The following is a 115,343-nucleotide window of genomic DNA, read 5'->3' on the forward strand; positions in this document are numbered from 1 at the left end:
GCAAACATTCCCTATTCCTTCTTATATATACGATCGTTCTTCTTTTAATGAGGAAACAGACTTCGAAAAAGCAAAGTCAATTATTCACTCATTACACAACCGTCCTTCCACTACTTTTTTAAATAACACACTCATTGACTTAAGCGAACTACATGATGTATTTCTCACGAATAAAAAATTATCTCCTTATATACCAAAATTTGAAATAGCAACGATACAAAATATTTTCAAACTGTTATTAAAAACAAAAGATATTATTATACGTCCTACTCATACACATTCCACTGAAAGTCTGTACCGGGTCGCTTATAAAAATAAAACGTTTCATATCGATACAATAAATGACGCCTATCATACTTCTACTCCAATCAAACGGACAGATGAATTTATATCTTGGTACAAACGTAACATACGCTCAGCACGTTACATCACGCATACCATGCTGCAACCACCAAATCAATTAACATACCCACTCCATATTCGAACCATTTTGCAAAAAAATAAAGAACGCGAGTGGAACGTTATCGGTCAATTTATACAAAAAAGCTCATTTCCAAATCAACTTTTACTTTCGGCAACGGATGATTCCTCTCTGCATTCATTTTCAAAAATTAAATACGTACTATCTAGTACCGGTGTACAACTACTACAAGACGCTTTACAAGACATTATAAATGAAGTGTTTCAAACACTAGATGCATCTTATTCTTCGTTATTCGAGCTAGAGCTTTCCACCATTATGGATCAAAAAGGGGCAATTTGGCTTATGTATGTCAACACGATTCCCCCGTACGAACATTACATTCGTCATAGTGATTCATTAGCCGAAAAAATATATCACGGACCACTACAGTTTAGTCGCTTCACACCATAATGAAAGGGGGGAAACCCATTTTGAAAGAGCACATATATACATTAAATATTTCAGATGAGCATCCAAATAGTATTACTTTACCTTATATTTTTTCCATTACACCACCGATTACATCCCTTTCCTTCGGCGTACGCCATGTTGCAAGTGAAGATGTAAAAATTCATTATTCCTTTACTCGCGAAATCAGTATCGGACAACAAATTGCAGAAAAACTTTTACTTCCTCATTCCACTACTATCCATGCATTCACTCAAAATGAAACCATTATTTTCGGACCATTAATCGGGATTTTTACAACTGGTTTTAACGATGATTCTTCTAATCCTTTAGGAAACCGTTCAACTTCTCTTGGCGAGTTACTAACGCCGCCATTCACTTTGCGACCATTTGTATTCGTTTTTGGTGTTCAACATATAGACTGGGAAGACGAAACAATTGAAGGATATTTCTTTCAAGAGCAGCAATGGATAAAGAAAAAAGTCCCTTTACCGAATGTCATTTATGACCGATTACCAAATCGTAAAGCCGAAAATTATAAACCAATCGTAAGAGCAAAAAGAAAATTAGAGCATGACTATGCTATTCCATGGTTTAATCCAGGATTTTTTAATAAATGGGAAGTGCATCAACTTCTTATGAAAGACGATTCAATCATGCCATTATTACCAAACACAGAAACATTTCAACACTTCGAACAAGTAGAACGATTTCTCGGTACGTATAAATCCATTTACATGAAACCGATTCACGGCAGCTTCGGTAGAAATATTCATCAACTATTTTATTCTCAAGCAGAGAATTGCTACTACTGTCGTTATCGCGAAAATGAAGAAAATAAACTAAGAAAGTACCAATCATTAGAAACGCTTCTGAACCATGTGTTGAAAGGACATGATTTAAAAAAGTTTATCGTACAACAAGGTATTCCCTTACTTCGCTTCGATGGGCAACCTGTTGATTTCCGCATTCATACAAATAAAAATCATTTCGGTCAATGGATGGTCAGTGCAATCGTTGCAAAAATTGCTGGCAAAGGTAGCTTAACAACGCATGTAAATAGCGGTGGTGATACAAAATTACTGCAAGAACTTTTTCCAGACTCAACGAAACAAGTTCAAATTGAAAATAAATTAAAACATACAGCCTTACAAATCAGTTACGCGCTCGATGAACAAGTAACCGGAAATATTGGAGAAATTGGTTTTGATATCGGCTTAGACACGCAAGAAAACCCGTGGCTCTTTGAAGCAAACTCTAAACCTGGTCGAACTGTATTCCAAGATGAAAAGTTAAAAGAACAAAGTGAACTGACGCGCCAATTATTTTACGAATATGCCATCTACTTAACTGAACATTCTTTGCGTGATGCAAAAGAAAAAATGTCTCAAATAAAATCAGAGGCTTCCTCAAACAACGAGCATATCCCGTCCCCTATGATTCACTCACAAATACGAAAACAAAAACTTCCACCTCATTCATAAGGTGGAAGTTTTCTATTTATACCAGTTTCACTACAACCTCTGTTTCCACATTACACACCCCGCAATAAAAAACATGATTGCAGTATTCATTTGAATTATTATGTGTGAATCCATCTACTGCACTTAATAATTCTTGATCCATATACGCACTATAATCGTCTATGTAATCTACAGTTTTCCCATAATCTTGGAGTATACTTTGGCAATTTTGACAAGAATATGTTTGTGATTCTAATGCGTTGCAAAGCGGGCAAATTCCCATCATGATTCCTCCATACGTTATCATTTACAAGCAGATTGAAGAGAGTATCTAGCCACGCATAGCAGTGGCCAGTTCCTTTTTCTGCCCCATCCCTACTTAAAAATAGAACTATGAAATTGCTATCGATTTAATTGTAATAAGTCATAAATAAGAAGTTAATGATTTGCCCCCAAATAACGGGATACAAAAAGAAAAACATATTTCATATCGCTCTTAGTTTAGCCTTCTTTCTAAAAAATACAACGATTACTCTTATTTCATAATTTACGAAATCACTAAGATTTTTTTACAAAATTTACAAATTATTATTTCGTATATCTTTCTAGGTAACATCCATACTATGAGTACAAACTTAATTACCGATGGATTAGCGCCAAACGGGGCGATAATCTGGTTCAAATCCAGCTAGTCCAACCAAAAAAAATTTTTATAACTCTAAGGAGGATATATTCCTATGGCAAACCAAAGTTCTTACAATCAATTAGTAGTACCAGGAGCAACAGCTGCAATCGATCAAATGAAGTACGAAATCGCTCAAGAATTTGGTGTACAATTAGGAGCAGATTCTACGGCTCGTGCTAACGGTTCTGTTGGTGGAGAAATTACAAAACGTCTAGTTGCAATGGCTGAGCAAAGCCTTGGCGGATTCCAAAAATAAATATATATGGCAAAAAGGTCTCAAGGCATATGCCTTGAGACCTTCCTTCATTTATTGCAACATTTGTAAAAACTTTTTCGTACGTTCTTCTTTTGGATTTGTAAATACATCTTCTGGTGTACCTTGTTCGACAACGACACCGCCATCCATGAAAATAACGCGGTTCGCAATTTGATGCGCAAAACGCATTTCGTGCGTTACAATAACCATCGTCATGCCTTCTTTAGCAAGTTCTTTCATTACTTTCAGAACTTCTTGAACGAGTTCAGGATCAAGCGCTGACGTCGGCTCATCAAATAATAAAACTTCCGGCTCCATTGCAAGCGCGCGAGCAATTCCAACGCGCTGTTGTTGTCCGCCTGATAATTGGAACGGATATAAGTCTACTTTATCCGCAAGACCAACTTTTTCAAGGAAATAGTTTGCTTTTTTCTTCGCTTCTTCTTTCCCCATCTTTTTCACTGTAACGAGCCCTTCCATTACATTTTGAATTGCTGTTAAATGCGGAAATAGATTATGGTGCTGGAATACCATACCTGTTTGTGTACGAAGATTGACAATATCTTTCTTCGATACTTTTTGAGCGAAGTCGAGCTCTTTATTACCGATACGAATACTACCAGCGTTCGGCGTTTCTAGCACGTTGAGACAACGCAGGAATGTCGTTTTACCAGATCCCGATGGCCCGATAATAACAACAACTTCCCCCTTCTCAACTGATAAATCTATATGCTTTAGTACGGTATTATCTCCGAAACTTTTCTGTAAATGTTGAATTGAAATCATAAAAACAAAAACTCCTTTTATGAAAGGGTTATTTTAGAGTGTAACGTTCTGAACGTTTTTCTAATATTTGTTGCACGATAGATAATAAGAAGCAAATTACCCAATAAATAAGACCTGCTTCGAAATAAACAATTAAAAACTCGTAGTTCATTGCCGCAATTTCCTGCGCTTTTCGGAACATTTCTGTTACTAAAATTAACGATGCTAACGAAGTATCCTTCACTAAGCTAATAAATGTATTTGAAAGCGGCGGAATGGATACACGCGTTGCTTGCGGTAAAATAACACGTTTTAACGCTTGCGGGTATGTCATCCCAATTGTGTAAGCTGCTTCCCACTGCTCTTTCGGAATAGAAAGGATAGAAGCACGAATAATTTCTGATGCATATGCACCGACATTTAATGAAAATCCAATAACTGCTGCTGTATATGGCTCAACTTCAATATTAAGAGTTGGAAGACCATAGAAAATAATAAATAATTGTACAAGAAGTGGCGTTCCGCGAATGATAGATACATAGATACGAGCAATCCATTGTAAAATACGACTACCTGAAATACGTGCAAGCGCAGTTAACGTCGCAAGTATAATCCCGATAATAAATGTAATAAGCGTTAATGGAATTGTCGTAAACACAGCTTCCTTCAGCATAGGCATGAAGGAAGACTGCATAATATCTATCCAAGTAGACAATCGATCTGAAACCAATGCACTACTTAGATACATTTTCACCGAACCATTTTTTCGCTATTTTGTCGTACGTACCGTCTTTTTTCATATCTTCTAACGCTTTGTTTACTTCTTGTACTAGCTTGTCGCTACCTTTACGGAATAAGAATCCACTTTGTGACGCTTCTTTTTCTGTATCTACAATTTTAATTTTTGCATCTTTTTTCGTTTCTAAATAGTTTAACACTGATAATTTATCATTAATTGTGAAATCAACACGGCCAGTATTTAATAATTCTGCCGCTTGGCTAAAGCCTTCTACATTCGTGATTTCCGCACCATTTTTCTTAGCAATATCTGCATAGTTACTTGTTAAAGATTGTGCTGCTTTTAACCCTTTTACATCAGCAAATGTAGCAGGTTTATCTTTATCCTTCGCAATAACTAATACCGCTGAAGATGAAACGTATGGACTAGAGAAATCATATTTCTTTTGACGATCTTCACGAATACCAACTTCATTCGCAACCATGTCGAAACGTTTTGCATCTAAACCAGCAAGTAAGCTATCCCATTGTGTTTCTTTAAATACAGGTTTTACTCCTAAACGTTTTGAAACTTCTTCTGCTAATTCAACGTCAAATCCAGTTAATTTATTACTTGAATCGTGGAATGTGAACGGTGGATATGTACCTTCTGTTCCAATTACAAGTTCACCACTTTGTTTTATCTTTTGTAACGCATCTTGATTAGCTGTATCTTTTTTCTCTTCTTTACCGCAGCCCGCTACAATCCCGATCGCTAATGTAGTTACTGCAAGTACTGAAAATAATTTTTTCATAATGGTAATCCTCCAAGTATTCTGATAGGAATTTAAAAACTATATTGATTGTATGCAATCTTGAACAATTTTTCAATGAAAATGTTCTTATTTAGTTTATCCTTTTTCTTCATAATCAAACAAAATGGAAAAATAACGCTACATACAAAAAATAAGTAACATTTTTTAATATAGCATTTATAAAGAAAAAGGTAAAACAATACTTCTTATTTAACTGCCCTGATTCACTAAAAAAAGAACTTGTGAAAATCACAAGTTCTCCTCTACCTATTAAGCGCTCTGATTACCTTCCATTTGCGTTTTGTACATATCGTAATAACGCCCGCGCTTTTTCATTAGCTCTTCATGAGAGCCTTTTTCTAAAATCGTTCCTCTATCAAGCACAATAATTTGATCCGCGCTTTTAATGGTTGAAAGACGGTGAGCGATAATAAATGTCGTTCTTCCTTTTTTCACAACTTCTAGCGCTTGTTGAATCATCGCCTCTGTTTCTGTATCAATACTAGACGTTGCTTCATCTAAAATTAAAATGGCCGGGTCAAAAGCGAGCGCTCTAGCAAACGATATAAGCTGACGTTCTCCGGTTGAAAGTGTACTTCCTTTCTCTGTAATTTCTTCATTTATATTGTTTGCAAACCGTTCAGCACCAACATCACGCAATGCTTTTACGATACGCTCTTTTGAAATTTTTTCGTTCTCTAAGCTTACATTAGAAGCAACTGTCCCGCTAAATAAAAACGGATCTTGCAGTACGATTCCCATATGCTCACGCGTTGCTTGTTTCGGCATCTTTTTTATATCGTGTCCATCAATTGTAAGCTTTCCTTTTTCAAACTCATAAAACTGAAAGAGTACATTCATAATCGAACTTTTTCCTGATCCAGTATGACCGACAAGTGCCACTGTCTCTCCTTGTTTCGCTTCAAAAGAAATATTTTTTAGCACTTCATCTTTTCCATTGTAAGAAAATGACACATTATCAAACTTCACATTTCCTTGTAAGCGAGGCATACGTTCTTCTTCTACTGCTTCCCCTTTTTCCTCTAACAGTTCAAAAACGCGCTCTGATGCAACACGCGATTGTTCTAAGTTTGCAAGCTGATTTACCATATTTGTAATTGGTGAGAACAATCGTGTTAAATAATCAACGAACGCATACAGTATCCCTAGAGAAATGACGCCTGAAGCACTTAATGAAGCACCACCGAAATACCAAATCACACCTGTGAAAGCGATATTTCTTAATACAGACACTAAGTTATGCGAAGTTGCTGCATTTAAATTCAAAATTTTATTTTGATACTTAAAATAATCGCCATTTAATTCTTCAAACTCTTTTTTCGTTTCACGCTCTTGACGGAACGCTTGAATTATTGGCATCCCTTGAATGGATTCATTCACTGTTCCGTTAATATCAGATAAACGTGAACGCATTTTATGATTGTATACAGACGCATATTTTCTATAAAGAATCGCCCAAACAATTAAAATCGGGATAATTAATAAACATAACGACGCAAGCTTCACATCTAGTAAAAATAGCGCAGCAAATATTCCAATAATATAGATGATACTAGAAACGAATGTCGCAAGTACCGTTACATATAAATCACGAATGGCTTCCGTATCATTCGTTACACGCGATACAATTTTTCCTGCTGGTAAATGATCGAAATAACGAATCGGTAGCGTTTGAATATGAGAAAAGACATCTTCCCTCATAATTTGAATAATTTTGTTCGCTGCTTTCTGTAAGAAAAATTGCTTTCCGTATGCAAACAATGAGACAACTACTAATAAAGCGAAATAACCACCACCAAGTAATAATAGGGGGTTTATTTCTGGTTTATAAAAAGCAAACACTTCTTCTTTCGTTAATGCTTTCGCTTTATACACTTGCACCGCCTTACCATTTTGAACGGTAATCATATCACCTTTTACAGAACGTGACCCTTCAACATTCACTTTATTCGGTACAAAGTAGTATTGAAAACCGACTTGCATCACGCGTACTTCTTTTCCTTTTTTCTCGCCTTCCTCAAAGCGATCACTTCGCTTATAAAAGGTGCCATTATACGAAACAGCCTCTGCACTCTTTTCTGTTTCATACCAAGGTTTCTCTATCCCGACGATATGATCGTCAATCATCGTTTTCGCGACGAGAGGACCCGCAAGCTCTGCGATGACGAAAATAAATAACATTAGCATCGCTGCAAAAATTGCCCCTTTCACTTTCATCGCATATTGAAACAATCGTTTTGAAACACTCATATTTTCACCCCACTATCCGCACTTTCACTTTCCCCTTGTTGTCTTTCAAACTGCTCCGCATACCAGCCTCCGCTTTTAATAAGCTGATCATGCGTACCTTCTTCCATAACTTCGCCTTCTTCCATAACGAGAATCCAATCCGCATGTTGTACGGCAGATAAACGGTGCGTCGTAATAATTGTCGTCTTTCCGCTTCTCTCTGTTCTTATATTCTCAATAATCGCTGCTTCAGTACGAGCATCAACAGCTGATAAAGAATCGTCCAAAATTAAAATTTCCGGATTTTGAATAACCGCTCGCGCAATCGAAATCCTTTGTTTTTGCCCTCCTGATAAAGAAACACCCTTCTCTCCAACGAGCGTTTCTAACCCTTCTGGTAAAAACTCTAAATCCTTTTTAAACGCCGCAATTTCAATTGCTTTCTCGAGTTCTTCTTCCGTCGCTTTCCTATTTCCAAATAAAATATTTTCTCTCGCCGTTTTTGAGAACAAAATATGTTCCTGAGGTACATACCCAATCCAGCCGAGTACATTTTCATTCGTCATTTTATCTAACGTCACATCAGAGACTGCAATATCCCCATCTCCAAGCGGATATTGACGAAGAAGCTGACGTACAAGCGTCGTTTTTCCGCTTCCTGTTTTTCCAACAACCCCAAGCGTTTCTCCTTGTTTTAAGGTAAACGAAACCTTCTTTAAATTTGTTTCAGTTGATGAGGGATATGAAAAGGTAACTTCATCAAACTGAATATAATTCGGCTCTTGTACAAGCTTTGGATTTTTTGGATTCTTTACATCCGGTTCGTACGCTAACGTTTCATTTACTCGGTCTAACGAAGCGTTTCCTCTTTGCATAACATTAATTAATTCGCCAATTGCAAACATCGGCCAAATCATCATCCCTAAATACACGTTAAAAGAGACGAGTTCACCAAGTGTCACCTTCGATTGAAATACAAGATATGCGCCATACACTAAACCAATTAAATAACTAAGGCCAACAAGCATTTTCACAGTTGGCTGGAATAATGCATCAATTCTGGCTACCTTCATATTTTTTTCGTAGACGTCATCTCCTAACTGATGAAATCTTTCTTGATCTGCATTTTCTTGTACGTATGCACGAATAACGCGCACACCAGCGATTGATTCTAATACTTTATCGTTCATATCACCGAACGCATCTTGCGCAACTGTAAATCTTTCATGCAATTTCTTTCCATATATATTCATCGCATACGCCATAATTGGAAGCGGTATAAGTGCCGCAAATGTAAGCTCCCAACTAATTGTAAATCCCATCATAAAGACAATCGTAAGCATATATAAACTCGAATCCACGAGCGTTAATATACCGAAACCAGCCGTCATAGCAATTGCTTTTAAATCATTCGTTGCTCTCGCCATTAAATCGCCAGTACGATTTTTTTGATAAAACGTCGGTGTCATTTTAAGTAAATGCCCCATAAATTTAGAGCGCATCGTCTTCTCCAGTACGAATGCACCGCCAAACAATTGATGTTGCCAAACGAATGTGAGGCCATATCCAACTATCGTAACCCCTATTAAAATAAGAATAGATTGCATAATTGCTTCGTTCGTTAACGTTCCTGTTTTTATATTATCAATCGTAACCCCTAACACTTTCGGAGGAATAACCTCAACTATATTCACAATTAAAAGAGCTCCAATGGCGATACTATATCTCTTCCAATGCTCTTGAAAAAACCATTTTAACTTTAGTAATACTGATAACAATGTAACCTCTCCCTTCTCGTTCTCGTTTCACTCTCACATCTTTATCCACTATCCAGACCCATCATATTTACATTTCGTAACCCATACAATCTCATCACATTTTTCCACCTTCCAAAGTTTGTTTTATCGTAACCATACAAAGTATGGAAACAAGCAAATTAGACAAAAAAAAGCATACCGCCGCTTGACGATATGCACAAAAATGCATAAAAGCGTACGTTACGATATACGCAACGTACGCTTTTTATAAGACAAAGATGCCCTATATATCCGTACGGGTTGCGTAATGATATGAATGTTTTCTGCCATTTAACAGAGCTAAACTCATTACATTTACGATTACAATCATTACGCACACCCCCTTCATTTATTTTCCATTTATAATCTTACAACTTTATTGAGTATTCTGTCAATTATTTTTTTAGCTATAGAATAAAATAATTTTTTATCACCAAAAATGAAGGGGATTCATAATACGATACATCCGTTTGAAATAAGAGAATCTTCTGTAAGAAAGGGCATACACAACAAAAAAAGAATAAGAAATCGTTTTCACAAACATTTCATTTGAAAAATGTTATCAAACCCCCTACAATCACCTTATACTCACTCTTACAAGTTGCTATTTTAGGAGGACTAATCATGACAACTAGCAATACGTACAAATTTTATTTAGACGGAGAATGGAGAGAAAGCTCTTCAGGAGAAACAATCGAAATTCCATCTCCATACTTACACGAAGTAATTGGACAAGTACAAGCAATTACTCGCGGAGAAGTAGATGAAGCAATTGCATCTGCAAAAGAAGCTCAAAAATCATGGGCGGAAGCTTCTCTACAAGATCGCGCAAAATATTTATATAAATGGGCTGATGAGCTCGTAAATATGCAAGATGAAATTGCCGATATCATTATGAAAGAAGTCGGTAAAGGATATAAAGATGCGAAAAAAGAAGTTGTTCGTACAGCTGACTTCATTCGTTACACAATCGAAGAAGCTTTACATATGCACGGAGAAAGCATGATGGGCGATAGCTTCCCTGGCGGAACGAAGTCTAAACTTGCGATCATCCAACGCGCACCACTTGGTGTTGTATTAGCAATCGCACCATTTAACTACCCAGTAAACTTATCTGCTGCAAAACTTGCACCAGCATTAATTATGGGTAACGCTGTTATTTTCAAACCAGCAACTCAAGGTGCAATTAGTGGTATTAAAATGGTTGAAGCACTTCATAAAGCTGGCCTTCCAAAAGGTCTTGTAAACGTAGCGACAGGACGTGGTTCTGTAATTGGTGACTACTTAGTAGAACATGATGGCATCAATATGGTATCGTTCACAGGTGGTACAAACACAGGTAAACATTTAGCGAAAAAAGCTGCAATGATTCCACTTGTATTAGAACTTGGTGGTAAAGACCCTGGTATCGTTCGCGAAGATGCTGACTTACAAGATGCTGCAAACCATATCGTAAGTGGTGCATTCTCTTACTCTGGTCAACGTTGTACAGCTATTAAACGTGTACTTGTACACGAAAACGTAGCGGATGAGCTTGTTGGCTTATTAAAAGCGCAAGTAGCTGAACTATCAGTTGGATCTCCAGAACAAGACAGCACAATCGTTCCATTAATCGACGACAAGTCTGCTGACTTCGTCCAAAGCTTAGTTGACGACGCTGTTGAAAAGGGTGCAACAATCGTTATCGGTAACAAACGTGAGCGTAACTTAATTTACCCAACATTAATCGACCACGTAACAGAAGAAATGAAAGTTGCTTGGGAAGAGCCATTCGGCCCAATCCTTCCAATCATCCGTGTTTCTTCAGATGAGCAAGCAATTGAAATTGCTAACAAATCAGAGTTCGGCTTGCAAGCAAGTGTCTTCACAAAAGACATTAACAAAGCATTTGCAATTGCTAACAAAATCGAAACTGGTTCTGTTCAAATTAACGGACGCACAGAGCGCGGCCCTGACCACTTCCCATTCATCGGTGTAAAAGGTTCAGGTATGGGCGCACAAGGTATTCGTAAGAGCCTTGAGTCTATGACACGTGAAAAAGTAACTGTATTAAACTTAGTTTAATCTTATATGTAGAAGCTGATCTAGTTTTAGATCAGCTTCTTTTTATTTCACGATTTGTTTTTCCATAAGTAAATTCACACCTTCTACAGAAATTTGATACCCTAGCCAACGCTCAGCAATATGTTCAAATGATAAAATAGAGCCTGTTGTAAAGAAGCGATGCTTCGGATTCAAATTGTCAGACAAAATTCCTTTGTGCTGTAAAATAGTGCTTAACTCTATCGCTGTTTCTTCTGCAGAACTAATAATCGTTACAGCCTCTCCTAACTCCTTTTTTATATAGGACTCTAAAAGTGGATAATGCGTACACCCAAGAATTAACGTATCTATATCTTCTTTCGTTAATGGCAGTAAAGCTTGTTTCACTTGCTGCATGACATATGCTGTGTCTTCTAATTGATTTTCTACAACTGTAGCTAAAGTCGGACATGCATGACTATGCACTTCCAAATATGTATCCAGCTCGTGTAATGCTTGTTCGTACATATTAGATTTTATCGTACCTACAGTTCCAATTACTCCAATTCTCCCTTTCTTTGTCACTTTAATTGCAGCTCTTGCTCCCGGATGTATAACACCAATAACCGGGATGGGAAGTGCTTCTTGCAACGCGGTCAATGCTGCAGCTGCACCAGTATTACATGCTACAACTAGAGCTTTTAATGGAAACTGCTTGAGGAACTCAACCATTTCAAATATGAAAGATTGTACCTCCTCTACACTTCTCGGCCCATACGGGCAACGCTCATTATCACCAATATAATAAATGCTCTCTTTAGGCAATTGTCTTATAATTTCACTCGCAACTGTTAATCCCCCAACTCCCGAATCTAGCACACCTATTACTGAATTTTTATGACATGTAGACATATACTTCATCCCCTTCTCAATCTTCTAGCACCAATAATGTTTATTATATTATGAAAATTCAATATTACATAATAATCCCTATCCCTTTTAATCACAAACTCTTCTCTATAATCTGATTATTACCATATCCATTGACGTATAAAAATACATTTGTTACTCTTAAATACGTTAATTTAATATTTAAATCCTCATTCGTATCTCGGTGAGGTAGAGGTTGCAGTCATTAAGAGTATCATTTCAGGAGATGTAGTGGCATTGATGAAGGAATGAGAAAGGAATGATTGCCGAAGTAAGTTGTGTCCACCATGCACACTTGCTGGGTCTGCATTTAATAAGTGCAGAACTGTCACAAACGAAACGTTTCGTTTGTGGAGAGCTATCGAGAGGTATGTCGTGGGTTTCTTATAAGATAGAAAGCATGTAGCGGCAAATTACGTGCTTTTTTTGTTTTGTTTGGAACTTTTCTTCTCTACTAGGAAGACATACATATCTCCTCGCTTGACTTGGTTATACTAACTTTGGAGGTATTTTCTATGCAACAAAAAAAATGGGGCTTTTGGGTACTAACAGCTTTCGTTGTCGGCAACATGGTTGGCGCTGGTATTTTCATGGTGCCAAGTACGTTGGCACAAACAGCAAGCCCTCTCGGTGTCACTTTAGCTTGGTTAACAACAGGATTTGGTGTTTTAATGCTAGCTCTTGTTTTCGGTAATTTAGCAATTCGTCGTCCTGATTTAACGACAGGACCGCAAAGTCATGCATATGCTTTATTCTCATCACCAAAAAAGAAAAAAATGGCTGGTTTCAGTATGGTGTGGGGATATTGGGTTGCAAACTGGGCAAGTAACGTTGCCATCATTACATCTTTCGCGGGATATTTATCACTCTTCTTCCCAATTATGAAAGATACACGACTACTATTTTCAATCGGTTCTTTTAACATAGAAGTCGGGAAACTTATTACATTTACGATTTGTTCCATCCTACTTTGGGGAACTCACATTATATTAACAAACGGTGTAAGCGGAGCTGGAAAACTAAACTTCTTAGCAACAACAACGAAAGTAACTGGATTCCTATTATTCATCGTCGTTACTTTATTTGCTTTCGAAGCTTCTAAGTTCGGACAATGGTACACACCGATGATCGATAAATCAGGTGTTTCACACGGTCTACTTTCACAAGTAAATTTAGCTGCTCTTACAACGCTTTGGGCATTTATCGGAATTGAATCAGCAGTACTTTTATCAAACCGTGCTACCTCTCCGAAAACAGTAAAACGCGCAACGGTGGCAGGATTACTTATTACAGTTGCCATTTACTTAGGAATTACAATTTTAACAATGGGTGTACTTCACGTTGATACATTACAAGCTTCTGAACGTCCATTAGCAGATGCATTAAACGCTGCAATGGGTCATGGCGGCGGGAAACTGATGGCATTACTTGCTCTTACTTCCCTATTCGGTTCTATCTTAGGTTGGATTTTATTAAGCTCAGAAGTACCTTATCAAGCAGCAAAAGAAGGTTTCTTCCCTTCCTTCTTCACAAAAACAAATAAAAAAGGAAGTCCAATTTACTCATTACGTTTAACAAACATTATGTCGCAAGTGTTCTTGTTCTCAACATTATCAGGAACCATTGCGGAAGCTTATACATTCGTTATTACCGTATCAACATTAGCCTACCTCATTCCATATCTCGTTTCACCAATCTTCCAGTTAAAACTAGTCGCAACTGGTGAAACATATAAAAATGAAATGCGGGCAAGAATTACAGATGGCATAGTTGCAGTTATCGCACTTTGTTACGCACTATGGGTTATTAAAACAGGAGCATCCGATATAAAAACGTTCCTTCTCGGAATTGGTTTATTCGTAATCGGCTTTGCTTTCTATCCATTAATGAATCGTGATCAGAAAAAAAATAACGAAAAGAAAAACGAGCAAGTTGCATAACGCAATTTGCTCGTTTTTTCTTTTGTAAAACATATATAATAGAACAAAGAGGTGAAAACATGTCAATTGAATCGTTATGGAGCAGTCGCTTCCAACAACATATTCAAAATATCATTACATACTTTGCACGTATGATTAACGGTTTACTATATAGCTTTATCTTCGTTGCCTGTATAGGTGCTTACTATTACGCAAAGTTTCTTAAGACAGCTCCTTCTAAAGGACTATCTTTACTACTCATCACGATTGTACTTACATTCATTATAACGAGATGCCCTATCCGTACATTTATTCAGAAACCTGATGCTGTCTATTTACTCGCACTAGAAGAGAAATTAACATCTTATTTTAAAAAATCTCTTCTATATAATTACATCATTCAGCTTTTCCCATTATTATTTACGTTCCTTATTCTCGTACCACTTGCACTGCAATCATTACAATTAACTGTACCTTTCTTATGTACAATCTTTATCGTTTTAATGATTACGAAAGCTTGGAACATGTACATACATTGGATGTGGCGTGATGGTTATGAAAAAAATATATGGCTGATCATCCGTATTACTTGTAACGCCTTACTCATTTACATGCTGTTTTATTCGGCAAATGTTCTCATATTAGGCGGATTGCTCTTGCTACTTGCTTTCCTGCTTCTATACACGAAAAAACAGCCTACAAAACGAATACCGTGGGATTACATAATCGAACAAGAAGAGAAAATGGACGTTCGTTTTTATCAATTTGCTAGCATTTTCACCGATGTTCCGCAACTGAATAAGCAAGTAAATAAAAGAAAATGGCTTACAAATTGGATTGAACCTTTATTACATAAAAAAAGAGCAACTTTCTTCTATTTACATACACTAGCATTTTTACGTGGAAATGATTATTTTGGTATATATATTCGCTTAGGGTTAATCGGTGCTTTCGCCCTATACTTTATTCCAAATATATACGTAAAAGGTGCTATTGCTTACATCGTCCTATATATGATTTCTATGCAGCTTCGTTCTCTATGGAAATATTTTTCAGGAAATATTATTGTAGCATTATATCCAATTGATACTGAAAAACGAATGCATCAATTTCTTCGCTTAATCTTTATATTGTTAAGTATTCAACTCATTGTATTTTCAATTGTTATACTCATTGCTACGGGACAATTACTGCATGCTTTGATTATTATGGTGATCGGGGTAATCTGGATCAAATTTATTATTGTACCAAAAACGAAGCAACGTATTTCTTCGTTTTAACGAAAAGAAATATCTTAAAAGCCAAGGAGCGAATAAATTTTCTCCTTGGCTTTTTATTTTTAATTCTACACCTATCAAAAATCCCGGTAGGTTCGTCCTGTTTTTTCTTAAGCATAGAGTGCTAGACACCCCGCCTTCCCCTCCGGTGTTTTATAGCTTAATTATGATTTTTACATACAAAAACGATAATACATGTTTACGTCCTAATAAAAAGGGTATGTATTAAATTAACAGGGCAAAGGAACTGGAGGGAATGAAAAAACATGAATTAAAGTTTCACTTTATAAAAGGCATTGCTCAAAGAAGATTCTGGAACCGATACTATAATGTAAGGAGCTGACTGCAATGAGTAAAAAAATTGCTATTTTAATAACGGATTATTTCGAGGATACAGAATACACAGAGCCAGTAGAAGCTTTTAATCAAAAGGGATATGAATTAACAACTATTGAAACGGAAAAAGGGAAAACGGTACACGGTAAACAAGGAAAAAGTGAAGTCGTAATTGATAAAAGTATTGATGATGTTTCTCCAGAGGACTTTGATGCCCTCTTCATACCAGGCGGGTTTTCCCCAGATATACTTCGTGCAGATGAACGTTTTGTTCGCTTTAGTAAAGCATTTATGAATGCGGATAAACCTGTTTTCGCTATTTGTCATGGACCTCAGCTACTTATCACTGCAAAAACACTTGAAGGACGTGATGTGACTGGATATAAATCTATTGAAGTCGATTTGAAAAATGCCGGTGGAAATTTTCATGACAAAGAGGTTGTCGTATGCCAAAATCAGCTAGTAACAAGTAGACAACCAGAGGACATCCCAGCGTTTATTGAAGAATCGTTGCGTATATTAGGATAGCTAATTTGCTTCACTAACCTCCTTTTATTTATATAAAAAGATTTAATCAGTGGGGTTTTATTCATCCCCCACTGATTATTAGCCCTCATCAACTGGTCGTTTACAGGCAAACAGACCTCCACAAACAGCGGGATAAATAAAAAGAAGGGAATCTAAAAGTTCAGTTTTAATAATTTTTTGGATCCCTCCTTTTTTCGTCCCAAAATTTCTAATCACTATTCATAGGCAGTTCTCATATAGTGAAAATGACTATACCATTCCAATCCATAAGTTAAATAATCATTTTGCACATATATAAATACAAAAGATGGGAGCCTTATTTATGAATAACAATCCACCTTCAACGCCCCCAAATCCTACAGAAACAAATAATCGTGAAGTAAGCTTGCAAACGTTACGCGTCATTGGACTTATTGTACTGATTAGCGGCTACATATTAGTAGCTCTTTCTGAAGTAGGAACGTTAAAAAATCTTTTGCTACAGCCTAGCACTACTCCAAATTTAGCTGAAGTTGATCCGTTTTAAAAATTATATAAAAAGCGAGTCCCAGTATAACTGGTTCGCTTTTATATAGTTTCATCCAATCTGAGAAACATTTCTCTCATCCTCATACTTCTCTTTCCCTATCGCCTTCATAAATAATACAATACTGCTCATACCAACAATAAAGTACAGGGCACTCATGCCCCAAGATGCAAGAAATGAACCTAGCATAACACCTAATGCCCCGTTCATTTTTGCCACTTGAAAGACCATTCCGTTAATCGTCATATATGAACCTCTCGCCTCATTTGGCACCATATCTGCCATAATAGATTGACGCACTGGCACATACATCATCTCGCCTACCGTTTGGAAAAGCCCTGCAATTAATAAAATCCATAAAGTATTGCTCGTTCCGAGTATTGTAAAGCCAATCGTGTAAATGAATAAGCCTACATATAAAATTTTCAAATCGTTGAAGCTTTTCAGCATTTTAATAAGAAGTGCTGAACATAACACAACTAAAATTGTATTCTCTGCTGAAATCCAGCTCAGCATGCGAATACCTGTTAAATCAAACGTAAAACCATTCCCAAATAAAAAGTGCACCGTTTCAAATTCCTTCTGCAAACGCACTCCTAAATAATTATTTATTTGAAACTCTAAAGATAATGTACATATACTTGCTGCACAAAAAATTAAAAACGCTCTATCTTTCATCACGACTTTATAACTATCCGCCATATCTTTTAATACATTTTTCTTCTCCAGCGTTTTTCGTGCTACATACACTTCTTCCATATATACAGCCATCACATATAAAGTAATGGCTGCAACAAGCGTTAATACGATAAACAGTTGTAATCTATAGTTTTCAAATAGTAATCCGCCAAATATTGCTCCAATTGCAATTGATAAATTAATAGCCCAATAGTTAATGCTGTACATCACTTTTCGATTCTCAGGTGTACTCACATCAATTAACATCGCTTCAGTCGCTGGATTCATAAGTCCAGATCCTAAGCTATTCACTAACATAAATACGAACGTTAACCACGGTGAGTCTACATAATCTGAATTCGCAACTCCCATACAAGCAATGGAAATGACTTGTATACTTTGGCCAATAATCATCACTTTTTTACGACCGAGCCGATCTCCAACATATCCACCATATAAACCTATTACTAATGAAGCTATGACATTAATGAGTAGTAAAGCACCAGCAATCGCACTACCTAACTTTATGGAAAAATAAATCGCCATAAATGGAAAAATCATCGTGGACACAGTACGTGTTAAAAACGAAGTTATAATTCTAATTTTGATATTTCGATGCATACTCCAAAATCCCATTGTTCCCCCTCCTTATGCTTACTTATTTTACTTTGAAAAAGAGGAAGAAAAAGGTTAGAATATTCTAAAGAGTTTCCCCTTTTATAAAAGGAAGTGTATATGCATGAAGATTATGGACTATTACATTCGGTTAAGATTACACGCACAAGATCAACAACATATCCGAAATAGCTTACAAGAATTAGCGGATGTTTTATATTGCAGTACGAAAAACGTAAAGATTTTATTAAAGAAAATGAGCGAGGAACAATTAATTCACTGGACTCCAGGGCGAGGCCGCGGGAATAAAACGGAAATTAAATTTGCGCATAGTTTCCTAGAAGCGATTGAATCCTATACAGATGAACTGTTAACGCAAGAAAAGTTAAAGGATATTTTTCTTCTTTTAAAAGAACCCCTACCTCTTGCACTTCAAAAAAAGATAGAAAATAAACTGCATCATCATTTTGGATACGAACCTTCAAACGATATGTACGATATATTAAAGATTCCTATATCGAGAAAGATATTCCCATTAGATCCGGCCTTTGTGGCTGTAACTACGGAGAGCCATCTTACGAGTCAGATTTTTGACACGTTAGTCGTTTATAACGATGTTACTGAAAAAATGGAACCACACATTGCGCATACGTGGGAATTAAGTGAAGACGGGCTGACGTGGACCTTTTATTTACGAAAAGATATATATTTTCATAACGAAACAATTTTAACTTCTAAAGATGTACAATTTTCATTTGAAAGACTAAAACAAGTTCAATCTCCTTTCGAATGGTTAACAGAAGAAATTGTTCAAATTGAAACACCATCACCACTGCAAATTCGATTTCATTTAGCAAAACCCAACTTTTTTTTCTTACACTATGTTAGTTCCATGCAACTAGCAATTTTGCCGCGTGATGCGAGTATTCAAAATCATCATTATATAGGTACTGGACCTTTCAAACTTGCTCATTACTCTGAAGATAATATCGTACTCGAAGCGTTCACTCATTATTTTAAAGAGCGCGCGTTATTAGACCGTATTGAATTTTGGGGTATTCCTGATCATGTACAAATAGATGCTGATTATGAACTACCAAATGAAGAGCAAAATGAAAGGCATGATATACAAATAGAGGAAATAGGTTGTATTTATGCTAGCTTCAACTTTACCAAACCTGGCCCTCATCACGACATTTACTTTCGAAAAGCTTGGAGAGAACTATATGATGTTGAAACGATACTTCGTAACATAGAGGGTAGACGAACAATTTCTGCATCCAGCTTTTTCCCTGAAAGGAGTCGCCAAGCTTCTAAAAGGTCCTACTCTTTAGAAAAAGCGAAAGAGTATGTAAACAAGAGCACCTATAATGGAGAAACGATACATATTTACTTCTTCGCATTTAAAGATAGTGCAAATGACGCATATTTCCTAAAAGAACGGTGTGAACAATTAGGAGTACACGTAGAACTTCATCCATTTCTCGTTTCAGATTATATGGATCGTTCTATTGATAAACATGCCGATATTATTTTCATGGGAGAAGTGTTTGCTGCTGATCATGAACTTGCATTCTTAAATGTATTTAAAAATAAAAGTTGCTTCGTAAATCGGTTCATGGACTCACACTATGGAAACCAAATTAACTGTTTACTTGATACCTTTTTATTAGAAGAAAATAAAGAGAAGCGCTATAAGCTTATGTATGAGATCGAAGAATTTTTACAAGCAGAACACATCATTTTATTTAACTATCACGTTTTAAAAAGAAAAACATACCCTTCTTCTTTGAAAAACGTAACAATTGATTCATTCGGCTGGGCAAATTTTGCGAAGTTATGGATACAGCCATCCACGTATTAAAATGTGAGTTTTTATAAAGTGAAACTTTAATCAGTGAGGGTTTTGTTCATCCCCACTGATTATTAGCCTTCACCAATGGGGCTTTTACGGGCAGCCCGACCCCCACCTAATTTCTTTGCTTCCGCTGAATTTTGAGGTGGGGGTCTTACTGCCCGTTAATGCGGGATAAAAGGAGAAGAACCATGAAACGCAACCTAGAAAAAAGACTTTCCTATCTATACACAGGTGAATTATTTTCAGTCATTACTTTTATTTTCACAAGTTACTTACTTAATTATGCTTATCCTACGTTACATTTATATTCCCTATATTCTTTTTGGGTCTCATTTCTTCTTTTAGAGTTTATCTTATTACAAGGAACACTTTACTGGTACGTAAAGTGGAAACGACTAAAAAAAGAGAAAACATCTGTTACGCCTATTAGAATGATTCAATATTTAAAAGTACTTAAAAAGATAAATATATTATTCATTATCACGGGATTTATTACGTTTACTATTGATTTTGTAATTTGGTATCCCCACTTACCTTTAGGCGGGCTATCATTCACTCTATTTGTTTATATTTTTGCATTACTTGAGTACATTAACTATTATCATACTCAGCTTTCATACGATAACATCTCTGATATAAAACATTTAATCAAATCAAAAAAGCTAAAACAGTCCTGTATAAGTAAAGATTTTCAACGTATTTCATGAAAGAGAAGGTACTACATCCTTAGTAGTACCTTCTTCACATACAGATCCAAACTATTATTTCATTACTCCATCTAAGTGATCTTTCAAGTTCAATAAATATTGCTCGATATTTGGATTCTTCACCACATCATAACAAGCAAAACTCTTTAACGGACTCATACCGAGAAACTTTTGCACGCGATGTAAATGACTAAGCACTGATTCTAAACTTTCTCCTTCAAAGAACTTCGTCTTATCTCCAAATGCTTTCTCAGGTGCATTCCAAGTTGTAGAGAACATATATTTCTTCTCTTTTAATAAACCACCTGTTCCATATTCATCAGCACCTTTAAAGAACAAACCGTATTCATATACTTCATCCATATACGTTTTAAATAAGCCCGGTACACTAAACCAGTAAATCGGTGTTTGATAAATTACAACATCCGCCCATAAAAACTTCTCTTGTTCTTCTTTCATATTGTAGTCATCTTGAATCGTTGTTGTTTTCACATGATGATTCTCGCTTAATACCGTTACCATATGATCCACTAACGTTCTATTTAATCGCCCTTCTTTCGTACCGTATTTTTCATGTCCATTTATAATCAATATATTTTCCATCGCTTTTCTCTCCCTTATTTTATTCCTCAGCTATTAACCCAAGTTGCTGTTTCAGCGTAAGATTATCTTCTAAATGCCAGTCTTCTGTTATCTTTCCGTCTTTCACATGTAAAATATCAATTGCAAAAAAATTGATTTTCTTATCATTATGCGTTCCTGTAAAAGAAAGACGAGCTGTTACTTTATCTCCAACGACTAATAAATCCTCAATCTCGCAATGTATATCAGGCACAACTTTACGAAAATTTTGTGCCGCAAACTTTAATCCTTCCGTGCCTTGTGGTCGCCCTTTCGGCAATGTATTATCGAAAAAATTTTCAGCAACAGTCTGCGGAATAAGCTCCTCTTTACCTGTATCCCAAAATGCGTAAAAACGCTGCGCGGCATGAACCATTTCGATCGCTTCCTTTTTACTGATTGAAGGATCAATTGTCATTGCTTTTGGCTGTGGCATTTCTTTTAATAACTGGACTTCAGTTTTTTGCTCCCCGCCGCATGCTACAAGTACAATACAAATAACAAACAAACTAAGGAACCCAAACAACTTTTTTATCTCCATGAAAATCACCTCCCCCTCATACAAACCCTTTATATTTCTTATTGCTATTGTATATGTACTAACTTCCTATATGGAAGTAGTGATATTTTTTTCATATAGTTACCAAAAGTATAGTTTTGTGATACTATAAAGCAAATTCATTCAAAAAAATTTTATGGAGGCTAGTTCCATGAACAATATAGATCCAGTTGAATTAACGAAAGGTTTACCTGGCATACCTTGTCCTATCGCTAAAACACTTGATGTAATTCGTACAAAATGGACGTTTTTAATTATTCGTGACCTTCTTATCGAAGGAACATTACGCTTTAGTGATTTGCAAAAATCAATGGACGGGATTAGTCCGAAAACATTATCGCTTCGACTAAAAGAATTAGAATCTCAAGGCATTATAACGAGAAAAGTATATCCAGAAGTTCCGCCTCGTGTAGAGTACACATTAACGGATAAAGGAAAGCAATTAGAGGGGATTTTTATTGAATTAAAACGGTTTGGATTAAATTTATAAAACAAAAACCCCTTACCGTCGTAAGGGGTTTGATTACTTCGCAAAACTTTCAGCTAGTTGCTTCTCTCTCCACATAAATGTAATACCGAGACCAACTATTAAAACAACTCCTGAAAATGCATATGGATAATGAATATTCATATCAAATAATATTCCGCCCATCGCTGGTCCTGCGATATTTCCTAAACTCGTATAAGTCGAGTTCATACCAGCAACGAATCCTTGCTCTTTTCCAGCTGCTTTTGATAAAAACGTCGTTAAAGCTGGACGCAGTAAATCGAATGCTAGGAAAATAAAACAAGTAACAAGAAGTACAATCCAATAATTAAAGACTATAGTTGAAACGAACGCTAATACCGCACCTACAATTAAACATATTTGAATCAACACTTTTTCACCGAACATGTCGACTAATTTGCCAAACATAAATACTTGCACAACTACCCCAAAGATTGAACTAATTGTAATAATTGCCGCAATATCTTTCGGTGTAAAACCAAACTTATGATCAGAAAACAGGCTAAACACAGTTTCATACGCCGATAAACCGAAAGCAAGTACAAATACGATAATAAATGCAATTGCATACATTGGATGTAAAGATTTCTTTAAATCACCAATAAAACTTGATTCTTTCGTATTAGCAGAAATCTCTGCAAGCTCTTCTTTTGTTAACGGTTCTTTTAAAATAAAGATAGAAATTACACATGCTATAAAAGCAATTGCTGCAGCTACAAAGAACGGCACACGTATACCGTATTCTGCAATAAATCCGCCAATTCCAGGTCCTATAATAAAGCCGGTACTAATCGCAGCAGATAAATATCCCATCGCCTTTGGACGTTCCTGCATAGATGTAATATCCGCAACATATGCCGTAACACCAGGCATAATAAACGCAGCACTAATTCCGCCTAACACCCTCGCTGCATAGAGCATCCATACATCTGTTCCTAAACCAAAAAGAAGCTCTGAAACACCAAAAATAAATAATCCAATGATGATCATTTTCTTCCTACCATAAAGGTCGACCCACCGGCCTGTAATAGGTGAAGCAATAAGCTGAGCCATTGCAAACACTGCAACGAGATATCCCATCGTCTTCCCTGTTAAACCCATATCATTCATAAAGGACGGCATAACCGGAATGATTAATCCAATCCCTAAAAAAGCGATAAATATATTACTCAAAAGAATGACCAATACCATCTTTTGTTCTTTTATCGGTTTCTTCACTTTTAACACCTCTTCCCGTAAGTTCCTCTCAAAAAAATGCCTAAGAAGCTTTTTCTTTATCCTGCTATTTGTGGGCTAATCATGAGTAGAAATGCCTCCACCCATTAGAATTTCACTCTATCCTTCCACACATACATAAGCATTAGGTGAATGACTATCATTCAGTTTTCCTCAAAAATGAACCTACCTTTTCAGACAGGTTCATCCCACTATTTCTTTATATGTAGTGCATGTGTTAAAAAATCTAGTACTTCTGCCTTTTGTAGCTCGACTTGCTCATCATCTTTATGATCATATAAATAAACTTGTTCCGCTGCTGATTCAACAAGAGCAATAAATAACTTCGCTGTTCGCTCTGCATGAACCGAATCACGAATTTCACCAGCTTCTTTTGCCTCATTTAAAAACTCGCTTAGCCACTTATAAATAGGCTCATACACAGCTTCCCATTCTTTTATATGTTCTGTAGATGCAAGCCCCGCATACATTAAAGCTTGTATTTCACGATATTCCTCTATAAAGTGAAATACCGCATCTATTACTTGCGTCACTTTACTTGAGAAAGGCGCATCATTTTGCACTTTTTCCTTTACTGCAAGTATCATCTTTTCAACCATCACTTCTGCTATTGCAGGCATAACAGATAACTTAGAAGGAAAATATAAATAGAAAGTTCCTTGTGCAATGCCCGCCAATTTCACGATATCAGAAATCTTCGTTTTTTCAACGCCCTTTTCCTGAAACACTTCAATAGCTGCATAGACAATTTTCTCTTTTTTATTCATCATCTAAACCCTTTCACACGCGTATTGAATGACTGTCACTCATTTTATAAAATAACTAGCTATACTGTCAATTATCGTGCACTTTTTATAATAAAAATCTCCTAACGACTTGTTAGGAGATGCAGTATACCTTTATGACAGAGCCTTTAATCCTGTCACGCCGCATACAATAAGAGCCACACTAATGATACGTGCTTTACTTTTCGACTCACCAAACAGGAACATATTTAATAAAACGGCACCTGCTGTTCCAATACCAATCCAAACCGCATACGCGACGCTTACTTGTAAGAATAAGAAAGATGTATACAAGAATGCGAAGGATGTAGCAAATCCACCTATATAAAGCGCTCCATTTGCTAACGTTTTATCTTTGCTATACATTTTAAGACCAATCACACCGACTATTTCACTAATTGCGGCACAAAATACGAAAAACCAACCCATCTTTAAGCAGCTCCTTCCACAGTTTCTTCTTTATTATCAGCTAGCTTTAAACCGATAACGCCAGCTACAACCATCACGATAAAAAATAGTTTTCCGACGCTGAAACTTCCGCCGAAAAGGAATACATCCATTAAGAAAGTACCTACCGTACCAGCTCCGGCAAAAATGGCATATACAGTCCCTGTCGCAAGATGTTCACACGCTTTAGAAAGAAAGTGAAAATCAACAGCGATAACTCCTAAAATAATAATCCAATGCCACCAAGTATGGGCTGTATTAAAACCAAACACCCAAAAAATTTCAAAGATACATGTTAATATGACATATAACCAAGCTCTATTTTTCATACCTCTCACCTCTTATGACTGACTATCAGTCATTTTTGTTTTAAAAAAATATACTCCTTAATCACTACTATATAAAAACAGCTATCATCCTCATTTATCATTATATTCTTTCCATTTCCAAGCTAACTACATCCTTCCACAGAAAAAATGACTGAATGTCATTCATAAATATTGTACATGAATATTTTAAGAACTGTCAATGCAAAAAGATTATTTAAAATTTCTTTCATCCGATTTGTATATTTCCTAATAATCTGTTAATACTGCTAGTAACATAATATTTTCTCCACTCCCCCTTGGAGAGATCCCTTTAATAGAGCAGTTAGCTTTTGCTAGCTGCTCTTTTTATTTTTCATCTTTCATAATCCAATTCAATCGCATGTTCACTTGATCCAAAATAAATATTTGCTTATGCAATACTATCACGATATTCTTCGCCATGAATTCCCGAAAAGTCATTTCAGATTCGTTTTAGATCTGATTTTCTTCGTTCTAAATCGGTAATGAGCTGTTTAATTTATTCAATTACCATTTCACTTTTTTGTTCTACAATTCGATATGCAATATTTCATATTTTATTATCGCAATATCACTTTATTAACCTTCATTTTATATAAATGGGTTCCTGTTATGCGATAAATCAACATTTGTAATTTAATTCCTTATTTAAATCAGCTAGTTTTCATTTTTAAACACTATATTCGGATAATTATATTGGAATTTCTTGTTCTACACATCCAAATACATCTTGTGTATTATGTAGGAGAAGAGTAATTAAAAGACTTACTCTTTGCTATTGAGGGAAGAGCCTGAGAGCCATATCAGGCTCTTCTTCGTTTATGTACCTTGTATTAAGATGCGATTTTCAGTAAAAAATTACATTCAAGAAATCATAATTTATCTACTATGAAAATATAAACACTAAATCTTCACATCCAATTTACCGAGCAGTTAGCTTTTGCTAACTGCTCTTTTTTATTTTCCAGCACACTGTGAGATTAAATCCATTTTTATCATATAACTAAGGAGCAGATTATGTTTTCTATTTATTTTCCAAAGAGGCCTTATATGCAATAATTTTATTCTCAAGCATCTTTTCTGTAGTTACTAAGTTTTCTCTTTGAATCTGAATAGATCTCCTATGATCTTCTAGGAGCTGTAAACGAGCTTCAGTCGTATGCTCTCCTTCTAAATATAACCTAGCGTATTCTCTTATTTTCGCTATTGGCATTTGCGTTTGTTTTAATTTCATGACAAACTGCAACCACTTTATATGTGACTCTTCATACAGTCGATTCCCATTTGTATCGCGATTTGCAATTAATATATTTTCCTTTTCATAATAACGTAGTGTATGTGTGCTCACTCCTAATAATGTAGCTACCTCACTAATTGTATACATACTCTAACTCCCTCCACGTGCTTACCCTCATATATTTTATAGCCTTATCAAATTTATAAAAAAACATTTGACTTAGAGTATACTCTAACAAATACAATCTAACCATAATACATTCATTTGAACTTAGGGGGATTTTATATGAAATACACTGTTATTACTGGTGCCAGTTCTGGAATTGGCTATGAATCAGCTTTAGCTTTTGCATCTCGCGGAAAGAACTTAATACTTGTAGCTCGAAGACAAGAAGAATTAGATGGATTAAAATTAAAAATTAACGAAATGAATCCAGAATTGGATGTTGTCATTCGAAGAACGGATTTATCTATCACGGAAAATGTTTATAAACTTTATGAAAGCCTACAAACTTTTCAAATTGAAACGTGGATTAACAACGCAGGGTTTGGTAATTTCGCCTCAATTGCTGAACAAAACTTAAATAAAATTGAAACGATGTTACATGTAAATATAGAAGCATTAACAATACTCTCTTCCCTTTTCGTTCGAGATTATTCAATGGTTGATGGCACACAACTTATTAACGTTTCATCAGGCGGTGGATACACGATCGTTGCTGATGCTGTTACGTATTGCGCTACGAAATTTTATGTAAGTGCATTTACAGAAGGCTTATCTCACGAATTGAAAGAACAAGGTGCAAAACTGCAAGCAAAGGTTTTAGCACCTGCTGCAACTGAAACAGAATTTGCAAAACGTTCATTGGATATTGATGAGTTCCAATACAATAATGTTGTACCGAAATTCCACACTGCAAAACAAATGGCACAATTTATGCTTGATCTTTACGACAGTGATAAAGTTGTAGGGATTGTCGATGGTTATACTTATAACTATGAGCTTAAAAACCCCATTTTTAATTTTGCAGTAAGAAAAACTAATTCAAGTTCTTAATTTCCCCTAAAATATAGATGCCCACTATTACGTAAATAATAGTGGGACTTTTTTCTCTCTGAAAATTTCACCCAACATATCGAATCATCGCCACCTCATCACAATGATCAACTTTTGGACAATGTCTACAATCAATCCATACTTTCTCCGGTAACGCCTCTCTATTCACAAAATCAAACCCGCACTTTTGAAAAAATTCCGTTTCATATGTTAAAGAAATGACTCTACTCACTTTTATTTTCGCTGCCTCATTTATTACATGGTTCACTAACATACGTCCAATTCCTTTTCCTGCATATGTATGCGAAACGACTAACGACCGAACTTCTGCAAGATCCTCCCCTAACACATGTAAACCAGCAACCCCAACAATTTTCTCGTCTTCCTTCATAACATATAAACATTGTAAATATTGATAGAGAGATAAAAGAGAACGCGGTAAAACCACTCCCTCTTTTGCATAAGCTTCAATGAGACTATAAATTTCTTTCACATCACTCGTAACTGCATTAAAGATTTTCATATTATATCCCCTTGCCCCGATATTAATATTTATAACCTAAATTGAATTTTAATACATAATTTTATATAATAATACATCTCTCCTTTCTCCCCGTCAATCACTTTTCTTAACCTTACACAAACAAAAAACCAAGCAATCTAATCGATGCTTGGTTCCTCATTTCGTATCGGCAATACGGTCGAATATTTAATTTCACGAAGTGCTAAACTCGTCTGTATCCTTGTAATACCAAGCTTATTCAGCTTTCTAATAAACTGCTCTAATTCTTTACGATCACGATTTGCAACCTTTAATAAATAATCATACTCTCCCGTTAAGCAGTGACATTCTAATACTTCCGGCATCGACTCTAATTCTTTTTCCAACACTTCAAGTTTATCCGATTGATGAATATTCGTACTCATAAAAATAAAGCATAACAAATCAAAACCAAGCTTTTCTTGATTTAGAATGGCTACTTGCTTATCAATGAACCCTTCTCCATCTAATCTTTTTATTCTTGCATGCATCGCAGCCGGTGATAAATTAACACGTCGCGCAAGCTCTGCATTACTTACATGTGACTCCTTCTGCAATATATCTAAAATTTGTACATCTAAATCATCTAACACTTTAATAACAGACGACTCCACCAAAACTCCCCCTTTTTATTGCCGATGATTATTCGGAAATACACCTTATAAATTACATAAAATTGAATTTTTTTCCGCAAATGATATTCAAAACAAAACATTTTATCGACTTTTAACCATTATACAAAAGAATATATTACACAATGAAGAAAAATGCTAAAATTATTTACAATTCACATTGATTACAACAAAGGGGATTTTAGTATGCCTTATTTTTATGTCTTTTTACTATTATTAACGAGTTTATTATGGGGAGGAAATTTCGTCGTTGGAAAATCACTCGTTGATCATGCGTCGCCGATGACACTTACAAACTTAAGATGGATGATTGCCATCGTTTGTTTATTGCCGATGGTTTGGTTTAAAGAGAAGAAAATCATTCCACCACGTGCTGCCATACTTCCTTTAATACTAATGGGGATTTCAGGGGTCGCTCTTTTTAACATTTTTCAATTTTTAGCACTAGAAAAAACATCCGCAACAAATGTAGGACTTATTTCTACATTGAACGCAATTTCAATTGCACTATTTTCAGTATTATTTCTAAAAGAAAAAGTAAATACACTTCAAATTCTATCCATGATTCTTTCATTTTTTGGGGTTATTCTTGTTCTATTAAAAGGTAACTTTGCACTTTTATTTTCACTACATTTTAATAGCGGAGATTTATGGATGATTGCGGCAGTTTGTATTTGGGGAATGTATTCTGTTTGCAGTAAGTGGGCAACAAAAACAACTACACCACTTATGGCGACATTATATTCTGGTATTTTCGGCGTTATTTTATTACTGCCATTTAACATAGGGAACTTCACTGTTTCCAATATAAACACTTCTTTCATAACATCACTTTTATATACTGGGCTTATTTCCACAGTTCTTTGTATGGTATTTTGGAATATTGGCGTGCAAAAATTAGGAGCTACAACATCAGGGATTTTTCTAAACTTCAATCCGATTTTCACAGCTATTCTAGCATTCCTTTTCCTCGGTGAAGAACTAACGTGGATACAAATTTTCGGGACAATGATCGTTGTGACAGGATGTTATTTATTTTCTCATTTCAAAACGGTTACGGTTCAGCCCACTAGAGCTTTAATGCGGAAACATTCTTAATCAAAAAGATCGCCATCAAAGTGGTGATCTTTTTATTTACCTTTCATTTCTTTCACATACTGCTTTTCTTCTTCTGGCGATAAACGTTCTGTTGCCTTTCCAGTATCACCACCTTGAATTTCCCACAAAAAGTTATGCTCCTCAACCGTTTGTGAGAAATCCCCTTTCTCCCAACGCTCTAAAGTGGCAAGTAGCTTTGATTTATGTTTAAAATTTGTACTACTTTCTACTGCCTTCTTAGCACTAATAATTTCCTTATTTGTCATTTCAATAAATCCCCATTTTTCAGAGGATTTCACTTTTTGATGTACCATCCTATGCATGGTAGAAATAATTTCATCCTCACTAAATTGTGGCTTCTCTTCCTCAACTTTCTTCTCCTGTTGGCCCATTGCTTTTTGTGTTTTAAGACTCTTCTCCTCTTCCTCTATATAATTAAGAAGTTTAGTAGTACCGAATACAGCCCCTATCACAATTACAATCATGGTAATTGTCCCTATTATCCATTTCTTCATATTATGTACTCCCCATTCCCCTAATAATCACATAAACAAATGGAATCGCCTAGGCACAGTCGATTCCATTTGTTTCCTTATTTCATTTTAAACCTTCATCGCTTCCCTAACAATATAACTATCCACATACTGCTTAAACTTCACAATTTTTCCGTTCTCAAGTTGCCATACATGAACAAATTCTGCTTTAAATGATTTTCCCGTTTCTTTATAAACACCAGAATATATACCTTCAGCAATAATTACATCTTTTCCGTTTACTTCATGGTACGTATTTACACTCGCTTTATAATCATCCCATTCTGATCCTAATCGGCTAAATACATTTTCCATTATTGCTTCTACACCTATATAAGTTCCCCCGTACGGGAATCCTTCTGCCTCTGTCCATTCTACTTTTTCAGAGAGGGCTTCTACTAAATGTTTTGCATTCGAAGAAGCTGATCCTTCATACGTACTTCGAATAATTTCTAAATTTGATTTAGGCATGTTACTTCCTCCCGTTTTTATTCATTTTTTACACATGATGTAACCAATTTTGTTACACCTTTTATAAAAAAATATTAAAATTATTTTATTCTTAATTCACAAGTTGTAATCATTATAGTTACAATAGTTCTTTAAGTCAACAATTTATAAATAAGTTTACTTCGTTTTCATTACTTTCTCTTTTAAGAAACGGTCTACATATCCTTCTGCTTTTACAACGAATAAATACGCACCCATTGATAATAATGCAAGATCTAATTCATATCCTGGATTCTTTCCATCTCCCAATAACCCTGCTGCTCCATTTACCTTTACGATAGCTCCAGCTAAAATAAGAGCGAATAACAATCCTACATATCGTACGCCTAAACCGATAATTAATAATATACCACCAACTAATTCTACAGTTGCTACGCCATATGCAAGACCACCTGGTAAGCCAATGCTTGTAAACCATCCTGCTACGTTATCGATTCCTGATTGAAATTTCGCTAAACCATGTGCAAAGAACGTTACTCCTAACACGATACGAATAATTAAATTCCCAATATATTGATTCATTTTGAACTCTCCTTTTTGTTTTGTTATGGTGAACTTTTATTTACAAGTCAAAACAATACGGTATTTCATTTCATTCGTCAAATGATTTTTTTAAGAAAACAAAAAACATTATCCCTTTTACGGATAATGTTTTCTTACAAAGTAGCGCTAATTCAAGCTTTTACTCTATCGCACAAAAAAGTTGAAACATTTTTCCAGCGCCAACATACGGCAATAAAGATATATCTTCTTCTACAACCGTGCCAACAACATTTACTTTCTCATCTTTAGGCAAATCATGTACAACAACTTGCATCTCTCCTGCATATCTACCGTACAATTCATTATCAATTGTAATGCTGCCTTTCTTTCTTGCAATTGTATGCACCGGCTGTAAAATCACTTTATTTCCTTCTCGTGATTCTACAGAACGAATGACATCACGAGCTGGATCTAGTCTATTTGTATGCACTTGTTTTATCATTTTTAATGCTTCACTTTCCTTTATCAATGGCTCATATCGTAGAGGAATAATCCCTCTACTCGCACTCGCTATCTCTTGTACACTTTCTAGACTTCCGCTTATATCCCCAATTAAAACTTTATCAACATCACACTCTTGTACAAGTTCTAAATAGGCTTCGAGCGGTCGCATATAACGATGTTTTTCTAACGTTGGTAAGCCTTCATATAACGGACCACGTTTTTCCCCATCGCCTGGAATAAATGCCATCGTTGTTATTCCGCACTCATGCAAATATTGATTTTGTTTTTGCAAGAAGGACTTTGCTAACGCTGTCTCTGGACGCGGATAAAAATTATGCCATGCTTCTACATTCTCTACTCGTATACTTTCTGCAAGTAACTCTTTCCAAAATGACTTTGTAATCGTACTCGCATTTAAAGCCACTTTCATCTTATGAGATACGCGCGCAATTTCTTTCGGCGTAATGCCATAATCCATTCGTAAACCAGTAATACCCCATTCTACTAACTCTTCCACATTTTCGTACGTCATTCCTAAATGGTGTAGCGATTTTGGAGAAACATCGACCATTAATTCCATTTCATTTTCAAGAGCCTGTTTCCCAAGTATTTGAATTAACTCTTTATACGTACCCGGATCATCTTCTGGAATGTGAAGTGATGTAAAAATAGATGAAAACCCGTTTTTCTTCGCTACTTTTAGCCACTCTTCTTGTTTCGTTACTCGTTCTTTTGCAAGATAAATTGAAACCCCGATCATATGAATCTCCCTTTCTATGAATAGAAAAAGAGAAAGGAATCCCTTTCTCTATATGTTTTCTGCCATTTCTTCTTTGAATCCGAAGAAGTACGTAAAGATGAATCCGAAAGTATATGCTACTACTAATCCAAGGAAATATAATAAATATTTATTATCAGCAATTAACGGAATTAATGATAATCCTGATACGCCGATTCCAAGTGCGGCTGTTTTCATAACGGCTTGGAATGCACCGCCGACAGCTGCACCGAGACAAGCTGTAAGAAACGGTTTCCCAAGTGGTAATGTAACACCGTATAATAACGGTTCACCAATTCCTAAAAATCCAACTGGTAATGCACCTTTAATTACGTTACGCAGTCGTTTATTTTTTGTTTTTACAAAAATCGCAATCGCTGCTCCTACTTGCCCAGCTCCAGCCATTGCAAGTACTGGTAATAAAGGTGTTACGTGCGTTTGATTAATAAACTCCATATGAATCGGTGTTAAACCGTGATGTAACCCGACCATCACGAGCGGTAAAAATGTTCCAGCAAGTACTGCTCCTGCAAACGCGCCGCCAATATTTAAAATCCCATTAATTCCGCTTGTAATTCCTTCAGATAAGAAACCTGCAGCTGGCTGAATGGCTAACATCGTTACGATACTTACGACTAATACAGTAATAAGCGGCGTTACAATAATATCAACTGCATTTGGCACTGCTTTTCGAACTTGTCTTTCCACTACAACCATAAGCCATGCTGCAAAAATAACTGCAAATAATCCGCCCCGTCCGGGTACGAGTGCTTCACCGAATAATTTTACAGTCGCCATCGCCGGGTTAAAAATTAAAATACCAGCAATTGCCCCAAGAACCGGTGTCCCGCCAAACTCTTTCGCTGTATTCCAACCGACTAAAATCCCTAAGAATGTAAAGATACCGCCACCAATGAGTAGTAACATTTGTAGCCACGTTGCATTCGGATCAGCACCTGCGTTTTTCGCAAAGTTAGCAACCCCGTTTATAATTCCTGACGCAACAAGACCCGGAATTAATGGAATGAAAATACTTCCTATTTTTCTTAAAAAGTTTTTCACTGGTGTATTATTTTTCTTCTTAATCTCTGATTTCATCTCTTGCCCGAGATCTTCAAGATGATGATCTGCCACCTCACCAATTCGCAGTCCTGTTAAACCTTCCATTTCAGCTGCTACTTTATTTACTGTCCCTGGTCCAACAACAACTTGAAGTGTCTCATCTTCAATAACACCCATAACCCCTTCAACCTTTTTCAAAAGGTCCATATTCACTTTACTTTCATCATGAAGCGTTAATCGCAGTCTCGTCATACAATGAGCAATACCACGAATATTTTTTACTCCCCCAAGTTGCTCTGAAATTTCTTTGGCCATTCTCTCTTCTTTCTTCATAATAGAATCCCCCTCCCTATTATTTTATAGTGCCTTCTTCACAAACCCTTTCGCTTCTTTTAATTTCTCCAGTGCTTCCCCATACTCACACTGCAATAACACCATAACAATCGCGGCTTTCACATTACGTTCTGCTTTTTCGTAATACTCTGCTGCTACTTCATAACTAACACCTGTTGCTTCCACAATAATTCGTTTTGATCGTTCTACTAACTTTTCATTTGTAGACTGAACATCTACCATTAAGTTTTTATAAACTTTCCCTACACCAATCATAGAAGCTGTTGAAATCATATTGAGTACTAATTTTTGCGCTGTACCAGCTTTCAAACGCGTTGAGCCTGTTAAAATTTCGGCGCCTGTTTCTACTTCCACATTTAGCTTTGCATATTTACTTATTTCAGCATTTTTATTACAGGAGATACTAGCTGTACTCGCTCCCACGCTATGCGCGTATTTCAATCCCCCAATGACATAAGGAGTTCGACCACTTGCCGCAATTCCAATTACAGTATCTTTCTCGTTTAATCCGATACTTTTTAAATCTTCTTCCGCGAACTCTTCACGGTCTTCGGCACCTTCCACCGCTTTAGTAAACGCTTTCAATCCTCCTGCTATAAACCCCTGTACCATTTTATTATCTGTGCCAAATGTCGGCGGACATTCCACTGCGTCTAAAATACCTAAACGACCACTTGTACCAGCCCCAATGTAAATGAGTCGCCCTTCTCTTTCAAATGATTGAATTACAGTTTGCACAACCTGTTCAATCTGTTCTATCTCTTTTTCAACTGCTAACGCAACAGTTCGATCTTCTTCATTCATGCTTTGCAAAACTTCTTTTATACTCATCTCATCTAAATTCATCGTCTTTTCATTACGGTGTTCTGTCGATAAATTTTCTAACATATTACCACCTACTTTGAAATTTAATTTCATAATTTTATTATAACTTTAAGAAATTTAAAATCAATATCACTTTATTATTTTATGAAATTTAATTTCTTTTCATGACGAATTTATGTCAGTACGAAAAAAAGATGGGTTCCCCCATCTTTTCATTTTAACTTCCGTAACCGCAAAGCTTCTTCTCTTGTCTCCATAAATTGATCCAACACTTTATTACCAATCCGATTAAACGTAATCACATATAAAGCATCAATCATATTCAATTGTGTCATTCTCGAAGCAATACTCGCAATACGATGATCTTGTTCTACATCTGGCATACAAAGACGAATATCCGCCTCTTTATATAACGGTGATGATTGATCGAGCTTGGTAATCGCAATAACTGTTGCACCTTGTCTCTTCGCATATTGCGCCATTTCAAGTACATCTTTCGTACGACCAGATGTTGAAATCGCCACAAATATATCACCCTCTTTTAAATTTGTCACAAGCGGCAACATCATATGAAAATCAGATAGCATCATTGCAGTAAATCCGAGCCTTGTAAATTTATAAGCCCCGTCCATCGCTGGAGTAGCTGATCCGCCTACTCCGTAAAATATAATTTTATCCGCATTTACAATAAGGTCTGCTGCTTTTTCCAGCTCCTTCTTATCTATAGCCGTAACGCTCGCCTCAATTGCAGCTTTATTCACATATGTAACTTTATTAAACAAGTCATACGGTCCATCTTCCGTATTCATCACTGAAAAATCGTTAATATTATAATCAGCAATCGTTAATTCGCGAACGAGTGCGATTTTAAATGCTTTAAAACTTCCGATTCCAATCGACTTACAAAAGCGAACAACGCTCGCCTCACTTGCGCCTGCATTCGTTGACACTTCTTTCGTCGTTAAGTTCGGAACAATCTCTGCATTCTCCATTATGTACATGGCAACCTTCTTTTCAGCTGGTGAAAATTGATCCATATTACTTTCAATTTTAAATAGTAATGTAGAAGCTTTCACTATTTAACCTCCACTTCTTACGGTTGCGTATCTTCTCTACTATCATTTGTATCATATAGATAAAAAGCATCATTACCAGGTGGATGATGAACAATTACAGTTCGCTCCCCTTTTTTATATGACGTTATTTCACCTTCAGATCGCTGTTTTTCCCATCCATGTATCCAAATTGCAAAGTCAGGTACAAAAGCAGTGTACTTATAGTCTTTCGGATTTTCGTCTTCTACATAGGAAGAAAAAATAGAAACTGGAAAATCTTTCACTTTTGATTCTTTCCATGCAGTAAATGGTATACATAGTGCAATAAGTATGATTACACCGATAACCTTCCCCTTCGTAATCCTCACACATTTTCTCTCCTCGACTTATCATATACGTAGATTTTACCATAATTACAACCTATTCACGCTATATGACTATTGCTTTTTTCCAATAAAAAAGAGCTTACCTACATCAGATAAGCTCTTCCTCTCTATACAAAATATTTCTTCAAAAGCGGCGGCGTAATAATCGTCGTTAATATAACAACAATGACAATTGCTGTGAAATTTTCTTTCGCTAATAAATTCGCCGCAAGTCCATTCGCTGCGATGATAAGCGCCACTTCTCCGCGCGATACCATTCCCGCACCGATACTAATAGAAGATTGAAGGTTGAATCCTGTTAGTCTTGCTCCTAAACCTGATCCGATTAACTTTGTAAAAATCGCAATAAGCGTCATAATGATAATGAACCAAAGCTGGCTTCCGATACCTTGAAATGTAATTTCCATTCCGATACTTACGAAGAACACTGGTACAAATATCGCATAAGCAATTGGCTCAATCTTATGTTCTACCTCATGCTTGTATTCTGTTTGAGAAATCGCAATCCCTGCTGCAAATGCTCCAATAATACCGGCGATTCCCATCATTTCACTGTAATACGAAAAAGAGAAACAAATAATAAGTGCTGCACTAATTAATGCTTCTGTTACGCGAAGTGGTACGAGCATCTTCATAATCCATGGAACCACTTTCCAGGAGATGAAAACGATACTTACAAAAAAGATAATTTTCTTTGCAATGACAAGCGTTACATTTACATCTTGTGTACCTAAAAAACTCATCACAAATGCTAATAAAATAACAACAATTACATCATCAAATACAGCTGCCCCTAAAATCGTCGTACTTTCTCTCGTATTCATTTTCCCTAAATCTCTTAATGTTTGAACAGAAATACTAACCGAAGTGGCACAAAGTAATAACCCTAAAAAGATCGCATGCGACTGTAACATTCCAAACGCAAGTCCTGCTAAATACCCACCAAGGAATGGGAAAATAATCCCTCCCATCGCTACTGCGAATGCAGATTTCAAATTCCGATTTAACTCTTCTAAATCCGTTTCAAGCCCCGCCATAAACATAAGTAGTAAAACACCAATCTCACTCAGTTCATCAATCAATTCAGAACTATTAATAATACCAAGCACAGCCGGACCGATAATAATACCAACAATTAACTTACCAAGTACAGAGGGCTGGCCGAGTCTTACACTAATATCACCAGCTAATTTCGTACAAAGTAAAATGACGACAAGTTCAAAATAAAATAACATAACATCTTCTCCTACTTTATAAAGTGAAACTGTAATCAGTGGGGAATTTCCCCATATCCACTGATTATTCGTTGAACCAATCGGGATAAAGTGAAACTGTAATGAGCGGTTTTGTCACTCTGTTAACCCTCGTCCATTCCTGCCAGTAGTTTCCCCTATTCATCCGCATTTTATTTGTCATATTTTTATTTGACAAAATATTCTGAATTATATTAAGATTAATCCAGCAATTTTAAAAAACTAGACACCATAACTGTACCTCCATTTACTTACGTACTCTTTTCTAGTGGGCTCATACTATATTCGCAGTTATGGAAATGAAAAAACGGGGGGAGAGTCCAAAGTGAAGTCATTATTACGAAAAAAAGCGCTTAGTACTGAATCACCACGGCAGTTAGATAGAACATTAACTGCACTTGATTTGACGTTTTTAGGAATTGGCGCCGTAATTGGGACAGGGATCTTTGTATTAACAGGTATTGTCGCAGCGAAACATTCTGGTCCTGGTATTATGCTATCATTCCTTATTGCTGCCTTTACTTGTGCTTGTGTAGCCTTTTGTTATGCCGAATTTGCTTCGTCTATTCCTGTCTCAGGAAGTGTGTATACTTACGCATACATGACAGTCGGAGAAGTTGTAGCCTTCATCGTTGGTTGGTGTTTAATGCTCGAATATTTACTTGCCGTAGCAGCGGTAGCTGTCGGTTGGTCTGGTTATTTACAATCTTTACTACAAGGCTTTAACATACACCTGCCCGCCATAATAGCCTCGGCCCCTGGCGTAGGAAAAGGCGGCATTATCGATTTACCTGCCGTTTGTATTTTACTACTCATTACAGGACTTTTAAGTTTCGGTATACGCGAAAGCGCACGCATTAATAATATTATGGTTCTTATCAAGCTAGCTGTTATTATCGCCTTTATCGTAGCAGGCGCAAAATATGTAAAACCTGAAAATTGGACCCCGTTCATTCCATTCGGATACGACGGTATTATTACTGGGGCTGCCACTGTATTCTTCGCCTTCTTAGGCTTTGATGCAATCGCAACCGCTGCAGAAGAAACGAAAAAACCACAGCGCGATTTACCAATTGGCATTATCGGTTCCCTTCTTATTTGTACTGTTTTATACATGATTGTATCTTTCGTTTTAACAGGTATGGTTCCGTATACACAATTAGATGTTTCGGATCCAGTTGCGTTTGCCTTACATTTCGTTGGTGAAGATACAATTGCAGGACTACTCGCTGTTGGGGCAATGACTGGAATGACAACCGTTCTTTTAGTCGTTATGTATGGACAAGTTCGCGTTTCGTATGCGATGAGCCGCGACGGTTTACTTCCAAAAGCGTTAGCACGTGTGAATAAAAAAGTAAAAATCCCTTTATTAAACACGTGGATTACTGGCTTTGTGTCAGCTTTATTAGCAGGACTTTTAGACTTACATGTATTAGCTAACTTAGTGAACATCGGTACGTTAACGGCCTTCACATTCGTTTGCTGCGCGGTACTTATTTTACGAAAAACACACCCTGACTTAAAACGCGGATTCCGCGCACCTTTCGTACCTGTATTACCAGTTGTTGCAATTCTTTGCTGTTTATACTTAATGATTAATTTGTCTAAAACGACATGGATTAGCTTTGCCGTTTGGCTTCTAGTCGGCTTATGCTTCTATTTCTTCTACTCTAGAAAACATAGTCACTTAGCTACTGAACAAACGAATGATGAAGAGAAAAAAGCATAACAAAATAGCTCGCCGATGAAACGGCGAGCTATCTTTCTGTACTATTATATTTTTTCGTTAACGATTGTAAAATAAAAAATATGCCGATGCAAGCTGTAAACCACGCCCAATTTCCTATTGGTGTAGAATATTTAAAAACGCCAATACCTACAAGCACTAGAAAAATAATCACCTGATATATAAGCTTCCACTTTTGCATATGTTCCCTCCTTTACTTCGTTCCCTTCTTTTTCTTCTTCCATGCATTTAAACTATCAAAGAAGAAATTAATAAATAACGTGCCTAAACCCGCTAATAAAAACGTCATTAAAAATAGAACCCATATACTTTTTTCTTTTAAGAAATAATATCCTACAAGGAGCACAACCGCGATCCATACATATTCAAGAATTCTTTTTAGCTTTTTCTCTTCCAAATTATTCGCTCCGATACGATAAACTTAACTAAATCTATACAATTCAATCAAATTTACACAAGTTAGTGCTTCATCGTGTTCTCGCAGCCCCAAAGGGACGAGGGGTATAACACTCCACACGAGGCAGTATCGTTTCTGTAAAGCTAACTGTGAAACAGATTTTCCAAATAGCTTATAGTATCTATCACTCATTCTTTTACAATAGTTATAAGCAAATCTTGCAGCACCAGCATGGTTTCTAAGCACTTTTTCTTGTTCAGGCGTTGGGATTAGTCTAACTTTCTTCGCCAATATCATCAGAAGCCTACTCCTTTACTGTGCGATTATTCGGGCACTCACCTTTCAGATAATGAAAGATTGGTTCTTCTGAATAGTAGCGTGTTCCACCAGCATTCTCCTGAGACTACTCGGATGCAAACCTGTTAATTCCGATACTTGACTAACTCGTACAAATTTCATTATTATTCTTACCTCATTGAATCCACCATAGCACATACGTTCGACAGATTCGATGAGGTTTGATAGATTTAATTAAATTTATCTCGTTCAACTAAGGGCGCAATTCCTTAGCCAGTTCTCTTATGAACTTCTCATGTTTTCACATGAGCGCAGACTATATGTTTATCTCTTTAGAGATAGAGGATTTTTCCATCACCATAGGCTTGTGATGTACTCTCGTCAGTTATACGAGATAGTCGTTGAACGTTCATCTTATCACTTTTGACTTAGATGATTCGAGGCGGAAGACCCATTGTTCTAGTGTTTAGGATTTAACCTTGCACCATCTGATTGATTTTTTCTGCTTTCGCGACATTCACGCTCGCTATTTCTAGCCACGTTGTAGTTCAATCAGCTTTAGGGATTGCCCGCAGTTAACCCTCACTACTAGCCAATCACTTGACTAGCAGGGCTTACTGATATATTTAATTAACTTTCGTTATAATTGGTTAAATAAATCGTAACAGTTAATTACCCTTTTTCTATGCTATTTTTAGTATAACAAAAAAGAAGCCTATCATGATAAGCTTCTTTTTCTTCTCTCTTATTTGTTCATACTTTTTTCAACAAGCGAAATCGCATATTCTATCGTACGATTCATCGTTTCTACTTGTGCATCTTTTACTTTCGCATCTTTTAATACAGCTTCTGCCACTGTAATTTTTTGACTCAATGATTTCACTGAACCATCCGTTACATTTGCAGCTTGCGCTTTTTTCACCACTGTTTTTGCAGATTCAATATTGATTTGTAATTTTTCTTTCGGTGTTTTAGGTTGTTCTTCTTCCACCTTTGATTGTACAAATGCTACATTAGCTGTTTTTAATTCGTTATACGTTTGAACGATTTGCTCTCCAGTACTTCCTACATTTTCAAATGCTTGCTTTGCAGTGTTATAGCTTTTCTCTAGTTCTTGAAATGCTTCTTTTGAATATTGACCTGGTTTGTCACCAAACCCATATTTACCAGCTAACACTTCTTTCACTTTCCCAAGCTCTTCATATAACGTGTTTACTTGCTCTAACTTCGTGCGGTTAGAAAACTCATTGTACGCTGCTAATACTTCTGAAGAACTTAACGCTTTACTATATAATCTTGCAAGCGCGATTTGTCCATTTAACGGAATACCGCCATTTCCATTACTATCTGGGTCAGCTCCAAATGCAAATGGTACGTTTGGATGATACACTTTTCCTTGAGCTGGTTGGCTATTTACTTTTTTACCATCTACGTAAATAGCTACTTCACTTCCGTTATATGTTCCTGTTAAGTGATATGTTTTGTTTGCTTCTAGCTGAACTCCAACACGCTTATAACTACCACCAATATGAGCCCACAATTCAACATATCCACTTCCTGTAGATTCAAATCCAATTCCGCCACTCTCTGTATTTTGTAAAATACCTTGTCCACGAATTTCATTCATTGAAAATACAGTTTCTAACGTAAATGTATTTGCTGCTTTCTCTTTTTGTGCTGCTGAAAACGGAAGGTATCCAAATGTATTTGCTTGTCCATTCAATTTCATTACATTTGTTTTTAAAGCTTTATCGTATGCAATAGATACATTCCCTTTCACATCGCCTTTCGTCCCAAACAATGAGTTATCTTTAAACGTGCCATCTAAGAAATTCACATCAAAGACATCTGCCTTTGGTACTTTTATATTCGGGTCAATATTATCTTTTTTCGTAGTGATTTCTGCTGTTAACGGTTGTGCGCTTTCATTACCAAATGAATCAATCGCAACGACTTCAAGTGTATATGTTTTCCCGTCATCTAATCCTGCCAGTGTAAACGTAAGATCTTTTGGCACTGGGTCACGATAAAACTCTGAGAATGCTAACAACTTGTTTTTAATTTCTCCTGTTTGCTTATCTCTAGCTTGTACACGATAAGAATGGACAAGTAGGTTATCCAGTGCTTGCGGGAATGTCACCGTTGCCGCATTTTCTGTTACATTTGATACCGCAAGCTTTGCATCTTTAGCAAAGTAAGGCTTTTCTTTATCACGATCTTCTACATGTGTAAATGTATCTTTCTTTGCTGGTAATTTAATTTTCCAAGGCTCGCCTGTCCAAGAATTCGTATGGAAATCACGACGATTAATTGTTACCTCTTTATCATCTACTTCTACTAATAAACCCTGGCTTAACGTACTAGCTCCTGGCGGGATATTCCCTTGTACTTTACCACCTTCAACCTCCATATAACTTACTGAAGATGTACCAACTGATGTAAAGTCTTTTTGATGAATTGATCTTGGATCGTCTAACGGGTAATGCGAATGACCTGAAAACGTGATAACCTGCGGGTATCCTTTTAACACCTCATTAATTTTCGCACTATCTTTCGTTCCCCACTCTTGACTACCGTATACTGTATCTTTAATATGTTGGTGTAAAAATACGAAAATTGGTTTTTCTGGATCATCTTTTTGTGCCTTTGCCATTTCTTCTTTTAACCAATTAATTTGCTTGTCCGAATAATATCCATGAGTTGTCCCATCCTCTGGAGACATAACAAGGAAGTGATACCCTTTCACCACTTTATGATAGTAAATCGATTCCATTCCTGTTTTTTCTAAGAAACGCTTCTGCGCTCCCTCTACAGATAAACCGTTCCAATAATCATGGTTACCAAGAGAATTCATTCGTACTGCATCTTTATTTGCATTTTCATTATACACTTGCATGAAACGATCATATTGCTGCAGTGATCCTGAATCAGTAAAATCTCCCACAATTACGAACGCATCTTGTTTAGGTGCAAGTGTATTAAGTTGCTCGATTGCTCGTTTCCAGCGAAACGTATCATCCGTTCCACTACTTTTAATATGTACATCACTTACGACTGGAAAAACTATTTTCTTTTCACTTGGTGCCTTTTCTTGCTTTTTCTCTTCCGCTTTGACTGATGTACTCCACGGAAATGATACGAATGCTAATACAAAAACCATTAATAACCCAATAAGACCTTTTACTTTTCGTAAAGCTGTTCTTTCCACTTGAATCCTCCTCATAATAATTGATTCATTACAAGGGCTATTTTATCTAAAATATATTAATGTCGTTTAAATAACAAATAAATTTTATTAGATTTTTGTAAATATACAGTTAATTAAAAGTTAAGTCCAACATTCCTCGTACTATTGTATACAACCACCTTTTGTCTAAAAGAGTCTGATCATTCTTTTCCTATGACTATTCACATATAATCTTTTCTATAACACTAATGATAAGTTAAGGTTTAAGCCTATTAGACAATCTTAATTTTAAAAATTTTCTTCTTTTCTTAACACATCGGCCATGCTTCTACATTTAATAGTAGTAAAAGACAACTTAAAAAGGAGGGGTTGTATTGAAGAACAAAAAAAATATTGGCTGTTTCGCTCCTTTATCTATCATTTGCCCAAACCCTTGTCCACCGCCCCCTCCTCCAAATCCAAGTTGTGAGCGAGTAACAAATGAATTTGCAGGGAATTTCCTCATAACTAACAACACCATTCCCTCTATCAAAGATGCACTACAATCAATGATACTGTGGCAAAGTGATGGGATACTACTTATATCAGGTACTGTCTCGGTTTACAATAGTACTAGCAGCACAGAGGCAATTACAATTGAAATCGTTGGAGCAGTAACTAATATTTTCACTGTCTTTCCTGGCAATACTATATCTTACACAGGAAAAGACTTACAATCTGTCAGTATTATTAATATACAAAGTGATCCTTCACTATATTTAGAAGGCAAGTACTGTTGCCAATTTACATGTTGCTTATAGAATACCAATTTCATTACTTTCTCAATTTAAAAAAGCATACCATTTACGGTATGCTTTTTTTATGAAATCGGATAACGTACAGTAATACAAAACTCTCCTTGATTAACAGTTGTTCCTGTCGTAGTAATTCGAACAGTCGTAAAATATCGTACAGTGAAAGTACCACTACTTTGTGGCTGTACAGTAATTGTATCAACTACTGTAGCACCTACTAAAAAATCCACTGTAATCGGGTTCGCACCTACATCATATTTCACGTAACCTGAACCATATACTTCTTGCGTGATGTTATTTGTATATACAATTTGAGTACCAGCACCTGTAATAGACCAGTCTGTACATACTTGATCTTGTACAAGCGTTTTATTCGAACAACAAGACAAACTGGAACTTCTCATTCCCATTTCGATCCTCTCCTATTCTGCTATGAAAGTGGATAACGTGTTGTAATACAAAATTCTCCTTGATACGTTCCAGCAGGTGTTGCAGGTAACACAACTTGTATACTATCAAAGCGGCGATACGTAAAAGCAATACTCGTTCCTGGGTTTAATGTTTGTGTATCAATTGTAGCCCCAGCAGAATCCAGTGCTTCTACAGTAATCGGACCTGGTCCAACATCATATTTAACAAAACCAGTACCCACTACGTTTTGGTTAATATTATTTGTATAGAGAACATTATCAATTGCTGCCGCAACTACAGTAGCAGACCACGGACTACACACTTTATCTTGCACATAATTTTTATCTGGACAGCAAGTTAATGCTGACCCTGAGCACTCACAAGACATAGTTGTTTCCCCTCTCTCGTTTATATTCCCTATATGTGTATGTCCCTCAGAGTCTTTTGCCTGTACTATTCATCTATTTTCACAAAATGTGCAAATTCCAATACCAATGACTAGATAGATTCCGATCTATTTCGTTTTTTCATAAATTTATAGATTAAGATACCACCGACAATAATAACAACGACTGCTAATATCGGTAACATATATTGACCAACAACATCTGCTGCTTTTGCCCAATGCGGACCTAATTTCATTCCAAAATAAATATACAAAGTCGTTAATGGGAACATTGCTACAAATGTATATATGCTAAATTTCCATATGTTCATTTTCGCCATACCACACGGAACAGAAATAAGTGTTCGAACTCCCGGTACAAAACGTCCAACAAACGCTACAACTGGCCCATATTTCTCAAAGAAATCATCTGCTTTTTGAATTTGTTCTTCTTTAATAAAGAAGTATTTCCCATACTTTATTAATAGGGGGCGACCACCGTAATAACCGAGTGCGTATAACGTTAACGGTCCTGTCGTTCCGCCAAGTGTCCCTGCTAATACAGCTAACCAAAAATTCATATCACCCTCGTATACCCAATACCCAACCATGGGCAAAACTACCTCTGCTGGAATAAATTCAAACGTTAATGCTAACACAACTCCAAAATAAGAAAACTGCTTTAAAAACTCGATTATATCTAAAATAATTTGCTCCATACTTTCAACTCCTATCCTACGTTTACATTATGCTTTTCTTGCAATTGTACTGGCGCCATTTTTACAATTCGATTTAAAATGAATAACACAATTCCAATATCATCTAAAATACCGATGAACGGTAAGAAGTCTGGAATTAAATCGAGCGGCATCGCTACATAACCAACTAAAAAAGCAATAGATAAGATTTTCTTCTTTATTGAAACCTCTTTTGAAGTAAAAAAGTCAAATAGGAATGGAACAAAACGACGGACATGAAATACAACTCTTAATCTACTAATAAGTTTTTTCATTTTTATATCTCCTCTCTTTGTATACAAAAAGGACCCTACCAAATATGGTAAGGGTCCTAAAAAAGACAATAAGGGGCCTTTACCATTGCTGGTAAAGGTCTCACTAACAACGAAACGTTGCCAATAAAGCCGAGGGTTTCTCCCTGTAATGACGACTTTACTGTAATAAGTTACTCCCCTTTATATACACAATTTTATACAATCACATTAAAATATTTGGAGGGGCTTGTCAATATTTTTTTCATCCACCATTCAGGTTATTGCACTATAAATAATACTATGCTGTATTCTCCGCTGAAACAATTTGGACTTTAAAACGATCTGGATCATAGAAAGTTACCCTTATTTCTTCACCACATCGTTCTTCTAAAAATGCTACTTGATAAAACTCTAACTTTTTCTTGATCCGCTCAATGTTTGTAGTTCTTAAAAATATTTCCTTCACTGATGATGTGACGGTCTCTCTATATTCTCCCAGTCCCCTGTTTACAACAAAACAAATTCTCGTTGAACCAATATCATACCAAACACCTGTTACACGTAATTGTGGTCTTTCCTTGCTTGGCTTAAAGCCTAGAATCCCTTCGTAAAAGTATAATGTTTCCTTTAAATTTTTAGATTCTAATACAATGCATGTTGTAATCCTTTCCATCCGCACTCCTCCTGTCTCTATTAGTTTTCTATATGTGTCATAAATCTTAATTATGTACGAATACAATACGTAGTGATGAATATTTCATTAATAAAGGAGGCGTATAACATGGATAAATACATGAAATCCTACATACCTTATCATGGTCCAAACGATCCTTGTCCTCCAATTGGGAAAAAATATTACTCAACTCCCCCCCACTTATATATGGGCTTTCAACCAGCTAATTTACCCCAATTCCCACCAAAAGAAGCTTTAAGAAAAGGGACTCTATGGCCAGCATTTTATGATTACTATGAAAATCCTTACAAAAAAGGACGGTGAATAAAAACGTGACACAAACATTGCCTAATGAATATTACAAATGGATTGAAGAACTGCAAGAACTAGACTTTGTCTTAGTTGAACTTACCCTCTATTTAGATACGCATCCCGACGATACTGCCGCTATAAATCAATTCAATGATTTTTCTTATAAACGAAGAGTACTACAACAAAAAATTGAAGAAAAATACGGACCACTTCAGCAGTTTGGAAATAGTTATTCTAACGCCCCATGGGAATGGAGCAAAGGACCGTGGCCATGGCAAATATAAAGGAGAGAAACTATGTGGATTTATGAAAAGAAATTACAATATCCTGTTAAAGTAAGTACTTGTAATCCCGCACTCGCAAGATTATTAGTTGAACAATATGGTGGTGCGGATGGTGAATTAGCCGCTGCTCTTCGCTACTTAAATCAGCGTTACACGATTCCTGACAAAGTCGTTGGCTTACTAACTGATATCGGTACAGAAGAATTCGCACACCTAGAAATGATCGCTACAATGATTTATAAATTAACAAAAGATGCAACACCTGAACAAATGAAAGCTGCTGGATTAGACGCACAGTACGCTAATCATGATAGCGCTTTGTTTTATCATAATGCTGGTGGCGTTCCTTTTACTGCTACTTATATTCAAGCAAAAGGAGATCCTATCGCAGATTTATATGAAGATATTGCTGCTGAAGAAAAAGCAAGAGCAACTTATCAATGGCTCATTGATTTATCTGACGATCCCGACATAAATGATAGCTTGCGCTTTTTACGTGAACGAGAAATTGTCCATTCACAACGTTTCCGAGAAGCAGTTGAAATTTTAAAAGAAGAACGCGATCGAAAAATTTATTTTTAATACACGTATCCTGGCGATATGTGTTTTTTTACGTTTAAAGTTAAATCCTTCCTATTAAACATATAAATAGTATATTTATTCGATTTAATGCATTATTTTTTAATTTTTTCAAAATTCCCTATTGCTTTCTAGTCATCAGACCTTTAAAATAGTAACAGTTACTCGACAAATTGTTTGAATTTTCGACAAAAATACTCATTAGGAGGATTTTCTTTATATGCGTACAACTTTAAAGCCAGCGCAAATACTTTCGATTAGTTTATTACTATTCGCAGTTTTCTTCGGTGCTGGTAATATGATTTTCCCGCCCCTTCTCGGTCTTTCTTCCGGAGAAAATATGTGGGTTTCCATTACAGGATTTATTATTACAGACGTCGGTTTATCTTTACTAGCTATCGTCGCTGTTGCCCTTGCCGGTGGTAGTTTTAATACTTTAGCAAGCCGTGTTCATCCAAAATTCGCAGCAGTATTCGCTATCATTATTTATCTTTCAATCGGCCCACTATTTGTTATTCCACGAACTGGATCTGTATCTTACGAAATTGGGATTGCACCACTTTTCCCGGACCAATGGTACTCTATGTTAATTTTTAGTGCTATTTTCTTTACAGTCGTCTACTTCTTATCATTAAATCCATCAAAATTAGTAGATCATATTGGAAAAATATTAACACCAATTTTACTTGTAATTATTGCAATTATGGCAACAAAAGCGATTCTTTCACCAGGAGCGTTTGCAGAACCTGTTGGTGACTATAAAGAAATCCCATTTTTCAAAGGATTTCTTGAAGGGTTTTTAACGTTAGATGCAATTGGCGCACTTGTATTATCAACGATTGTTGTAAATGCAATTCGCCAAAACGGTATACAAGAGAAGAAATCTATTGCGAAATATACCATTATTTGCGGTAGCATTGCAGCTCTATTTTTAACAATTGTTTATTTCTTACTCGGTTATATCGGCGCTTCAAACGGTAATCTAGGACAATTCGAAAACGGTGGTCAACTATTAGCTACTGTTATGTACCAATTCTTTGGGACAAGTGGGAATGTTTTATTAAGTATCGCCATTATCTTCGCTTGTTTAACGACAGCAATCGGCGTTGTAAGTGCATTCGCAAACTATTTCGCAACAGTACTAACAAATATTTCCTACAAAAAACTCGTACTATACGTTTGTATCTTTAGCTTCGTTATTTCAAACTTAGGTTTAAGCTTATTAATAAAAATTACATTACCTGTATTAATTATTTTATATCCAATTACGATTATTTTAATTTTCGTATCATTTATAGATAAATATACGAAACGTAAACCTTCTGTCTACATCGGAGCAATGATCGCAGCATTTATTATTAGCTGTATTCATGCACTGGATAATGTGGAAATGATACCAGGTTTTATTGCTAATATTGTACACACCATTCCTTTTTATAACTTAGGAATTGGCTGGATTATCCCGGCAATCATCGGTGGTATAATGGGATACTTTATTCCACAAACAGAAGCTAAAGGTGAAGTTTCTACAAAATAAAGAAAAGAAGCAAGCAGTAATTGTGCTTGCTTCTTTTTTATTTTCACATCGTATGTTTAAAAGTAAATAACTCTTCTTTTGACTGCACAACAGATTGTTCCTCTTCTACAACATCCTTCTTTAGCTCTCCTCCTAACCTTACTTTCATCATCGCCTCTTCGATACTTTTTACAATCATATTTCCTGAAAAAATAGTAAGTCCAAAAAATGTAATCGGAACGAGAGGGATCCACGGATTCACTGTTAATGACCTAAAGTATACTCCAATTAAACCTGACCATTCATGCGTATAAGATTCCACCTCTTTTATTTGTCCACCAAACATTACAGTCCCACCAAAGAACACTTCAAGTAATCCTAAGTGCAGTAAAATAGTAAGAGTCTGCGTAAACTGCTGAAGAAATACGAGTATAAACGGCATATAGAGATGCGGAAAAATATGTTTTATAACAATATGTCTTCTCGATCCACCTAATATGCGCGCGGCATCAACAAATTCTTCCGTTCGCAATTTACGAACTTCCTTCGCAACATACAGTGCAATAACTGGCATTACAAGCAGTACAAGTAATACCACTTGAAACGAAGCCCTTTCAAAAAAGGTTGTTGTCTCCTCTCCGCTTCCAAATGCATTTGCAGATTGAAGAAAAAAATACGCAATCATAACTGTCGGAATAACTGTAAAACTATCAAAGAAAGCCTCAATTTTTGAAAATCCTCTTTTTATATACGTTCCGAGTACGACACCGAAAAACACACCTATTACCATTCTAAGTGCCGCAATTAAAATAGATATACCAATCGTCCACTTCGCGCCTTCAATGACTAAATGTAACAGGTCATACCCTTTCCGGTCTGTCCCGAGTAAAAATTGTAATGAAGGTGGAAACGGTGGCACTTGTGGATTTTCATCCGCATCATATTGCAATGTAACTTGTCTAATATGTCCATCATTCCATAACGTATTTCCGATGCTCAAAAGAACTAATAGGAGAAGAAACCCAATGCTTATCCAAAATCTTTTATCGCGTTTTATATACGTCCACATATTATAGTCTCTCCTTCATCGCAGCTGGAATGAGATAATGAAACAATTTAAACAAAATAAAAATCGGAATATAAATAAGCAGCACACTAACGATGAAAACCTCAACTCTAATACCGAAATACGATTTCAAAAACATAAAAATACCACCCGTATTAAAAATCCATTCTATAATATATAAATTAGATAACATAAAAAAGATATTCGTTTTCGCAAAGAATAATGTACTAAGCAACACATTTCGTAAAATATGACGATTTAAAATATGAAAGCGCCCCAGCCCTTTCGCCTTAGCAAATAGTACATAATCTTTTTCTAGTTCATTTTCAAAACGAAGCACGACCATTTTTACAAACATAATCGTAGTCGGGATGCTCAAACACAATATTGGCAATCCTCTAATCGACTCGCCTCCGATTGACGCAATTTGAAAAGGTAAAAAGCCTGTTTGTTTAAAAACCCATACAACTAAAATTTGCGATAACAAAATAAGTAAAATGTCTGGAATAGATTCTAGGAAGATAAGAAATGATTTAATACGATGTTGTATACGAGGTGAACTACTCATAATGACATAAACAATACAAAATGCTACAAATAATGAAATGAAAAAAGCAGCTAAAAATATAACAATTGTTTCTTTATAATGAACAAACAACTGCGGAAATAAAAATTTATCTCCCACATATTTAAAATTGGAGATGTCCATTAAATTCACAAACACTTCTTTTAAACTCTTTATGTACTGTGATGCATGCAGCTCAAATCCATAAAATAGTTTCGGCAATGTCCCTAAACAAATAATCCCCAAAATCGAAATAATAAATTGAACCGTCACTTCCATCCCATTCAGAAAAACTTTTTTGACCACGTTTTCCCTTCTCTCTCTATATAATTTACCTTCTAATTTTATTCTTAATTTTCTGAATTGTAAATATTTATATAAAAAAATCACTAGGTTATGATCCTAGTGATTCTTTATGCGCATGCCCTTCTCTTTTCGCAAACGGCATATACAAAATAAAACATCCAATAAGCGCTGCGAGTTCTAATGAAATAATATAGTAAGGGTGCGGCCCTAACATATCGAGTAATGAAGCTGTTTCTGGCTTACGAGCTAAAAACATATAATTACCGCCTGTTTTGTAATTCACAAACGAAACAATTGGAATCAATATGTTTAAAAATATCATTGTGCGTTTAATAGATTGTACTGTCGGACGATATCCTTCCACCCAAGTCATAAAGAGTGGTGCCCAAATGAGCAATATATGCGCGATAAAATATTCAATGAAACGAAAATGCGGAAAAGCATATTGCAAGTTTGGTGTTAACATAGCTTGTGATGCACCAATAATTCCCGTAAAAAATACAATCTCATATATGCGGTAACTTTTCGTTACAATCATAATCGATGCTAACAATAAACTAATCGTACATAACTCAAATGGTAATGAAGTGCCTAGTTCAAAAATCCCTGCTTTCCATTCCCACATATGAAGCCCAATTTCGCTTCCAATAAATAAAAATGCAATCACATATCGAACCGTTATATTCCACTCACTTTGACGTAATATATCTTGGTATTGATACAGAAAAATGATCCCCACCAACATAATAAATAATATAATGGCATGTTGCCTTGAGTATGGAATAAATGGTTTTAATGGATGCGCACTAAAATAAGCTTCCATCTTCCTTCCTCCTCTCCTTCATACAATATTATTGTAAGAAAGAAACAACGAGTCAATTCATTTGCTTAGGCTGGGACAACCTCTACCTTACATTTACATATTCATACCTTACAAAACTGTAAGGTTATTGTAAGCTAAAACGATTTGTCAGATTCTTCACCTCTTTTATACTTAATGTAGATACTAATACGAACGAAAAGGTGATAAATAGATGAAGAAGAAAAATAAAGTGTTAATTACTAGTGTAGTAGCAATTGGAATTGCAGCTGGATCATATTTTGCATTTGCTGGTGGCGGTGGTTCAGAAGTAGCAATGGCATATAGCGGTTATAAAGTTACAGAAAAACAAATTGAAAATGCACAAAAATTTGGTGGCGAAGTAATCCCAAGTGGAATTGAAACAATCTCATTTGATCCAACAAAAGGTACGTACGAATTAGCTGTAAAAAAAGGTGACGAAGTAAAAAAAGGACAGCTTCTATTTAAATATAATGATCCTACTGCGAAACAAGGTGTAACAGAAGCAGAAATGCAAAAAAAAATCGCACAAAAAGAAGTAACATTGTTCCAAAAACAGATTGATGCAGCGAAACAAAAATTACAAAAAGATAAAAATGCAGGCCTTCCTGCTGAAGCATTAAAAGCTTCAGAAATCGAAGTGCAACAATTAGAATCACAACTTGAAATGAAAAAATTTGAAGTTGAAAAATCTGATGAACTAATTAAAGCAGCAAAAGAGAAAGTAAACACGCTTTCTGTAACGAGCCCTACTGATGGCGTAATTGATGATATCGTAAAAACTGCTGATGAAAAAACAGGTATGAGCGGCATTACACTTCGTCACGCTGGTCCATTTAAAGTAAAAGGTCAACTTTCTGAATATGAGCTTGCTAGTATGAAAGTTGGGCAAGAAGTAACTGTTTCATCAAAAACTGTCGCTGGTAAGACTTGGACAGGAAAAGTAACAGAAATTGGCTCTACACCATTAAAGAGCATGGACGAAAACAAAACAGTTTCTAACTATCAATTCACTGTCACATTAGACAATAGTGAAGAATTACAAAACGGCTTCCACGTATACGTAACAAGTAAATCTGGCGAAGCAACTGGTACGATTGTTCCGAAGAGCAGCATCGTGAAAAAAGATAACAAAAATGTTGTCTTCGTTGTAAAAGACGGTAAAGCGAAAGAACAAGCAGTTACTGTTGAGTTCGAGACAGATAGCGAAGCAAAAGTTTCTGGAGTGAAAAAAGGAGAGCAAATTATCTCTAAACCTGAAAAAGACTTAAAAGATGGTATGGAGGTTGTCGTTGAATGATTAACTTAAAAGGCATCACGAAATCTTTCCAAAATGGTGCAGAGTCCGTTCAAATATTACACGGCATTGACGTAACACTGAACCAAGGAGAATTCACTTCTATTATGGGACCATCTGGTTCTGGTAAATCAACATTAATGAACATTATCGGTTGCTTAGATAAACCAACGACAGGTGCGTATGAACTGGCTGGTCAAAATATTTCAAACATGTCTGAAACAGAACTTGCACGCGTTCGTAATAAAGAGATCGGGTTCGTATTCCAAAACTTCATGTTATTACCGAGACTTACAGCACTTCAAAATGTAGAGCTACCTCTTATTTACGCTGGAGTGGATAAAAAAGAAAGACGTGAGCGCTCATTAGCTGCTTTAACAAAAGTAGGTTTAGCTGATCGTGCTACTCACCTGCCGAATGAATTGTCAGGTGGACAAAAGCAGCGTGTCGCAGTCGCACGTGCAATCGTAAATAACCCAAAATTCATTTTAGCCGATGAACCGACGGGGGCACTTGATACGAAAACAAGTACACAAATTATGGACCTCTTTTACGAATTAAACAAACAAGGCTCCACAATCATTATGATTACCCATGACCGTGAAATCGGGGAAGCTGCAGCACGTCAAATTGTAATTCGTGACGGAAATATCGTCCAAGATTGGAGAGGTTAATTTTGAACACGAGTGAAAATATACGCATGGCCCTTTCCTCTATCTTTGCCCATAAAATGCGTTCTATCTTAACGATGCTAGGAATTATTATCGGTATTAGTGCCATTATTACTATCATTTCAATGGGTGATGGTACAAACGCAAAGTTTAAGAAAGAGTTAGGCCAAGGAAAAGATAATGAAGTAACGATTTACTACAAAAACCCTGATTATGGACCAGACAACGCCAAAATTACAGCCGATATGCTGAAACGTCTTCAAACTGTACCAGGCGTTAAAGATGTGTATCCAGATGTAAGTATGAAAGTAAAAGCCTCTTCTGGTTCAAAAGATGTCTCCCTTGATTTAAAAGGTGGAACAGGCGCCTTTATGACAGATTCGAAAATAAAATTAGTTCACGGTCGCGAATTAAACGACAGCGAATTAAACCAAGCAGCTCCTGCTGTTATATTAAATGAAGAAGCTTTCAATAAACTATTTAATGGCTGGGAATCAAATTTATACACGGATATAAAAGGAAAACCTTATAAAGTAGTCGGTGTGTACGAAACGAAAAATGAGTTTGGAATGGCTATGTCAGAAGGTTATACATCACTTGAAAATGCCCCTGTAATTTCAGGAGTAACTGAGTATGACTCAGTAAAATTAACACTCGTTTCTCCAGCAGAACGTAAAAGTGTAGAAAAACAAGCCGTTTCTGTTTTAAACGAAATGAAAGCTCCTAAATTTGAGCACAAATTCGAAGCACAAGACTTAGGTGAATTTACGAAGCAATTAGATGAATCCATCGGTATGATGAAAATGGTATTCGGTGGTATTGCTGCTATCTCCTTACTTGTTGGTGGTATCGGTGTAATGAACATTATGCTTGTATCTGTAACAGAACGTACACGTGAGATTGGTATTCGTAAAGCACTTGGTGCAACGCGCGGTAAAGTATTAACACAATTCTTAATCGAATCTTGTATTTTAACAGGACTCGGTGGTTTCATCGGATTCATGCTCGGTATTTTCTTCGCTTGGATTGTCTCAATCTTTGCTGGATGGCCACTCGTTGTCTCAAAAGAACTTGGACTTCTTGCAGTAGGTATCTCAATGTTAATCGGTATTATATTCGGTTTACTGCCAGCTAACAAAGCTGCAAAACTTGATCCAATTGAATGTTTACGATATGAATAAACAAAAACGTAGGAGTTTACACTCCTACGTTTTTGTTTATCTATTAAATCGTGTTTCTTCTATTATATATGTTTCACGTTATCAACACCTTTAATTATTTTAACCTACTAAAGCTATTATAGAATCCTATTATTGCAAAAATAATATGTGATGACCTAAAATCAAGGCGTAATTTTTTCCATACCTCGACTTATTTTGTAACAATTATGGTGATTTTTTATTGATTTTCACCTCATTTATATTTCTCCACAACTAAAATAGTTATTTTTACATAACTACTTTCCTGTTCCAACAACAAAACACGCTATTTTTGTAACACCACAGAAACATTTGTGTAACGCTACAGAAACATTATTAACCTATTAGAAATTGAAATACTCCCCTTTTTATGTATCGTATGCTCAAACCTCCCCTAAAAACTATAAGAAAGCGCTTTTAGGATATTACTGGAATTATTACAGAATATTAATGCCCCGTTACGAAAGCTTTGTAATTCTATGTTTTTCGCAAATAAGAAAATAATGGTTGCTATAATGAGGTCAACGAAAACAAATGCAATGGAGGCTATTATGAAAAAATTTATGGGTATAGCAACAGCAGCGGTTTTTGGTCTTGGGATTTTCACAACATCTGCTAAAGCAGAAACAATCGTAACGACTGATGTACTAAATGTACGAGAAAACCCAACTACTGAATCAAAAGTTGTAGGAAAATTATTAGATGGATATAAAGTAGATGTTTTACATACAGAAAACGGATGGTCAAAAGTTAAATTGAATAGCGGTAAAGAAGCTTTCATAAGCGCTGACTATACAAAAGACACTTACTATGTAACAGCAAACGTATTAAACGTACGTGCTGGTGCAAACACAGACTCAGAAATTCTTGGTAAGTTGAAACAAGATGATGTAATCGAAACAACACACCAAGTGCAAAATGACTGGATTCAATTTGAATATAACGGAAAAACAGCTTATGTTCATGTTCCTTACTTAACAGGTAAAGCTCCAGTTAAAGTTCAACCAGCAGTTAAAGTTGAAAAAGTAACTAAAGTTCAAGATACAGCTAAAGTTCGTGAAGCAGTTAAAGCCGGGGAAGTAGCTGAAACGCAAGCAAAAGCTAAAGCTCAGGAAGCAACTAAAGCTCGTGAAGCAGCTGAAGCTCAAGCAGCAGTTAAAGCACAAGAAGCGGCTAAAGCTCGTGAAGCTGCTAAAGCTCAAGCAGAAGCTAAAGCTCAGGCAGAAGCTGAAGCTCAAGCAGAAGCTAAGGCCGAGGAAGCAGCTAAAGCTCGTGAAGCTGCTAAAGCTCAAGAAGCAGCTGAAGCTCAAGCAGCGGCTAAAGCTCAAGAAGCAGCTAAAGCTCGTGAAGCTGCTAAAGCTCAGGCAGAAGCTGAAGCTCAAGCAGAAGCTAAGGCTCAAGAAGCTGCTAAGGCTCAAGAAGCTGCTAAAGCTCGTGAAGCTGCTAAAGCTCAAAAACCAGCTACACAACAACCTGTTGCAAAAGAAACTGAAACAAGTGCACCATCATCTTCTCGTGAGTTACGCGTTGTAGCAACAGCTTACACAGCAGATCCACTTGAAAATGGTTATAAAGCAGGCGACCAAGTAAAATCAGCTTTAGGTCACAACTTAACAGCTAATCCAAACATGAAACTAATCGCAGTTGATCCAAGTGTCATTCCATTAGGTTCAAAAGTATGGGTTGAAGGTTACGGAGTAGCAATCGCTGGTGATACTGGTGGAGCTATTAAAGGAAATAAAATCGACGTTTTAATGCCAGACAAAGGTACATCAAGTAACTGGGGACGTAAAACAGTTACAGTAAAGATTTTAAACTAATTACTATATAAAAAAAGAGTCAGTCTCATTGTTGAGGCTGACTCTTTTTGCGTTCCTTCTCTTTTCATAAAAATGTCACAGTAAATGAAATTATATCAACGATTTTTCAAATATATCTATCGTAACCTACAATATATCAACGATTTTCCGAATATATCTATCGTAACTTATAATATATCAACGGTTCGACAAAAGATATCGATTTACCGACAAACTTTGACATTAAAAAAATACTTTATAATAAAAAGGCTGCCCAAAATTTGGACAACCTCCTTCTCTTCCCTATTCCACACAAGTAAACTGTGTCCAAGCTCCTACATAATCTAGTAAGAATAACTCTTCTTCCGCAATTGTACCGACAATATTTTTCCGTTCATCTATCGGCATTTCTTTTAAAATGATTTGCAGTTCGCCTTTATACTTACCAAATGAGTTGTTCCCAATTACAACTTGCCCTCTTTCCTGTCGTACGCTTTCGCGCACTGGGAAGTCATAGTCTTTGTATTTTTTACGCACTTCTGTAGAACGTACCATATATTCTGTTATGTCGCCGCGTCTTACGTGTAATTCTTGCAGTGTTGCTCTCTTCTCTACTTCAGTTGCTTCGTCTACAAAGTGTACCTTTAGCTGTAACATGTAACGATTTAAGTTTCCTAGTTTCTCTAACTCTTCTTCACTCGCATAAGCATTTCCGATAATAACATCATCAATAAGCCCTGTCGCCCATAAATGTTTCGCTTGTACTTCAATCGGTAAGTTACGATGTTGTTCTAACGTACATAATCCGTCATTAATATCCCATGGACCGATTTCAGCTGCATGTGACGTAATAAATGCTGCTGTGCGAATACCGTGTTTTTTAAAGCGTTCACTACAGCGAATGAAATAATCATACGGAAGTCCAGTAAATTTTTGCGGATAGAAGTTATGACAACCGATTAAAGCTGGCTTATTCGCCTGATGTGAAAGGATATTTTCTAAGTATGCAATATCATTACTTACGTTCAGTTCAATTTTTAAGCCATACGGATTATTCGTCATTTTCGCTTCTGTTAATCCATCAAAACCTAAATCTAAACGAATACCGTCTGCACCTAACTCTGCAAAGAATGATAGATCACTATAGCTAATACCAAGTTGATCGAATACTGCCGGAGCTACATCTAAAATAACTTCCATATTGTTATCTTTTGCATGATTAATAATTTCTTTAAATTCAGCTACAATTTCTTCTTTTGGACGATTCACAGATAATAGACATGTGAATATTCTTGAAAAACCGTGGCGTGCCGCTGCCGAAATGTATGCCATATCTTTTTCTTTCGTTGAATGCTCTGGATAAAGTGAAATTCCTAATTTACGCTCCATGCTTTTGCATCTCCTTCACACGTTGTATTAATGCCATACTTGTAAATCGATATTTTGCAGATAAACATGTTGCACATAAAATTGTCGGTACAATGATAACGTACGGTGATTGCAAGCCTAGCATTACATATGCACCCATTGAACTACCGATAAATAAAATTGATACTAGTAGTAAAACGAATAAAGATTTACTTTGTACCCATTTGGAATAATGTGCGATACACTGCCCCGCCACGAATGTAATTAAGATGATAATTGCTCCGAGCATTCTGTTTTCTCCTCTCCTGCTAATTGTTGTTTCTCATACATTTTGAAGAATGGATAGTAAATAACGAATGAGATAACAAAGTTAACAAGTACAAGTACACCAGCCATAATTGTCCAGTCTGTACTAATAATCGCTGCAATTGGTGCTAACATCGTAAATGGCAATTTCGCCATCATCAACGGAATCATACCTGAAACAACTGCGAAATATGATACTGTCGTTGTAACTAACGGTGTAATAACGAACGGAATAATTAAGATTGGGTTCATTACAATTGGTGCCCCGAAAATAATTGGTTCGTTAATATTGAATAAACCTGGCACGAATGATAATCTACCTAACTCTTTTAGGAACTTAGATTTAGAGAACATAAACATAATAACTAAAGCTAACGTTGAGCCTGATCCACCGATCCATACGAACCATTGAATAAATTGCTCTGTAAATAAGTTTGGTAATTGATGTGCATTTCCTGTAGCTGTGAATACTTCCATATTTTCAAGAATTGCTGAATCCCACATCGGACGAATGATTGGTCCTAAAATCGCAGGTCCATGTATACCGAATGACCAGAAGAACACGATTAAGAATACCGTTAATAAACCGCCGAATAAATTATTTCCTACTAATACTGATTTTAGTGGTGCGATTAAATATGTGATTGTTGTATTCACATCAAATTTTAAACCGTAACGAATGCCCCAGAATAAAAGAATAACGACTAAAGTTGGAATTAATGCTGCAAACGAGTTTGCAACTGCTGGTGGTACACTGTCTGGTAATTTAATTGAGATATTATGTTTAATCATAAAGTGATAAATTTCTACTGCAATTAATGCTGTAACAATTGCGCCGAATAAAGACGTTGCACTTAATGTTCCTACTGAAATGTATCTTCCCGCATCAATAACACCTGGTACAGCTTTCGTAATTTGAATTGGTTCAACTGATGCTAGTAAAAAGGCGAGTACAGATAATAACCCTGCACTTAACTGATTGAGCTGGTAAAAATTCGCGAGTGAAGCCCCTACCCCAAATGCTGCGTATAACGCCATTAAACCTACTGTAAATCGGAATGGAATATCTAAAATATGGCGAAACGGTGCAATCCACTCCATATATGCATCAATTGGTAAATTTAAAAAGATAACGAAAAATGATCCGACAATCGTTAACGGCAATGTAGAAATAACTCCGTTTCGAATTGCTAATAAATGTCGTTGTCCTGCAATTTTTTGCGTTGTTGGCATAATCTTTTGTTCCATAAAACTCATAAAACCATTCATCAATACCCCTCCTCTTTCTCTTTACTACGAAAGAACAAAATAAAGTTATAACATTATAATGTTTATATTTAAAAAAATATAATTATGCTAAAACTAATTGTTCTGCTTGTTTCAGTACTTTTAAACCATCACACATGCCATAATCTCGTTGTTCTATAATTGCAACCGGTATATCGTATGAATTCGCAAGAAACTGTACCGCTGGAAACAAGTACTTCACCTGTGGCCCGATTAAAACAACATCAGCATGTTTTATTTCTAATTTCACAAGTTCTGAATCCACTGCTTTAATTTTATAATCCTTCCCTTGTTTCATTGCCTCTTCTTGCATTTTTCTTACAACCATACTCGTCGACATGCCTGCTGCACAACATAATAAAATGTACATCTTATACTGTCACTTTCTCTTCCACTCGTTTATGAAGAGTAATAAATTCTGCAGCAAGTTCCTTCACTGTAATTGCATTCATTAAATGATCTTGTGCATGCACTAACAGTAAACTGATTTCTGCATGATTTCCTCTCGCTTCTTCTTGAATTAAGTCTGTTTGAATACGATGAGCCGCTGTAATTTCTTCACTAGCAATTGTCATTTTTTCACTCGCATTCTCAAAATCTCCTTGTCTTGCAAAAGCAATTGCTTCAAGCGCCGCGCTTCTCGCGTTACCACCATGTAAAATTAACGCAAATGGAGTTTGCATATCAGTCATTTTAAATTCCCCCAAGCTATCTTTTTTCTATATTTTTATCTTATTATGAAAACGCATACAATTAAACATAAAAAACTTCCGTTGTGTAACGGAAGTTTTTACATACTTTTCTTATATAGATAGTAATACCTCTTGAAAATCTTCAATTCCTTTAGCCTGCGTTAATTTCTCTATCGCACTTTGACTAGACATAATATCATATAAAAAATCATAAAGCTTTTGTAAATCTTCATTATTATTGCGCTTTACACTAAATAAAATAATAACTTGTACTTTCTTATCTCCCCATTCAACCGCTTTCTCAAGTGTACAAAACATCAAAAAAGTTTTCTCACTTAATAACTGCATCGGATGAGGAATCGCAACTAAATTCCCAACCGCTGTCGGAGATGTATTTTCTCTTTCTATAACAGAATCATAAAAGTTTTCTGGTACATAATTTTTCTCAGCAGCTTTCTCACATAAAAATTGGATAACCTCTTCCTTCGTAGAAGCGCTATAATTTAAGAAAATCAAATCTTCCTTCATATATTGCTGCACACTATTATTCACATGCGTAAACAACTGCTGACCAATCGATTTAATCTCTTTATCATCAAATATTGAATTCACTTTTATAACTGGTACAGGCAAACCACTCGGTATATGAATCGTACTAATAATACAATCTATCTTTCCTTTATAAAGGTCTTCTACTTTCAATTGATAATAGCCTGTAATCCCTACAATTTCTAATTTATCTCGGAACTGTGATAGAATTTTATATTTCAATAGCTGGGCGCTTCCTTGACCAGTCGCACAAACTAATAAACATCTTTTCTTTTGGTTCTGTTCCTGTAAACGACTCATCGCTCCGCCGAAGTGAATCGCAATATAACCAATTTCACTTTCCGAAATCGATTCTCCCGTATATTCACCAATTATATCTCCAACGAGAACCGCAATTTCAAAAGCATAAGGATAATTCTTTTTCACTTCTGCCAAAAGAGGATTTCTCGTATTTAACTTATACTTCAAACGGTTTAATAACGTTTTTAAATGAACACCAAATCCAAATAATAATTCTTCATCATAATAAAAAATAAGATTCCGTTCTTCCGCTACTTTAAAAAGAATATGTTGCATGAATGCATATAAATCTTTCCCTAATAATTCTTCCACATTTTCATAACGATCTTTCGCTGTAACAGCAGTACTTAATACATGCATTGTTACATATAAAACTTCTTCTTCTGGAAATGAAAGATGCAACTCATTCTCTAAATCCCCTAAAATCTCTTTCGCAATTGTATATTCTTTCTTTATGATAAGTTCAGCTTGCTCCGCATTCAGTCCTTTTATATAATGTTGATCTTCACAACGCCTTAATGCAATTGCAATATGAATGACTAAATTATCAATTTCAATATCTGATAAATATATCGTTCCTCCCTCGATATACTTTAATATAACCGAACGGATAAGCGGTATATGAGGTAACGATAAATATGTATCACTCTGCTCAAATTGCTCATGAAACGGAGTATGGTCATAACGCGGTAAACCATATTGTGATAAACAAGAACGAATATGAAACTCCTCTCCCACAATACGTATACCATAATACGGTCTCTTTTCAATTTGTAATTTATAACGACTACATATATCTGTAACATCTTTCATAATTAAATTTACAGTCGATTTACTTACATAAATCTCCTCTGCTAACTGTGAAAGCTTCACATATCCCTCTGTCGTTACAATACGCTGCAGAATGTACGCTATCCTTTCTTGATAAGAAGTTGGGATCTTTTCCGTCTGTTTTTGAAATAGACTCACGCAAAACTCTTCAAACTTCTTCGCTTGTATAATTTCTAGTTCGTATCCAGTCCCTCTTTGCGATTCAATTTTCGCTCCGTGTTCTTCCAATATATCATTTAATAATTTTATATCTTTTTGAATCGTCTTCGTTGATACATGTAAACGGCTCGCTAAAAAAGCTCGATTTAACATCGATTTCTCGTCTAAAAACTCTTCTAAAATAGAAATTAATCGCTGATGCACCTTTGTCATAGCTCTTCCTCTCGCTCTTTATAGATAAAGGGAAAAAGCTGCTGAAATCAGTAGTTTTTCCCCTTTATATTCTCTCTATTTCTTTAATGTAAATCCGAATTTATCCCACGCTTGTAAATAATCTAATAAGAAAATTTCTTCTTCCACAATTCGGCCAACTACATTTGTTTTTCCTGTATTCACCATATCTTTTAAAGCAATTTGTAATTCGCCTTTATATTGACCATATTGCTCATTATCAATTAAAAGATCGCCACGCTTAATTTCGCGTGTATTATGCGGTTTGAACTCTTCTTTCTTATATTTCACACGACTTTGTGTCGAGCGAATCATATATTCAGATACATCTCCGCGGTAAAAATGAGGTTCGTCTAATACGATAATTCTTTCTAGTTCTGTCGTTGTATCATATACCTCTATATCAAATGTTTGTTTCTCTTTATTTAATGCACCTAGTGTTTGTAATTCTTCTTCTGATGCATAAGCGTTTGCAATAATGACATCATCAATTAATTCTGTCGCAAATAAATGCTTCGCTTGTGTTGTCATCGGTAATTCACGATGCTGCTCTAACGTACATAAACCTTCTGTTACTGGCCAAGGTCCGTATGTTGCATCAAATGATGAAATAAAAGCAGCCGTTCTCATACCGTAATCTTTAAATTGTTTCGAGCATTTAATGAAATGATCGTATGATAATCCTGAATAACGATGTGGATAAAAATTATGGCAACCAATTAAATTTTCACGATTTGGTCTATGGCTCATAATGTTATCTACATACTTCGTACCGTTACTCATATTAATCTCAATTTTTAAGCCGTATGGATTATAAGTCATAATCGATTCTTCTAAACCAGAGAATCCAACATCTAAACGAATACCGTACGCACCTAGTTCATGGAAGAACGATAAATCATTATATGAAATACCTAGTTGTTCAAAAACAGACGGACTAATATCAACTAATACTTGGAACCCTAATGCATTTGCATGAGAGATTGTTTCTTTAAACTCTTCTATAATTTTCTCTTTTTCACCATCTACAGATAATAAACATGTGAATACACGAGTAAATCCGTATTTACTTGCTAATGTTAAATATTCCTTATCTTTCTCTACTGTCGAATGTTCTGGATAAATAGAAATACCTAATCGTCTCATATGTACACGCCTCTTTCTTCATCATATTGTAAACCTTTTCAAATATATGTAGCGAAAAAGTATATATCCCCTTCTCTTCCACTACCTTTTGAATCCGCTTTCGTTAAAGAAAAAACAATTTCTATCACTCATAACAACTACTAGTCTATACATCTATACTTTACATCTTTTTTTCATAGTTGTGTAGTCTTTCCACAAATTTGTCAGTTTTTTCACCTCGAAAATTGTTGTACGTTTTCAAGGCACCTTCCTTGACTGTTACATTGACCAATACATATACTCGAAAGAACAGAGATAAAGTGAAACTTTAATCAGTGGGGGTTTTGTTCATCCCCCACTGATTATTAGCATTCACCAATCGGGCGTTTACGGGCAGATCGACTCCCACCTAACTTCTTTGCTCCAGCCGGATTTTGAGGTGGAAGTTTTACTGCCCGCGAATAGCGGGAAAATTTTATATAGGGGATGAATATATGGGAGAGGCAATACTCGTAAAACGAGAACCGTTATGGACGAAAGAGTTTTTTGCGCTAATTCTAGCAAACTTATGTATGTTTTTAGGATTTCAAATGTTAATTCCTACTTTACCTGTTTATGTGAAAGAAATTGGTGGCACAAGTTCCAATATCGGATTTGTTGTCGGTATGTTTACCGTGGCGGCACTTTTTGTTAGACCGCTAACTGGAAACGCCTTGCAAAAATTCAATAAAAAAATCATTTTAATGATCGGTACTGCTATTTGTTTACTCGCTATGGGTAGTTATCTTTTCGCTTCAACTGTCTTCCTATTGCTTGCCGTTCGAATTTTACACGGAGCTGGTTTTGGTATTACAACGACTACATATGGAACTGTCGTTTCAGATTTAATTCCGCAAGCTCGCCGCGGTGAAGGCATGGGATATTTCGGTCTTTCCGGAACGATTGCAATGGCGCTCGGTCCACTGATCGGACTTTGGCTTATGCAAACATATAACTTCACGATTCTTTTTTTATGTGCACTTTCCTGTACAATTGTTTCATTAATATTAACGAAACTACTTCAAATCAAAAAATCGCCACAACCACCACAGCAAACATCTGGTACCTTTCTCGATGGATTTATTGAGCGCAAAGCTTTACTTCCTTCATTATTAATATTATGTATTACATTAATGTACGGAGGAATCGGGAGCTTTATTACATTATTTGCTACGGAAGTCGGAATTGCTGATATAAGCCTTTTCTTCTTATTTAATGCACTTGCAATCGCTGTCACTCGTCCGTTTTCTGGAAAATTATATGACGCGAAAGGTCATGCATTTGTTATTATTCCAGGAGTTATCATTACGTTTACAGGTATTATTTTACTGTCGTATACAACTACAATTCCGAGTTTAATTATTGCAGCAGCATGCTACGGAAGTGGTTTTGGAGCGATTCAGCCTGCACTACAAGCATGGATGATCGACCGAGTAGCACCGCACCGAAGAGGAGTTGCAACAGCTACATTCTTCTCCGCATTTGACCTTGGAATTGGCGCTGGCGCGATTATTTTTGGATTCATTGCACATTTTACAAACTACGCAACTGTATATCGTTATTCCTCTCTATTACTTATTGCTTTCCTGTTCATTTACATCACAAGCTTACGGAAGCAAAAACAGGGAGATACAACAAACGAAAAAGCTGTTGGATAATGCTAATTCATTCTTTTTTGAGATGCTTGGACTAAGAAAATCATATATACACAAATACAAAAAGCAGTGGATTCTTAAGAAAAATCACACTGCTTTTTGCATTGTATTGAAGAGTGAACCACTGTTCTATTTATTCATGTTGTTCGTATGATATTAATATATAGAACGAATTGGAGGAAATATTAATGAAAGCAATAGTGTACACAAAATACGGTCCCCCCGACGTTCTTCAACTGAAAGAGATAGAAAAACCTGCTCCTAAGGACAATGAAATACTAGTAAAAATAAAAGCGACAACCGTAACAGCAGGAGATATTCGTTCAAGAAGTTTTACAGTTCCCTCTTCTGTTTGGCTACCTGCTCGAATCGCACTTGGTTTCAAACAACCGAAAAAACAAATACTCGGAATGGAATTAGCTGGTGAAGTTGAATCAGTAGGAAAAAACGTTACGCGTTTTAAAGCAGGAGACCAAGTTTTTGCTGCTACCCAAGCAAATTTCGGTTCTTATGCTGAGTATATTTGTATATCTGAAGATGGACCAGTATGCACGAAGCCCTCCAATATAACCTATGAAGAAGCTGCAGCCATCCCAATTGGAGCACGTACAGCCTTATTTTTCCTAAGGAAAGCTAATGTTCGAAGCGGCCAAAACGTTCTTATTTACGGAGCTTCTGGAAGTGTCGGAAGTTATGCAGTACAAATTTCCAAGTATTTCGGCGCAACAGTTACAGGTGTGTGCAGTAGCTCCAATTTAGAATTGGTCAAATCTCTAGGAGCTGACGAAGTAATTGATTACACCACAAAAAATTTTTCTACTACAGACGAAACGTATGATGTTATTTTTGAAGCGGTAAACAGGAGCTCCTTTTCAGAGTGTATTAAAATGTTAAAGGAAGATGGTACCTATATAAATATCGTTGAACCGTTACCAAGTGCTCAAATGCTCTGGACTAAATTGACAAGTCGCATGAAACTCATATTAAGTCAAAACGCACCTGAAACTTCCGAAGCATTAAATTTCCTTAAAGAACTTGTTGAGAACGGTAAAATAAAAGTGATCATTGATAGGCAATATACTTTTGAGGAAATTGTTGAAGCTCATATATATGTAGAAAAAGGACACAAAAAGGGAAATGTCGTCATAAATGTGAAACATAACGAACACTCCTAATAAAAGAAGAACACTGCACATAGTTTTACAATACGAAGTACTCAAACTTTTTCAACATAAAAAAACAGGGCAAATTCATATGCGAATTGCTCTTTTTTATTGTTGCGAGCATCTCAAAAGAAAACAGTTTAAAATAATGTAATCGTTTTTTACTTTCATTAAATAAATCCATTTCAAACCTCCCCATTTCCCCTACATATTTTTCTAACTTTAATCAAAAAATATGCAAAGAACTATTAGTATGAATAAGCTGAACCTCTCCTATTTTTACTATCCAAGAATAGTGTGACAACTGTGACTTTTTTACAAACTGATTAGATATATCATCTAAAAAACCAATTAAATCCAGGTGTTTCTTTAAAGATTTGTAAACTTTTTATCTCTTTGTAAATTTAGTGTAAATTTTACTAGCAAACCGTTTACAGTACCTCAAGGTTTAGTTAATAATTACAGCGTACATGAAATTTAAGGAGTGGAATGCGTGGAATATAATGTTCAAGAAATGATCTTCCAGTTCGTTGGTGGATTAGGTATTTTCTTATTCGGTATTAAATACATGGGCGATGGACTGCAACAAGCAGCTGGAGATCGTCTTCGCGATATTTTAGATCGCTTTACAACAAACCCACTTATGGGTGTACTAGCAGGTATGTTAGTTACTGTATTAATCCAATCAAGTTCAGGAACAACAGCTTTAACAGTCGGACTTGTAAGTGCCGGATTTATGACATTAAGACAAGCAATCGGTGTTATTATGGGTGCGAACATCGGTACGACAGTTACTGCATTTATTATCGGAATTAAAATCGGAGAATACGCTCTCCCAGTTATGGCAGTTGGAGCGATTTTACTATTCTTCTTTAAAAATAAAAAAGTACATTCTGTAGGTCAAGTTGTATTCGGTTTTGGTATGTTATTCTTCGGTTTAGAATTAATGAGCGCAGGTATGAAACCTCTTCGTTCTTTAGAGTCATTCCAAGATTTAATGATTAGCATGAGTGATAATCCAATTTTAGGAATTATTGTCGGTACAGTGTTCACTTTAATTGTACAAAGCTCAAGCGCAACAATCGGTATTTTACAAGAATTATTCGGTCAAGGTGCAATCGATTTACAAGCTGCCCTTCCTGTATTATTCGGTGATAACATCGGTACGACAATTACAGCAATATTAGCAGCAATCGGTACTTCAATTGCTGCAAGACGTGCAGCATTAGTCCACGTTATCTTTAATATTATCGGTACCATTATCTTTACGATCATATTAATACCATTTACAAATTTAATTCAATATTTCCAAACGTCATTAAATTTAAATCCAGAAATGACAATTGCATTCGCACATGGAACATTTAACGTAACGAATACAATCATTCAATTCCCATTCATTGCAGTATTAGCCTGGATTGTAACAAAAATCATTCGTGGTGAAGATGCATCGATTAACTTCAAACCACAACATTTAAATCCAATCTTTATTGAACAATCTCCAGCTATTGCTTTAACAGAAGCTCAAAAAGAGATTATCCGTATGGCGGAGTTTTCATTAGATGGATTAAAAGAAGCAAACCAGTTTTTAAATACACAAGACAAAAAACACGCTAACATGGCTACTCAATTAGAAGGCGCTATTAACAATTTAGATAAAAAAATTACCGAGTATTTAGTTTTACTATCAGAAAAACCACTTTCATCAGCAGATTCTGAGAAGCATTCTATTTTAGCTGGTGTTGTTGGAGATATTGAACGTGTTGGTGATCATGTAGAAAACCTTGTAGAACTTGTAGATTTCCAAATTTCAAACCGTGTTTCCCTATCGGATGAAGCACTAGCTGAACTAAATGAAATGCTTGAATTAACAATTTCAACATTACAAGACGCAGTCGAAGCTTTAACAAACTTCGATACTGAACTAGCTCAAACTGTTATTGCAAAAGAACGTAAAATTGACCAAATGGAACGTGTTCTTCGCAAACGTCACGTAATACGTCTAAACGAACGTAGCTGTTCAGGCGATGCAAGTATCATCTTCGTTGACATGGTAAGTAACTTAGAGCGTATCGGTGATCACGCTGTAAATATTGCTGACGGTGTTCTAGGTGAACAAGGAAAGATTAATTTAAAACAATCATTATAATAGGAAAGAGACGCTAACTTGAGCGTCTCTTTTTTTATTTCATATTTATAACTGTTCTTCCTTTTAACTTCCCTTGCAATATAAGTGTAAACTTCTCATCTAACTCTTCTAATGTACATTCTTCTGTATAAGATAATAGCTCTTTATTTTCCCATTTACTTGCTAAAAGCGTCCACACATCTCTTCTTACATCCACTGGGCATTGCACAGAATCTATTCCTAAAAGGCTTATCCCTCGCAAAATAAACGGATATACTGTTGTTTGTAATTCCTGTCCTGCCACATTACCGCATGTCGTTACACAACCACCATACTTTACCGTTTTTAAAGCTGTTTCTAACATATGTCCACCTACAGTATCGATAACCCCGGCGTATACCCCTTTTAGCATCGGTCTTCCTGATTCATCATTCAATTCCGCGCGATGAATCACTTTTTTCGCTCCTAAACGTAGTAGCATCTGTTCCTCTTCCATTTTCCCTGTCGCTCCTACTACGTTAAATCCTAACTTACTTAAAATACTAACCGCTACACTCCCTACGCCGCCTGTGGCACCCGTTACTAGAACATCTCCCATACTAGGCGTTATGCCTGCTCCAATAAGCTTATATACTGATAAAGCAGCTGTAAAACCTGCTGTCCCGTACATCATACTTTCCCTTAATGACATTCCCTCTGGTAAAGGGATAATCCAAGATGCTGGCACGCGAATATATTCTCCGAAACCACCAGAAGTATTCATACCTAAATCATAACCCGTTACAATGACTTTATCTCCTACCTTAATGGTTTCATCTTCACTACTCATAACTTCTCCTGCTGCATCAATTCCTGGTGTATGAGGATATGTTCTCGTAACACCTTTATTACCAGTAGCTGAAAGAGCATCTTTATAATTTAATGAAGAATAATGAACCTGTATTAATACTTCCCCCTCAGGTAAACTACTTACTTCTCTCTCTACAACGTTTCTGACAAATTGTTTACTATCTGTTTCGTTCACAACGATTGCTCGGAATGATGTATGATTCATTATGTAATCTCCTTTATCCGTAAAATTCTTCTTTATCCCGCATTAACGGGCAGTAAGACCCCCACCTCAAAATTCAGCGGAAGCAAAGAAGTGAGTTGGGGATCAACTGCCCGTAAACGCCCGATTGGTTCAACTAATAATCAGTGGGAGATGAACAAAACCGCCACTGATTAAAGTTTCACTTTATTATATAGAAGAAACAAGTAAACCTACTCATTTCTTCTTGGCTATATTTCAACAAATCTTACTTCTCTATTACTTTCTCATAATACATATTTTCATTTCCACTAAAACAACTTATACTTATTCTACATCTCAAAAATAAAATATAAAAAATCTGACTTTTTATAAATATATTGAATTTTTACGAAATGTAAATGATTTGTAATGTTTTTTTTCGTCAAATTTCATTATAATAAGTGGATATGAGTGTCGTATTTCAATCCAAATGAAGGAGTACAAGAAATGGAGCAAAACCCATCTTTGCAAGAAAATACACGCAGTAAACCGAAAAAAGGTAAGAAAAAAACAAAAATTATTATAAGCGTTATTCTATTCTTTTTAATAATAGGTGGCGGTTATACTTGGTTTTTAGTAAATAAAGCATCTTCTGCTGTTCGAAATGCCGCACACGATTTAGCACGCGGTGATAAATCTGATTTACGTGATAAAGCTGTAAAACCTATCGCAAACAATGTCTCTGTCTTAGTCATGGGTGTTGATGAAAGCGATGTCCGCGGGAAAGAATATGGTGAAGCTATAAGAACGGATGCACTATTACTTGCAACGTTTAATAAAGATAGCAAAACTGTAAAACTATTAAGTATTCCACGAGATACATATACTTATATTCCAGTGGAAAAGAAAAAAGATAAAATTACACACGCTCATGCATACGGTTCTACTAAAAACGGAAAAGATGGTGGACCACAAGCAAGTATTGATGCAGTTGAAAAATTACTAAACGTTCCTGTTGATTACTTTGTAAAGTTTAACTTCAAATCATTTATGAAAATTGTCGACGATTTAGGTGGCATTGAAGTCGATGTACCAGTTGAATTTACTGAACAAGATAGTAACGACAATGCTGATGCAATTCACCTGAAAAAAGGTGTTCAAAAGCTAAATAGTGAAGAAGCGCTTGCACTTGCTAGAACGCGACACATCGATAGTGATGCAATGCGTGGACAACGTCAACAGCTCGTTATTGAAGCTATTTTAAAGAAACTAACAAGCGTTGGCTCTGTAACAAAAGTTGGCAACATCATTGATGATATTAACGGACAATTCGTTACAAACTTAACATTCGATGATATGCTTTCATTCTATAAGTATGGAGCGGATTCTTCAATTGAGAAATTACAAATTCAAGGTGACGACTGCTATATGGAAAAAGGTGACGATACATGCAGCAAATCTGCTGGTGGTGGTCGAACATATTACTACAATCCAGATAAAAAAGAATTAGCAAATGTTACAAACGAACTTCGTGCTCACCTTGGATTACCTGCATATACAAAAACAGACTCTGATTCAAAGAAAACAAGCACAGAGAAAACAAAAGAGTCTAAGTCTGAAAATTCAAGTGAACGCGAATCAAGTAACAATGAAGTGAAAAATAAGAATAAAAATAACAATGAAGATACAGAAACATCGTCTAACGACAATGAATAAAAAAGAAGCAGTTCTCTATGGAGGTAGAGTACTGCTTCTTTTTATTTCTCCACAATCAAAAATCAGAACTTTCTAACTATCTTTTTTAATATTTTTAAATTATAATAAATAGTAGCAATCTATTCCAATTATCAGGGGGCTCATACATATGAAAGCTGCAGTAAAACATAACATCTCAGATTTTAAAGACTACTTAAAATCAAACGATATATACATGGAAGAAAATATAGATGAAAATGATGGTTCTGTTCATTTTTCAGTAGGTTTAGAGACAGAAGCTGGAGCAAAAATCCAACTTATCGCTGCTTTCCAAAACGAACATCCTACTGTGGATATATACTGCTTCAATGTTGCTCACGTACCTAATGAAGCATCAACAAATGATATTTTGCATGTCATTAATGAACTAAACACATCTTATCGATTTGCAAAATTCACGCTAAACAAGCAAAATGCAATTGATATCTCAGCATCTCTTGCATTCTCAGAACCAAATTTCAATCCAGCACTTGTCTTTGAACATACGAGAATGCTATATAAATTAGCAAATGACGAATATAAAAACTTAATGAAAGTTATTTGGGCATAAATAAAAGGATGGGCTGCAAGCAGCGCCATCCTTTTATTTCGATAACATATCAATCCACATCTTAACAGCAGTGCCTACAATCAAAATCGATAACATATATTGCAGTACTTTTTGATTGACCCTTTTCCCAACTCGCACTCCAAGCGGCGCAGCAAAGATACTTGCAACCGCAATAATAAGGGCTGGAATTACAACTACTTGCCCAGTTATCACTTTTCCAGTCGTAATCCCTACTGAGGAAATAAACGTAATAGCGATAGAAGTTGCTATTGTTGTACGTATCGGTAATTTTAAAATAACTAGCATAATCGGAACTAAAAGGAACGAACCTCCAGCTCCTATAATGCCTGATGCTCCGCCTACAATAAATGCTAACAAGCTTGCTAACCATTTATTATATTTCACTTCATCACCATTATTTCGTTTCGGTACGAACATCATAATAGCAGCAATTGTGGCTAACGCTGCATAAACAACATTGACCGTATGTTCCTCTAATACATTCGCACCAAAACTACCTATGAAACTTCCTATTAATATACTAGCTCCCATATACACAACTAGTGTTTTATCCATATCATTACTTTTCCGATAGGCCCATGCCCCTGCAAAAGTTGCAAAGAATACTTGCACCGCTGTAATACCACTCACTTCGTGTGATGTATATCCCGCAAACCCTAGCAATACCGGAATGTATAAGATCATCGGATAATTAATAATCGCACCGCCAATTCCAACCATTCCTGATATAAACGATCCTATAAACCCAATTATAAAAAGTAATACGACTAAACTCACCTTATATCCCCCGCCTTCTAAAAAGAAGGTGATTTAAATGAATAAGTTCACATTCCCATCCGAAGCATCTGCTAAATAAGCTCCTACTCCTGCAAACTCTACCCCTTCCATAATCTCTTCCTCTTTTAACCCTAATAAATCTACTGTCATTTGACAAGCTACAAGTTTAATCCCCTGTTCTTTCGCCAAGTCTATTAAATCTGGTAAAGGCATCGCATTATGTTTTTTCATAATACCTTTAATCATCTTTGGTCCTATACCTGCAAAATTCATTTTTGATAATCCCATCTTATCAGCTCCGCGCGGCATCATTTTTCCAAATACTTTTTCTATAAAAGTTTTCTTTACCTTCACATGTTCATCTTTCCTTAAAGCATTTAATCCCCAGAAAGTATGAAAAATAGTAACCTCTTGATCATACGCCGCTGCACCATTTGCAATAATATAAGCAGCCATCGCTTTATCATAATCTCCGCTAAATAAAACGATTGTTGTTTTCTTCTGTTGTTCCATGTTGTTCTCCCTCCAATTACCTATAGGGGTATTTGATTGTTTATAAAAAGGCTCAAATCATTTACCTCTGTACTATACGACTTTACCTTCCCAAGCTAACATACCACCTACCATATTGATTGCTTGAAAACCGTGGCTCTCTAAAAACTGAACTGCTCTTGCACTTCTTCCTCCTGAACGACAAACGATAATATATTCCTGTTTTTTATTTAGCTCATGCATACGAAATTCTAATAGTCCTAGTGGAATATTACATGCTTCTAGAATTTTCCCTTCAGCTACTTCTTCTACTTCACGTACATCTATAATATTTACTGCCTCTTTACGTAACAATTTTCCTTCTAATTCTTTTGCTGTCATTTCTTTCATTTTAAATTTCCTCCTCACAAACCATTCATCCCGCCTGAAACATTGATAACGTGCTGAAATCCTAATTTTTTTAATACTTTTGCAGCCTGCTTACTTCTCATCCCGCTCTGACAAATAACGATTACTTCCTTATTTTTATCTAACTGACTTGCTCTACTAGCTAACTCATTTAACGGGATGTTCCGAAATCCTTTCATATGATTTCCTCTATATTCACCTACTGTACGAACATCGATAAGTTGTTTCCCTTTTTTCCCCACTATATTCTGTAATTCTTTTCCATTTATATTTTGAACACCTTTCACTGGTAAAAAACGTGAAATAACAAACACTGCAGTAAATACAATGAAAAGCGTACTCAATATTATATTCATATAACCAACCCCTCCACATTTATAAAACTACTACGCCTTCTTAATCCAAAATTTCAGTACATCAGCTTCTTCTACATGCTTTACGATTTCATGACCACCTTTATTCGCCCACGCTGGAATATCCTTAACTGACCCTTTATCCGTTACATGTACTTCTAACACTTCTCCAGTTTGTAACGTATCCATCGCTTTCTTCGTTCTTACAATCGGCATTGGACATGCTAAACCTGTCGCATCTAATACTTGTTTTACATTCATCATCTATTCCTCCAGTTTTTTATTTCTTTCATTATCCGTGCACTGCACAACGATTTGGACCAATCTCCATTTCACGCTCTTCATCCGCACTCGGATGAATCTTCCCCATATTCGTTTGACGAATTTCTTCGTAAGCATTCGGCTGAGGTGGTAAATTTTCTGTTACAACTTTACGAAACTCTCCCTCATCCTCAATATTTAGTCCTGCATTATACGCGAATAAATCTTTTAACTTTGCGCTCACAACACCATTCTCATCCATTTCACTTATTTTTGAATAATGAGCTGGTAACACGATTAATTGTTGAGATAATACTTTATATCGGTCATATAAAGTTTCTCGCAAATCACTCACCCAATCCTCAGCCTTTCCAGCAAGATCTGGACGCCCAATTGAATCTACAAATAAAATATCGCCTGATAATAAATAGAAATCATCTACAATAAATGATGTACTCCCAATCGTATGCCCCGGTGAGTATAATGCGTCAATTTCAATTTTGGTACCCCCCACTGTAATAACAGATCCTTCAACAAGCGGTTCATATGAGAAAACAACTTCCTCCGCATCTTTTGGCGGTAACCAATACGTACCACCTACTCTTTCAGCTAACTTACGTCCTCCAGAAATATGGTCTGCATGTAAATGTGTATCCATTACATTCGTAATCGTAACGCCCTGCTCTTTCGCAAACTCTTCATATGCTTCAACTGTTCTTACTGCATCAATAACTGCTGCCTCACCGTTTGAAACGACCATATAAGATAAACAGCCTTTCCCAAGGCGGTTAAATTGATATATGCTTCCTCCGTCCTGTACATCTCCTACTTTTAACGGCTTCACATATTCACTCCAAGCTTTCATACCTCCAGCTAAATAAAAAACATTATGGAAGCCAGCCCCCAACAATTGCTCTGCAACAAACTGCGAAGAACCTTCTTTTGCACATACGACTAAAATTTCTTTCTCCCTCGGCAATTCACTTGCAATATGATCTACACCATCTAACAAATCAAAATACGGTTTATTTATAGAAAAAATTTGTTTTCCTTCAATTTTCCAATCTTCATAATCCGTCTCATTACGAACATCTAAAATAAACAAATCTCCGAATAAAATTTTCTCTGCAACATCTTTTGCATATAACGGTTTAACGCTCATATAATTACCCCCATAGGTATATTTTTATTTAAAAAAATTTACTTCTCTATATTCCCTTGCCACTCTACCATACCTGGAATGACATTTTTCACATTTGAATTCCCTTTCTCTTTCAACATTTGACAAGCTACATCACTACGGTTACCTGTTCTGCAAACAACATAAATTTGCTTCTCCTTATCTAAGACAGCACTGTCTAACTCACCTAATGGCACCGAAATGGCGGATGGAATATGACCAAAAGCAAATTCTGCCGCTTCGCGAACATCTAATACGATGCACTCTTCACCACTTAATAATATATCTTGCAATTCCGCATTCATAATTGTATGAGGATATTTCACTACTTCATTCATTTCATGCTCGTGTGCTTTTCTAACGTAATGCATCAATAAATCACCTTCGTATTTCGTACCGATATATTGATGACCTACTTTATTCGCCCAACTTTGTATATCTATAGTAGACCCTTTATCCGTTGCCTGAACTTCAATCACTTGCCCTGATATCAAACCTTCCATCGCCTTCTTCGTCTTCACAATCGGCATCGGACAAGCCAAACCTTTACAATCTAAACTCACATCCACTTTTATACTCATAGTCGATTCCTCCACAATTCACATACATATACCTGTATGGGTATATTAAAATGTTTTTGAAAATCTGTCAACACTTATGTTTGACAGATTATCGGCTTTTTACAAGTAATTGAACAGCTTCTTTAATTAAATCTTCATTTGAACCATTACCCTTTTCAAACTGCTCACGTAAACATTGCTCTAAATTTGTTCCCACAACGAGTCCAATTGTACGATCTAGCGCCGAACGGGATGCAGTTAACTGTGTAATAACATCTCGGCAATCTTTTCCCTCTTCCATCATGCGAAGCACACCACGAACTTGACCTTCAATACGTTTCAATCTATTTTTCATATCTTGATTATATTCCACTGTAGACCACCTCCGTATTTATAACTATATTATACATTACTTTGTAACTTTGTATAATAGCATATACCCTTGAGGGTATATTGTAAAGGGTTTTGTTTTTTGAAACCCTCTAAGGTATATTAAAAATGCAAAAGCCATTGATTTTATTGACTTTTGCATTTCTCACCTACACTGCATTATTATCTTATTTCTTATAAACTCTTTGTAAAACTATAATCCATTTCTCCACCTAGTGCTGCAGCTGTATCACCAGTTTCTCTAAAATCATGTGTATATATTTTTTCAAATGAACCGAAATCTACTTGCTTATAAAATTCAAAACAAGGGAATCCATCATGCTCTCCTTGAATATCAATACTACCATCCCTTTTCACACATACATGTAATACATAATCTACAGGAGGTGCATATATATTTAATGGATTACTTGCACTCGCACTCATTTTAAATTGCACACCATCAGGATTCCATACGATATTAGTACACACAATATTTTCAGCACTCGCTTTTCCTGTTCTTTTATTCACAGAACCGTCTGGATTCGTAACCTTCTCAGTCGTAATACCCGTGTTCGCATATGAAAACACTTCTTCTTTATAAAAATCCACTACTACCTCTTGCTCAACTCTAGAGCGCATAGTATTTACCGCATGTGGTGTAAATTCACGTGAATCACCTTCGAATTGAATTGTTTTTCCTGTCTCCATATCCTTCCTTGGTTCTGTCCAAGACATTGGAATAAATACGTTAGCTCTAATTTTTACGATATTAGTCATAAGAAACACCTCTATAATATTATTTTAAATACTGCATAATATTGAGTAAAACAAACCACAATTTCGCTCCCATAATCAATAGCTTTCTCTTTTACGTTTGCTACTTCCTTCTGAAAAATAGCGCTATATTTATATCTAGATTGTCGTTTTAAAGCTATATTCCATTTCTCCAGCTAGTGCTGCTGGGGTATCATCCGTTTCTCTGAAATCATGTGTATATATTTTTTCAAATGAACGAAAGTCTATTTGTTTATAAAATTCATAGCAAGGGAAACCATCATGTACACCTTCAACATGCACAGTACCACTTTCATTAACTCGTATAGTCAAAAAATAATCTGCTGCGGGTGCCGCCGCATTTAACGGATTACTTGCACTGGCTCTCATTTCAAATGAAACTTCATCCTCGCCCCATACGATATTAGTACATACAATATTTTCTGTACTTGTTTCTCCTTTTTGATACTCAATTGAGCCATCTGAATTTGTAATTTTCACAGTAACGATGCAAGCATCTACATATGTGAAAATTTCTCTTTTATAAAAATCAACAATCACTTCTTGTTCTAATCTTGAACGCTTTGTATTTACAGCGAATGGTGTAAATTCACGTGCATCTCCAGCGTATTCAAAAACTCTTCCTGTTGCAGCATCCTTAATAGGCTTCAGCAACGCATACGGTGCAAATACACTCCCTCTAATTTTTACAATATTAACCATGTGAAACCTCCGTTGATTCTATTTATATAAATTATTATTTGTTCTACCAACATAATATAGTCAATTTGATTGACTATATTATGTATAGTACAATAGACCTTACCGATAGTCAACTTAATTGACTACAAGTGCGGAGGTTATATACATGGATCATCAAACATTTAACGAATTAGATCTCACTTCACTTTTATCATTATCTTTCAGCACATTAATTACTGAACTACATGACAGATTAAGTGAATTAGGATTTGAAGATATTAGGCCAGCACACGGTTTTATGTTCAAACGAATCCTTCCTAATGGAGCAACAGGTATAGAACTAGCTGAGTATTTAGGAGTTTCTAAACAAGCTGTAAGCAAAATGATCGATTCTCTTGAAAACAGTGGTTATGTCACGCGTAAAAAGCATCCTACTGATAAAAGAGGTAAAATCATTATTTTAACCGAACGTGGTTTAGCTGTAATGAAAGCGAAAGAAGAAATAGTAGCTGAAATAGAGCAACGATGGATTGAAAACATAGGTACTGAACGAATGCAAATGCTCAAGGAAGATTTAACAACATTCGTTACTAAAGAAAATACAGAGAAATTATCATCAAGCATACGACCTGTTTGGTGAACAAAAACTCCATATAAAAAACGAATCCACTTTGATTATTCTTTTTCAAAATGGATTCGTTTTTTACAGCTTTATTAAAATCATTGATTCCTTTAAATTTTGTTTTAAATATATGGGATATCCATATATTATGCATTATATAATTCCGTAACTCTCTGCACGATCAGCTCTGCCGTATTCTCCTCTGGCGGCATCAACAAGTTTGTAACTGGACCATACACAACAGGATTTAATTCCACTTCATATCCACCATATGCATACTCCTCTTTTGTCGGTAAGTAACCAATATATCCATTCGTATAGCCACCAAAGAAAGCTAGTTCATTTTGAAGACTCTCTTTCATTTCTAAAGCAGTTTCTGAAAAAGGTTCCATCGGTATTCCAGAGAATATACCATCATTCATTTGAAACAATTGAATTTCTAAATCGATACTTAACTGCCGCATACCTTGCTTATATTTCTCTAAAATTATAGCAAGCCATTCATCCGTATTCACATCCCACTGCTTCTCAGCTAATTGAGCCATGCTTCGTATTTCATTCATTTCAGGAATATCTTTCAACTTCATTTGCATCGTGCTCGAAACTGTCCTTAAACTTACAATTGGGCTATATGTAACTATTGGCAACATCGTTAATACATGTCCACTAAGCGTGTAAGCCATTTGTGTTAATGCGTCCCCTGAACCGCGATACTTTGCATTTACATTGCCAGCAGCACCTTGCACAATAATAACAGGACAGTTTACGATTTTCTCAAGAATCTCTCTCGTCATTCCCGGATAATCCGCTGATAATACATCGCTATCACCTTTTAACACATTCGGATGTGCCGTACAAAATACTATAATCCCAGATAGCTCCTTCGTTTCAGCATTTCTTATTGCTAACATGCCAATTCGTTTATCTACAACACCCTCTATATTTGTTCCCATCTTCGCTCTTCCATCAGATGTTCTCTCTCTTCGGTTTACCCCAATATCACCTGTCGTAACACTCCAGCCAATTTCACATGGACTCAAGTTGTTATTCGCAGTAACAGCACCGTGCACTACATTATTTACTAAAATCGTTTTATACGACTTTACTAAAGGATGATCACCGACTGTTTCCGGACCAGAATGTGTATGTGTATAAACAACAGTTATTCGCTCAAATGGTATATGAAGCTCTCTCGCTATTTGTTCACGAATCATATTTGTATCTTCTACTAACATTCCAATATTATCAATACTTATAAACACAGTTTTCGTTTCATCTTTTTCAAATACAAAAACTGTCCCATACATACACTCTTCAATATTATTTATTCCTGTCTCTCTATGGTATCCGACAAAATCAATACCTACAGGCGGCGTAATATCAACCTTACATACCCCTATTTTGCTCATTTATATCGCTCCATTTCTCTATGTAACTCCCTTTTTTCAAGAATAGCATATTTAACTTTGTTCCAAATAAAAAAGAACGGACATAGCATTCTATGTCCGTTCTTTTCATCACACATACTTCCGATGCACCATCTTCCCATCATAAGAAAACACAACGCCCTTACTCTCCACAATCGACTCCATATGCACCGTTCTTCCCCATAACTGATGAATGTATGGCAGCACTTTTTCTAAGTATTTTAAATCGAGCTCGATTCCTTCGTAACTATGTTTAATGTACAATTCTCCGTTCTTTAAGTAATCTCCATCTTCTACTACTAAGTACGGGAAGCCACCGTTTGTACGCATATTTACGAGTTGATCACGCACATGTTCCCACTCTTTATCTATTACTTTATATTCTTTTCCCTGGCGCTGGAATAAGTACATATCTTCTCTCATTACGAGATCTTTGTTTAAGTAGTTTCTTAAGAATGATACATCCCATTCGATTTCGCGTACTTCAAAGATTTTGTCCCGACCAGATCCTGGCTTTACGCCGCGTCGTTTCATTTCTTCTGTCGGGTTATTGTAGCGTTCTTCAATATCTTCAAACATTTTAATACCGAGGTAGTATGGATTAATACTTGTTTTAGATGGTTGAACTACACCTGCATTAAGCTTTGCGAATTCAATCGCTTCAGAAGATGTTAAGTCCATTTCACGGAGTATGCGTTGATGCCAGTACGAAGCCCAACCTTCGTTCATGATCTTCGTTTCAAGCTGCGGCCAGAAATATAACATTTCCTCGCGCATCATCGTTAATATATCGCGCTGCCAATCTTCTAGCTCACGGCTATATTCTTCAATAAAGAGTAGTAAATCTTTCTCTGGTTGCGGCGGAATTTTCTTCTTTTTATGCATATTAGGCCGTTCTCTCTTTTTGTTTCGATCATCTAAATTCCATAAATCATCGTACTGTGATATCTTTTTCTTTTCTACATCCTCTTCTAAATCTTCAATACTCCACGCAAGTTTTGGACGCATAAGCGATGGATCAATGTGCTCTTGAATGGCAAGTACGGCATCTAAAAATGTTTCTACCTCTGCCTTTCCATACTTATGCTCATATGCTTTCACACGGTCGGCTGTTGCCGCCATACTTTCTACCATATCTCGCTTCGTATTTGAAAAACGAATATTATTTTTAAAGAAGTCACAGTGTGCTAAAACGTGCGCTACAATTAATTTATTTTGAATTAACGAGTTCGTATCTAGTAAAAAGGCATAACATGGATCAGAGTTAATAACGAGTTCGTATATTTTACTAAGACCTAAATCGTATTGTAATTTCATTCTGAAAAACTGTTTTCCAAAACTCCAATGTGAAAACCGCGTCGGCATCCCATACGCACCAAATGTATAAATAATTTCCGCTGGACATATTTCATAACGCATCGGATAAAAATCAAGCCCAAATCCAGTCGCAATTTCCGTAATTTCCGCAATTGCATATTGCAGTGCTTTATCGTCACTTACTCTCATTATTTTCCCTCCTTACACTTTCCCTTAAGAAAGTGTATGATGAGGAACAAGCTTTCATGAGGATTGATTGCATAATAAAAAGACATCCTCATAAAAAACGAGAATGTCTCATCTATTAACCTTCAATAATCTCCATCTTCTCCGTAATCGGTGTACGAGCTTTTCCTTCTGGTGCTTTATCGAAATAGCCAAGGTGAAGAATTCCAACGATGCGTTGACCTCTTGTTAAACCAAGTCCTTCTATAAATAATGGATTGTAGTTTAATCCGCCTGATTTCCAAACACAACCTAATCCACGTTCCCAAGCAAGAAGTTGGAAGTTTTGCATAAATGCACATGTCGCAGCGTAATCTTCGTCTCGCTGAATTTGGCGTGGATCTTCATTCATATATACAACGATTTGTGCAGGCGTACTTAAGAAACGATCTGATAAAATTTTACCACGTTTCGCTCTTTCTTCTTCTGTGAAAGAGTTTAATACTGCATCTACTAATTTCTTTCGGCCTTCTCCCATGTATAGTTTACAATTCCATGGTTCACGGTGCTTATGATTCGGTGCCCACGTTGCGTCGTTTAATAGCTCAATTAGTAATTCTTTGTCCACTGCTTTATCTGTAAATGTACGAACAGAACGTCTTTCTTTAATCACATTTGCGATGGAAGTATATGTAGTCATATTTTTCTCTCCCTTATTTTTATCTATATGTATAACGCTTGTTATTGATATTGATTTTCAATTTCGATTATAACCTAGTTTTTTACTATTAATCAATGTTTTATGTTGGAAAACTTTCAAAAACATCATTTCATACTGTGAATAAAAAAACTTAACTTGTTCACAAGTATTTCACATTTTATGGAAATGATATGTATACAGTTTTCCACATTATCCATCTAGGAGGAGTCTATATGTACAAAAAAATCGCAATAAGTATGACTATGGCAGCCCTATTATGCGGGATATCTATCTTCCCCGCTTCCGCCGCTACACCAAAAGAAGTAACATTGCACCATCATAAACCAATTTCAGAAGAAGAAATGCAGTCGCTCGAAAAACTCGGCTATAACAAACATGAAATTTGGAAAGCTGCTCACATTGCAAGAATGAGTAAAAAAGAAATTAAAGACGTTTTAGCTTACTATAAACAAAATAAATCTTGGGAGAAAACAGCTGAGCATTTCGGCGTAGATCCAAGTAAATTGAAAAAGCATCATATGGATAAAGAAACGAAAAAAGCACTACTGCAAGAATTAGCAAATATGCAAAAATCTACACCAGACGGACTAAAACAAAAAATGAAAGAATATAATATCGGATTACGTCAGCTCACGGTATTAACAATCATCTCTCAAAAGAGTAATACCCCTCTTGATGATGTACTAAAAATGAAAAAAGACGGTATGGATATTAAACAAATCGCGGAAAAATTAAATGTTAAAAGAGAAGATATACGAGCAGAGATGATTAAATTAGTGAAGTCTATTAAAGAGAAGCAAACAAATTAACACGCAAAAAAGGAAGAGGTATTCACTGCTCTTCCTTTTCTTTATGAACTTTCAACTTTGAAGTATAAATTCCCGTATTTCCCAAAAACTAACATAAACAAATGATGTAGTAAGGGGTGAGAAAATGTTTCGTTTATCGTCTAAAAAGAAGAAAAAAACAATCTGTTCCATTCCAGAGTTTGTCCTCACTATGAAAGAATCTAGTGATTTCGTTTCCTATAACATCGTAGAAGATGGGACACTATGTTTGTTTTATTATAAATCTACAGCTGAATCACTCCTCATTAATCGATTCATTTTAACACCTATAAAAAGAGAATTAGATCGCATTGAAAATATAAGTGACATAGCAAATATCGTTACACTCGAAGGGATCATCACCAATCCTTCTATTGATGATATTCGTGAAAAATTATTAGTTGGGTATGTACTCATACAGATAAAAAACGATTCTCAAGCAGCAGAATATGCACTTATTCGTGCTGAAAGTTCAGTTTTAGGTACACGATTATATAACGATACCGAAAATGAATATAGTGTAATCGGTCCAAAAGTCGGGTTTGTTGAAAATATTGATACAAATACACACTTACTTCGCCGAAATATAGTAACAGAGCAATTGGTTTTCAAAGAAGTTATAGTTGGCTCTATATCAAAAACAAAGGTGATAGTTGCTTACATCGAAGGCATTACAAATGAACAACACATCAATACTGCAATGCAGCGCTTACAAGATGTTGACTTTGATGTTCCTTTTGATGCAACTATGATTGAACAGTTTATTAGCGATAATAGTAACTCACCCTTCCCTGTTTTACTACCTACAGAGCGGTTAGACCGCTCTGTGTACGCATTACTGAATGGAGGCGTTGTTATTTTAACAGACGGTTCACCTTACGCATTAGCTGGACCAGCGACGTTACTTGATTTCTTCGTCTCGCCAGAAGATTATTATTTACCATGGATAGCAGGCTCATTTCTTCGAATGGTTCGCTTTTTCGGAGCAGCATTCTCGCTATTTTCATCAGCTATTTATACAGCTGTATTAACGTATCACTATCAAATGATTCCTGTGGATTTACTAGGTCCGATTATTTTTTCAAGAGCTAATGTACCCTTTCCGCCCATTTTAGAAGCACTTTTTTTAGAAATCACAATCGAATTGCTCCGTGAAGCTGGAGCACGATTACCTACAAAAGTTGGACAAACAATCGGCATCGTTGGCGGGATTGTAATTGGCCAAGCATCTGTTCAAGCTGCTTTAACGAGTAACATTTTATTAATTGCAGTTGCTTTATCAGCACTCGCTTCTTTTACAACACCAACTGTAAAAATGTCTTCTACTATCCGGATACTACGATTTCCACTTATTCTTTTAGCTGGTGCATTTGGGGGCTTAGGTCTTATTGTAGGATTCGTACTCATATTAGCTCATTTAATTCGCTTAAAATCACTTGGATCACCTTATTTATTACCTCTATATCCATTTCGCGGTTTAGGGACAGCAGAAGGACTCCTTCGCCTTCCATTTAGTCAAACTGCAGAACGCGCTTCTTTTCTAAGGCCCAAAAAGAAATGGCGCTATGACCCGAACAAAGCGAAAGAAAAACGCGACGGTGAGGAAAAATGAAAAATATTTTATTATGCTTTTCCATTATCATTTTAATTGTTCAATCTGGTTGTACAGAAGCATATATAGTTGATACACAGCGAATGATTCACGTAGGTGGATTCGATATAATAAAAGATAAAAAATTTCGCGGAACCATTTTATATCCCGATTACACAAAGGGCGTACAATCTAAACCAGAAACTCAATCAACTCATGCAGGTACAATTGAAACAATCTCTTCCCTTCTAAACGCCAAATCTCCACATACGATCGCTGTAGGTCAAATGCGTGTTGTCCTATTTGGAAAAGCATTTGGTGAACATGGACTTGGAGATGTTATTAACAACTTACAACGTGATCCTAACATTGGCCGTGATGTGCAGCTAGCACTTGTAGATGGTTCAGCAGAAGAATTACTGAAACATGTCAGAATAAATGGATCACTTTATTTATCTGATTTATTGGAGCAAAATATAAAAAACGAGACAATCCCGCGGACAGCTTTAAATATTTTTTTATATAACTTCTATTCATCTGGATGCGATCCATTTCTTCCTTACATTCAAGTATCAGAAGACAAATCTGCTTCCATTAAAGGGCTAGCTTTTTTAAAAAAGGATAAAGTGGTTATGTATACAGATAAGAAAAGGTCTTTTTTATTTAAATTACTCATTAATCCAACGAAAAATGGGCGTTACGAAGTCCCAATACGTCAAGGTAAACATAAAGGATTAATTGCTACTCAAAACATATCTGGAAAAAGTGTATGTTCTCTTTCACCAAACGGTGATATTCCGAAAGTTAACATACACTTAAAATTAAATGGACTCATAAAAAATGCTCCCAGCTGGCTTGATTTATCGAAGAGCAAAAATGTAACTTACGTAAAAAGACATGTAGAAAAAGCGCTTGAAAAGGATTTAAACGAATTAATACAAACATTCCAAGAAAATGAAATCGATCCAATTGGTATACGTGAAGAAATTCGTAGTCACTCAAGAAAATGGAGCATGAAACAAATTCAGAACATGTATCCTAACGTAGACGTTGCTGTCAATGTAAAGATTAATGTCGTACAATCTGGTATCGGAGAATAGTGAGGTGCTATCATGGCTGAACAAGATAAAACACATACTGTTTCCCCTTATTTCACATTCCTTCTATTACACTCTCTTCAAATTGGAGTAGGTGTGTTAGGATACCAAAGGATTATTGCGCAATATGCTGGGTATGATTCTTGGATTTCCCTTATCGTTGCGGGCATTGCAGCTCATATCGTACTATTTTGCATGCTTAAAATGTTAGAAAAAGATAATGATTTAATGAATATTCATACGACATGTTTCGGAAAGTGGATTGGAACATTTTTTTCTGTATGCTTTGCCGCATATCTTTTATTATTTTGCCTTACTGTTCTTCGTTCATATATTGAAGTGATTCAAGTTTGGGTCTTTCCTACAATTAAACCGTGGAAATTAACCTTACTATTTTTACTTGTAGCTTATTACATAATTAGAGGTGGCTTGCGGTCTGTAACAGGAATATGTTTTTGGGGAGTTATCATACCGATTTTCGTCCTATTTTTCTTAGTTTTCCCAATGAAATATGCACATGTCCGTAACATTTTCCCAATTCTTACTCATTCACCTTTAGAAATTCTAAATGCAACGAAAGCATCTGCATTAGAATTTCTTGGATTTGAAGCGATTCTTATTTTTTATCCGTTTATTAAAAAAGGAAAATCGATAAATAAATGGGCACATGGTGGTATTGCTTTTTCAACTGTTTTATACGTAGTACTGGCAATTGTTTCCCTTATGTACTATAGTCAAGGGCAGCTACACCATACCATTTGGCCAACATTAACGATGCTAAAAATCATTAAAGTTCCTTTTATCCAAAGGTTTGAGTACATTATTATTTTTCTATGGTATCTTATTATTTTACCTAATCTTTGTTTAACCATTTGGTCTTCTTGTTGCATTAGTAAAAAATCGTTTCACATACCATTTAAAATCACACTACCATTATTTATCGCAGTCATATTTATTTCATCCTTATTTTTCACAAACCGTGAAAGTATCAACACATTAAATACAGTACTATCTAAAGCTGGTTTATATATTGTATACGCCTATATCCCAATTTTATTTCTATTTCATTCACTACGATGGCGCTTCAAAAATCCGTCGAAAAAATCTTCAACCGATACACCATAATCTCTGATACAATTTGATTAATACATTTGTAAAGGGGACAAGCGTATGAAGAAATATGTATTTTCTTTACTTGCAGTACTGAGTTTAATTCTTGCTGGATGCGGAGCTACTAGTACAAATGAAAAAAAATCATCTGAATCAAAAGAAGAGCATGACCACGCCACGCACACTCAGCAAGCTGACATTCAAGAGAAAACAAAAGGAGTCGACACACTTCCTACCTTCCTAGACAAGCTTGATCCACAAATGAAAGACATTTACACTGTTGCTGGACAAAATGCAGAGCTATTAGATTGGATTCCATGTTACTGCGGTTGCGGTGAAAGTGTGGGACATAAAAATAATAAAAACTGCTTTATTCGTGAAATGAAAAAGAATGGTGAAGTTGTTTGGGATTCCCATGCAACGACTTGCGTCAATTGCCTAGAAATCGCAGTTGAATCTGCTTCGATGAAACAAAAAGGAAAATCAACGCTTGAAATTCGTAACTATATCGATAATAAATACAAAGAAGGCTATGGCAAGCCAACACCTACGCCAATGCCAAAAGCTTAAAAACGAGGAAGCACCTCGTTTTTTTTTTCATTCACTTTTTTTCTTAACAAATTCTTTCAAGTGTATTTCTCCTTACTTGTCACACACTATATATAACTCCTCAGTAAGGAGGGTACACAGTGCAAACATATAACGACTATGATAAAGCTCTCTATTACACGTATTGCTGTAATTGGGATAAATTACTCGTTCTCATGGTTCAAACGAACGATCAACTATTTTCTAAGCGTATTGAACATTTTTTACACGCTTATCAATACAGTAAAGAACTACCAGAAGTTGATAAACAATTGCAGCTCCTATTTCAATATATTGACCACGCATCCCAAAAGTCACATATAGAAGAAGTAGAGCAAATTCAAATGTAAAATATAGCGCTATTCTCTTCTGGAGAATAGCGCTTTTTTAAAATGTTTATATCAATAAAAGTTTCCCCTTATAAAACTTTTATTGATAAACATATTTTTTCTTTCTTTTCTGTGCCACTTCATACTATAATTTAGTATGTAACTATTATAAGTGAGGTATAAAATATGGGACGAGAAAAAAAGCAAGAATATGCTTTACTTACCGCTTGGGGAGCTTCTTTTATCGCTACACTAGGAAGTTTATACTTTTCCGAAGTCATGAAATTTGAGCCTTGTGTCCTTTGTTGGTATCAACGTATTTTTATGTATCCATTCGTTTTATGGCTCGGTATCGCTGTAGTAAAAAAAGACTATCGCATCGCAAGTTATTCTTTACCAATTGCAAGTATTGGTGCTTGTATTTCTTTATATCACTATGCGATTCAAAAAATCGCAGCATTTTCAGCTGCTGGGGCAGCTTGCGGTCGTGTACCATGTACGGGAGAATACATAAACTGGTTCGGCTTTGTGACAATCCCGTTTTTAGCACTTATCGGCTTTATTACAATCGCGGTTTGTAGCTTTATTGTCATCAAAAACAAATAAGGAGATGAAAGAATGAAAAAAATGCTTATATTTGGCGGTATTATTATCGTCTTATTTGCGGCAATCTTTGCTGTAACACAAATGGAAAAGAAAAACGCATCGACAGATGAAAAAGATTACTACTCAAATAAAATTTCTCTTGAGGATCTCAATAAAAATATAGAAGATAAAAAAGAACAAACGATTTACTTTTATCAAACCTCTTGCGTTCATTGTCAAAAGATCTCTCCTACTGTTGTACCTTTAGCGAAAGATTTAAATGTTGATATGAAAGTAATTGATATTGAAAATTTAAACGAACCTTGGGATAAGTACAATATCCAAGGAACACCGACAATTATTCATTTTAAAGATGGTAAAGAAGTAAGCCGTATTAGCGGAGAACAATCAAAAGAAAAGTTCAAAGAATGGTTTGAACAAACGAAAAAATAAAGAGAAAAGGAAACTCCTTCTACACATGAAATGGGCGTAAAATCCCACACTAATGTATAAGGAGGGGGTTTTATGCCAGAAGTGAAATGCTCTGTTTCCAATTGCTCATTTTGGGGACAAGGTAACTTTTGTCAAGCAAGTGCAATCGTTGTTCAACCAGATGCACAAGAAGCTGGTTCGAATGCAAATGATTCGTATACAGGCGCGGTTTTTACAAACGAGACGCTAGAAAGCTCTGTAACAACGAGTGTAGAAACTTGTTGTCATACATTTAAGCCAAAATATTAAACATAAAAAGCATACGATTACTCGTATGCTTTTTTTTACATCCCTCTCCAAAAATCATGCATGATAAAAAAGTACAAAATAACGAGAACAGCTGTACCGCATAGGGTAATGCGCCGATATATACTCTTCTCCCCTTCCCTTGCCTTAACAAACGCCCAAATGAATCCGAAGAATAATATTAAATCAACATATGGAACATAAAAAGAAAAGACGAGAAACGCATACAAATACACGATAAATAAACAGGTCGTTACTAAGAAAACTTTAAATGCAAATTCACTTTTCATAATATAACCGCCCCCTATCTGTACTGTATTATATTCCGCAAAATACAATAGTTGCAGTTAAACTCGAAGTAGAAATAAGCTACCGTCTATAATACGGTAGCCATTACGGAACATTATATTTCCGTTTATATATATTACTTAAAGTCGAAGAAGGAATTTGCTCATAACGAATTTTTTCTCCTGTTTCATCCACAATATACAAATTGTTTCCTATATAATATATTCCATCTTTTCGTTTTGAGTACACTGCATATCTTTCGTTTGGCAATACCGTTTTCACTTTTGTTAACTGCCCATTTGGTTCTTGCCAATATATATCGGCACGGTCTACTAACGTAAGTATGCCAATTTGTTCTTCTTCTATTTTACGACCACTCCAACTCACAACACGATAACCAAGCTTATTCGCTTCATATTCGGGGCTCGTATGAAAACGAGAAATGATTACTTTTGTCTGCAATTGTACTCGGTCATATAGCCACTGTATATCTCTGTCGTGCATACGGATACAACCATTTGATTCCTTACTTCCAATTGTCCATTCCCGATTTGTCCCGTGAATCGCATACTCTTTTTTATCTAATCCGAGCCACCTTGTACCGAGAGGATTGTTCGGTGCACCACCAGGTATTTTCTTTCGATGATATTCTTTATTTTTATATTTAGTTATAATACAAAAATTACCTTCAGGCGTTGGGGTACTATCCCTTCCAGTCGTTATTGGAAATGTTTTCATATAGTTTCCCTCTTCAAAAAAAGATAGCTGATTCGTCGTAAGGTTCACTAATATTAAATGATCTGTATCAGCAAAAGCACTAACCGGTAGGATGAAAAGTAATAGGATGACGAAACATAACTTTTTCATCTATATCCCCCCTAGCGCTCACTATAATAAGTGGAATTAACTTTACTTTGCTCTTATAAATGAAAACTATCCATTTACAATAACGCCCCCGTTTACATGTATCATTTGCCCGGTAACATAGGATGAATCGCCAGACGCTAAGTATACGTATGCTGGCGCTAGTTCATATGGTTGACCAGGTCGTTGCATCGGAACATTGCTTCCAAACTGTGAGACTTTCTTCTCATCGAAGCTAGATGGAATAAGCGGTGTCCAAATCGGCCCAGGAGCAACACCATTTACACGAATCCCTTTTTGCACTAACGATTGAGAAAGTGATCTTGTAAAAGCTACGATTGCCCCTTTCGTTGCGGAATAATCAATTAAAGTTTCATTTCCTTCATACGCAACGATAGATGCCGTGTTTATAATGACATCCCCTTGCTTTAAATGAGAAAGTGCTGCTTTCGCAACGTGAAAATAAGAAAAAATATTAATACGAAAAGTCTTTTCTAGCTGTTCTGCTGTAATATACTCTAGTCCTTGCTGCGGATATTGCTGCGCGACATTATTTACTAAAACATGTAAACTACCTAGCTGCCGAACGGTCTCTTGTACAATATCTTTACAATGCTGTTCATTGCTTAAATCACCCGGTAACAATACACACTTTACACCTTCTTGTTCTACACGTTGCTTCGTCTCATTTGCGTCTCCCTCCTCATCTAAATACGCAATCGCAATATTTGCTCCCTCTTTCGCAAAAGCGATGGAAACAGCTCGTCCAATTCCACTATCTCCGCCTGTAATTAGTACATTCTTTCCTTTTAACTTTTCGCTACCTTTATAATTTGGATCTTCAAACTGTGGTAGAGGATTCATTAATGATTCAATACCAGGCTGTTTATTTTGATGTTGCGCTGGCATTGTTACAAAGTTTTTTTGCTGCGGCATAGCTTCTTTCAACTCCTTCTTCTTATAATGTGCATAATAAAAACTGAAATTCACACATCGTTTTACGATTAATATTCGAATTTAAGACACAAAATATGAATTATTGTAAACTTTTTAAGCAAAACTATTGCAAAATAGTTAAAAAACGAATATTATATATAACTGTTGTGAAAATTATTCGTAAACAGAAAGGATGTTTATATGTTTAACCTTTCAAAACATAAAACTTCTATTAAAACTGAAATTATGGCAGGTATTATTACCTTCTTAACAATGGCATATATCATTGTGGTAAACCCTGTTATCCTTGGGGATGCAGGTGTTCCATTTGAACAAGCATTTACAGCAACCATTATCGCTGCTGTTGTCGGAACATTATTTATGGCGATCTTTACAAACTTACCAATCGCAATTGCACCAGGTATGGGATTAAATGCTTACTTCTCTTACTCTGTTGTAAAAGCTCATGAAGGCATGACTTTCGCAATTGCATTCTCTGCTGTATTCGTAGCAGGTATGATTTTAATTTTGTTATCATTCACATCTTTCCGTACAAAATTAATGGAAGCAATTCCTGAAAACTTAAAACATGCAATTACTGCTGGTATTGGTCTTTTCATCGCCTTTATCGGTTTACGTTTAACAGGTATCGTTACAAAAAATGAAGCAAACTTAGTTGGACTTGGTGACCTTCACTCTGCTCCAGTACTACTAGCATTAGCTGGACTTGGAATTACAATTGTCCTTATGTCTTTAAATGTAAATGGTGCGCTATTTATCGGAATGCTATTAACTGGTATTATCGCTTTCTTCACAGGACAATTAACATTCTCAAACGGTGTTACTTCAATGCCTGGATTACCAGAAGGAATTATCGTTTCAAATCCAATTACTGCTGTATCTGATGTAATTAACTACGGATTGTACGGCGTTGTATTTTCATTCTTCCTTGTTACATTATTCGATACAACAGGTACATTACTTGGCGTTGCTCAACAAGGTGGATTTATGAAAGACGGAAAGCTTCCAAAAGCTGGACGAGCTCTTCTATCTGACTCATTCTCAGCAACAATCGGTTCTATGTTCGGAACAACACCATCAACAGCTTACATTGAATCATCTGCTGGTGTTGCAGCTGGTGGTCGTACTGGTTTAACAACTGTTACAGTAGCTGTTCTATTCGCACTAGCAGCATTCTTCGGACCATTAGTAAGTGCCGTTTCTGGTGTATCAGCTATTACTGCACCATCATTAATTATCGTTGGTAGTCTTATGATGGGTTCAGTTCGCCACATCGATTGGGACGCATTTGATGAAGCATTCCCAGCATTCTTAGTAATCTTAAGCATGCCACTTACATCAAGTATCGCAACAGGTATCGCACTTGGATTTATTTCATACCCACTTATGAAAGTGGCAAAAGGTAAATTCCGTTCTGTTCACCCACTTGTATACTTATTTGGAATCTTGTTCGCTTATCAATTGATTTTCTTACCACATTAAAATCCCTCATAAAGAGGGATTTTTTTTATATAAAAAAATAGAGCATCGAAATTCGATGCTCTATTTTCCCCTTGCAACAATCACACGAACTACTTTCAATGTAAGAAGTAAAAGACCGTTCACTATCGTTGCAATCCCTAAAAAGACTGCTATCATCAGCTCTCCCATTCCGTTATTTAATACAAACATAACGGAAGAAATAGAAGCCAAAATAAACAATATTAACGTTGGTATATATTTAATAACAGGCTTCTTATATGATTTTTTCGATAGTAGATTACCGCTTTTGTGACCGCTTAGAGTTGGATAGAATGCACTTGTTGAGATTGATGTTGCTAATAATACTAAAGTCGTAATTGAAAAAACTTCTCCTTTCATTAACAATCACCTCATAAATTAAATAGTTTAGTAGCGCTACATCATCATACTATCCTTCAAATAACTTCCCCTCAATAAGACACCCATATGTTTTACAAACTCTTTAAACCCTTAAACATTCATACATTTTTAAAAAGTAACGGATAAGCAATACAAAAAAGGCTGCGGAGAAACTCTTCTCCACAGCCTAATACTTATTTTTGTAAAAACGCCTGCAAATCTGCAAACTGTCTCTTTGCATCTTCATAGCCTTGCTCATATAGATTTTGTAGTTTTTCTTTATCTTTTTCCATACGATCTACTTGAAGCTGTATTTCTGGACGAATAACAAATAAATTACCAGCTTGCTCTTCTTTTTCAATGTAGTGAAGTGTTTCATTATACACTTCATAACGATTTAGCATCGTGTTCACAAGGTTCGGATATTTTTTATACGCTTTGGCTGCCACCCATCCAAACTTTGATTTTTTCTTCGCATACCCTTGATTTCTTGTTAAAATTACGACTGATTTTTCAAATCCATCTTCCTGTGCTTTACGAACTGGAATTGGATCAGAAATCCCACCATCTAATAACTGCTTACCACGGTAATTTACTACCGGTGCAATGAAAGGTAATGAACTAGATGCTTGTAATAAATTTAGTGCATCATCATTCGTTCCCTCTTTTTCAAAATAAACAGATTGTCCTGTTTCACAATCCGTTGTTCCTACAAGAAAGCGTTCAGGACTATTAAAGTATGTTTCAAAATCAAACGGCACATGCTTTTCTGGAATTTCATGAAAAATGAAATCCATATCAAATAACTGACGCTTTTTCCATAAGTTTTTATACGATAAATATTGTGGGTGTGATGCATAATCAATATTTACTGTTTTATTTCTATTTCGTTGTCTGGAAAGATACGACGCTGCATGACAAGCACCAGCTGATACACCGATTACATATGGAAAATATAAATCTTGTTCCATAAAATATTCTAATATCCCACCCGTATATACACCACGCATACCGCCGCCTTCTAATACTAACCCCGTATTTTCAAGCATGTTATTCTCTCCTCTTTATATATTGACTCTTTAATTATTCACTATGTTAAGTATCTTTTTCTATTATATATGAGTTCTTTTAGAAATTATATTCAAAAGGCTTGAAATAAAGGAGTTTTTTCTTCCAATTATATTTCCAAATGATCGGAGACATCCTTTATAAACCTTTGAATAAAATCTTGTTCTTCTTTCGTATATCTATCTAAAAGTAACAGCCACTTTTCTTCAGCTTGTTTATGCAATTTATCATGAGCTTTATATATTTCATTTCCGCTTTCCGTTAAGCGAAAGAAAATTTCTTTTTGATTGTCTAACATTTGCATCTTCTCAACGAATGCCTTTTGGAACAATTTTGTACAAATTTTAGAGATTGCACCCTTCGTTATTCCCATTTCTGTCGTAATTGCCGTTACATTCATCAAACCATTTTTCCCGATACACTCGATCACATGTAACTCAGATAAAGACATACCACTTATACCTGTCTCACGAAAAAATTTCTCATTTTGTCCTTTCAAATGTTCTTCTTTTTTATGCAAAAGTGTACGAATGTCCGAAAGTATTTCCATTTGTTTCGTTGCATAATCCAACCCGTTCGCCCCCTAAGTTTCCAAAGAAACAATTTAACTATATACCATTTTAAAATCATTTTTTCATATTTACAAGTGAGAAAAACATGTTAAAATAAATTTAGTTTCCTAGGAAACTAAATTAAAAGGAGGTTACCACAATGAAAAAATCCAAACTAAATTTCATTTTATATATTATCTGTATTAGTGCCTTACTCGGTTCCTTCGCTCAAAATATTTACACGCCTATCTTGCCCATGATTCAAGCTTCTTTTCACACTTCTCTTTATCTTGTAAATGTAACAGTTTCACTTTTCACATTCGTTCTTGCAATTATGCAGCTCGTATATGGGCCTTTCATTGATACAAAAGGAAGAAAATCTGTCCTTATCCCTAGTTTAATCATTAGTACAATTGGTTCAATCGGATGTGCTTTTTCGGCGAACATTTATTTATTTTTATTTTTTAGAGTTGTTCAAGCTATAGGAATAGCAGCTATACCTGTAGTCGCAGCAACGATTATCGGTGATTTGTTTGAAGGAAAAGAACGAGGGGAAGCAATGAGCCTATACCAAATGTTACTTGCTCTCGCACCTGCGATTGGCCCTCTCATAGGTGGTTACCTCGGTAGCATACATGGACACTTATCCGTATTTCTGTTTTTATCTATACTTGGCATTCTCTTATTCATTATAAACATTTCACTACTTCCAGAAACAAAACCAACTGTAATTAAGCAACCGCAAGCAAAAAAAAATTACTGGTTTATCTTAAAAAATAAAACTGGATGTTCTATTACTCTTATTGGCTTTATTCAATTTTGTATTTATTTTTGCTTTCTCGTTTTTTTACCGAGTATTTTAACAAATTCATTTCACTTAACTGCAAGTGAAATTGGTCTTGTATTTGTACCGATGTCCCTTTCTATTATGTTAGGAAGTTATTGCTACAAGGTTTTGCAAAAGCACCTTACAACAAAGCAAGCTTTATTCATTACTAGTTTCTTCAATATTATATGTGTCACTTTATTCTCTTTCACATATAGCATCAATATCCCATTCCTCATTATCGTTACATCTTTGTACGGTTTTAGTATGGGACTTTCTATGCCAACTCACACTACTTTATTAACGGAAGAATTCGTACAAGAACGCGCAACTGCTATCGGTATGTACAACTTCATCCGCTATCTCGGTATGAGCACAGGGCCACTTGTAGGTGGATTTCTTTTATTTAATCAAAATTACTTTTGGATTTTCTTCCTAGGTGCAATTATGTTTCTACTCATAATCTTATATGCGATGAAAATACTATGCTTCCCTGTCACACAAAAAGTAAAATAGAGACCTACAGATGGTCTCTATTTTAAGCTCTTTGATCCGCAACAATATGAATATCAATATACTTCGTTTGTCTCATAATTTCATTTACAATAGAACCTTTTCGTATTTCTTCCCACCTTGTTCTTGCCGATTGTCCGAGTAAAATTTGCGTTACTTGTAGTCTTTTCGCGACTTCAATAATAACATCAGCTGGCTTTCTTCCATTTGCTTCTTCTAATACAAAACTTGCATCAAATTGATTCGTTAGCGATTTCCACTCTTCAATTGTTTGCTTTTTCCCTGCTGAAAGTGAATCTATATTTTCCCGCTCTACATTTAAGACATACAATTCAGCATTTAACCGATCTGCCATACGCCAACCTCTTCGTATTAACTTCTCTGCTGTTGAACTGTATTGTACACAAACGAGAATTTTTTCTTTCACCCCAATCGGTTCTATAACTGTTTGGCTAATTTTCTCATCCATATCATCTGCAACTTCACGAAGCGATAATTCCCTTAGTGCTCCTAAATTATTAAGCGTAAAGAAGTTTTGTAAGCTTTGTTGAATTTTTTCTTCCTTATATATCTTTCCATCGATTAATCTCTTCCTTAATACCTCAGGTGTTGCATCAACAAGCTGAATTTCATTTGCTTTTTGCAAAATAAAATCTGGAATACGTTCTCGCACTTTAACATTCGTAATTTGAGCTACAATATCATGAACGCTTTCTAAATGTTGAATATTAAACGCTGATAATACAGATATACCAGCATCTAGCAATTCCTGTACATCCATATAACGTTTCTTATTTTTCGACCCGGGAATATTACTATGCGCAAGTTCATCCACAACAACAATTTGTGGTGCACGTTTTATAATTCCTTCCACATCGAGTTCATAAAATACTTTCCCTTTATAATCAATTTCTTTTAAAGGAACTTTTTCTAAATCAGCAATTGCGTCTTCCGTTTCTTTTCTCCCGTGTGTTTCAATTAAACCAATTACAATATCCATACCATCTTTTTGCATTTCTCTTGCATCAAATAGCATTTTATAACTTTTCCCTACTCCTGGAGCCGCTCCTACATATAGCTTTAACTTTCCTCGATTTTGCTGACGAATATATTCTAAATACTCTTCTGGTGTTCGCCTTTGAAAAGTTGGTTTATAGTCATCCGCATACAAAACACTCACAACCTTTCTTTCAAAACAACGCTACCTCAATCCGTTAGATTGAGGTAGCACTGTTACTATTTCATTAGTTTCTGTAATTCTATATTTAACTTTAAGACGTTCACACGATCTTCTCCAAATAAACCAAGTGCCGCACCTTCCGTTTGATCTTTAATCAATTGATCTAGCGTTTCTTTCGGGATTTTCGTTAATTTCGAAATGCGCTCTACCTGTACAGAAGCTGCCTTCGGACTAATGTCAGGATCAAGCCCTGAACCTGAATTTGTCACTAAATCGATCGGCACTTCTGTAACTGGAACCGCCCGGTTTTGTTTCTTCCAGTCTTCCATACTTTTCTCTACTCGTTTCTCTAAATCTGGATTAGACGGTGCATAGTTATTTGAACCAGATGCTTCTGCTTTATATTCAATACTAGAGACACGCCCATGAAAATAACGTGGATCTGTGAAATTTTGGCCAATTAACTTAGAACCAATCACTTCATTTTTATCATTATATATTAGACTTCCATCCGCATTCTCCTTCATTACTGCTTGTGCAATACCAGTAACAATAAGCGGATATACAAGTCCGCACAACACTAAAAATGTAAAAGTAATACGGACAATCGGTGATAGTATACTTTGTTTCTTCGCCATCTTTTTCCCCTCTTCCTTATATAAACAAGCCGACAATTATATCGATTACTTTAATTCCAATGAACGGTACAATAACTCCGCCAAGCCCATAAATAAATAGGTTTCGGCCAAGTAGTGCATTCGAACTCATCGGTTTATATGCAATACCTTTCATCGCTAACGGAATGAGTAACGGAATAATAACAGCATTAAATATTAGTGCTGATAAAATCGCTGACAGTGGTGATGTTAGTTTCATAATGTTTAATGCTTCCATTTGCGGAATCGCAAGTGTAAACATCGCTGGAATGATTGCAAAATATTTTGCGATATCATTCGCAATACTAAACGTCGTTAACGCACCACGCGTCATTAACAATTGCTTACCGATTCCTACAACCTCAATAATTTTTGTCGGGTTCGAATCTAAATCAATCATATTCGCTGCTTCTTTCGCAGCTGTCGTACCACTATTCATTGCTAATCCAACGTCAGCCTGCGCTAGTGCCGGCGCATCATTTGTACCATCACCTGTCATCGCTACAAGTTTCCCTTTATCTTGCTCTGCTTTAATAACCGCAATTTTATCTTCTGGTTTACACTCAGCAACGAATTCATCTACCCCTGCTTCTTTTGCAATTGTCGCTGCTGTTAATGGGTTATCGCCTGTACACATAACTGTTTTAATCCCCATTTGACGCAATTGTTCAAAACGCTCACGCATACCAGGTTTTACTGTATCCTTTAAATAAATTAAACCGTAAATACGATTATTCACTGCAACTACAAGTGGTGTCCCGCCCTCTTTTGAAATGAAATCTGCTTTTTGATTTACATCTTTCGGAATCGTTCCACCTTGTGACTGAACCCATTCAATAACGCTACCTACAGCACCTTTCCTCACTTTCGTTCCGTCCTGTAAATCAACACCACTCATTCTCGTTTCTGCTTTAAATGGAACAAATTCACCTTGTTCTGCAATTTCTCGATTATATGATATAGACTTCGTTTTTACATATTCTATAACTGATCGACCTTCTGGTGTTTCATCTAAAACTGAACTAATCGCAGCCCATTTTCCTACTTGCTCAATCGTTTCATTTCCTACAGGAAGTAATGTATGTGCCATTCGGTTCCCGAAAGTAATCGTACCTGTTTTATCTAAAATAATTGTATTAATATCACCTGCAGCTTCTACTGCTTTACCCGACATCGCTAACACATTGAACTTTGTCACCCGGTCCATCCCAGCAATACCAATTGCTGATAACAACCCACCAATTGTCGTTGGAATTAAACAAACTAACAATGCGACAAGTACAGCTGTATCAATTTGAAACCCTAAATAGTTTGTAAAGATCGGCAACGTCACAACAACGATTAAGAAAATAAGCGTTAAGCTCGTTAATACTGTATTTAAAGCAATTTCATTCGGCGTTTTTTGACGAGCAGCGCCTTCTACTAACGAAATCATTTTATCAATAAATGATTCACCAGGATTACTCGTAATGACAATTGTAATCTCATCACTTACGACCATCGTTCCGCCTGTTACGGAACAAAAATCACCGCCCGCTTCTTTTATTACAGGAGCTGATTCACCTGTAATCGCAGATTCATCTACAGAAGCTAACCCTTTCATTACTTCACCATCACTTGGGATCATCTCACCTTGCTTTACAATAACAACGTCACCTTTTCTCAAATCAGTTGCTGAAACTTGAACAATGTCCCCATTTTCTTTCACCACATTTGCAAACACATCTTTCTTCGACTGTTTTAAAGAATCGGCTTGCGCTTTCCCCCGCCCTTCTGCTAACGCCTCTGCAAAGTTAGCAAATAAAACTGTAAATAAGAGAATGAGAGAAACTGTTATATTAAACCATCCTGGTACACTACTAGCACTACTTGGAAGAAACGATAAAATGAACGTAATGATAAATCCAATTTCCACAACGAACATAATCGGATTCTTTATCATGACTTTCGGATTCAATTTCGCAAAGGATTGTTTCATCGCATGTGTTACGATATCACGATCCATCGTTTTCGCTTGTCTAACCTCATCTTCTATAGCATGTATTTGTGACTGATTTACTTGTTTTTCTTTTACTACTACCGGTCTCATCATTTACCCTCCATTACTTCAATGTAAGAAATTCTGCAATTGGGCCAAGTACTAACATCGGGAAGAATGTTAACGCACCGACAATTACAATCGTTCCGATGAAGATGCCACCAAATAAACCATTATCTGTACGGAACGTTCCGACTGTTTCTGGTACTACCGTCTTCTCTTTCAACGAAGCTGCCACAGCTAACATCGTAATTAAACTGAAATAGCGTCCTAAAAACATAACTAAACCAGTTGTAATATTCCAAAACGGTGTATTATCTGCTAAACCTTCAAATCCAGATCCGTTATTCGCAGCTGACGATGTGTATTCATATACAACTTGCGTTAAACCGTGGAAACCGGAATGTGAGATAGCATCTGTTCCTAAACTTGTTGAAAGAGCTAATGCTGAAAATCCTAAAATAAGCAATGGATGGAATAAAATCGTTACCGCAATTAATTTCATTTCCTTACCTTCAATTTTCTTACCTAAAAACTCCGGTGTCCGTCCAACCATTAAACCAGATATAAATACTGCAATAATGGCATACATAATAATGTTTACAAAACCTGCTCCAACACCGCCATATACTGTGTTTAACATCATATTTACGAGTGGAACTAGACCGCCAATTGGTGTTAATGTATCATGCATCGTATTAACAGCCCCTGTTTCAGCAGCTGTCGTTACTGTTGCGTATAGTGAAGAAAATACAGTTCCGAATCGTACTTCTTTTCCTTCTGTACTTCCTTGTACATGTTCGATACCCATTCCATTTAACGCTGGATTTCCATGTAATTCCGATGTCGTAATCGTTATAAATCCAAGTAAAAACACCATAAATAGTGATACGAAAAGGATACGACCTTGTTTTTTATTCCCTATCATTCGTCCGTACGTAAATGGAAGTGCTGTTGGCAATAGCATCATAAGCATCATTTGCAAAATATTACTCATTTGTCCTGGATTTTCAAAAGGATGTGTAGAGTTTGCTCCGAAAAATCCACCGCCGTTATTCCCAAGTTCCTTAATGGAAACAAATGATGCAACTGGCCCGCGTAATATACTTTGCTTTGCCCCATCAATCGTTTGTGCCGTAACTGCACCGTCTAACGTTTGTGGTACACCGAGTGTGACAAAGACTAGCGCCGCAATAAATGCGATAGGAAGAAATACTCTCGTTAGTGCTCTCGTAAAATCAACGAAAAAGTTACCGAGTTCTTTTCCAGCGAGCCCTCTTATAAATGCCATAACGAGTGCTAACGTCGTTGCCGGTGCTGCAAACATTAAAAATGTAATTCCGATTAATTGTGATAAATAAGATAAACCATTTTCACCGCTATAATGCTGTAAGTTTGTATCAGCCATAAAACTAATTGCTGTATTAAAAGCAAGCGTAGGCTCCATTCCTTCAATGTGTGCTGGATTTAATGGCAATACTCCTTGTAGTCTGAAAATGAAATATACGACAACAATCATAAATCCATTTAATAAAACTAATGACAATGCGTACTGTTTCCACGTTTGATTGTATTCTTTTACACCCGTAATTTTAAAAATAAGTTTTTCAAAAGGCCCGAATACTTTATCTAGCTTTTGACTACCTTGAAAGGCTTTCTCTAAATATATCCCCATTGGCTTTGCCACAAGAATAAACAACAGCATGGTAATAACAACTGCGACCCAAATCATAATGAATGATTCCCCCTAATTAAAACTTCTCTGGATTTAATAATGCATACACTAAGTACACCGTAATTGCTGCAACAATAACCGATAAGGCAATCATCATGATTGCTTCCCTTCTTTCACAACTTTATCTGACCAACTTGCAAGACTTGCCATCGATGCGACTAACACAACAAAAATCCCGATCATTACAACATCTAACATAACTACCCCTCACTTTTTTGTTAAAATTTACCATTAAGTTATCAAAAAAAGAACACTAAGCTCTACTTAGTGTTCGAAATGAACAACACAAAGTAAACCTCCTCTCTAAACGCTTACGAGGTTAGCTGTCGGATTCGGGCCTAAAGAGTAGCCCTACTTTCAAAACTGAAAGATTCACCCCAAGTGACGATGCACAAAATTGGTTCCCCCGCTCCATTTCTGGAACTCAGCGATTTTAGGTTTTTTTGGAAATTTTATGAATGATTTATGAGAGTAAATATACTCCTCTATATTTCACTTGTAAAGAGGCAAATTACTGAAAATAAGAAAATATCCGTCTATTTAAACGCTTACATTGAGTATTATTAATATTCTTTCATCTGTTTTCTCGTCTTTTCTTTCTTTTTCACATAAATGATCTTTTAAATACGAAATAAAAAGAGCGAATGACATGAAGTGCATAGCTTGGTGCACTTAGCATTCGCTCTTTTTTATTCACTATTTATTCTCCTCGTAAAAAAGCACGTAAATTTCTCCCGCGAATATAAACTTGTGACAATTCTGCATGTAGTTGCTCATATTCGATAACATCTGTTTTTAAATATAAAGCGTCTTTCGATGGCAATATAATATAGGGCCTTGGAAAAATAGGATCAAGCATCACCAATTCTTGAACTCGCTCTACCGATACCGCCCAACGATTCGCTATATCTCCTAATAACAACACCTTCATCTTCTTCTCCCCCGCCCTATTCAAAAAATAAAAAAGAAATATTATCACAATTTGTAAACACGACGAATGTAGCTCCAATTGTTTCATAGAGCCTCGCTGGATATCGTTTATTCCTTGTAACAACAGTAATAGGTGCTTGAAAAGAAAAGCGAATGTGTTCTGTAAAGAAACTAATAATTGGAAGCTCATCCCCTAGTAAAATCACTTTCTTAATACACTCACAAATACTAGTAAAATCCTGCTCCTTACTACAACTATACGTCCAATCAAACCCACAATTCCTCACTTCAGCCGCTATCTCTTCATTTGCTGTAAAAATAATTAACTCATGTTGAAATGCTACTAAATCTATTAAACTATTTACCTTGCTTTCTTCTCCAACACAAATAAGTGTTAGTTCCATGTACCTCATCCTCCTTAGCATAAAAGAACTCAAACATAGATTGATATTCCCCTATACTAATCAGATCGATGAAGTGATGTATCCATCATGGCACCGTCCTCTCTCAAGACGCTTACGAAGTTAGCTGTCGGATTCGGGCTTTGAGAGTAGCCCTACTTTCAAAATTGAAAGATTCACCCCTAGTGACACTGCACAAATTGGTTCCTCCGCTCCATACAATCGGACTCAGCGTTTACAAAAAAATATATTCTGGCTGATATATTACTCCTGTATTTGGAAAAAGTAAACAGAAAAAAAGCCAGTTATAAAACTGACTTTTTACTTACCTAAGCACGCGTTTTATTCAATTTATATGCAAAATGATTCGTCGGTCCATGACCACTACCAATATTCAACGGCTCTTCAATTGCTATACTAATAAATCGTTTTGCTTCTTGAACTGCCTCTTCAATCGAGTAGCCTTTCGCAAGTCCTGCTGTAACCGCTGAAGCAAATGTGCACCCGCTTCCGTGCGTTTGCTTTGAAGGAATCCGTTCGCTTCTAAATTCGATAAACTCTTCTCCATCAAAGAGTAAGTCAATTACTTCATTACCTTGATATTCTGCATGTCCACCCTTCATAAGCACATATTTCGCACCTAATTCATGCAGTACTTGCGCAGCTTCCTTACTATCTTCAACATCATGAATCTCCATCCCAGTTAACACTTCTGCCTCAGGAACATTCGGTGTTACAACCGTTGCTACTGGTAATAAATATTCTTTTAATGCTTGTACTGCTTCTTGTTGTAATAATGATGCACCACCCTTAGCAATCATAACAGGGTCTAGTACAATATTATTCCAGCCAAACTTCTTTATATGTTCTGCTACAATTTGAATAATTTCACTGCTAAATAACATTCCTAGTTTCACAGCATCTGGTGTTAAATCCGTACCAATTGAATTCAGCTGTTCCATAATACCTTCTAATGGAACTGGATATACCCCTTGAACGCCAAGCGTGTTTTGAGCAGTAATTGCCGTAATTGCCGTCATTCCGTACACACCAAGCTCTTGGAATGTTTTTAAATCTGCTTGAATGCCGGCACCGCCTCCGCTATCAGATCCGGCAATTGTTAGAGCTTTATTTATTTTCATCCCACTCATCCTTTTCTATCCAAAATAACGATGATAAATTGTTTTTGCTTCGCTTATATCTTTCGTTCCATGTACAAGTACACGACCATCTTTAAAAGCAACTAATCTCTTTTCTTCCACAGAAAATGATAATAAATATGGATTTACATTTAAATCATTCACACGATCATTTAGCAGCTCTTTGTATCGTTCAAAATCCATTTCCTCTTTATGAGGTGGTCTAATTTGAACTGTATTTCTCCCGCATAAAACTGCTGTTTTCGATGTGTTTTCTTTATTTAAATACGGATATAATGCATTCTCTCCGCACGAAGGACAATTGTGTTTACGAAGCTTTTGCACATTCATACATGAATATTCATTCTTCCATACATCAAACGATACAAGTCCATCTCGAAGTGATTCGGAATCTTCCACTAACAGTTTAAGAGCTTCCGTTACTTGATGAGAAACGACGAGAGCTACAGCAGGTGATATAATGCCCGCTGTATCACATGTCGCCCCGCCAAGCGGAATTGATTGTAATAAACATGATAAACATGGCGTTTTACTAGGAAGAATTGTGTAAGAAAGGCCGTAACTCCCTACACATGCTCCATAAATCCATGGAATAGAATATTTTTGTGCTATATCATTTACAATGAAACGCGTTTCGAAATTATCAGTTGCATCAATGATTACATCAACGTTGGTCACAAGCTCTTCTAATTCCTCAGCTGTTACATCTTGAACGAGAGCTTCTACTCTTACTTCACTATTAATCTCTTCTAGACGCTTCTTTGCTGCTACAGCCTTCGGAAGATTATTTTCTACATCACTCTCTGCGTACAATTGCTGCCTTTGTAAATTACTCCAATCGACATAATCCCGGTCTACAATCGTTACTGTACCAACACCTGCTCTTACGAACATCTCTGCATTTGCACTACCTAATGCACCTGCGCCGATAATAAGCACATGCTTTTCTCTTATCTTTTGCTGGCCTTCTTCCCCAATCGGAGAAAATAATTCTTGGCGAGAATATCGATTATTCAACTACGCTCATTCCTTCTAAAGGACTACTTGCTGTTGCACAACGTTTACGTGCAATACGACCTGCTTCAAATCCTAAACGTCCTGCCTCAATACTTAATTTCATTGCGGATGCCATTTTAATAGGATCTTTTGCTCCTGACACAGCCGTATTTAATAACACACCATCCGCTCCTAATTCCATCGCGAATGCCGCATCAGCTGGGCTACCGATACCAGCGTCAACGATAACTGGTACTGTCGCTTGTTCAATAATAAAGCTCAAATTTAACGGATTTACAATACCAAGCCCTGAACCGATTGGTGATGCTCCTGGCATAATTGCATGCACGCCTAGTTCTTGTAACTTACGTGCTAATACAACGTCATCAGATGTGTACGGAAGTACGATAAATCCTTCTTCTAGTAACATTTCAGATGCCTTTAACGTCTCTACCGGATCAGGTAATAACGTTCTATCATCACCAATAACTTCAACTTTGATCATGTCGCAAAGCCCTGAAGCTTTTGCTAATTTTGCAATACGAACAGCCTCTTCAGCATTTTTTGCTCCAGCTGTATTCGGTAATAACGTATATTTTTTTACATCAAGTTTCTCTAATAAATTAGGCTGCTGTGCATCGAATATATCCATACGACGTACTGCGAACGTTAAAACCTCAGCCTCAGATACATCAATTGCCTTTTGCTGCACATCAAAATCAGGGAATTTTCCTGTTCCTAATAAAAGTCTAGAATGAAATGAAAATGGTCCAATGTTTAACATAATCAACCGCCTCCTACGAAAGTTACAATCTCAATTTGGTCTCCATCAAAAACAAATGTATCTGTATGATCATCTTTTTGTAAAATATCTTTATTACGCTCTACTACAACAATTCTGTTATCTAACTCTAAATGTGTAAGTAACTCAGCTACTGTTTTTACACTCTCTGGCACTTCAATTTGATTACCATTAATTTTTAAATTCAAACTTCCATCTCCTTTCTAAACTGTTTTAGAAAGCAATGAATCTAGCAAGTGATTTTCCTGCTTTCCTTCTATTAAATCAGCCATATACTGACCAGAAACAGGACTTAATAAAATACCGTTTCGATAATGCCCCGTACAAGCATATAAACCTTTTATTTCTTCATGCTCTCCCATATAAGGAGCTTCGTGATTTGATTGTGGCCTTAATCCTGCCCATGTGCTTTCCCACTCTGCTTCTTTTAAAGCCGGCAATATTGTATAAGCACGCTCTAATATAGAAGTAATACTTTCTGGTTGCACAGTTTTATTAAACGTATGAGGCTTCATCGTTGCTCCAATTACGTAACGTCCACCGCGCTTTGGTGCAATGTAAAATCTTTCTTGGAAAATAGGTGCCTTTAAAAGTGGTTTTCTACTTCTTACCGCTACTACTTCTCCTTTAACTGGATATGTACCCCATTCTCGGTGAAAATGCGCTAGTAGCTTCGTGCTCCATGAACCACCCGCAATCACAACTTTTTCGCATGTGATAATACCTTCGCTCGTCATAATTCCAGTCACTTTATTATTTTCAATACGAATATCAAACACTTCTGTCTGTTCATATATATCAGCACCCGAAAATGATGCGGAATGTGCGAAGGCTTTCGTAAGCTCTGGTGCAATAACATGACCATCTTTTGGATAATATACAGCACCTATAATTGACTCAGATAGAAATGGCTCTTTCTCTCGTAAACGATCTCCTGTTAGAAAATAAGAATCTTCACCTGTTTTCTGCTGCCAATCCATAATGTGAAGAATTCTTTCCTTCTCATCTTCATTTTGGGCAATACGATAAATGCCTTTTTCTTCATACCCAATATCGATGCCTGTTTTTTCACGTAAAACTTCTGCAAGTTGTGGAAATATAGCACGGCTTTCTCTAGCAAGTTCAAATAGTGGGTCATATGCATCCCATTCTGCCTGAACCCCAAGTAAACCAGCAGCCGCTTTCGAGGCTTCAGATGCAATTCTTTGCTTCTCTACAATCGCTACTTTATGCCCTCGTTCTGCTAGAAAATGTGCAACTGAACTACCAATTACACCTCCGCCAATTATCGCTACATCATACTTCTTACACATGTTTTTCCGCCCACTTTCTTATTGATTCCTTATAAGATTTCGCTTTGCTATACGGGTTACTACTGCTTATAATCCCAGACATAACAGCAATACCACTGACACCGTTAGTAAGAACATCCCCTGTGTTTTCCGTGGTGATTCCTCCAATTGCTGTAATCGGTATGGATAAACACTTTCCAATGTCTGAAACTTCTTCAAGCCCTCTCGCTGGCACACCTTTTTTACAATCTGTCGGAAATACATGACCATAGACGAGTGAATCCGCTCCATTCTTAAATGCATCGATCGCCTCTTCTAAAGAATGCACAGAATAACCGACATGCAAATAAGAAAACTTTTCTTTCACTGACCTTACATCTGCGCTTCGATATCCTAGCTGCACGCGCGGAATGTTTAATAAAATAGCAATATCAATTCGATCATTTATTACTATCTTCGATGCCGGAAAGCCTTTCTTCAAAAGACCTTCCACACCTTCATACAATTCCTTCGTACTTTTCTCACGCTCACGAATATGCAAATAATCAATCTCACTCTCAATTTGCATTGCTACATTCACTAGCTCTTCGAATGACATGTGACCATTTGAGATTACATGAAGCTCATTTTTCATATTCATTCGCCTACTTTAAAATGTTTTCGAATAATTCCTCAGCCGGAACGATTTCTTTCGTCATTCCTTTATCTTTCAGCCATTTATTTTGTTTCTCCCATGACTCTTTTGAATCTGATAAGAATGGCTCATCTTTCGTTTCCATCTTCTCTAATAAAATTTTCATACTTTCTTTTTCAACTTCTGGTACAAGCGGGAAGTTTTCTTTTTCTTGATGATTTAATAAAATATTTAATGCTTCATCCGGATTTTTCTTCATGAAATCATAGCCTTTTTTCGTACCACGTAAGAAGGCTTGCAACGCTTCTTTATCTTTTTTCAACGTTTTATCACCTGTTACAAATACAAGCTCATGATAGTTTGGTACACCGTAATCAGCTGGATTAAAGTATGCTGGTTCATGACCTTCATGGCGCATAACAGGGACTTCATGGTTAATGTATGCCCCTGTTACCGCATCCACTTTTTTCGTAATTAGTGCCGGTACTAAATCAAAGCCAACATCGACTACTTTCACTGTATCTGGATTACCACCAGCTTCTTTTACCATCGTTTTTAAATACATCTCACTTAAAGGTGTTCCAGAATATCCAACTGTTTTCCCCTCTAAATCTTTTGGCGATTGAATGCCTGCTGATTTCAGCGATACAACATGATTTAATGGCGAACGTACGACAGCTCCAATTGATTTCACTGGAATTTGTTCATTTGCTTTTGCCATGACAACATCTGGCTGATAATATAAGCCAACCGTTACCTTTCCTGCAGCTGCTAAAGTTAATGGATCAGTCGGATTAGAAGGGAATTTAATATTCACCTTTACTCCTTCTTCTTTAAAGTAGCCTTTTTCAATCGCCGCATAAATAAAGCTATGTACCGCATTTGGGTACCAATCAAGCATGACCGTTATTTCTTTTTCTTTTTTATTCTTATCTGATGCCGAATTACTAGAACATCCAGCGATCATTGCAACTAATAATGTAAACACAAAGATGCGTTTTAAAAATTTCATGAATGCTTCCTCCAACTAATAAATTTCTTTTCTAAAATCGAAATAAGGACAACAAAGAAAATAGCTAATAATGATAACAATACAATGGGGGCAAATACACCCGCTCCGTCTAATTGCGTCATCATTCTTTTACTGAAATATCCTAGCCCAGCTTGTGCACCGAGCCATTCACCAATTGCCGCCCCAATCACACTAAGCGGAACTGCAATTTTTAAAGCTGAGAAAAAATAAGGAAGAGCAGATGGTAACTTTAATTTAAGAAAAATATCTTTTTTCGTTGCTCCATACGTAACTAAGAGCTCCTCCCATTCTTTTTTTGTACTACGTAGTCCATCATACGTATTGACCGCAATTGGGAAAAACGTAATTAAAACCGTGACAACAACCTTACTCCAGATCGTATATCCAAACCATAAAACGAAGAGCGGAGCAAGCGCTGTAATCGGAATCGTTTGTGAGGCAACTAATAATGGATAAAATGCTCTCTCCATCCAATTACTCGCATTCATTAATATTGCTAGCCCTACCCCAAGTACGATAGAAATAGCCACCCCTATTAAAACGACGTATAATGTTGCCGGCAAATGAACTGTAAATAATATATCTTTTAGTTGCCATATCTTCATTACAATTGCAGACGGTGACGGTAAAATGTACATCTCATCTACAATTCTTGCGCCTATTTCCCACATGACAAGTAAAACACTAGAAAGTGTAAGGGCAGGTAATAGTTCCTTCAACCGGTTCATCATACGAGTACCTGCCTTTGTAACATACTAAGAAGCTCATCTTTAAGCGCTAACACTTCAGGCTTATACAAATCTTTTCTTGTCCGATTACGATCAAGCGGTACAATCCTCTCGGTTAAAGTAGTTATCGGTTGATTTTCTACAACGAAAATTCGATTAGAAAGAAACAATGCTTCTTCCACATCATGAGTGATAAATAAAATTGTTTTTTCCCACTCTTTCCATTGTTCAAACAGCCATTCTTGCAAAGATGCCTTCGTTAACGCATCCAACGCGCTAAACGGTTCATCTAACAGCAATATCTCCCCGCCTGTTAATAAAGTTCGAATAAAAGATACGCGTTGTCTCATACCACCAGATAAATCTTTCGGATATTTTGTCTCATACCCTTGTAAGCCAAATTTATGTAACAGTTCCTTTGCCTTTATTTGTGCTTCTTTCTTCTGTACACCTTGGCACTCTAGCGGCAGGGCAGCATTTTCAATAATCGTTCTCCATGGCAGGAGCATATCTTTTTGGGGCATATACCCTACAGGATGGCTCTTTGTTTCTGTCAGCTCTATCTGTCCCGTACTTGTTTCTTCTAAACCTGTAATAAGGCGAAATAAAGTACTTTTCCCGCATCCACTCGGTCCGATAATACTTACAAACTCTTTATCTTGTATAGAAGCATTTAATTCCTTGATGATTGGTTTCTCATCATAATGAAAAGAAACATTATGAAACTGTAGTATGTTCTTGCTCCTCAAATCCCCACATCTCCTTACGATAGGACATATCCCAGAATAAATATTCAAATCGACTGGAATATAGGAAAATCTCCTCTAATCGATCTAGCTCTTTGTCAGACTTTCCAACTGCCATTTCATTTAATAAATCTATTAACCAAATACAAAGGCTACCGTATTCTTCCGAACTATATCCTTGAATCCACTCACCAAAGAACTCATGATCTCTTGCTCCAGGAATATCGTTTAAACGCTTTCCAATTTCCCAGTAGCTCCACATACATGGAAGAAGTGCTGCTATTAATTCCGCAAGCGTGCCATTTTGAGATACAGACATCATGTAATTTGTATAGGCTAAATTTTTAGCAGATGGTTTTGCAGATTCTATCTCCTCTATAGAAATACCAAGTCTTTTTGCATATTGTTTATGGATTGTCATTTCTCCATTTAATATGCCATCAATTTGTTCAGCAAATTTCCCCATTACTTGTGGATTCGTTGCTTTTACAACACCAATCGCATATAGCTTTGCATAATCTAACAAATATAAATAATCTTGAATAATATAATACTGAAACTTATCTTTTTCTAACGTGCCATCTCCCATACCTACTACAAACGGGTGATTATGACTCATCTCCCAAACTGGTTGTACAGTTTCTAATAATCTATCGCAAAATTTCATTTCTCTATCCCCTTTCAATTTATATATCTAAATAAAAAACCACTTCTAAATAAGAAGTGGTTACAGCAAATAAAATTATAATTTATTCGTTGCTCCACTTCCCTTCGCTAGTATTACCTAGATCAGGTCTGTAAGGGTTAAGGATTATTCCTCTCTCAGCACAACAAGCACCCCTAGTGGTTTCAATATGAAATTTTCAAATAAAAAAGCCCCGTTTCTATACGCAAAGAAACGGGGACTCATTATTATTGTCCGAATTGCTTCCCTACGCTAGCATAATCTAGATCAGGTAATGAAAAGGATCAAAGGCTTACGGCCTACTCTCAGCTGGCAACACCAGCTCTCCTAGCAAACTATGAAATTATCACTGTCAGTATAACACCGTAATAAGACATCATCAACTATTTTAATTTTCTCAATTGTCAACAAAATAACGGAACTATATAATACTTATATTCTATCTTAGAAATTATTATCCTAATTAATTGGATAAAAAGGAATCATTATCCTCAAAAAATTTATTTTTATATTGATTTCATATTACATTTATGTGAATACACCCACTATATTATATCTTTATACTATAATAAAATTACAACTATACAACTAGAGGAGGTCTCTATTATATGAATATGAAAGCTACTGCTTTAACAGCAACTACTGTCGCAATTGCCTCTTTACTTCCTTCTATGGGAGAAACAAATGTACAAACAGCCAACGCTGAACAATTATCTAATGTAAAAACTGGATATGTAAAAGTCGATCAAGTAGCCTTACATACAAAAGATAACGCAAATAGCTCATCAATTGATACAATCCGCTTTAATACGAAAGTGAACATACTTGAAACAACTAATGGCTGGTATAAAGTATCTGTTAATAATAAAGTAGGTTACGTACAAAAAGATGCTATTCTACTAAAAAACAAACTTCAATCTAATAATCAATACATCGTTAATGCCAATGCATTAAACGTTCGTTCTGAACCTAATTTAGAATCTTCAATTTTAGATGTATTACCAAATGGGAAATTCGTTACCATTCAAGAAGAACAAGGTGATTGGTATAAAATTTTACATAATGGCAAAACAGGTTACGTACAAAAGGCATTCGTGTCTAATGGTTCACAGCCTTTAGTAAAAGGCATCACAGTTCAAAATAATACGAAATACACAGTTGCAACACCTAAACTTAATGTACGTAGCACCGCTAGTACAAGTAGTGCACTACTTGGTTCATTACAGAATGGTACACAAATACAAGTAGTGGAAACTGTAGGAACTTGGTATAAAATTCGTTTTGGCACAGGATACGGATATGTGGCAAAACATTATGTGGTGCAAAATCAAACGCAATCACAAGCTCAAACAGCTCAACCTACTTCAATTCCAGCAGTTTTTAAATTCCCTACTCAAGGAAGAGTTAGCTCAACCTTTGATATGCGCTGGGAACAAATGCATTATGGTATAGATATTGCAGCTCAGGGTAATGTCTCTATCCAGGCGGCGGCTGCAGGTAAAGTTGTGAAATCATATTATTCAGCTAGCTATGGCAATGTTGTGTTCATCGCCCATCAAATAAACGGGAAATTATATACAACAGTCTATGCTCACATGAAAGATCGCACTGTACAAGCTGGTGATCAAGTACAAGCTGGACAATTAGTAGGTCATATGGGCAACACAGGTCATTCATACGGGCAACATCTTCATTTTGAATTACACAATGGAGAGTGGAATTTTGAAAAAACAAATGCAGTAAACCCACTGCCATATTTAGTTAGGTAAATTGTATGCCACGCAATATCAATATATCTCTCTTAATTGAATACTTAGCCTTTTTAGGTTTAATCTTTTGTTTAATCATTTACAATACAAATACTGTATTTTTATCTATTATCATTGCTTTTGTTACTTTAGAAATTATGATGGAAGCCTTTCAAGTACAACTAAAACAAAAAATTGCCCATATTTATAATGCCATCTTTCTATTAAGTGCCCTAATAACAAATATTATTAGTAATGGTTTTTATTTAACTACCGTATTTCCCGTATGCTTTATGGCTGTTTTATTATTCATAGCTAGGTACATTCATGTCCCTAATAACAAAAAACACGAACAAGAAGCTTAGAAAGAGGAGACACTGTGTACCAATCTTTCAAAGATAATCCGCTAAAATATATATTGAATTTATATAAAAAAACAAATACTTTTTTTGGTATACAAGGAAGCTATACGGCACAATTTCTCCTTTATGGAATGTTATTTCTCGTCTTAATTGCGTTCTCCTTACTTTACTAACAAAAAAAAGGATCTCACATAAACTTGAGATCCTTTTTAATTTATATAGAAAATGCTCTTTTATCCGCAAGCATATTTTTCATAAATAAAACTAAGATTATATTTTTTCTCTAAGCTCATTCTTTGTTCATCATCGCACCAATAGAACAGAATATCATGAATTGTTGCATAACGCTTATTTTTAAGAAATAGTTTAAAGAATGATGGTAAACAATCATGTAATTGTATAAATATATAATTGCGTAATATTTCTTCTTTATATTCAATTCCCTTGCAAATATACAATAATTCTTCACAATAATATGCATGTTGTGGAACTTGAATCATTTCGAAAAATGGCACATATGATAATAACTTTCCGATAAAATGATCATATCGATCCATTATTCCTATCGTCATATGCTCCATCATTTCTTTCATTACATATAAATAATCATCTACATGAGTAGTTTTCAATGGGTCTAATCGATCTGAAATTTGAGAAAGTACAGCTCTTTGACAAGCTAACACCGCTTGACTAGGTCCATAATATGATAAGAAGTCTGTACACTTACGATATTTTCGTAATAAGTCGTGTGTATATAAATCATACACGAAAGTATTACAATACATAGCTAGACTCATCATATCACTATTTAATTGCTCTTTTGATAGGAACTTAGCTCTCTTACACATATAAAAGAATGCAAATTCTAATACTTCTTTATGGGATAATAGATGTTTACAGTCTGTTATACATTTCTCATTAAATTTAACTCTATCCCAGATTTCTACATCCCCATCAGTTAATTCACCAATACGATATTTAATAATTAAATAGTTTAAAGCAACCGCTTGCGTCAAAAGATCCCATGTTTCATATTCCAATGAAGTGTGAACAAACTCAGCTAATCCTTGAGTTATCATAAAAGTATTTGCTTCTTCATACCAACCAATCTCTTGGCATAAGCGAAGAATACGTACTAAAGTTGGAATTTCATCTTTATGAAACTGCGGTAAATTCTTTGTTTTATTCATTCCATATACGATAAATGCCGCTAAATTTTCTTCTTTATAAAATTCTTTTTCTTTCCACACTAATATAGTTCGTTCTTTCCCTTCACCTTTTGGATGACAAGGTACAAGCAAAGAAAATAATTCAGCGAAATTATTTGGTTCTATATATGTATCTGTAACCAAATTCCAATTTGGATCGCGCTGTACAGCCCTCATATAATTCCCCTTCCCTTTTGTCTACATAGGAAATATTAATCCATTATTACATCACTAACAATGGATATTGTTATATTCAAAATCTTTCATAATACTTATATCTATCAGTATATCATTTTTTCTCTTATTTAAAATTAGGAATGACAAATTTAAATAAACTGTCGAAATTACTAACTGTATACTTATTATATAATGTCTCAGATACATCATGCTAACATATTAGTTTAATTCTATATACTAGAATAATGCATCTGATTTTTATACGTAACTTACCCCACTAATTAAAATCTTTCTTCATTCCGTATGCTCCGAGATTTCACTTAAAGCAAATCCTGCTTGATCATCTGCCGATTCTCTTATAGCTAAATCACCTAGTGCTAGCATCCCAACGAGTTGACCACTCTCAACTACTGGTAATCGTCTAATTTGATACTGTGCCATTAACTCTGTGGCTTTTTCAATAGAATCATCTGGAGAAACTGAAACAATGTTTGTTGTCATTACATTTGTAATTTTATTAGATCCAGGATGTTTCTCAGCAATCCCTCGAACAACTAAATCTCGGTCCGTAACAAGCCCAACAACTTGCTCATTTTC

The 115,343-nt window shown here is 35.9% G+C and carries 126 protein-coding genes, 1 pseudogene and 5 riboswitches (2 of these 132 cut by a window edge); of the genes and pseudogenes, 42 read left to right on the forward strand and 85 right to left on the reverse strand.

Annotated elements, in window-relative coordinates; genetic code table 11:
- Positions 1 to 874, forward strand: partial view of a YheC/YheD family protein gene (locus ACUN28_RS25100; protein WP_016089164.1) — the 3' portion only. It extends 179 nt beyond the left edge of the window; the window shows 874 of its 1,053 coding nt (coding positions 180-1,053); its start codon lies beyond the left edge, outside the window; its stop codon occupies positions 872 to 874.
- A 20-nt stretch (positions 875 to 894) separates the two neighbouring features.
- Positions 895 to 2,355: a YheC/YheD family endospore coat-associated protein gene (locus ACUN28_RS25105; RefSeq protein WP_033660043.1), complete on the forward strand. Its 1,461-nt coding sequence runs from the start codon at positions 895 to 897 to the stop codon at positions 2,353 to 2,355.
- A gap of 16 nt (positions 2,356 to 2,371) precedes the next feature.
- On the opposite strand, the gene ACUN28_RS25110 is transcribed toward ACUN28_RS25105, so the two are convergent.
- The gene (locus ACUN28_RS25110) at positions 2,372 to 2,617 is read right to left on the reverse strand and encodes a hypothetical protein (protein WP_016089166.1); all 246 of its coding nucleotides are present in this window, start codon (positions 2,615 to 2,617) and stop codon (positions 2,372 to 2,374) included.
- Between the two features lie 454 nt (positions 2,618 to 3,071).
- Here ACUN28_RS25110 and sasP point away from each other — a divergent pair, with 454 nt between their 5' ends.
- Positions 3,072 to 3,275, forward strand: a complete 204-nt coding sequence (sasP, locus tag ACUN28_RS25115; RefSeq protein WP_000013349.1) for a small acid-soluble spore protein, SasP family — start codon at positions 3,072 to 3,074, stop codon at positions 3,273 to 3,275.
- 51 nt (positions 3,276 to 3,326) lie between these two features.
- Here sasP and ACUN28_RS25120 read toward each other — a convergent pair whose 3' ends face one another.
- The 5 genes from ACUN28_RS25120 to ACUN28_RS25140 all read right to left on the reverse strand — a co-directional run bounded on the left by ACUN28_RS25120 (position 3,327) and on the right by ACUN28_RS25140 (position 9,600).
- Positions 3,327 to 4,061, reverse strand: coding sequence for an amino acid ABC transporter ATP-binding protein (locus tag ACUN28_RS25120; protein ID WP_000623596.1), 735 nt, complete (start codon positions 4,059 to 4,061; stop codon positions 3,327 to 3,329).
- Between the two features lie 28 nt (positions 4,062 to 4,089).
- Entirely contained in the window at positions 4,090 to 4,788 is a 699-nt protein-coding gene (locus tag ACUN28_RS25125; RefSeq protein ID WP_033660041.1) for an amino acid ABC transporter permease, read from the reverse strand.
- Positions 4,775 to 5,572, reverse strand: a complete 798-nt coding sequence (locus tag ACUN28_RS25130) for an amino acid ABC transporter substrate-binding protein (RefSeq protein ID WP_016089167.1) — start codon at positions 5,570 to 5,572, stop codon at positions 4,775 to 4,777. The genes ACUN28_RS25125 and ACUN28_RS25130 overlap by 14 nt, the downstream gene beginning before the upstream one ends.
- 270 nt (positions 5,573 to 5,842) lie before the next feature.
- Positions 5,843 to 7,843, reverse strand: coding sequence for an ABC transporter ATP-binding protein (locus ACUN28_RS25135; protein ID WP_016136531.1), 2,001 nt, complete (start codon positions 7,841 to 7,843; stop codon positions 5,843 to 5,845).
- Positions 7,840 to 9,600 (reverse strand): ABC transporter ATP-binding protein, encoded by a 1,761-nt coding sequence (locus ACUN28_RS25140; protein WP_016136530.1) that lies wholly within the window; start codon positions 9,598 to 9,600, stop codon positions 7,840 to 7,842. The genes ACUN28_RS25135 and ACUN28_RS25140 overlap by 4 nt, the downstream gene beginning before the upstream one ends.
- Before the next feature lie 642 nt (positions 9,601 to 10,242).
- Here ACUN28_RS25140 and gapN point away from each other — a divergent pair.
- Positions 10,243 to 11,682, forward strand: a complete 1,440-nt coding sequence (gene gapN / locus ACUN28_RS25145) for an NADP-dependent glyceraldehyde-3-phosphate dehydrogenase (protein WP_016133705.1) — start codon at positions 10,243 to 10,245, stop codon at positions 11,680 to 11,682.
- Positions 11,683 to 11,724: 42 nt separating this feature from the next.
- Here gapN and racE read toward each other — a convergent pair whose 3' ends face one another.
- On the reverse strand, positions 11,725 to 12,552 hold the full coding sequence (gene racE, locus ACUN28_RS25150; RefSeq protein ID WP_016136529.1) for a glutamate racemase: 828 nt from the start codon (positions 12,550 to 12,552) through the stop codon (positions 11,725 to 11,727).
- A 200-nt stretch (positions 12,553 to 12,752) separates the two neighbouring features.
- A riboswitch (Lysine riboswitch) is annotated at positions 12,753 to 12,939 on the forward strand.
- A 146-nt stretch (positions 12,940 to 13,085) separates the two neighbouring features.
- On the opposite strand from racE, the gene ACUN28_RS25155 reads away from it, so the two are divergent.
- From ACUN28_RS25155 to ACUN28_RS25170, 4 genes are all read left to right on the forward strand, one after another.
- Positions 13,086 to 14,510, forward strand: coding sequence for an amino acid permease (locus tag ACUN28_RS25155; protein WP_016136528.1), 1,425 nt, complete (start codon positions 13,086 to 13,088; stop codon positions 14,508 to 14,510).
- 59 nt (positions 14,511 to 14,569) lie between these two features.
- Positions 14,570 to 15,769 carry an ABC transporter permease gene (locus ACUN28_RS25160; protein ID WP_016089173.1) on the forward strand — a complete coding sequence of 400 codons (1,200 nt, stop codon included), beginning with the start codon at positions 14,570 to 14,572 and terminating at the stop codon, positions 15,767 to 15,769.
- Between the two features lie 345 nt (positions 15,770 to 16,114).
- Positions 16,115 to 16,630 carry a type 1 glutamine amidotransferase domain-containing protein gene (locus tag ACUN28_RS25165; RefSeq protein ID WP_016089174.1) on the forward strand — a complete coding sequence of 172 codons (516 nt, stop codon included), beginning with the start codon at positions 16,115 to 16,117 and terminating at the stop codon, positions 16,628 to 16,630.
- Positions 16,631 to 16,952: 322 nt separating this feature from the next.
- The gene (locus ACUN28_RS25170) at positions 16,953 to 17,156 is read left to right on the forward strand and encodes a hypothetical protein (protein ID WP_016089175.1); all 204 of its coding nucleotides are present in this window, start codon (positions 16,953 to 16,955) and stop codon (positions 17,154 to 17,156) included.
- Between the two features lie 51 nt (positions 17,157 to 17,207).
- Here ACUN28_RS25170 and ACUN28_RS25175 read toward each other — a convergent pair whose 3' ends face one another.
- Positions 17,208 to 18,470: an MDR family MFS transporter gene (locus ACUN28_RS25175; protein ID WP_016136527.1), complete on the reverse strand. Its 1,263-nt coding sequence runs from the start codon at positions 18,468 to 18,470 to the stop codon at positions 17,208 to 17,210.
- A 103-nt stretch (positions 18,471 to 18,573) separates the two neighbouring features.
- Between ACUN28_RS25175 and ACUN28_RS25180 the strand changes: the two genes are divergently transcribed.
- Both ACUN28_RS25180 and ACUN28_RS25185 read left to right on the forward strand, forming a co-directional pair.
- The gene (locus tag ACUN28_RS25180) at positions 18,574 to 20,313 is read left to right on the forward strand and encodes an SgrR family transcriptional regulator (protein WP_016089177.1); all 1,740 of its coding nucleotides are present in this window, start codon (positions 18,574 to 18,576) and stop codon (positions 20,311 to 20,313) included.
- 182 nt (positions 20,314 to 20,495) lie between these two features.
- Positions 20,496 to 21,014 carry a hypothetical protein gene (locus ACUN28_RS25185; RefSeq protein WP_016089178.1) on the forward strand — a complete coding sequence of 173 codons (519 nt, stop codon included), beginning with the start codon at positions 20,496 to 20,498 and terminating at the stop codon, positions 21,012 to 21,014.
- 54 nt (positions 21,015 to 21,068) lie between these two features.
- Here the strand turns inward: ACUN28_RS25185 and ACUN28_RS25190 are convergent, their stop codons facing one another.
- Both ACUN28_RS25190 and ACUN28_RS25195 read right to left on the reverse strand, forming a co-directional pair.
- On the reverse strand, positions 21,069 to 21,617 hold the full coding sequence (locus ACUN28_RS25190; protein ID WP_445423426.1) for an NAD(P)H-dependent oxidoreductase: 549 nt from the start codon (positions 21,615 to 21,617) through the stop codon (positions 21,069 to 21,071).
- Between the two features lie 19 nt (positions 21,618 to 21,636).
- Positions 21,637 to 22,176, reverse strand: a complete 540-nt coding sequence (locus ACUN28_RS25195; protein WP_016136526.1) for an ester cyclase — start codon at positions 22,174 to 22,176, stop codon at positions 21,637 to 21,639.
- A gap of 169 nt (positions 22,177 to 22,345) precedes the next feature.
- On the opposite strand from ACUN28_RS25195, the gene ACUN28_RS25200 reads away from it, so the two are divergent.
- The gene (locus ACUN28_RS25200; protein WP_016089181.1) at positions 22,346 to 22,684 is read left to right on the forward strand and encodes a winged helix-turn-helix transcriptional regulator; all 339 of its coding nucleotides are present in this window, start codon (positions 22,346 to 22,348) and stop codon (positions 22,682 to 22,684) included.
- Positions 22,685 to 22,717: 33 nt separating this feature from the next.
- Here the strand turns inward: ACUN28_RS25200 and ACUN28_RS25205 are convergent, their stop codons facing one another.
- The 5 genes from ACUN28_RS25205 to ACUN28_RS25225 all read right to left on the reverse strand — a co-directional run bounded on the left by ACUN28_RS25205 (position 22,718) and on the right by ACUN28_RS25225 (position 26,901).
- On the reverse strand, positions 22,718 to 23,920 hold the full coding sequence (locus ACUN28_RS25205; protein ID WP_016089182.1) for an MFS transporter: 1,203 nt from the start codon (positions 23,918 to 23,920) through the stop codon (positions 22,718 to 22,720).
- A gap of 209 nt (positions 23,921 to 24,129) precedes the next feature.
- Positions 24,130 to 24,708: a TetR family transcriptional regulator gene (locus ACUN28_RS25210; RefSeq protein ID WP_016089183.1), complete on the reverse strand. Its 579-nt coding sequence runs from the start codon at positions 24,706 to 24,708 to the stop codon at positions 24,130 to 24,132.
- Positions 24,709 to 24,837: 129 nt separating this feature from the next.
- On the reverse strand, positions 24,838 to 25,152 hold the full coding sequence (locus ACUN28_RS25215) for a DMT family transporter (RefSeq protein ID WP_000539674.1): 315 nt from the start codon (positions 25,150 to 25,152) through the stop codon (positions 24,838 to 24,840).
- Between the two features lie 2 nt (positions 25,153 to 25,154).
- Positions 25,155 to 25,499 (reverse strand): DMT family transporter, encoded by a 345-nt coding sequence (locus ACUN28_RS25220; RefSeq protein WP_016089184.1) that lies wholly within the window; start codon positions 25,497 to 25,499, stop codon positions 25,155 to 25,157.
- Positions 25,500 to 26,541: 1,042 nt separating this feature from the next.
- Positions 26,542 to 26,901: a MerR family transcriptional regulator gene (locus ACUN28_RS25225; protein WP_016089185.1), complete on the reverse strand. Its 360-nt coding sequence runs from the start codon at positions 26,899 to 26,901 to the stop codon at positions 26,542 to 26,544.
- A 138-nt stretch (positions 26,902 to 27,039) separates the two neighbouring features.
- Here ACUN28_RS25225 and ACUN28_RS25230 point away from each other — a divergent pair, with 138 nt between their 5' ends.
- Entirely contained in the window at positions 27,040 to 27,810 is a 771-nt protein-coding gene (locus tag ACUN28_RS25230; RefSeq protein ID WP_016089186.1) for an SDR family NAD(P)-dependent oxidoreductase, read from the forward strand.
- A gap of 67 nt (positions 27,811 to 27,877) precedes the next feature.
- Here the strand turns inward: ACUN28_RS25230 and ACUN28_RS25235 are convergent, their stop codons facing one another.
- A complete protein-coding gene (locus tag ACUN28_RS25235) occupies positions 27,878 to 28,333 on the reverse strand; it encodes an N-acetyltransferase (protein WP_016089187.1) in 456 nt (151 codons plus the stop codon).
- Positions 28,334 to 28,470: 137 nt separating this feature from the next.
- Entirely contained in the window at positions 28,471 to 28,965 is a 495-nt protein-coding gene (locus ACUN28_RS25240; RefSeq protein WP_016089188.1) for an Lrp/AsnC family transcriptional regulator, read from the reverse strand.
- Between the two features lie 204 nt (positions 28,966 to 29,169).
- Between ACUN28_RS25240 and ACUN28_RS25245 the strand changes: the two genes are divergently transcribed.
- Positions 29,170 to 30,081: a DMT family transporter gene (locus ACUN28_RS25245; RefSeq protein WP_016089189.1), complete on the forward strand. Its 912-nt coding sequence runs from the start codon at positions 29,170 to 29,172 to the stop codon at positions 30,079 to 30,081.
- 32 nt (positions 30,082 to 30,113) lie between these two features.
- On the opposite strand, the gene ACUN28_RS25250 is transcribed toward ACUN28_RS25245, so the two are convergent.
- The 9 genes from ACUN28_RS25250 to ACUN28_RS25290 all read right to left on the reverse strand — a co-directional run bounded on the left by ACUN28_RS25250 (position 30,114) and on the right by ACUN28_RS25290 (position 37,806).
- Positions 30,114 to 30,596, reverse strand: a complete 483-nt coding sequence (locus tag ACUN28_RS25250; RefSeq protein WP_016089190.1) for a PRK06770 family protein — start codon at positions 30,594 to 30,596, stop codon at positions 30,114 to 30,116.
- An 87-nt stretch (positions 30,597 to 30,683) separates the two neighbouring features.
- Entirely contained in the window at positions 30,684 to 31,085 is a 402-nt protein-coding gene (locus ACUN28_RS25255; RefSeq protein WP_016089191.1) for a nuclear transport factor 2 family protein, read from the reverse strand.
- Between the two features lie 156 nt (positions 31,086 to 31,241).
- The gene (locus tag ACUN28_RS25260) at positions 31,242 to 31,646 is read right to left on the reverse strand and encodes a DoxX family protein (RefSeq protein ID WP_001077751.1); all 405 of its coding nucleotides are present in this window, start codon (positions 31,644 to 31,646) and stop codon (positions 31,242 to 31,244) included.
- A 160-nt stretch (positions 31,647 to 31,806) separates the two neighbouring features.
- Positions 31,807 to 32,871 carry a DUF871 domain-containing protein gene (locus ACUN28_RS25265; protein ID WP_016089192.1) on the reverse strand — a complete coding sequence of 355 codons (1,065 nt, stop codon included), beginning with the start codon at positions 32,869 to 32,871 and terminating at the stop codon, positions 31,807 to 31,809.
- A 48-nt stretch (positions 32,872 to 32,919) separates the two neighbouring features.
- Positions 32,920 to 34,284, reverse strand: coding sequence for a PTS transporter subunit EIIC (locus tag ACUN28_RS25270; protein WP_016089193.1), 1,365 nt, complete (start codon positions 34,282 to 34,284; stop codon positions 32,920 to 32,922).
- A 24-nt stretch (positions 34,285 to 34,308) separates the two neighbouring features.
- Positions 34,309 to 35,193, reverse strand: a complete 885-nt coding sequence (murQ, locus tag ACUN28_RS25275; protein WP_016089194.1) for an N-acetylmuramic acid 6-phosphate etherase — start codon at positions 35,191 to 35,193, stop codon at positions 34,309 to 34,311.
- Between the two features lie 149 nt (positions 35,194 to 35,342).
- Complete coding sequence (locus ACUN28_RS25280; protein WP_016089195.1) at positions 35,343 to 36,206, reverse strand: MurR/RpiR family transcriptional regulator; 864 nt, start codon at positions 36,204 to 36,206, stop codon at positions 35,343 to 35,345.
- A gap of 17 nt (positions 36,207 to 36,223) precedes the next feature.
- Positions 36,224 to 36,553, reverse strand: coding sequence for a hypothetical protein (locus ACUN28_RS25285; protein ID WP_016089196.1), 330 nt, complete (start codon positions 36,551 to 36,553; stop codon positions 36,224 to 36,226).
- Between the two features lie 125 nt (positions 36,554 to 36,678).
- Positions 36,679 to 37,806: a cation:proton antiporter gene (locus tag ACUN28_RS25290; RefSeq protein WP_000899803.1), complete on the reverse strand. Its 1,128-nt coding sequence runs from the start codon at positions 37,804 to 37,806 to the stop codon at positions 36,679 to 36,681.
- A gap of 343 nt (positions 37,807 to 38,149) precedes the next feature.
- On the opposite strand from ACUN28_RS25290, the gene ACUN28_RS25295 reads away from it, so the two are divergent.
- Positions 38,150 to 39,553, forward strand: coding sequence for an amino acid permease (locus tag ACUN28_RS25295; RefSeq protein ID WP_016089197.1), 1,404 nt, complete (start codon positions 38,150 to 38,152; stop codon positions 39,551 to 39,553).
- A gap of 28 nt (positions 39,554 to 39,581) precedes the next feature.
- Here ACUN28_RS25295 and ACUN28_RS25300 read toward each other — a convergent pair whose 3' ends face one another.
- From ACUN28_RS25300 to ACUN28_RS25315, 4 genes and pseudogenes are all read right to left on the reverse strand, one after another.
- Complete coding sequence (locus ACUN28_RS25300; RefSeq protein ID WP_016089198.1) at positions 39,582 to 39,752, reverse strand: hypothetical protein; 171 nt, start codon at positions 39,750 to 39,752, stop codon at positions 39,582 to 39,584.
- A 12-nt stretch (positions 39,753 to 39,764) separates the two neighbouring features.
- Positions 39,765 to 39,968 (reverse strand): hypothetical protein, encoded by a 204-nt coding sequence (locus ACUN28_RS25305; RefSeq protein WP_000391504.1) that lies wholly within the window; start codon positions 39,966 to 39,968, stop codon positions 39,765 to 39,767.
- 126 nt (positions 39,969 to 40,094) lie between these two features.
- Positions 40,095 to 40,265 (reverse strand): annotated as a pseudogene (locus ACUN28_RS25310) (helix-turn-helix domain-containing protein); the annotation flags it as partial.
- Between the two features lie 745 nt (positions 40,266 to 41,010).
- Positions 41,011 to 43,473, reverse strand: coding sequence for a LamG-like jellyroll fold domain-containing protein (locus ACUN28_RS25315; protein ID WP_016089200.1), 2,463 nt, complete (start codon positions 43,471 to 43,473; stop codon positions 41,011 to 41,013).
- Between the two features lie 353 nt (positions 43,474 to 43,826).
- On the opposite strand from ACUN28_RS25315, the gene ACUN28_RS25320 reads away from it, so the two are divergent.
- Positions 43,827 to 44,252: an S-Ena type endospore appendage gene (locus ACUN28_RS25320; RefSeq protein WP_000791328.1), complete on the forward strand. Its 426-nt coding sequence runs from the start codon at positions 43,827 to 43,829 to the stop codon at positions 44,250 to 44,252.
- A gap of 59 nt (positions 44,253 to 44,311) precedes the next feature.
- Here ACUN28_RS25320 and ACUN28_RS25325 read toward each other — a convergent pair whose 3' ends face one another.
- From ACUN28_RS25325 to ACUN28_RS25345, 5 genes are all read right to left on the reverse strand, one after another.
- A complete protein-coding gene (locus ACUN28_RS25325) occupies positions 44,312 to 44,656 on the reverse strand; it encodes a DUF3992 domain-containing protein (protein WP_000525819.1) in 345 nt (114 codons plus the stop codon).
- Positions 44,657 to 44,676: 20 nt separating this feature from the next.
- Positions 44,677 to 45,045, reverse strand: a complete 369-nt coding sequence (locus ACUN28_RS25330; RefSeq protein WP_001277534.1) for a DUF3992 domain-containing protein — start codon at positions 45,043 to 45,045, stop codon at positions 44,677 to 44,679.
- Positions 45,046 to 45,155: 110 nt separating this feature from the next.
- A complete protein-coding gene (locus tag ACUN28_RS25335) occupies positions 45,156 to 45,761 on the reverse strand; it encodes a DedA family protein (RefSeq protein ID WP_000435008.1) in 606 nt (201 codons plus the stop codon).
- Between the two features lie 11 nt (positions 45,762 to 45,772).
- Positions 45,773 to 46,054 (reverse strand): YkvA family protein, encoded by a 282-nt coding sequence (locus tag ACUN28_RS25340; protein ID WP_000733844.1) that lies wholly within the window; start codon positions 46,052 to 46,054, stop codon positions 45,773 to 45,775.
- Positions 46,055 to 46,331: 277 nt separating this feature from the next.
- A complete protein-coding gene (locus ACUN28_RS25345) occupies positions 46,332 to 46,706 on the reverse strand; it encodes a VOC family protein (RefSeq protein WP_000439799.1) in 375 nt (124 codons plus the stop codon).
- Positions 46,707 to 46,814: 108 nt separating this feature from the next.
- Between ACUN28_RS25345 and ACUN28_RS25350 the strand changes: the two genes are divergently transcribed.
- The 4 genes from ACUN28_RS25350 (at position 46,815) to brnQ2 (ending at position 49,418) form a co-directional block, all read left to right on the forward strand.
- A complete protein-coding gene (locus ACUN28_RS25350) occupies positions 46,815 to 47,030 on the forward strand; it encodes a spore coat associated protein CotJA (protein WP_000362186.1) in 216 nt (71 codons plus the stop codon).
- A gap of 8 nt (positions 47,031 to 47,038) precedes the next feature.
- A complete protein-coding gene (locus ACUN28_RS25355) occupies positions 47,039 to 47,302 on the forward strand; it encodes a spore coat protein CotJB (RefSeq protein WP_000194957.1) in 264 nt (87 codons plus the stop codon).
- Positions 47,303 to 47,314: 12 nt separating this feature from the next.
- Positions 47,315 to 47,884, forward strand: coding sequence for a spore coat protein CotJC (cotJC, locus tag ACUN28_RS25360; RefSeq protein WP_016089202.1), 570 nt, complete (start codon positions 47,315 to 47,317; stop codon positions 47,882 to 47,884).
- A 217-nt stretch (positions 47,885 to 48,101) separates the two neighbouring features.
- Complete coding sequence (gene brnQ2, locus ACUN28_RS25365; protein WP_016136525.1) at positions 48,102 to 49,418, forward strand: branched-chain amino acid transport system II carrier protein BrnQ2; 1,317 nt, start codon at positions 48,102 to 48,104, stop codon at positions 49,416 to 49,418.
- A gap of 43 nt (positions 49,419 to 49,461) precedes the next feature.
- Here brnQ2 and ACUN28_RS25370 read toward each other — a convergent pair whose 3' ends face one another.
- From ACUN28_RS25370 to ACUN28_RS25380, 3 genes are all read right to left on the reverse strand, one after another.
- A complete protein-coding gene (locus ACUN28_RS25370; protein WP_000269952.1) occupies positions 49,462 to 50,466 on the reverse strand; it encodes an ABC transporter permease in 1,005 nt (334 codons plus the stop codon).
- A 1-nt stretch (position 50,467) separates the two neighbouring features.
- Entirely contained in the window at positions 50,468 to 51,334 is an 867-nt protein-coding gene (locus ACUN28_RS25375; RefSeq protein ID WP_016089204.1) for an ABC transporter permease subunit, read from the reverse strand.
- An 88-nt stretch (positions 51,335 to 51,422) separates the two neighbouring features.
- Entirely contained in the window at positions 51,423 to 52,157 is a 735-nt protein-coding gene (locus ACUN28_RS25380; protein ID WP_016089205.1) for a YwaF family protein, read from the reverse strand.
- A gap of 211 nt (positions 52,158 to 52,368) precedes the next feature.
- Between ACUN28_RS25380 and ACUN28_RS25385 the strand changes: the two genes are divergently transcribed.
- From ACUN28_RS25385 to entC, 4 genes are all read left to right on the forward strand, one after another.
- Positions 52,369 to 53,475: an efflux RND transporter periplasmic adaptor subunit gene (locus tag ACUN28_RS25385; protein WP_016089206.1), complete on the forward strand. Its 1,107-nt coding sequence runs from the start codon at positions 52,369 to 52,371 to the stop codon at positions 53,473 to 53,475.
- Complete coding sequence (locus tag ACUN28_RS25390) at positions 53,472 to 54,146, forward strand: ABC transporter ATP-binding protein (RefSeq protein WP_000609098.1); 675 nt, start codon at positions 53,472 to 53,474, stop codon at positions 54,144 to 54,146. The genes ACUN28_RS25385 and ACUN28_RS25390 overlap by 4 nt, the downstream gene beginning before the upstream one ends.
- 26 nt (positions 54,147 to 54,172) lie before the next feature.
- Positions 54,173 to 55,324, forward strand: coding sequence for an ABC transporter permease (locus ACUN28_RS25395; RefSeq protein ID WP_431154278.1), 1,152 nt, complete (start codon positions 54,173 to 54,175; stop codon positions 55,322 to 55,324).
- Between the two features lie 446 nt (positions 55,325 to 55,770).
- Positions 55,771 to 57,162: a cell wall-binding protein EntC gene (entC, locus tag ACUN28_RS25400; RefSeq protein WP_033660039.1), complete on the forward strand. Its 1,392-nt coding sequence runs from the start codon at positions 55,771 to 55,773 to the stop codon at positions 57,160 to 57,162.
- A 282-nt stretch (positions 57,163 to 57,444) separates the two neighbouring features.
- On the opposite strand, the gene ACUN28_RS25405 is transcribed toward entC, so the two are convergent.
- The 7 genes from ACUN28_RS25405 to ACUN28_RS25435 all read right to left on the reverse strand — a co-directional run bounded on the left by ACUN28_RS25405 (position 57,445) and on the right by ACUN28_RS25435 (position 64,010).
- Positions 57,445 to 58,530, reverse strand: coding sequence for a DUF871 domain-containing protein (locus tag ACUN28_RS25405; protein ID WP_016136523.1), 1,086 nt, complete (start codon positions 58,528 to 58,530; stop codon positions 57,445 to 57,447).
- Positions 58,520 to 58,798, reverse strand: coding sequence for a hypothetical protein (locus ACUN28_RS25410; protein ID WP_016089211.1), 279 nt, complete (start codon positions 58,796 to 58,798; stop codon positions 58,520 to 58,522). The genes ACUN28_RS25405 and ACUN28_RS25410 overlap by 11 nt, the downstream gene beginning before the upstream one ends.
- Positions 58,774 to 60,084: a PTS sugar transporter subunit IIC gene (locus ACUN28_RS25415; protein ID WP_001013048.1), complete on the reverse strand. Its 1,311-nt coding sequence runs from the start codon at positions 60,082 to 60,084 to the stop codon at positions 58,774 to 58,776. Before ACUN28_RS25415 ends, ACUN28_RS25410 begins: the two co-directional genes overlap by 25 nt.
- Before the next feature lie 82 nt (positions 60,085 to 60,166).
- A complete protein-coding gene (locus ACUN28_RS25420) occupies positions 60,167 to 60,472 on the reverse strand; it encodes a PTS sugar transporter subunit IIB (protein ID WP_033659631.1) in 306 nt (101 codons plus the stop codon).
- A 1-nt stretch (position 60,473) separates the two neighbouring features.
- Positions 60,474 to 60,794, reverse strand: a complete 321-nt coding sequence (locus tag ACUN28_RS25425; RefSeq protein ID WP_016089213.1) for a PTS lactose/cellobiose transporter subunit IIA — start codon at positions 60,792 to 60,794, stop codon at positions 60,474 to 60,476.
- 111 nt (positions 60,795 to 60,905) lie between these two features.
- Positions 60,906 to 62,846, reverse strand: a complete 1,941-nt coding sequence (locus tag ACUN28_RS25430) for a BglG family transcription antiterminator (RefSeq protein ID WP_016089214.1) — start codon at positions 62,844 to 62,846, stop codon at positions 60,906 to 60,908.
- A 75-nt stretch (positions 62,847 to 62,921) separates the two neighbouring features.
- Entirely contained in the window at positions 62,922 to 64,010 is a 1,089-nt protein-coding gene (locus tag ACUN28_RS25435) for a DUF871 domain-containing protein (RefSeq protein ID WP_016089215.1), read from the reverse strand.
- Between the two features lie 473 nt (positions 64,011 to 64,483).
- Here ACUN28_RS25435 and ACUN28_RS25440 point away from each other — a divergent pair, with 473 nt between their 5' ends.
- The 3 genes from ACUN28_RS25440 to ACUN28_RS25450 all read left to right on the forward strand — a co-directional run bounded on the left by ACUN28_RS25440 (position 64,484) and on the right by ACUN28_RS25450 (position 68,995).
- Positions 64,484 to 65,686 carry an MFS transporter gene (locus ACUN28_RS25440; protein ID WP_016089216.1) on the forward strand — a complete coding sequence of 401 codons (1,203 nt, stop codon included), beginning with the start codon at positions 64,484 to 64,486 and terminating at the stop codon, positions 65,684 to 65,686.
- A gap of 185 nt (positions 65,687 to 65,871) precedes the next feature.
- On the forward strand, positions 65,872 to 66,858 hold the full coding sequence (locus tag ACUN28_RS25445) for an NAD(P)-dependent alcohol dehydrogenase (RefSeq protein WP_016089217.1): 987 nt from the start codon (positions 65,872 to 65,874) through the stop codon (positions 66,856 to 66,858).
- A gap of 481 nt (positions 66,859 to 67,339) precedes the next feature.
- A complete protein-coding gene (locus tag ACUN28_RS25450; protein WP_016089218.1) occupies positions 67,340 to 68,995 on the forward strand; it encodes a Na/Pi cotransporter family protein in 1,656 nt (551 codons plus the stop codon).
- A 34-nt stretch (positions 68,996 to 69,029) separates the two neighbouring features.
- Here the strand turns inward: ACUN28_RS25450 and ACUN28_RS25455 are convergent, their stop codons facing one another.
- Positions 69,030 to 70,028, reverse strand: a complete 999-nt coding sequence (locus tag ACUN28_RS25455) for a YhdH/YhfP family quinone oxidoreductase (protein ID WP_016089219.1) — start codon at positions 70,026 to 70,028, stop codon at positions 69,030 to 69,032.
- Between the two features lie 465 nt (positions 70,029 to 70,493).
- On the opposite strand from ACUN28_RS25455, the gene ACUN28_RS25460 reads away from it, so the two are divergent.
- Positions 70,494 to 71,702 carry an LCP family protein gene (locus ACUN28_RS25460; RefSeq protein WP_016089220.1) on the forward strand — a complete coding sequence of 403 codons (1,209 nt, stop codon included), beginning with the start codon at positions 70,494 to 70,496 and terminating at the stop codon, positions 71,700 to 71,702.
- Between the two features lie 148 nt (positions 71,703 to 71,850).
- Positions 71,851 to 72,291, forward strand: coding sequence for a hypothetical protein (locus ACUN28_RS25465; protein WP_016089221.1), 441 nt, complete (start codon positions 71,851 to 71,853; stop codon positions 72,289 to 72,291).
- 33 nt (positions 72,292 to 72,324) lie between these two features.
- Here ACUN28_RS25465 and ACUN28_RS25470 read toward each other — a convergent pair whose 3' ends face one another.
- The 10 genes from ACUN28_RS25470 to ACUN28_RS25515 all read right to left on the reverse strand — a co-directional run bounded on the left by ACUN28_RS25470 (position 72,325) and on the right by ACUN28_RS25515 (position 78,212).
- Positions 72,325 to 73,089 carry a sulfite exporter TauE/SafE family protein gene (locus ACUN28_RS25470; RefSeq protein ID WP_016089222.1) on the reverse strand — a complete coding sequence of 255 codons (765 nt, stop codon included), beginning with the start codon at positions 73,087 to 73,089 and terminating at the stop codon, positions 72,325 to 72,327.
- A 33-nt stretch (positions 73,090 to 73,122) separates the two neighbouring features.
- Entirely contained in the window at positions 73,123 to 73,602 is a 480-nt protein-coding gene (locus ACUN28_RS25475) for a DsrE/DsrF/DrsH-like family protein (RefSeq protein WP_016089223.1), read from the reverse strand.
- Positions 73,603 to 73,674: 72 nt separating this feature from the next.
- The gene (locus tag ACUN28_RS25480; protein ID WP_016089224.1) at positions 73,675 to 73,971 is read right to left on the reverse strand and encodes a rhodanese-like domain-containing protein; all 297 of its coding nucleotides are present in this window, start codon (positions 73,969 to 73,971) and stop codon (positions 73,675 to 73,677) included.
- Positions 73,972 to 73,985: 14 nt separating this feature from the next.
- Entirely contained in the window at positions 73,986 to 74,345 is a 360-nt protein-coding gene (locus ACUN28_RS25485; protein WP_016089225.1) for a rhodanese-like domain-containing protein, read from the reverse strand.
- 30 nt (positions 74,346 to 74,375) lie between these two features.
- Entirely contained in the window at positions 74,376 to 74,606 is a 231-nt protein-coding gene (locus tag ACUN28_RS25490) for a sulfurtransferase TusA family protein (protein WP_016089226.1), read from the reverse strand.
- 28 nt (positions 74,607 to 74,634) lie between these two features.
- Complete coding sequence (locus tag ACUN28_RS25495; protein WP_016089227.1) at positions 74,635 to 75,765, reverse strand: MBL fold metallo-hydrolase; 1,131 nt, start codon at positions 75,763 to 75,765, stop codon at positions 74,635 to 74,637.
- 38 nt (positions 75,766 to 75,803) lie between these two features.
- The gene (locus tag ACUN28_RS25500; RefSeq protein WP_176539373.1) at positions 75,804 to 76,379 is read right to left on the reverse strand and encodes a sulfurtransferase TusA family protein; all 576 of its coding nucleotides are present in this window, start codon (positions 76,377 to 76,379) and stop codon (positions 75,804 to 75,806) included.
- Positions 76,380 to 76,452: 73 nt separating this feature from the next.
- Positions 76,453 to 76,716 (reverse strand): metal-sensitive transcriptional regulator, encoded by a 264-nt coding sequence (locus ACUN28_RS25505; protein WP_016089229.1) that lies wholly within the window; start codon positions 76,714 to 76,716, stop codon positions 76,453 to 76,455.
- A 191-nt stretch (positions 76,717 to 76,907) separates the two neighbouring features.
- Positions 76,908 to 77,492: a DUF3238 domain-containing protein gene (locus ACUN28_RS25510; RefSeq protein WP_016089230.1), complete on the reverse strand. Its 585-nt coding sequence runs from the start codon at positions 77,490 to 77,492 to the stop codon at positions 76,908 to 76,910.
- Between the two features lie 135 nt (positions 77,493 to 77,627).
- The gene (locus tag ACUN28_RS25515) at positions 77,628 to 78,212 is read right to left on the reverse strand and encodes a DUF3238 domain-containing protein (protein ID WP_016089231.1); all 585 of its coding nucleotides are present in this window, start codon (positions 78,210 to 78,212) and stop codon (positions 77,628 to 77,630) included.
- 145 nt (positions 78,213 to 78,357) lie between these two features.
- Between ACUN28_RS25515 and ACUN28_RS25520 the strand changes: the two genes are divergently transcribed.
- Positions 78,358 to 78,831: a MarR family winged helix-turn-helix transcriptional regulator gene (locus tag ACUN28_RS25520; RefSeq protein ID WP_016089232.1), complete on the forward strand. Its 474-nt coding sequence runs from the start codon at positions 78,358 to 78,360 to the stop codon at positions 78,829 to 78,831.
- Positions 78,832 to 78,959: 128 nt separating this feature from the next.
- Here ACUN28_RS25520 and ACUN28_RS25525 read toward each other — a convergent pair whose 3' ends face one another.
- The 3 genes from ACUN28_RS25525 to ACUN28_RS25535 all read right to left on the reverse strand — a co-directional run bounded on the left by ACUN28_RS25525 (position 78,960) and on the right by ACUN28_RS25535 (position 82,422).
- Complete coding sequence (locus ACUN28_RS25525; RefSeq protein WP_016089233.1) at positions 78,960 to 80,222, reverse strand: neutral/alkaline non-lysosomal ceramidase N-terminal domain-containing protein; 1,263 nt, start codon at positions 80,220 to 80,222, stop codon at positions 78,960 to 78,962.
- 108 nt (positions 80,223 to 80,330) lie between these two features.
- Complete coding sequence (gene spoVR / locus ACUN28_RS25530) at positions 80,331 to 81,746, reverse strand: stage V sporulation protein SpoVR (protein ID WP_016089234.1); 1,416 nt, start codon at positions 81,744 to 81,746, stop codon at positions 80,331 to 80,333.
- Positions 81,747 to 81,861: 115 nt separating this feature from the next.
- Entirely contained in the window at positions 81,862 to 82,422 is a 561-nt protein-coding gene (locus tag ACUN28_RS25535; protein ID WP_016089235.1) for a nitroreductase family protein, read from the reverse strand.
- Between the two features lie 233 nt (positions 82,423 to 82,655).
- Between ACUN28_RS25535 and ACUN28_RS25540 the strand changes: the two genes are divergently transcribed.
- From ACUN28_RS25540 to ACUN28_RS25580, 9 genes are all read left to right on the forward strand, one after another.
- Complete coding sequence (locus ACUN28_RS25540; RefSeq protein WP_016089236.1) at positions 82,656 to 83,252, forward strand: hypothetical protein; 597 nt, start codon at positions 82,656 to 82,658, stop codon at positions 83,250 to 83,252.
- 124 nt (positions 83,253 to 83,376) lie between these two features.
- Complete coding sequence (locus ACUN28_RS25545) at positions 83,377 to 84,882, forward strand: spore germination protein (RefSeq protein ID WP_000489317.1); 1,506 nt, start codon at positions 83,377 to 83,379, stop codon at positions 84,880 to 84,882.
- Positions 84,879 to 85,961, forward strand: a complete 1,083-nt coding sequence (gerYC, locus tag ACUN28_RS25550) for a spore germination protein GerYC (protein ID WP_000789838.1) — start codon at positions 84,879 to 84,881, stop codon at positions 85,959 to 85,961. The genes ACUN28_RS25545 and gerYC overlap by 4 nt, the downstream gene beginning before the upstream one ends.
- A 12-nt stretch (positions 85,962 to 85,973) precedes the next feature.
- Positions 85,974 to 87,083 (forward strand): GerAB/ArcD/ProY family transporter, encoded by a 1,110-nt coding sequence (locus ACUN28_RS25555; RefSeq protein ID WP_016089237.1) that lies wholly within the window; start codon positions 85,974 to 85,976, stop codon positions 87,081 to 87,083.
- A gap of 45 nt (positions 87,084 to 87,128) precedes the next feature.
- Positions 87,129 to 87,638: a PCYCGC domain-containing protein gene (locus ACUN28_RS25560; protein ID WP_016089238.1), complete on the forward strand. Its 510-nt coding sequence runs from the start codon at positions 87,129 to 87,131 to the stop codon at positions 87,636 to 87,638.
- A 119-nt stretch (positions 87,639 to 87,757) separates the two neighbouring features.
- Positions 87,758 to 88,006: a YhdB family protein gene (locus ACUN28_RS25565; protein WP_001195458.1), complete on the forward strand. Its 249-nt coding sequence runs from the start codon at positions 87,758 to 87,760 to the stop codon at positions 88,004 to 88,006.
- A gap of 165 nt (positions 88,007 to 88,171) precedes the next feature.
- Positions 88,172 to 88,591 carry a disulfide formation protein C gene (locus ACUN28_RS25570; protein ID WP_016089239.1) on the forward strand — a complete coding sequence of 140 codons (420 nt, stop codon included), beginning with the start codon at positions 88,172 to 88,174 and terminating at the stop codon, positions 88,589 to 88,591.
- A gap of 12 nt (positions 88,592 to 88,603) precedes the next feature.
- Positions 88,604 to 89,023: a thioredoxin family protein gene (locus tag ACUN28_RS25575; protein WP_016089240.1), complete on the forward strand. Its 420-nt coding sequence runs from the start codon at positions 88,604 to 88,606 to the stop codon at positions 89,021 to 89,023.
- Between the two features lie 72 nt (positions 89,024 to 89,095).
- Positions 89,096 to 89,311, forward strand: a complete 216-nt coding sequence (locus ACUN28_RS25580; RefSeq protein WP_016089241.1) for a DUF1540 domain-containing protein — start codon at positions 89,096 to 89,098, stop codon at positions 89,309 to 89,311.
- A gap of 35 nt (positions 89,312 to 89,346) precedes the next feature.
- On the opposite strand, the gene ACUN28_RS25585 is transcribed toward ACUN28_RS25580, so the two are convergent.
- From ACUN28_RS25585 to ACUN28_RS25595, 3 genes are all read right to left on the reverse strand, one after another.
- Complete coding sequence (locus tag ACUN28_RS25585) at positions 89,347 to 89,598, reverse strand: hypothetical protein (RefSeq protein WP_000834195.1); 252 nt, start codon at positions 89,596 to 89,598, stop codon at positions 89,347 to 89,349.
- Positions 89,599 to 89,701: 103 nt separating this feature from the next.
- On the reverse strand, positions 89,702 to 90,463 hold the full coding sequence (locus tag ACUN28_RS25590; protein ID WP_016089242.1) for a L,D-transpeptidase: 762 nt from the start codon (positions 90,461 to 90,463) through the stop codon (positions 89,702 to 89,704).
- Positions 90,464 to 90,529: 66 nt separating this feature from the next.
- Positions 90,530 to 91,396, reverse strand: coding sequence for an SDR family oxidoreductase (locus ACUN28_RS25595; protein WP_016089243.1), 867 nt, complete (start codon positions 91,394 to 91,396; stop codon positions 90,530 to 90,532).
- 201 nt (positions 91,397 to 91,597) lie between these two features.
- On the opposite strand from ACUN28_RS25595, the gene ACUN28_RS25600 reads away from it, so the two are divergent.
- The gene (locus ACUN28_RS25600; RefSeq protein ID WP_016089244.1) at positions 91,598 to 92,899 is read left to right on the forward strand and encodes an NCS2 family permease; all 1,302 of its coding nucleotides are present in this window, start codon (positions 91,598 to 91,600) and stop codon (positions 92,897 to 92,899) included.
- A 60-nt stretch (positions 92,900 to 92,959) separates the two neighbouring features.
- Here the strand turns inward: ACUN28_RS25600 and ACUN28_RS25605 are convergent, their stop codons facing one another.
- From ACUN28_RS25605 to ACUN28_RS25615, 3 genes are all read right to left on the reverse strand, one after another.
- Positions 92,960 to 93,277, reverse strand: a complete 318-nt coding sequence (locus ACUN28_RS25605) for a hypothetical protein (protein WP_016136522.1) — start codon at positions 93,275 to 93,277, stop codon at positions 92,960 to 92,962.
- A 194-nt stretch (positions 93,278 to 93,471) separates the two neighbouring features.
- Positions 93,472 to 94,326, reverse strand: coding sequence for a patatin-like phospholipase family protein (locus ACUN28_RS25610; RefSeq protein ID WP_016089246.1), 855 nt, complete (start codon positions 94,324 to 94,326; stop codon positions 93,472 to 93,474).
- A 128-nt stretch (positions 94,327 to 94,454) separates the two neighbouring features.
- Positions 94,455 to 94,916 (reverse strand): MarR family transcriptional regulator, encoded by a 462-nt coding sequence (locus tag ACUN28_RS25615; protein WP_016089247.1) that lies wholly within the window; start codon positions 94,914 to 94,916, stop codon positions 94,455 to 94,457.
- A gap of 140 nt (positions 94,917 to 95,056) precedes the next feature.
- Between ACUN28_RS25615 and ACUN28_RS25620 the strand changes: the two genes are divergently transcribed.
- Positions 95,057 to 96,238 (forward strand): MFS transporter, encoded by a 1,182-nt coding sequence (locus ACUN28_RS25620; protein ID WP_016089248.1) that lies wholly within the window; start codon positions 95,057 to 95,059, stop codon positions 96,236 to 96,238.
- Between the two features lie 22 nt (positions 96,239 to 96,260).
- Here the strand turns inward: ACUN28_RS25620 and kdpDN are convergent, their stop codons facing one another.
- The 18 genes from kdpDN to tenA all read right to left on the reverse strand — a co-directional run bounded on the left by kdpDN (position 96,261) and on the right by tenA (position 111,233).
- Positions 96,261 to 97,415, reverse strand: a complete 1,155-nt coding sequence (kdpDN, locus tag ACUN28_RS25625; RefSeq protein ID WP_080118087.1) for a KdpD-like non-kinase potassium sensor — start codon at positions 97,413 to 97,415, stop codon at positions 96,261 to 96,263.
- Positions 97,416 to 97,471: 56 nt separating this feature from the next.
- Positions 97,472 to 98,053, reverse strand: coding sequence for a K(+)-transporting ATPase subunit C (gene kdpC / locus ACUN28_RS25630; protein WP_016089250.1), 582 nt, complete (start codon positions 98,051 to 98,053; stop codon positions 97,472 to 97,474).
- 16 nt (positions 98,054 to 98,069) lie between these two features.
- Positions 98,070 to 100,160, reverse strand: coding sequence for a potassium-transporting ATPase subunit KdpB (kdpB, locus tag ACUN28_RS25635; protein WP_016089251.1), 2,091 nt, complete (start codon positions 100,158 to 100,160; stop codon positions 98,070 to 98,072).
- A 13-nt stretch (positions 100,161 to 100,173) separates the two neighbouring features.
- Positions 100,174 to 101,841 carry a potassium-transporting ATPase subunit KdpA gene (kdpA, locus tag ACUN28_RS25640; protein WP_016089252.1) on the reverse strand — a complete coding sequence of 556 codons (1,668 nt, stop codon included), beginning with the start codon at positions 101,839 to 101,841 and terminating at the stop codon, positions 100,174 to 100,176.
- A gap of 19 nt (positions 101,842 to 101,860) precedes the next feature.
- A complete protein-coding gene (gene kdpF / locus ACUN28_RS25645; RefSeq protein ID WP_000972378.1) occupies positions 101,861 to 101,941 on the reverse strand; it encodes a K(+)-transporting ATPase subunit F in 81 nt (26 codons plus the stop codon).
- On the reverse strand, positions 101,938 to 102,042 hold the full coding sequence (locus tag ACUN28_RS25650; protein WP_000887889.1) for a SipW-dependent-type signal peptide-containing protein: 105 nt from the start codon (positions 102,040 to 102,042) through the stop codon (positions 101,938 to 101,940). Before ACUN28_RS25650 ends, kdpF begins: the two co-directional genes overlap by 4 nt.
- A gap of 96 nt (positions 102,043 to 102,138) precedes the next feature.
- A riboswitch (cyclic di-AMP (ydaO/yuaA leader) is annotated at positions 102,139 to 102,284 on the reverse strand.
- 260 nt (positions 102,285 to 102,544) lie between these two features.
- Positions 102,545 to 102,775, reverse strand: coding sequence for a hypothetical protein (locus ACUN28_RS25655; protein ID WP_000866307.1), 231 nt, complete (start codon positions 102,773 to 102,775; stop codon positions 102,545 to 102,547).
- Between the two features lie 16 nt (positions 102,776 to 102,791).
- A complete protein-coding gene (locus tag ACUN28_RS25660) occupies positions 102,792 to 103,178 on the reverse strand; it encodes a hypothetical protein (RefSeq protein WP_000424073.1) in 387 nt (128 codons plus the stop codon).
- Positions 103,179 to 103,271: 93 nt separating this feature from the next.
- Positions 103,272 to 103,419, reverse strand: a riboswitch (cyclic di-AMP (ydaO/yuaA leader).
- An 85-nt stretch (positions 103,420 to 103,504) separates the two neighbouring features.
- The gene (gene thiD, locus ACUN28_RS25665; protein ID WP_098405396.1) at positions 103,505 to 104,326 is read right to left on the reverse strand and encodes a bifunctional hydroxymethylpyrimidine kinase/phosphomethylpyrimidine kinase; all 822 of its coding nucleotides are present in this window, start codon (positions 104,324 to 104,326) and stop codon (positions 103,505 to 103,507) included.
- A 6-nt stretch (positions 104,327 to 104,332) separates the two neighbouring features.
- Positions 104,333 to 105,352: a thiazole biosynthesis adenylyltransferase ThiF gene (thiF, locus tag ACUN28_RS25670; RefSeq protein ID WP_016089254.1), complete on the reverse strand. Its 1,020-nt coding sequence runs from the start codon at positions 105,350 to 105,352 to the stop codon at positions 104,333 to 104,335.
- Entirely contained in the window at positions 105,345 to 106,115 is a 771-nt protein-coding gene (thiG, locus tag ACUN28_RS25675) for a thiazole synthase (protein ID WP_016089255.1), read from the reverse strand. The genes thiF and thiG overlap by 8 nt, the downstream gene beginning before the upstream one ends.
- Positions 106,116 to 106,117: 2 nt before the next feature.
- Positions 106,118 to 106,321, reverse strand: a complete 204-nt coding sequence (gene thiS, locus ACUN28_RS25680) for a sulfur carrier protein ThiS (protein WP_016089256.1) — start codon at positions 106,319 to 106,321, stop codon at positions 106,118 to 106,120.
- A 15-nt stretch (positions 106,322 to 106,336) separates the two neighbouring features.
- A complete protein-coding gene (thiO, locus tag ACUN28_RS25685; RefSeq protein ID WP_016089257.1) occupies positions 106,337 to 107,446 on the reverse strand; it encodes a glycine oxidase ThiO in 1,110 nt (369 codons plus the stop codon).
- Positions 107,439 to 108,059, reverse strand: a complete 621-nt coding sequence (tenI, locus tag ACUN28_RS25690) for a thiazole tautomerase TenI (protein WP_016089258.1) — start codon at positions 108,057 to 108,059, stop codon at positions 107,439 to 107,441. Before tenI ends, thiO begins: the two co-directional genes overlap by 8 nt.
- Positions 108,060 to 108,069: 10 nt before the next feature.
- Positions 108,070 to 109,071, reverse strand: a complete 1,002-nt coding sequence (locus tag ACUN28_RS25695; protein ID WP_016089259.1) for an ABC transporter substrate-binding protein — start codon at positions 109,069 to 109,071, stop codon at positions 108,070 to 108,072.
- Entirely contained in the window at positions 109,068 to 109,820 is a 753-nt protein-coding gene (locus tag ACUN28_RS25700) for an ABC transporter permease (RefSeq protein WP_016089260.1), read from the reverse strand. Before ACUN28_RS25700 ends, ACUN28_RS25695 begins: the two co-directional genes overlap by 4 nt.
- Positions 109,820 to 110,569, reverse strand: a complete 750-nt coding sequence (locus tag ACUN28_RS25705; protein WP_016089261.1) for an ABC transporter ATP-binding protein — start codon at positions 110,567 to 110,569, stop codon at positions 109,820 to 109,822. Before ACUN28_RS25705 ends, ACUN28_RS25700 begins: the two co-directional genes overlap by 1 nt.
- On the reverse strand, positions 110,538 to 111,233 hold the full coding sequence (gene tenA, locus ACUN28_RS25710; protein ID WP_000666832.1) for a thiaminase II: 696 nt from the start codon (positions 111,231 to 111,233) through the stop codon (positions 110,538 to 110,540). Before tenA ends, ACUN28_RS25705 begins: the two co-directional genes overlap by 32 nt.
- 82 nt (positions 111,234 to 111,315) lie before the next feature.
- A riboswitch (TPP riboswitch) is annotated at positions 111,316 to 111,418 on the reverse strand.
- Between the two features lie 60 nt (positions 111,419 to 111,478).
- Positions 111,479 to 111,590: riboswitch (TPP riboswitch) on the reverse strand.
- 269 nt (positions 111,591 to 111,859) lie between these two features.
- On the opposite strand from tenA, the gene ACUN28_RS25715 reads away from it, so the two are divergent.
- Together ACUN28_RS25715 and ACUN28_RS25720 are read left to right on the forward strand one after the other, a co-directional pair.
- On the forward strand, positions 111,860 to 113,020 hold the full coding sequence (locus tag ACUN28_RS25715; protein WP_016089262.1) for an SH3 domain-containing protein: 1,161 nt from the start codon (positions 111,860 to 111,862) through the stop codon (positions 113,018 to 113,020).
- 5 nt (positions 113,021 to 113,025) lie between these two features.
- A complete protein-coding gene (locus ACUN28_RS25720) occupies positions 113,026 to 113,364 on the forward strand; it encodes a hypothetical protein (protein WP_016089263.1) in 339 nt (112 codons plus the stop codon).
- A 230-nt stretch (positions 113,365 to 113,594) separates the two neighbouring features.
- Here ACUN28_RS25720 and ACUN28_RS25725 read toward each other — a convergent pair whose 3' ends face one another.
- On the reverse strand, positions 113,595 to 114,746 hold the full coding sequence (locus ACUN28_RS25725; RefSeq protein WP_016089264.1) for a DUF3965 domain-containing protein: 1,152 nt from the start codon (positions 114,744 to 114,746) through the stop codon (positions 113,595 to 113,597).
- A 294-nt stretch (positions 114,747 to 115,040) separates the two neighbouring features.
- Positions 115,041 to 115,343: the 3' portion of a CBS domain-containing protein gene (locus ACUN28_RS25730; RefSeq protein ID WP_016089265.1), read on the reverse strand. The gene runs 117 nt beyond the window's last position; only the last 303 of its 420 coding nucleotides appear in the window; the start codon falls outside the window, past its right edge; its stop codon occupies positions 115,041 to 115,043.

It is taken from the genome of Bacillus sp. WC2507, from assembly GCF_052656125.1.

Coding starts and splice junctions, on each gene's coding strand:
- ACUN28_RS25110 (WP_016089166.1), bottom strand. CDS start 2,617: ATGGGAATTTGCCCGCTTTGCAACGCATTAGAATCACAAACATATTCT.
- sasP (WP_000013349.1), top strand. CDS start 3,072: ATGGCAAACCAAAGTTCTTACAATCAATTAGTAGTACCAGGAGCAACA.
- ACUN28_RS25120 (WP_000623596.1), bottom strand. CDS start 4,061: ATGATTTCAATTCAACATTTACAGAAAAGTTTCGGAGATAATACCGTA.
- ACUN28_RS25125 (WP_033660041.1), bottom strand. CDS start 4,788: ATGTATCTAAGTAGTGCATTGGTTTCAGATCGATTGTCTACTTGGATA.
- ACUN28_RS25130 (WP_016089167.1), bottom strand. CDS start 5,572: ATGAAAAAATTATTTTCAGTACTTGCAGTAACTACATTAGCGATCGGG.
- ACUN28_RS25135 (WP_016136531.1), bottom strand. CDS start 7,843: ATGAGTGTTTCAAAACGATTGTTTCAATATGCGATGAAAGTGAAAGGG.
- gapN (WP_016133705.1), top strand. CDS start 10,243: ATGACAACTAGCAATACGTACAAATTTTATTTAGACGGAGAATGGAGA.
- racE (WP_016136529.1), bottom strand. CDS start 12,552: ATGTCTACATGTCATAAAAATTCAGTAATAGGTGTGCTAGATTCGGGA.
- ACUN28_RS25155 (WP_016136528.1), top strand. CDS start 13,086: ATGCAACAAAAAAAATGGGGCTTTTGGGTACTAACAGCTTTCGTTGTC.
- ACUN28_RS25160 (WP_016089173.1), top strand. CDS start 14,570: ATGTCAATTGAATCGTTATGGAGCAGTCGCTTCCAACAACATATTCAA.
- ACUN28_RS25165 (WP_016089174.1), top strand. CDS start 16,115: ATGAGTAAAAAAATTGCTATTTTAATAACGGATTATTTCGAGGATACA.
- ACUN28_RS25170 (WP_016089175.1), top strand. CDS start 16,953: ATGAATAACAATCCACCTTCAACGCCCCCAAATCCTACAGAAACAAAT.
- ACUN28_RS25175 (WP_016136527.1), bottom strand. CDS start 18,470: ATGGGATTTTGGAGTATGCATCGAAATATCAAAATTAGAATTATAACT.
- ACUN28_RS25180 (WP_016089177.1), top strand. CDS start 18,574: ATGAAGATTATGGACTATTACATTCGGTTAAGATTACACGCACAAGAT.
- ACUN28_RS25185 (WP_016089178.1), top strand. CDS start 20,496: ATGAAACGCAACCTAGAAAAAAGACTTTCCTATCTATACACAGGTGAA.
- ACUN28_RS25190 (WP_445423426.1), bottom strand. CDS start 21,617: ATGGAAAATATATTGATTATAAATGGACATGAAAAATACGGTACGAAA.
- ACUN28_RS25195 (WP_016136526.1), bottom strand. CDS start 22,176: ATGGAGATAAAAAAGTTGTTTGGGTTCCTTAGTTTGTTTGTTATTTGT.
- ACUN28_RS25200 (WP_016089181.1), top strand. CDS start 22,346: ATGAACAATATAGATCCAGTTGAATTAACGAAAGGTTTACCTGGCATA.
- ACUN28_RS25210 (WP_016089183.1), bottom strand. CDS start 24,708: ATGATGAATAAAAAAGAGAAAATTGTCTATGCAGCTATTGAAGTGTTT.
- ACUN28_RS25215 (WP_000539674.1), bottom strand. CDS start 25,152: ATGGGTTGGTTTTTCGTATTTTGTGCCGCAATTAGTGAAATAGTCGGT.
- ACUN28_RS25220 (WP_016089184.1), bottom strand. CDS start 25,499: ATGAAAAATAGAGCTTGGTTATATGTCATATTAACATGTATCTTTGAA.
- ACUN28_RS25225 (WP_016089185.1), bottom strand. CDS start 26,901: ATGTATACAATTAGTGAGGTAGCTACATTATTAGGAGTGAGCACACAT.
- ACUN28_RS25230 (WP_016089186.1), top strand. CDS start 27,040: ATGAAATACACTGTTATTACTGGTGCCAGTTCTGGAATTGGCTATGAA.
- ACUN28_RS25235 (WP_016089187.1), bottom strand. CDS start 28,333: ATGAAAATCTTTAATGCAGTTACGAGTGATGTGAAAGAAATTTATAGT.
- ACUN28_RS25245 (WP_016089189.1), top strand. CDS start 29,170: ATGCCTTATTTTTATGTCTTTTTACTATTATTAACGAGTTTATTATGG.
- ACUN28_RS25250 (WP_016089190.1), bottom strand. CDS start 30,596: ATGAAGAAATGGATAATAGGGACAATTACCATGATTGTAATTGTGATA.
- ACUN28_RS25255 (WP_016089191.1), bottom strand. CDS start 31,085: ATGCCTAAATCAAATTTAGAAATTATTCGAAGTACGTATGAAGGATCA.
- ACUN28_RS25260 (WP_001077751.1), bottom strand. CDS start 31,646: ATGAATCAATATATTGGGAATTTAATTATTCGTATCGTGTTAGGAGTA.
- ACUN28_RS25265 (WP_016089192.1), bottom strand. CDS start 32,871: ATGATCGGGGTTTCAATTTATCTTGCAAAAGAACGAGTAACGAAACAA.
- ACUN28_RS25270 (WP_016089193.1), bottom strand. CDS start 34,284: ATGAAGAAAGAAGAGAGAATGGCCAAAGAAATTTCAGAGCAACTTGGG.
- murQ (WP_016089194.1), bottom strand. CDS start 35,193: ATGTTAGAAAATTTATCGACAGAACACCGTAATGAAAAGACGATGAAT.
- ACUN28_RS25290 (WP_000899803.1), bottom strand. CDS start 37,806: ATGTTATTTTATTTTGAACTTGTCGTCATTTTACTTTGTACGAAATTA.
- ACUN28_RS25300 (WP_016089198.1), bottom strand. CDS start 39,752: ATGCAAAAGTGGAAGCTTATATATCAGGTGATTATTTTTCTAGTGCTT.
- ACUN28_RS25325 (WP_000525819.1), bottom strand. CDS start 44,656: ATGGGAATGAGAAGTTCCAGTTTGTCTTGTTGTTCGAATAAAACGCTT.
- ACUN28_RS25330 (WP_001277534.1), bottom strand. CDS start 45,045: ATGTCTTGTGAGTGCTCAGGGTCAGCATTAACTTGCTGTCCAGATAAA.
- ACUN28_RS25335 (WP_000435008.1), bottom strand. CDS start 45,761: ATGGAGCAAATTATTTTAGATATAATCGAGTTTTTAAAGCAGTTTTCT.
- ACUN28_RS25340 (WP_000733844.1), bottom strand. CDS start 46,054: ATGAAAAAACTTATTAGTAGATTAAGAGTTGTATTTCATGTCCGTCGT.
- ACUN28_RS25345 (WP_000439799.1), bottom strand. CDS start 46,706: ATGGAAAGGATTACAACATGCATTGTATTAGAATCTAAAAATTTAAAG.
- ACUN28_RS25350 (WP_000362186.1), top strand. CDS start 46,815: ATGGATAAATACATGAAATCCTACATACCTTATCATGGTCCAAACGAT.
- cotJC (WP_016089202.1), top strand. CDS start 47,315: ATGTGGATTTATGAAAAGAAATTACAATATCCTGTTAAAGTAAGTACT.
- brnQ2 (WP_016136525.1), top strand. CDS start 48,102: ATGCGTACAACTTTAAAGCCAGCGCAAATACTTTCGATTAGTTTATTA.
- ACUN28_RS25370 (WP_000269952.1), bottom strand. CDS start 50,466: ATGTGGACGTATATAAAACGCGATAAAAGATTTTGGATAAGCATTGGG.
- ACUN28_RS25380 (WP_016089205.1), bottom strand. CDS start 52,157: ATGGAAGCTTATTTTAGTGCGCATCCATTAAAACCATTTATTCCATAC.
- ACUN28_RS25385 (WP_016089206.1), top strand. CDS start 52,369: ATGAAGAAGAAAAATAAAGTGTTAATTACTAGTGTAGTAGCAATTGGA.
- ACUN28_RS25390 (WP_000609098.1), top strand. CDS start 53,472: ATGATTAACTTAAAAGGCATCACGAAATCTTTCCAAAATGGTGCAGAG.
- ACUN28_RS25395 (WP_431154278.1), top strand. CDS start 54,173: ATGGCCCTTTCCTCTATCTTTGCCCATAAAATGCGTTCTATCTTAACG.
- ACUN28_RS25405 (WP_016136523.1), bottom strand. CDS start 58,530: ATGGAGCGTAAATTAGGAATTTCACTTTATCCAGAGCATTCAACGAAA.
- ACUN28_RS25410 (WP_016089211.1), bottom strand. CDS start 58,798: ATGCTCGGAGCAATTATCATCTTAATTACATTCGTGGCGGGGCAGTGT.
- ACUN28_RS25415 (WP_001013048.1), bottom strand. CDS start 60,084: ATGAATGGTTTTATGAGTTTTATGGAACAAAAGATTATGCCAACAACG.
- ACUN28_RS25420 (WP_033659631.1), bottom strand. CDS start 60,472: ATGTACATTTTATTATGTTGTGCAGCAGGCATGTCGACGAGTATGGTT.
- ACUN28_RS25425 (WP_016089213.1), bottom strand. CDS start 60,794: ATGACTGATATGCAAACTCCATTTGCGTTAATTTTACATGGTGGTAAC.
- ACUN28_RS25430 (WP_016089214.1), bottom strand. CDS start 62,846: ATGACAAAGGTGCATCAGCGATTAATTTCTATTTTAGAAGAGTTTTTA.
- ACUN28_RS25435 (WP_016089215.1), bottom strand. CDS start 64,010: ATGAGACGATTAGGTATTTCTATTTATCCAGAACATTCGACAGTAGAG.
- ACUN28_RS25440 (WP_016089216.1), top strand. CDS start 64,484: ATGGGAGAGGCAATACTCGTAAAACGAGAACCGTTATGGACGAAAGAG.
- ACUN28_RS25445 (WP_016089217.1), top strand. CDS start 65,872: ATGAAAGCAATAGTGTACACAAAATACGGTCCCCCCGACGTTCTTCAA.
- ACUN28_RS25455 (WP_016089219.1), bottom strand. CDS start 70,028: ATGAATCATACATCATTCCGAGCAATCGTTGTGAACGAAACAGATAGT.
- ACUN28_RS25460 (WP_016089220.1), top strand. CDS start 70,494: ATGGAGCAAAACCCATCTTTGCAAGAAAATACACGCAGTAAACCGAAA.
- ACUN28_RS25465 (WP_016089221.1), top strand. CDS start 71,851: ATGAAAGCTGCAGTAAAACATAACATCTCAGATTTTAAAGACTACTTA.
- ACUN28_RS25475 (WP_016089223.1), bottom strand. CDS start 73,602: ATGGAACAACAGAAGAAAACAACAATCGTTTTATTTAGCGGAGATTAT.
- ACUN28_RS25480 (WP_016089224.1), bottom strand. CDS start 73,971: ATGAAAGAAATGACAGCAAAAGAATTAGAAGGAAAATTGTTACGTAAA.
- ACUN28_RS25485 (WP_016089225.1), bottom strand. CDS start 74,345: ATGAATATAATATTGAGTACGCTTTTCATTGTATTTACTGCAGTGTTT.
- ACUN28_RS25490 (WP_016089226.1), bottom strand. CDS start 74,606: ATGATGAATGTAAAACAAGTATTAGATGCGACAGGTTTAGCATGTCCA.
- ACUN28_RS25495 (WP_016089227.1), bottom strand. CDS start 75,765: ATGAGCGTTAAACCGTTATATGCAAAAGATGTTGCAGAGAAAATTTTA.
- ACUN28_RS25510 (WP_016089230.1), bottom strand. CDS start 77,492: ATGACTAATATCGTAAAAATTAGAGCTAACGTATTTATTCCAATGTCT.
- ACUN28_RS25515 (WP_016089231.1), bottom strand. CDS start 78,212: ATGGTTAATATTGTAAAAATTAGAGGGAGTGTATTTGCACCGTATGCG.
- ACUN28_RS25520 (WP_016089232.1), top strand. CDS start 78,358: ATGGATCATCAAACATTTAACGAATTAGATCTCACTTCACTTTTATCA.
- ACUN28_RS25525 (WP_016089233.1), bottom strand. CDS start 80,222: ATGAGCAAAATAGGGGTATGTAAGGTTGATATTACGCCGCCTGTAGGT.
- spoVR (WP_016089234.1), bottom strand. CDS start 81,746: ATGAGAGTAAGTGACGATAAAGCACTGCAATATGCAATTGCGGAAATT.
- ACUN28_RS25535 (WP_016089235.1), bottom strand. CDS start 82,422: ATGACTACATATACTTCCATCGCAAATGTGATTAAAGAAAGACGTTCT.
- ACUN28_RS25540 (WP_016089236.1), top strand. CDS start 82,656: ATGTACAAAAAAATCGCAATAAGTATGACTATGGCAGCCCTATTATGC.
- ACUN28_RS25545 (WP_000489317.1), top strand. CDS start 83,377: ATGTTTCGTTTATCGTCTAAAAAGAAGAAAAAAACAATCTGTTCCATT.
- gerYC (WP_000789838.1), top strand. CDS start 84,879: ATGAAAAATATTTTATTATGCTTTTCCATTATCATTTTAATTGTTCAA.
- ACUN28_RS25555 (WP_016089237.1), top strand. CDS start 85,974: ATGGCTGAACAAGATAAAACACATACTGTTTCCCCTTATTTCACATTC.
- ACUN28_RS25560 (WP_016089238.1), top strand. CDS start 87,129: ATGAAGAAATATGTATTTTCTTTACTTGCAGTACTGAGTTTAATTCTT.
- ACUN28_RS25570 (WP_016089239.1), top strand. CDS start 88,172: ATGGGACGAGAAAAAAAGCAAGAATATGCTTTACTTACCGCTTGGGGA.
- ACUN28_RS25575 (WP_016089240.1), top strand. CDS start 88,604: ATGAAAAAAATGCTTATATTTGGCGGTATTATTATCGTCTTATTTGCG.
- ACUN28_RS25580 (WP_016089241.1), top strand. CDS start 89,096: ATGCCAGAAGTGAAATGCTCTGTTTCCAATTGCTCATTTTGGGGACAA.
- ACUN28_RS25585 (WP_000834195.1), bottom strand. CDS start 89,598: ATGAAAAGTGAATTTGCATTTAAAGTTTTCTTAGTAACGACCTGTTTA.
- ACUN28_RS25590 (WP_016089242.1), bottom strand. CDS start 90,463: ATGAAAAAGTTATGTTTCGTCATCCTATTACTTTTCATCCTACCGGTT.
- ACUN28_RS25595 (WP_016089243.1), bottom strand. CDS start 91,396: ATGCCGCAGCAAAAAAACTTTGTAACAATGCCAGCGCAACATCAAAAT.
- ACUN28_RS25600 (WP_016089244.1), top strand. CDS start 91,598: ATGTTTAACCTTTCAAAACATAAAACTTCTATTAAAACTGAAATTATG.
- ACUN28_RS25605 (WP_016136522.1), bottom strand. CDS start 93,277: ATGAAAGGAGAAGTTTTTTCAATTACGACTTTAGTATTATTAGCAACA.
- ACUN28_RS25610 (WP_016089246.1), bottom strand. CDS start 94,326: ATGCTTGAAAATACGGGGTTAGTATTAGAAGGCGGCGGTATGCGTGGT.
- ACUN28_RS25620 (WP_016089248.1), top strand. CDS start 95,057: ATGAAAAAATCCAAACTAAATTTCATTTTATATATTATCTGTATTAGT.
- kdpC (WP_016089250.1), bottom strand. CDS start 98,053: ATGGCGAAGAAACAAAGTATACTATCACCGATTGTCCGTATTACTTTT.
- kdpB (WP_016089251.1), bottom strand. CDS start 100,160: ATGAGACCGGTAGTAGTAAAAGAAAAACAAGTAAATCAGTCACAAATA.
- kdpA (WP_016089252.1), bottom strand. CDS start 101,841: ATGATTTGGGTCGCAGTTGTTATTACCATGCTGTTGTTTATTCTTGTG.
- kdpF (WP_000972378.1), bottom strand. CDS start 101,941: ATGATGATTGCCTTATCGGTTATTGTTGCAGCAATTACGGTGTACTTA.
- ACUN28_RS25650 (WP_000887889.1), bottom strand. CDS start 102,042: ATGTTAGATGTTGTAATGATCGGGATTTTTGTTGTGTTAGTCGCATCG.
- ACUN28_RS25655 (WP_000866307.1), bottom strand. CDS start 102,775: ATGAAGGTGTTGTTATTAGGAGATATAGCGAATCGTTGGGCGGTATCG.
- ACUN28_RS25660 (WP_000424073.1), bottom strand. CDS start 103,178: ATGGAACTAACACTTATTTGTGTTGGAGAAGAAAGCAAGGTAAATAGT.
- thiD (WP_098405396.1), bottom strand. CDS start 104,326: ATGAGTGGGATGAAAATAAATAAAGCTCTAACAATTGCCGGATCTGAT.
- thiG (WP_016089255.1), bottom strand. CDS start 106,115: ATGTTAAACATTGGACCATTTTCATTTCATTCTAGACTTTTATTAGGA.
- thiO (WP_016089257.1), bottom strand. CDS start 107,446: ATGTGTAAGAAGTATGATGTAGCGATAATTGGCGGAGGTGTAATTGGT.
- tenI (WP_016089258.1), bottom strand. CDS start 108,059: ATGAAAAATGAGCTTCATGTAATCTCAAATGGTCACATGTCATTCGAA.
- ACUN28_RS25695 (WP_016089259.1), bottom strand. CDS start 109,071: ATGAAATTTTTAAAACGCATCTTTGTGTTTACATTATTAGTTGCAATG.
- ACUN28_RS25700 (WP_016089260.1), bottom strand. CDS start 109,820: ATGAACCGGTTGAAGGAACTATTACCTGCCCTTACACTTTCTAGTGTT.
- tenA (WP_000666832.1), bottom strand. CDS start 111,233: ATGAAATTTTGCGATAGATTATTAGAAACTGTACAACCAGTTTGGGAG.
- ACUN28_RS25715 (WP_016089262.1), top strand. CDS start 111,860: ATGAATATGAAAGCTACTGCTTTAACAGCAACTACTGTCGCAATTGCC.
- ACUN28_RS25720 (WP_016089263.1), top strand. CDS start 113,026: ATGCCACGCAATATCAATATATCTCTCTTAATTGAATACTTAGCCTTT.
- ACUN28_RS25725 (WP_016089264.1), bottom strand. CDS start 114,746: ATGAGGGCTGTACAGCGCGATCCAAATTGGAATTTGGTTACAGATACA.